The sequence below is a fragment of the Massilia paldalensis genome (assembly GCF_044901715.1).
Classification (GTDB): Bacteria; Pseudomonadota; Gammaproteobacteria; order Burkholderiales; family Burkholderiaceae_D; genus Telluria; species Telluria paldalensis.
Window position 1 is genome coordinate 1 of the sequence record NZ_JBJCIU010000004.1, and the last position, 115,343, is coordinate 115,343.

Consider the following 115,343-nt stretch of genomic DNA (forward strand, 5'->3'; position numbering starts at 1 on the left):
AGGTCCGTGCCGCCATCCTCAATCGCTTCACGCGCTTGGGCACGCCCACGACCGTAGCGGTGACCATGCCGTAAATCCGTCTGGGGTTTGGGGTACTACGCGCTCAATTGATTTATGCAACAAAGCCCAGCACTGGCATCAAGATGCTGGGTGAAGGCGAGTGGAAGACGAAGAAGCACGGGGCAAACCATCGCCGCCAGTGGCGCAAGGTGCATCTCGGGATCGATGCGTCCACGCTCGAGATCCGGGCCATGGGAGTGACCGATAACGGTATCGGCGACGCACCTGTCCTGCCAGCGCTGCTGAGCTAGATTCTGCTGACGAGCGCATTGCCAGCGTCAGTGGCAACGGTGCGTACGAGACGAAGGGCGTTAAAGGCATTGCATTGCGCACTGCGCATGTCATCATCCCGACCCGGAAGAACACCAAGCCCTGGAAGGCAAACAACCGTGGTGCCGATGCACATAACGACATCCTGCGAGTTACAAAAAGGCTGGGACGGGCAATCCGGAAGAGATGGAGCGGCTACCACCGGCGTAGCCTTGTTGAAACCGAGATGCGCTGTTTCAAGTTGCTGGGCGAACACGTCATGGCACGCGACTTCGAACGTCAGGTCGCCGAGCTACAAGTACGGGCTGCCATGCTGAACCGCCTCACCCGGCTGGGCACAACGGTTACGGTCCCAATGTTATAAAACGAACTACAAAGTAGCGTCCGCTCGGCCCTCGCTCGATTTATGCAACAAGGCCGTTTTACTCCATAAACAGCCTCACCTTTACTTCAAAGAGCGGTGGTTCGCGTCGCAAGATCGGCAAGGCGTAACGCAACTATCAAACCATGTACTTACCTCCAGAGCAACAAGCGCCGTACACTGAGCATTGCGAACGGCCGGGTTCGGCCAAGAGCGGGAGTTCGTCGGATTACCCATCTGGTTGTATAAGTGTTAAACTTATGGCAGTCACTAAAGTGTTGAGAAACCCAGTGTCGCCCTCTATATACTCTTCGCCACGTGCAGGAGGCGGCTTCGCCGCAAATGGTGGCGGTGCGGTCATCATTGCATTTGGCTCATTGGAAAGTTGATAATTTGGTGGCTGTTTAACTACAGGAGATATCTCATGGTCAAACTTGCATTGTTCGTTCGTCTAGAAGCCAAGCCGGGTAAGGAGAAAGAAGTAGAGAACTTTCTGTTAAGTGGTCTTCCCCTAGTTCAGGCAGAGCCGGCTACTACAGCTTGGTTCGGCATCCGCCTAGGGCCATCAACCTTTGGCATTTTTGACGCGTTTTCAGATGAAGCTGGGCGGCAAGCTCATCTTTCCGGCCAAGTCGCAGCGGCGCTTATGGAAAAAGCGGGGGAGTTATTTGCCGAGCCGCCGTCAATCGAAAAGGTTGACGTTCTTGCGGCAAAGCTGCCAGGCTAAGCAACCCCAGTAAGTCGCCCTGGCCGACGACTTAGAGCCTATCCCAGTAGACCTGCTGAACGCCAGGCAATGACTCCACAAACGAGGTGAAGGCAGGCGAGATAGTTGCCTGCCTTCTTCGGCCAACGGATCAGCAGGCCACGGAATCGATTCATCCAGCTGTGCGTGCGCTCGACGACCCAACGTCGGGCGCGAAATCCTGCATCCTTGTTCAGTTCTAAAGCTTCTTCATCGCGCGCTCTGAATGTGGGCAATGAAGCCAAGATCCTCGACCCATTGACGTACTTACCGGCAAAGCGCCGATCGCTACCTGCAGCGTCTTTTGCCTACGGTTGACCGTACTGTAGTCCGGCACCGGCCAGTCGAGTCTAGCCAGGTGCAGCAGGCTTTGCATCATACCCATGGCCTGGCGCAGCGGCAAATTGAAGAGGCACTTGATGCTCAGGCAGAAATGGATCGCCTGCTCGCTGAACATCTGGCTGCGCCCGCGCTTGCCGTTTGGCTCGCCATGCTAGGCCATGTTCGGATCGAGCCAGATGAGCCGCGTGCCTTCAGTGCTTCGTTGTATGTTTTCCAGTTCGTGGTGCGGTATTTCTGAGGAGCCGGTTTATGCGCTCAGGCTACCAGATGTCCCGGCTCTACCCTGGCCAGGGTCGATTTGTGCAACAAAGCCGGTTATGACCGTTCAGCCTGCCTTGACCGCCGCCTTAGCAACCAGCGTCTTGAGGAACACGTGCTCCGCGCTTTCTAGCGCAGTTGTGCATTCCCCCGCCTCGCATGCGAAAAAATTACCGAGCTTACTGATCTTCGGTATGGCTTGGCTATCGCAGCATGGCATTCGAAGATCAGCCGTCTTATAAGTTCGCTTGACGTATTCCCAGGCGATCAAATCGCAGTCGAACGCGTAGACGTCGGCGTCACCTCTTCGAGCTCTAAGCGGCAAAATTAATTTCCAGATTACCTATCCAATCCTCTCGTCTCGTTGGGCGAAGCTTTCCGAACCACTTAGACGGGTTGTACGGAGGATCGTAGCCTTCATCGTTCTGATGTGCAAGATGTGCAGAACCCCTGTCGGCTCTAGGATGCAGGGGCTACTGAACAGGTGTGCTGCGTGTGCAAAACATCACCTGGACTACGACATCGAAAAATCTGCTGGTTAGAGCCACCCAGATTGGACGTGGCACATCAAAAAAGGCCCATTTCGACCGGACTACGGAGTGCGCTGAATGGCCCCCAGTGATCTATCAAGTCCTTCCACCGTTTTTCCCTAGCTGTAAACGCTATAAGCGCTTGTCGAGAATCGACCTCGCCGCGTCTGGTTCAACTGGCGACGGGACTCCACGCCACCGCACTCTGCCCCAGCTGCCAACAAAGATCTCTCCCCAACCAGTGTGCAAGGTGTGCAGGCCCAACCTGTACGCCCTGCACAGTCATGCCAACACACCATGAAAAATCACGAAGACAAGTCCCCCCTATTTTCCCTTGGCGACATTTACATCACCAAACGCGCAGACGCCGAGCTGGACGCTCGCGCCGTCACCTCGGCGACGCTACTGGAACGGTACGTTACCGGCGACTGGTCAAACCTGTCGGCTGAAGACATCAAGGCAAACCGCGCCGCTATCCATGATGGCGGACGTATCCTCGCCTCATACCGCATCGCGCCCACCGTCCGCATTTGGATCATCACCGAGGCCGACCGCGCCAGCACGACGATTCTGCTACCCGACGAATACTGACCCCTCAGCTGTTTCGCCGAATGGCACCGGCCCGCCGCCACTCCGACCGGAAATAGACCGGAGGCCACCCCGGCAGCGGAGCCGAAAAAGCGTGCGTTGTAATGATCCACGCCCAGCCACAACCATTTGACCGTGAACGCCGCCGTTCCGGTCCGCTCCACGGATTCGAACTTCCCGGAACGCCTAAGGCGCTCCGCATCTGCGCATCAACCCACCATCGAGAATCTAAATGTATGAACAGACAATTTCGCTTCAACAAAAAACTTATCGATGCCCTCCCCCCGCACCCCGAGGACGCCAAGTCCAAGGAAAGCGAGTATTCCGATACCGAGGTCGCGGGACTGCGCATCATCGTCAACCGACGTGGCCGCAAGTATTTCCTCTTCCGTTACTCCTTCGACGGAGCCAAGCGCAGCATGAAGCTGGGCGATTATCCGCAGATGGAAGTCACCGACGCCAGACACCGCGCGCTCGACTGTCGCCGTCAAGTCGCTACCGGGACGGACCCGCAGGCAGCGGCTGCAGCCGTAGCGGCATCACAACTGACACTGCGTCGGTTCGTGATCGACGACTACCTGCCGCACGCTTATGCCACCAAACGTAGCGCCAAGGATGACGAGGGCCGGATGCGCAACATCCTGCCGGAGTTTGGCGACTTGCAACTGTCGCAGATAAGCAGCCATACCATTCAACAGTTCCATGACCGGTTGCGCGTGCAGAAGTGTGCAGCCACTGCGAACCGCCATCTTGCACTGCTAAAGCGATGCTTTAACCTCGCCATCATCTGGGGCAAGCTCGACGGACCGAATCCGGTACGGGGAATACGCATGCATCAGGAGAACAACCAGCGGCAGCGCTACTTATCAGACGGCGAGCTGCGCTCGTTTTTGAGGGCACTTGACGAGGAACCAAACCGCCCGCTGGCAGACGCGCTGCGCTTCTTACTCATGACCGGCGCGCGCCGTAACGAGGCGCTGATGGCACGGTGGGATTCGATTGACCTCGACAAAGGTCAGTGGTTCCTGCCGAACACGAAGAGTGGCAAGAGCAGATTTATCTTGCTGAACGACGCTGCCATCGAGTTACTCCGCCAGTGTGGTCGGCCTGCTGGTCATGTTTATGTGTTCCCAGGTAAGAATGTGGGCGAGCCCATCTGCAACCCGTACAAAGGCTTCAAGCGGGTACTGAAGCGGGCGGGCATTAGGGATCTGCGGATTCACGACCTGCGACACAGCTTCGCCAGCTTGGCGATCAACAACGGGGCGACGCTCTATGAGGTGCAGCACCTGCTCGGCCACGCCGATAGCAAGACCTCGCAGCGATACGCGCACATGGCGTCGGACAACCTGCGCAAGGCCAGCGCGCAAGTAGCCGCAGTGATCGCACAGGCCCGGCCACAAGCCGAGTCCGTGGCGTAAACGAAAAATCGCTCAAGAGTGACTTGAGCGATTTTTTTTACTCCGTTCGGAGTGGGCATTAAGCTGCGATCGGGACTCCATCTGGCCAGATGCGTTTGGTAACGATGGCGTAGCCACGGAAGCGATTGTTGCAGAAGCGGTGGACTCGTCGTCCAGGCTGTTCCGTCTTGAGTGCACCCAACCCGGCCAGCTCATCGAGAATCCGCGTCGCGTCGTCACCGAGTTCGCGGTTCAACACATCGACGGAAATGACCGTGATGTCGTTGTCTACGAATGCGACGGCCTCGCAGTTCAAGTCGGGTCTACCCGGATGAAGCTCGTCGATGCGATCGGTGAGAAACTGACGAATACGCGCTAACGAGCTGGCACGCGTACTCCACCATAGTTCAGTCACCATCTTGAGTGCTGCGTTGATTTTTTCGTCCGCGTTCTCATCGAATACACCTGCCATTACCGCGATCCGTCCGGCTACAACTGCCCCGGCGAGCCGCTTGACGACGCGGCGCTCACCGGATTCGCAGTCGGCGGGCAACAGGACGTTCTCGATGTCTGGGGCCATCGCCAGGAGCTCGTTTAATTCCTCCGGATTGTCGCAGCAATACTGGATGATTGCCTCACCAGCCGTACCGTACTGCTCGCTGCAGGCACGCTTGAGGTGGCTGGTCGCAGCATTGAACGAACCGAACTCTCCGTAGTTGTTCAGCACCCCGACATCGGTAATAGGGATGTCGATAGCACGGTCTGCCTGACCACCATGCATTTTCCGCCCGCTCGCCGCGATGGTGTCAGCGATCGTCACTTCCGCCGACACGATTACATTCGACTGCCAGCGTTCGCGGTCCGCCGCTTCGCCCGTCGATTTCATGCGATGCTTGCCTTCGCCGGACGCCATCATATAGCACGCCTGATGGACGATCGCCGCACTGCTTTCAGTCAGTTCGTCGAGAAGCGTCGGCAGCGGGCTTTGCTTGCCGAGCAATGCCTCGAAGCCGTTAAGGGTGCCGTTGAACCGTGCGATAAATGCCGGGTCCTCGACCTGCGCACCTTGCGCGGGATCGACTCCATTGCCGAAGATACTGGCGGCGCATTGTTCCGCGAGCGTCTTTCCGAGCCCCTTCTGTCCGCAGAAGTTAAACATGCTAGAACTCAGGCCGAGGCGGTCCAGGAAGATGCTTGCGATGGCGATACAGGTCATCGCGAGGATGATCGGGTTTTCGACGATCAACACGCCGATCTTCGCGCGCCATTCGTCGAGTGTACCGCGCGAACACATCGCGCCCGCGCCAGAGGGGTCGATCCAGAAGTCGTCCGGATCGTTGTCATCGCTGGCGATCAGCTTGCGCCCGGTAAAGAAAGCCTGATGATCTGCGATCCAGCGAGTGTTCGTGACCAGTTCGCGCGTCGAGAGCTTGGCAACCGCAGCGGCGGTGGCCATCAGGTAGTCCGACAACAGCTTAGGTTTGTAGATGATCGTCCCGCGCGCGCTGAGGATTTCGCTGATCGCCTTGGGCGTGCCGAGCGTCCCGTTGTCAACACGCACCATGCAGGGAAGTACGCCCTCGACGAACGGGGTAATCGCCACCGCACACGAGGTGGTGTTCGTTGCGGGATCGAACACGAAGCGCTCTACGTATGCTTCGCCATGCATGACAACAGTGAATCCTGCGTCTCCTCGATCGAACTGCACGGAGCCGTTCTGGACAATGTATTTGTCGACCGTGCTCGGCGCGGCGGTATTGCTAGGCTTATTCATAGTTAGCTCTTAGATGTTCTTATTCGTTTCCACCCATGCACGCACGTCTTCGCATGCGTACCGCACCGCTCGGCCCACCTTGACGAATGGGATTTGCGGACCCAGCCCGGTAGAGCGGGCTTTCTCCAGGGTCTGCGGCGCGATGCGCAGCAACGATGCCACTTCCTTCGTTGTTAGATAACTGCTCGGTTCGTACATTGGATGCTCCTTTAGGTTGCGTTAAGAAAATTCAGAAAGCCCATATTAAGCGGATGAGCTAACGAAGAAAAGTCTTGAAAAACAGTGACTTACAACAATAAACATAAGCAAATAGAAGGCGGCGGATGAGGGTTTTACCGGCCTCCAAGACCGTCAAACGATTTCGCCCTGGTAACTCGTTCACGCACCGAAAAATCGGCGGCATGCCGATACTTCAGCCGGGCAAGGCGATTTCCCGCCTCTTTTAAGCCCGGATTCACTTCCTTTTTTCGCTGTCCACCGAGTGAAAATATTTTTGGAATGTCGTAGTCTTGCGACATTCCAGTACCTTCGATCACACCAACTCGCCAACCAAGTTGTTCGCATCGATCAATGCTTGGTCCTGCAGGTGTGCATAGCGTGCAGCCGTGACGTTCGGTGACGAGTGGCGCAGCGCCTTGGAAACGGTGAACAGGGGTACGCCCGCGTTGACAGCAATCGATGCCCAGGTGCGGCGCAGGTCGTGGATCGTGAAGCCCTCGATGCCCGCGCTCGCACAAATGCGCTCGAACGCCTTTGCGGGCCTCGTCATGGGCTTGGCCGGGTCCTTGCCTGGAAACAGATAACCGGCCTTCCGTTTGCCGATTACCACGCGCAGCAGTTCCACCGCCGTTGAGCTGAGGCAGATATGTGCCGACTTGCCCGACTTCGTCATCGGCAAATGCCACGTGCAGCTTGCCAGATCGACGTCATGCACCTTGGCGGCGAGCGCTTCGCCGAGCCGCGCCGCAGTCAGAAAGAGCAGCATGAACAGCGACGCCGCAGCCCGGTTGCTCTCGTGATCGCAAGCCTCCTTGAACGCGGCACGCTCGGCCGTATCCAGCACTCGGGTACGGATGTTCGCCTCTGCGAGCGGACGGATGTGCTTGGCGGGGCTCTTCGTATGCAGGTCATTCTCGACGGCGTAACGGAATATCGCCTTCAGCAAGGCGAGGTAGCGATTGACGGTCGCGGGCGACAGGTGCTCGCGCTCGCTCAGCATGTCGAGGAAGGCCACGATGTTCGACGACCTGATGGCAGCCAGCGGCAGGTGTCCGAATTCGCTGGACAGCCAACGCTCGAATTTCTGCACGTCGTCCTTGATGCTGCGCTTACGAGCTTTTACAGCCGGGTAGTAATGGTGGGACCAGAGCTGAGAGAACGTGATGCCGACGCGGCTCGGTGCGCGCGGATCGATGCCCTGTGCAGCCTGGAGGCGTGCAGAGGTGCAGGCGAGACGTGCCTGTTCGACCGTGAAGTGGGCGCTGTAATCCCCGAGCGCCAGGGATAGGCGCTGCTTGTGAAGAACCGGGCGAGCGCGGAAGTTGATGCGACCACTGCGATACAGGACCGCGATCAGCCCGACGCATTTCGTGTCGTAGCAGTCGAGTTGATCCTTGTCGCTGTAGGCAAGGAACGAAGCCAAGGCCGTATTGAGGCTGGCCTTCGTGAAGCAGAACTTGGTCGAAAAATTGTGGTTACTTGTTTTGTCGGGCGGCATGTTGATAGTCCTTTACTAGGACTACCGGGATCAATCATAACGATTCGCCATCGAGAGCGCATCCCTGACCGTCAAGCTTGGTCAAGGAACCCGACCACAGCATTAGGAAGCGCTCGCCCGTGAGACACTTATTTGCTTCGCCTGAAGGGTAAATCACGCATAGAGCCGATCAACATCCGACGAGCCAACTGGGCGATCACCTATTTAGAGCGCCTAACAAAACCGTTCGACATACCGCCAACAGATGAGCGAGCAAGCGAGCGAAAGGAACGCCTGATGGATGTCTGCTCGCCGCTCGTGTCGGATGCGCAGCCTGCGAAAGCGGTGTAGCCATCCCAAGGTGCGCTCAACGACCCAACGCCATCGCCCGAGCCTTTCTCGTGATTCCACTCCGTATCGCGCGATGCGTGCCGCGATACCTCGTCGGCGCAGCCAAGCGCGATGTGCTCGTGAAGCGTATGCCCGATCGGCATGTAACTTACCTGGACGTTTACGCGCACGGCCGCAGAGCCCTTTCACCGCTGGGATGGCTTCGACGAGTGGAATAAGAAAACGCGAGTCGTGGACCTGGGCGCCCGAGATCTTGGCTACCAGCGGCAACCCACGTTGATCTACGAGCAGATGGTGTTTGCAGCCGAGCTTGCCACGATCCGTTGGGTTTCGGCCCGTATGCTCGCCACCGGCTGGGGCAGGTACACTGGCAGCGTCAACGCAAGCTCGATCCCACATGATCTGGTCGTGTTCGCGCAGCCGTCGAAGGAGTGCCTCGTGGACGCGCTGCCAAACGCCCGCTTTCATCCATTCGTGGAGGCGGCGCCAACAAGTCATGCCACTACCGCAGCCGAGCTCGCGCGGCAAATATTCCCACGGTATCCCGGTCTTGAGCACAAACAGAATTCCGGTTAGGGTCGCGCGATCGTTAAGACGTGGCCGTCCGCCTTTCGGTGACCTGCTGTGGGTTGGCAGATGAGCTGCTACGAGCGACCAAAGGTCTTCGGGGAGAAGGGCTTGGGCCATGGCATCAGTCCGTCTGGGAACACGGCCGCCATCTTAGCTGCCGAAGCACCGTCGTGTACGTCCGCTACCGACCCAAAGCGGACGGTCCGCTTAATCCACAAGCCAATGCAAGGCTTGGTTAAGGTCGTTATAGAAAACGCGGTATTCCCCCTCGCCAAATTGCCCGAAGGCGATCCGGGCCAAATAAGCCAATCGTGTATTCGGAACCAAAACAGCTTTACGAAGAGGCCGATCTTGGAACAGTTGCCTTGTTCTGTTGTCGAGTTTTTCTTGCGCCAGTGCAAGATCGACGGTAGGCGACTCCATTTCCAGTCCATCGTAGAGTACGCGTGTGAAACCCGTATCCTGAAGCAGTTGGACTACCCGCTCGTGTGTTTCTTCAAGCATGCCTTCGGTTAATTCGCCCCTCAGTCGAGCCACAACGACATTGCCAAGAGGTTCAATCCAAAGTTGAGTGTTTGGCATTTTATCCAGTTTAAATTAGTTTAAAGCTCGCAATTTGACCCGCAATACCAGAGGTAACCGCTCGTTAGGTGTGACCGCTTTTGGCCGATAGCGGACGGTCGGCACGGCTCAGTGTACTCGGCCGTTGCCTGCTGAGCAACTAGAGGGTTTTGTTAGGCGCTCTTAGTCCCAAGGTGCAGGTTCCGAGTTGGAAATGCCAACGGCTTGCCGGCCTACCTCTTGTGTACGTTGCAGGCCCTGAGCAGCATCTTCAATCATTTTCCGTAACTTTTTTAAGCGCGCCTTTAAGGGTGCCCCTTCGGAAGGATGAAAGCTGTTCAACAGACCAACACGGCTCGATACCGTTAAAAGCTCTTTATGAAGTGCCTCATCATGCTCGCCAAAGGCAGCTCTGGCCTCAAGCTGAAAGACGGACGTGCGAATGCCTCGGCGCATTTCCTTGGGCAAAGCAACTCTGACGTTATGCACGAGCTTCGTTGTTACGATTCGCGCCCCTGCTGTGTGCACCTCATGCTTCTGGCGCTTGGGTTGAACGCCAGCGCTGCGGAGCATCGCATAGACACTGGAGATAATTTCCGACTTCTCGCTATTGGTAATGCGACGCTTGCATGAAACGCTAATATCATCTACATAGCGGGTGTACTGGTAGCCGCGACGCTGGAACTGCTTGTAGAGTTGGGGCTCTCTGACCCAAAAGACCAGGTTAGCCAAGTAGGAACTGGTAACGGCCCCCTGCGGCACGCCGTCATCCTTCACCGTGAGCAGTGTCAGGAGATTTGCGACCTCCTCAGAAAACCCAAACAGGCCGCACCACATCGCCTTCACAAGGGTAGACGAAATTGTCGGGAAAAAGTTGGCAATGTCTTCGCCAATTGTAATTTTTGCGCCTACGTGGGCTTCAGCATTTTTACGAGGACTGCGTCCCTTAAGACTTCCGTTCAAGTAATCCGGGTACTCGACACGGCTTAGAATGCGATCTTTGATGCGTCTCTGAGCATATTTCAGGCGCGGATAAGCGTCGAAGGTCTGGCGCTTGCTTCCGTCTTTTTTTATTTCTTCCGCTGCCAGTCGATATGATTGATTTGCTGCCGCAGCGATGCGCTTTAACCATCGCTCAGGGATTCCCAGTGCCATTTCGAGCGCAGCGATGCTATGGATTGGCTCACACGGATAATACGGAATACTCTTGTCACTATTCGGGGGCTTTTTCATCCAAAAGCTCCAAAGCAGTCAATGCTAACTGTCCCGCAAGCTCCTTGTTAATGCCTGCAAGTTCGCCCTTCTCAGCAGCAAGGAAAAATAAAATCTCGACAGGAATCTTTAGTGCAGCTGCAATCTTCTCGACCGTAGATATGGTTGGGTCGCGCTTGGAGTTCTCAAGCATCGAAAGATAGGAAACCGAACACCCGGCCAGCTTCGCAAGAGCCTCTTGAGAAAGCTTTCGGCGTTGGCGACTAGTCTGGATCGCTTTGCCAAGGTTCATGATATTCAATCAAAAAATTAATGGGCTTGTTGTGCAGGAGCTCGACTAAACATCACATCAGGTCTCGAATGTTGCTAACCAGACGAAGGAAGTCTGCAATTACTTGAAACGCACGATAGCAAGCTACCGTTCTGCGCTCCGATCCTTCCTGTCGGCTGACAATCTCCAATTCAGCGATGACGGTGTTCAACTCAGCAACTGCACGCATGTCGAGCTGGCTATGATACGTATCGCGCAGGTTTTTCAACGTGCTGATACTTGTTTCGAGAGTATGTGGCTGCATAATAAACGTCCTTCAATCCGGGCGAAATTGCCCTGCCCCGTTAGCAAATAAGCCGGAAGGTGCCAGCCCGACATAACAAGCCCATTACCAGTCGAAACCCTTCGAGCGCTGCCCCACCGTTCGTTCGGTGCACATGGCAACTGGCTCGCGGTCGGTTAGCACTCGTCGCTCCGGGCAATGCGGCCCGTTGCGGGGAATTTAGCCTACTTCTGGAAGTGGGCAATCCTGAAAACGTCCAGGATCGTTAAGCAGCTTTTTGCTATCAAACTTCGGGTACTGAAGTACACATACATCGAACATCATCCGAGCGGTATCACTCGGCCTGAAGCTATTAGAACACAGCCGTAATGCAGAAATCAACAAGAATTTTCACTGTCAGTGAAAATTTACGCACATTTGGTCGTGACACAGTGCATACGTAGTGGCTCGGAACGTCCGTCAGGTGCGCTACTTGCGACCGAAGTAAGAAAGCCCTTTGACGTCGCACTTAGCGCTCTTGCTAGGTGCGAGCCGCGTAGCGCGTGCTCGCCAAGCGCAGCCATTGCTGCTTGTCATAGCATGGCACGCCATGCGTCTTCCGCGCACCTCGGCCACGCTTGCTACGCAGCGCTATGCGAGTCTCGCACCGACTGCGTAAGCCTTTTGAGGATTTGCGTCAGTGACGGGACCGAGAAAAGCGAGTTCCTTGACCAGGAACTTGCTTCAAGCCAGTAACACTCAGCGCAGGACGAAGAGCCGTCTTCAAGGTGGTACCCAGCGAGCCAAACCGCTATTGTAGGTATCGCAAATAATATCGGGAGACGTAGCCATTCGATAATGTGGCCACCGGATGGACACTTATCTCTACACCGCACTAAATGCCGAGCGCTCGCAGATACAGCTGCTTTGTGCTAAAGCGTCGGGAGCCTGCTCCGTAGACATGCAAGGCACCGACTGGACTTAGCCACATTCGAAATTACAGCGCTTCTAGTCATATATTATTTATTTGCAACAAATCATGAAGCCCCTTGCCCGCAATCCGGACAAGGGGCTTTTCTATTTCAGCGTGTATCAAGGAACTCTAATCAATGAAGAAATTTATCACTCCTCCGAACTCGCAATGGTCGAGCAACAAGATCAACGCATCGCCCCGGACAACTAGGCCGAACAATTACCCGACCATGCTGCCTGACATCAAGGAAGCATTTCTGCCGAGCAGTCTGGACCTGACGTTCACGCTGAGCTTCCGGCGCTAGAACTGTGGAACGGTGAGCGTGTATGCCGCCGCTACCGAGCATCAATGAAAGCTCCATACCGGTAAACGGTGTGGGGCTTTTCTTATCCCAACCAGTTAAACGACCTGTAGAGAAATCAAATGAACCAAGCAGAAACAACAAACATCGGCGACGTGCCCGCCGAAACGACCGGAGCGACCGGCCTCCGGGGCTGCTGGCTGCTCAAGTCCGCCAAGGCTATGAAGCTGGGCAAACATGCCGAAGGCGGAATCCACTATCAAATCCTTACCGACAACCAGCGTCATGACCCGTCGTTCAAGATCGTGGGTAACGAGGGCGGCGGCTACTTCAGCAAGGAAGTCATCGCCTTCGGTAACGTCGAATCCTGCCTTACCGCGCATCCGCAAGATCAGCCCTTCCCCTCCAAATTGTTGCAGACGGCGTTCACCGGCCGGTCCAGCAATAACGCGGGATTCCTCGCCGCTATCCTGCGCGCCGAGGGCTTGCTGGCTCTCGCTCCCGACACGGAAGGCCGCCACGTTATGTCCGGCGATTGGGCCGCATGGAAAGCGTCCGTGCTCGCCGAGCCGGGGCGGCTGCTCGAATCAGAGCCAGCAAGTAAGGAAGAGAAGGCCGAAGATAAGGAAGCCTCTACGCCGTCCGCTGACGAAAAAGATCCACCTCGGCGCGTGAAGAAATAGCAAACACAATCACTCAAGGACCGACCTCATGACCAGCAACTACTCAACAGCGTGGGAAGCGGGGCGGCTCGTGCGTTACCTGATGCGCGCGCCGAACGTCTACATCTTCGGAGGCCTTCTAAAGCACATCGCCTGCCCCACCGTACACCCCGAATTCACCGATATAGACCTCATCGCAACCGACAGCCGGGAACTGGTTCGCATTCAGGACACCTTCGACTACGTGTTCAGGGAGCTACCCAGGATCGGGAACCGACCACGCTACTTCATCGGAAAGTCACAACGAACCGACAAGGTAGTCCAACTCGTCCTAATGCGCTCCCACGTCCAGGCAATGCAGTTCGCAGTCGAGGGTCCGCAGTACGACATCGACCGCGCAGCGTTTGGCAACCGCCGGTTCTACTTCGATGAGGCCATCGGAGAAGTAGCCATCCGGCATGCCATTAGGACGAAGCGAGCAAGCCGCATCACCGCGCCCCGCAACCTGACGCACTACGCGCCGCACCGGCCGCAGATCGAACAGCGCCACAAGCTCAAGCTGATGCGCAAGGGCTTCACCGTCATCGACTGCCCCGCCCCGTAACCAACCCAGAAAGGCCACCCATGACCGTCACGATCTACGTAACAAAGGAAGCGATGGCGACCGTCCGCAAAATCAAGGATCTCGACTACTACGACCGCTGCTGCTTGGCGGACAACGAAGCAACTGACCTCACCCACAAGGAAGGCTACTATCTCAAGACCACCCACAAGCTCAATCTCGCCCCGTTGCCGGAAGGTGCCCTACTCGTCGCCAGCCTGTGCACCGGCGGCGCCGACTACTCGGAGCGCGTGAGCATTCCCGCCAACCTACGCGGCTGTATCTTTGAGAAGGCCCCCAATCTTCCCCCGCGCTACAAGGAGATCATCGAATACTGGTCCGGCGAACCGCTGAACACGAATGCGGGCGGCGCTGTCTACTACCAGAACCCGATGAACGCCTACGTGGTCGACCTGTCCCTTCTTGATGCGGCGAACGCGGCAGGCAATTACGGCGGCAATGTGGAAGGGATGGACGCCCTATTGTCGGAAGGGGTCGTCGTGCACATCGCGGGGCTAGGAAAGGTCCTCAGCAACGCTCTAGATGAAGCGTTTGTCGAGGTCGAAATCCCGCTGGATGACGCGATGCTCGCCCTGGACAACCCCGAGTTCCTGACTGGTCAGCCCTACGTGCAATCGATGGGCCAGCGCTCCGAACGCATCTTCTTGAAAGTGTCGGACATACGCCACTCCCCCGACCCCGATCAGATTTTCGTGGACGCGCTGCGCTACGAAGAACTCGATTACGGTTTCTATTACTGACTCCATAGCGGTGTGCGGGATGTGCAGAGTGTGCTAGCCACCCTCCTGCCTATTGTGGAAAGGGCATTCTGGTCGCTCTCTGGTCGGGGCCACAGCCAATACGATCAAGCTGAATCCATTAGCGGCAAGTTGTCGCTGACGCGCACAAGAGTAAGGCCATTCGTCCATGATCCTTGTGCAGCAAGGAGATACCTCGTGCAATCGGATAGAATGGCTGGCAAGTTATCTCGCAATCGCGGCTGCTTCTGGCACTTTTAATCCGTTGGTCGCAGGTTCGAGCCCCGCACGGCCTACCACGAATTGCAGTAAGCGAAAACGCCAGCCTTCGGGCTGGCGTTTTTGTTTTCGCGTCCAGCGAAGCACGCGGCGCGCCGCCCTGCGACTGCAGGCGCGGCGCGCCGGCCATCAGGCCGGCATGTCGATGCCCACCAGGCCGCGCTGCGCCGCCAGCACCACCGCCTGCGTGCGCGCCGAGGCGCCCAGCTTGGTCATCAGGCTGCGCAGGTGCCATTTGACGGTCCCCACCTCGATGCCCAGGTCGCGCGCGATGCGCTTGTTGCAGTGGCCCTTGGCCAGCAGCTGCAGCACGTCGCTCTCGCGGTTGGTCAGGCGGTCGCCCGGCAGGCCGTCGCGGATGCGCTCGACCACGGTCGGGCACAGGTAGCGCGAGCCGGTCAGCACGTAGCGCACGGCATGCTGCAGCTGGGCCGCCGAGGTGTCCTCGAGCAGGTAGCCGCCCACGCATACTTCGAGCGCGCGGCGCACGTCCCACTCCTTGTCGCGGTTGGTCACCACCAGCACTTCCTGGCCGCGGCGCCGGCCGGCCGAGGTGCGCGCCAGTTCCAGGCCGGTGTCGTAGTCGGTGACGACGACGTCTGCCCCGGCCATCGATTCCGGCTGCTCGGCGTGCAGGGTGACCAGCCATTCCTTCGATTGCAGCAATGCCGCCAGGCCGGCGCTCATGGCCGGATGGACGTGCATGACGTGGATCGTTTTCATCGTGTTCATGCGATTCTCCTGCAGGTCGGGTTCAAGTAAAACGGATGTCGCTGACGACGATCGACACCACCAGCGGCTCGGCGTTGTGGCTGCCGTCCGGATTGCGCACGTAGATCATGTGGCGGGTCGGCAACGCGATCTCGTCGACGGTGGTGTAGTCCGAGAAGTAGTGCACCGCCGGCGTGCCGCCGTTGATGTCCACGTCGTAGTCGTGGCGGCGCAGCTTGGCGTCCGCGCCGAAGTAGAACGTCTGCACGCGGCTATGCGTGGCAATGGCGTCCGGATAGGTCACCTGCAGGCGGCGCCAGGTCTCGCCGTTCTCTTCCCAACCGGAGAGTTCGGCGAACTGGAAGCCCGGCTCGGCGAACGCGAACGGCAGGGTCAGGTAGTTCCACATCGCGTAGCCGACGAAATACGCGAGGTGCAGGTCGTTCCACGGCGTCTCCAGGCCGAAGCCGTCGAAGGCGGCGCGTGGGTTGTCGAGTGCTTCGACCACGGTGCCGTCCAGCGTCTCGACGGCGGCGCGTTGCGGGGTGACCGCGGTGCGCCGGTCGGGGGCGCCGAACGGCGCGTGCGACGTCCACTGGCGATGCAGGTCGATGGTGACGTCGACTTCGTCGAGCATGCCTCCTTTGCCCTTCATGGGCCACAGGATGCCGCCCTGGCTGAGGTGGGCCGACAGTTTGTCGTGCGACTTCCAGCGGGCCAGGCCGCCGTGTGCCTCCAGGACTTGCGCGAGCAGTGCGTTCATGTTGCTTCTTCCTTCCTTAGTTTCGAAGTTGGATTTTTCCCGTCGACGGCGGCCCGTCTGCGCGGGCTCGCCGGTACTTCATTGCTTACTTCAGTTCGGGCACGGCAATCCGGCGTCGGCCCAGGCCACCAGCGCCTTGACGAAGTCCTCGTGGGACATCGCCGGCTTGGTGCGGTCGGCGCCGGGGTTCCAGGCCCACAGCACGAGCGGGTCGGTCTCCATGTGCTCGATGACTTCCTTGGGGGTCTTGCGGTTGCCGTTGCGCGCGGGGTCGCGCATCTGCAGGCAGATCTGTTTCTTGTCCAGGCCATGCCAGTTCATGCTCAGCGGCGCCAGGTGCCAGTTCGGCACGCCTGGCACGCGGCCGTCCGCCGTATTGGTCGCCTGGTGGCAGGCCTGGCAGCGCAGGGCCGCCGAGCCGTGGCCGTCGGCGCCGCGCACCACCTGCTGGGCGTGGATCACGCCCCAGTCCTTCTGGCGCGGCGCCTCGATCTGGTGGCAGTTCACGCAGCGCGGGCCCATCACGACGCTGGCGACCGGGTCGAACAGCGCGGGATCGCCCTTCGCCGGTTCGGCCGCGCCCGCGGCGCCTGGCCAGGCCAGCGCCACCAGGGTCAGCGCCACTGCGCCGGCGATGCCGGCCAGGCACGATACGATCGTCTTCATGCTGCTCTCCTTATGCATCGCCCGCGGCCTTGTGGATGGCAAGGCGGATGCGCTGGTAGGTACCGCAACGGCAGATGTTGCCCGACATGGCCTGGTCGATGTCCTGGTCGGTCGGGTGCGGGATCTCGCGCAGCAGCGCCGTCGCCGCCATGATCTGGCCCGACTGGCAGTAGCCGCACTGCGGCACTTCCAGCTCGGCCCAGGCCTGCTGAACGCGCTTGCCGACCGGGTTGGCGCCGATCGCCTCGATGGTCGTGATCTTCTTGCCGACGGCGCTGGACGCCGGCATGACGCAGGCGCGGGTCGGCTGGCCGTCGACGTGGACCGTGCAGGCGCCGCACAGCGCCATGCCGCAGCCGAACTTGGTGCCGTTCATGTGCAGCTCGTCGCGCAGTACCCACAGCAGCGGGGTATCGGCCTCGGCGTCCACTTGCTGCTGCTTGCCGTTGATGTTCAGTGTGATCATGCTTTGCTTCCTGTTCTTCAGAATTAAACGGTGGCGCCGATCGGCATCTTGCGCACGCGCTTGCCGGTAAGGGCATGCACGGCGTTCGCCAGTGCCGGCATCACGGCGGCCGTGCCCGGCTCGCCCATGCCGCCCGGCGTCTCGCCGCTGTCCACGATATGGGTCTCGACCAGCGGCGCCTCGTGCATGCGCAGCACGCGGTAGTCGTGGAAGTTGCTCTGCTCGACGCGGCCGTCCTTGATGGTGACGGCGCCGTACAGGGCCGCGCTGATGCCGAACACGACGGCGCTCTGCACCTGGGCCTGCACGGTGTCGGGGTTGACCACGGTGCCGCAGTCGACGGCGCACACGACGCGCGGCACGCGAATCTCGTTCTCCGGACCGACGACGGCGTCGACCACCATCGCCATATAGGTCCCGAACGCGAACTGCACGGACAGGCCGCGGCCCGCGCTGCCCTGCTTCGGCCCTTTCCAGCCGGCCTTCTCGGCCGCCAGCGCCAGCACGTTGCGGGCGCGCGGGTTGTGGGCCAGCAGGTCCAGGCGGTACTGCAGCGGATCGGCGCCGGCCGTGGTGGCCAGTTCGTCGATGAAGCTCTCGACCACGAACACGTTGTGGGCCGGGCCCACGCCGCGCCAGAACGCCGTCGGCACGCCCTGTGGCTCGTGGCGGGTGTAGGTCACGCCGATCGACGGGAACGCGTACGGCGGGTTGTCGGCGCCGTCGACAGTCTCGCTATCGAAGCCGTTGTTGAAGGCGGCCGGCATGAAGCGGCCCAGCACCGACGAACCGGTGATGTGCGCGGTCCAGGCGACCGGCTTGCCGGCGGCGTCCAGGCCGGCCTGCATGCGGTCGTAGAAATAGGGGCGGAACATGTCGTGCTGGATGTCTTCCTCGCGCGTCCAGATCACCTTGACGGGATGCTTGACGTGTTTCGCGATGCGCACTGCGCGCTCGACGCCGTCCACTTCCAGGCGTCGGCCGAAGCCGCCGCCGATCAGGAAGTTGTGGATCGTGACCTTCTCCACCGGCAGGCCGGAGGCCTTGGCCGCGACCACCTGGGCCAGGCCGATGATCTGGGTGCCGACCCAGACGTCGCAGCGGTCGGCCTGCACGTGCACGGTGCAGTTCATCGGTTCCATCGGCGCGTGCGCCAGGAACGGCAGCTCGTAGGTCGCTTCCACGACCTTCGCCGCGCCCTTCAGGGCCGCTTGCGGATCGTTCTCCAGGCGCACCTTCGCGCCCGGCGCCTGCGCCGCCTTGGTCATGTTGGCAACGATGCTCTCGGTGGACACCTTGGCGTTCGGGCCGTCGTCCCAGCGCAGGGCCAGCGCGGCGATGCCCTTCTTGGCGGCGCCCATGTTGTCGGCCACGACGGCCGCGCAATCGTCCAGGCGCACCACCTGGCGCACGCCCTTGATCTTCCGTGCGGCTGCCTCGTCCAGGCCGACCAGGCGGCCGCCGTTGACGGGAGAGATGGCCAGCGCGGCGACCTTCATGCCGGGCAGGACGACGTCGATGCCGTACTGCGCCGAGCCATCCAGCTTGCCCTTGGTATCGAGGCGCTTGGCCGGCGTGCCGATCAGGCGGAACTGGTCGCGCGGCTTGAGCACGATGTCCTTCACGTCGGGCACCGGCTGCTTCGCCGCCGCGTCGACCAGCTGGCCGTACGACAGCTTGCGGCCGCTGGCCGCGTGGATCACGGTGCCACGCTCGGCGTGGCAGGTCGACGGATCGACCTGCCACTGCTGGGCAGCGGCGCGTACCAGCATGATGCGCGCGCCGGCGCCGGCCTGGCGCATCGGCATCCATGCCGCGCGCATGGTGGTGGAACCGCCCGTCATCTGGCCGCCCAGGGCCGGGTTGCCGTAGCGCGTGGCGTCGGCGGGCGCGTGTTCCAGCGCGACGTCGGCGATATCGATCTCGAGCTCTTCGGCGATCAGCATCGGGATCGAGGTGTAGGTGCCCTGGCCCATCTCGACATAGGGCATCACCAGCGTGACCTTGCCGCTGCGGTCAATGCGCACCAGCGCGTTGGGGACGAAGCGCGCGCTCGAGGATGCGGAAGCGGCGGCGGCATGCGCGAGGGCGCCTGGCACGGCAACCTGCAGCAGCAGGCCGCCGCCGGCGGCGCCAAGGGCTTTCATGAACAGGCGGCGGCCCGGACGTGCGGGCACGGGCGCGTCGTCGAGTACCGGGTTCGGCGTCGTGAGATTCATCGGAAGTCGCTTTCTCTTTCAGTGGGAGGACATGGTCCGGCGCGGTCGGCGAATCTGCGGTAAGCTGTGCGCTGCCGGGTTGCCTTTTCGACGCGTGTCGGAACGTTAAAATGATAAGTTGCCGACGTCTTTCCGAGACGGACGAATACCCCACAATTCCGGCCATTCGATGTCCTTCCTCCAGCATGCCCCAGACCATTCCCGCCGCCGTCCACCACGAACTGATCATCAAGAAGAGCCGCTTCATCGCCTGCGTGCAGCCGATGCCGGACCGCGCCGGCGCGCAGAAGGTCGTGGCCGCGCTGCGCGCCGCGCATCCGGGCGCGGCGCACGTGTGCTGGGCGCTGCTGGCGGGCGGGCAGTCGGCCGCCGTCGACGACGGTGAGCCGAGCGGCACGGCGGGACGGCCGATGCTCGACGTGCTGCGCCACCAGGACCTGGAAGGCGTGCTGGCCACCGTGGTGCGCTACTTCGGCGGCGTCAAGCTGGGCGCCGGCGGCCTCGTACGCGCCTATACGGACAGCGTGGCCCAGGCGCTACTGGGCGCGCAGAAGATCGCGATCATCCGCCAGCGCCACCTGGCCTGCCGCGCGCCCTACCCGCTCGAAGGCCTGGTGCGGCGCGAGCTGGAAGGCGCCGGCGCCACGCTGGACGAGGTGGCGCATGCAGACGACGTGCGCTTCGGTTTCCACCTGCCGGATGATGCCGCGGCGGCACTGGTGGCGCGCCTGAACGAAGCGGGCAACGGGCGCATCGACTGGCTGAAGATCGACCCGGAATAGCCGCCGGCGACTATCATGCGGCCGAATACCGGACATCACCACTCGAAAGCGGACTGGCCCTGCGCCAGCCGCCATAATCACCGGTTCCCCGCTGCGCGCGCAGGCCTCATCCATGCGCGCCCGCCATCCAACCACTTCGAAAAAACAGAATGATCAAAAAGAGCCTGGCCCCTCTCGCCCTCGGCGGTTTCGGCATCGGCATGACCGAGTTCGTCATGATGGGCATCCTGCCCGACATCGCCACCGGCCTGTCCATCACGATTCCCCAGGCGGGCTACCTGATTTCCGCCTATGCGGTCGGCGTCGTGGTCGGCGCGCCGACCCTGGTCAGCATGCTGTCCAGCCGGCCGCCGCGCAGCGTGCTGGTGCTGTTCATGCTGATGTTCACGGTGTTCAATGCGCTGTCCGCGCTCGCCCCGAACTTCGAAGCCATGCTGCTGCTGCGCTTCCTGGCGGGCCTGCCGCACGGCGCCTTCTTCGGCGTCGGCGCCGTCGTCGCCACGCGCCTGGCCGACAAGGGCAAGGAAGCGGCGGCGCTGGCCAGCATGTTCACGGGCCTGACGCTGGCCAACGTGATCGGCGTGCCGGTCGGCACCTGGCTGGGCCACAACATGAGCTGGCGCATCGTGTTCCTGATCGTGGGCCTGATCGGCCTGGCCACGGTCGTCATGATCAACCGCCTGATCCCCTACTTCGAGGCGCTCAAGGGACCGGGCCTGGCCCACGACCTGAAGATCTTCCGCAAGCCGAACCTGTGGCTGGCGCTGGGCATCACCTCGATCGGCACGGGCGGCTTCTTCGCCTGGCTGAGCTACATCGCGCCGCTGCTCACGGACGTGACGGGCTTCCACCCCGATGCGATCCCGCTGGTGATGACGGTGGTCGGGGTCGGCATGACGGTGGGCGTGCACGTGGGCGGCAAGCTGGCCGACAGCGTGCCGCCGCTGCGCGCCATCCTGTTCCTGCTCGTGTCGATGGTCGCCCTGCTGTGCCTGAATGCGCTGCTGGCCGGCTCGCGCGAAGCGATGGCGGTCCTGGCCTTCGTCGTCGGCGCCAATGCGCTGGCACTGGGTCCACCGATCCAGATGCTGCTGATCGAGCATTCGCGCGAGGCCGAGATGCTGGGCTCCTCGCTGGGCCAGTCGGGCTTCAACGTCGGCAATGCGCTGGGCGCCTTCCTGGGCGGGATTCCGCTGACGCTGGGCTATTCGTTCGCCTCGCCGCTGTGGGTCGCGGCCAGCCTGGCGCTGTGCGGCGTGTTCCTGGCCGCGTGGATGATGCAGCATGGACGCCGCAACGCGGCCGTGCTGGCGTCGGAAGCCTGATCATTCGCTAGCCCGAAAACCGTCGCCCCTGCGCAGGCAGGGGCCCAATGTGCTCGCGCCGTCGCTGCGCATGCAGAAATTGGGCCCCTGCCTGCGCAGGGGCGACGTATTTTTCGCAGAAGCGACGTATTTTTCGCAGGGGCGACGTATTTTTCGCAGGGACGATCAGACCAGCAGCGCGTGTCCCATCGACGCGCTGATCGCTTCCGCCTCCTCGACCATGCGGTGCAGGCTGTCCTCGTCGAGCAGGTAGTCGAGCGCGCTTTCGCTGTGTTCCGGCAGCGGGCGCTGCGTGCCCAGCGGCGACGGCACCGTCGCGTACATATTGGCCAGCAGCAGCGTGTCGAGCAGCGTGGTGGGCGGCATGTGCAGCCAGCTGCCGCGCAGGTCGAACATGGCGTCCGCGATCGGCTCGGGAAGCGCCAGCTTGCGCGCCACTTCGCGCGTGACGACGTCTTCGCACAGCTCGGCCCATTTTTCCGGATCCTCGTCGAGCAGGCCCGGATACTCGTCGGCGCGCGACAGCAGGTAGAAGCCGCCGACCTCGTGGACGATGCCGGCGAACATGGCGGTGTCCGGATTGACGTAGGTGACGCGGCGCGCGAACACGTGCGCCAGTGCCGCCACCTGCACCGTGTGGTCCCACAGCTGCTCGGCCTTGCCGCGCAGCGCGGGGTCTTCGATGCGCGCGCCGAACTGGCGCACCACCAGGCCGGCGACCAGCATCTGCAGGTTGCGATAGCCCACCCGCGCCACGGCATCGCGCACGTTGGTGATCTGGCGCCCGGCGCCGATGAAGGCCGGCGAATTGGCCAGCGCGACGGTCCGCGCCGCCAGTTGCGGCTCGCCCAGCACGAGGCGGATCGCATCCTCCAGGTGGCATTCCGGATCGTTCAGGGCTTGCTGCAGGCGCAGCACGGCGTTCACGCTGGTGGGAAAGGAAATATCGCCGCGTTCAGCTTGGGCGACGATGGTTCCGAAGGCTTCTAGTCTGTTCACGGCGGCGATTATACGCCTCGTGTCATGCTTCAGAAGCAATTTTTGGACGGGCGTTCGCTACCTGTGGTAGATCAGCAAAAAAAACGACCGGATACAAAATCCGGCCGCTAAAGGGCAACTGGACGGCTGCTCAAAGCAGTCGGACGTGGTAGTTATTTGACCTGGATGGCGCTCTTGACGGTGGTGACGCCGGTGACGCCCTTGGCCACCTTGACGGCCTTGTCGGCCTCGTCCTTCGAGTTGACGAAACCGCTCAGCATGACGACGCCCTTCTCGGTCTCGACGTGGATGCCCAGCGATTCCAGGGCCGGTTCCTTGACCAGGCCGGCCTTGACCTTGGTGGTGATGGCGGTGTCGGCCGCGGCCACGCGCGTCTTGGCGGCCAGGTTGCGGGTCTTGTCGCCGGCCTTGTCGGCGCCGTTCTCGACTTTTTGACCGGCATCGGCGGTCGCCTCGCGCGTGTTGGCGCCGGCGCGGTCGAGCGTGTTCTCGGTCTTCTGCGCCACGGTCGCTGCCACTTCCTTCGTCTTGTCGGCGGCGGTGCGGGCGACTTCCTTGGTCTTGTCGACGGCGACCGCGGCGGCGGCGCGGGTCTTGTCGGCGGCGGTGTCGGCTGCAGCGGCCGCGCTGTCGCGCAGCGGCGCCGGCTTGGTCTCCACCAGGCAGCCAACCTTGCCGTCGTTGCCGGCCTGCGCGCACTTGTCGACGGCGGCCGACTTGGCGGGGTCGCGGGTATCGGTCGTCGTCACCAGGCCGCCGGCGGCGGTGGCACCGGCAGCGCTGGCGCCGGTGGAAGCCGTGTCCTTGCCGGCCTTGGCATCGGCGATGGCGGCCGTATGCACGGACTTGGCATTGTCCATGCAGCTGTCCTTGTCAGCACCCTGCTTGGCGTCGCACTGCTGCTTGGCCAGCGCGTATTCGGCGTCGGCCAGGTTCGAGCGCGCCTTCTCGCGGCTGCGCGGGGTGGTGCTGTACTGCGCCAGGGCGGCGTTTTCCGCGCGCACGCGCACCACCTTGGCTTCGGCCATGCAAACGTCCTTGTCGTTGCCGCTCATCGCATCGCACTTCGCCGTCGCCGCCTTGTACTCCGCCGCGGCTTTCTGGTTCATGTTGCGGTAGGTGGCCGGGTCGTTGTTCAGCGCTACGGTCGGCGCGGCGATGGCGGTACCGGCGGCGGCCGCGATGAGCGTCGCAATCAGCGTTTTCATGGTGGAGTCCCTGTGTCTGTGGTTGTGATGGGGAGATTTAACGCCCCCTTCGGCCCGCTCTCTGTGCGGCATCGTACACTTGCCAAAAAAACCACTAGACAGGCCGGATCCGTCAGTCCCTCAGCAGCCCTTCGCGCCACAGGGGAAGCACATCCTCGAACGGCTTGCCGGCGGCGCCGAAGCGGTTGCCGTCGCGTGCCAGGCCGACCCAGGCGCGGGTATCATGGCCACTGCGATGGCCGCTGCGATGTTCGCTCCCCGGCGCCGGCTGGGCGGCGCGCACCTTGTCCAGCCAGGCGTAGATCCGCGCATAGTCGGCCGGATAGCGGCGCTGCGTCCACGCCAGCGCCACCAGGTCGGCATAACCCTCTTCGCGGCGCATCTCGCGCAGCGCCTTCGACGCCGCCAGTAGCGAGGGATCGTGCGCCCGTTCTTCCCCGCTCTCCACGAAGCCCACCGGCAGCGCATGCCAGTCGCCCTGGGCATGGCGCCAGCAATGCCCGACCTCGTGGGCGGCCATGGCCTCGATCAATTCGGCCTGCTGGCCGGACGGGACGCCGTCCAGCACCCGTTCGGCATCGGGATTGCCGCGCAAGGACAGCACCAGCTTGCAGCGTCCGCCCGCGAAGCCCATCGCCATGGCGACGTCGTTCGGGCCGGCCTGCGGCTGCACGACGACGTCGATCGGCAGGTCGAGCGACCGCGAATAGGCCAGCACCGGCAGGGCGGCGTGCAGCCAGCGGCGTTCGAGCGGGGTGAGTTCGGTGGCGCCGGCCGAGGGGGCCAGCGAGAGCGCGCACAGGGCGGCGAGAAGGAGCTTGGACATGGGAGGGTTCCCCGACGAAAAAGCGAAGTGCCTAAAGGCAATTCTAGCGCCGGCTTGACCCTCCCTCATAAGAATAATTTGCTGCCTGGTTAAAAGCGTAATGCTGTCGAAAAGCTACGCGGACCCTTCGTGGGGCGGGCATGTGATGCCCACCCTGCTGGGTCAATAGGCCAGTGCCGGTGCGCGGGTGGCGAGCGAGTACGGCGCAGCGGCCAGCATTGCCACGGCACGCCCGTCGAGCTTGAACACGCCGACCAGGCGTTCCAGCTGCTCGGCTTCGTCCTGCAGCGCGGCGGCGGCGCTGCCGGCCTGTTCGACGAGGGCGGCGTTCTGCTGGGTCGCCGTATCCATCTCGCCGATCGCGCGGTTCACCTGTTCGATGCCGGCGCTCTGCTCCTGGCTGGCCAGGCTGATCTCGGCCATGATGTCGGTGACGCGCTTGACGCTGCCGACGATCTCTTCCATGGTGCTGCCGGCCGCGTCGACCAGCTTGGCGCCTTCGTCGACCCGCGACACGGAACCCTGGATCAGCGTCGCGATCTCCTTGGCCGCCGCCGCCGAGCGCTGGGCCAGGTTGCGCACCTCGCTTGCGACGACGGCGAAGCCGCGGCCCTGCTCGCCGGCACGCGCCGCTTCCACGGCGGCGTTCAAGGCGAGGATATTGGTCTGGAACGCGATGCCGTCGATGACGCTGATGATGTCGGCGATCTGCTTCGACGAGGCATTGATCGACGCCATCGTCTGCACCACTTGCGCCACGACGGCGCCGCCGCGCTGGGCCACGTTCGACGCCGACTCGGCCAGCGCATTCGCCTGGCGCGCATTGTCCGCGTTCTGGCGCACGGTGCTCGTCAATTCCTCCATCGACGACGCCGTTTCTTCCAGCGATCCGGCCTGGCGCTCGCTGCGCGCCGACAGGTCCTGGTTGCCGGCCGTGATCTCGACCGATGCCTTGGCGATGGTGACGGCGCCGTCGCGCACCTGGGACACGATGCCTACCAGGCCGTCGCGCATGCCTTTCATGGCCACCAGAAGGCTGTCCTTGTCGCCCGGACGCGTGCGGATGTCCACCGCCAGGTTGCCGGCGGCGATCTCGGCGGCGATGGCGGCCGCGTAGTCCGGCTGGCCGCCCAGCTTGCGCAGCAGGCCGCGGCCGATGTAGGCCGCCGCGGCGCTGCCGGCGGCGATGGCGATCGCCAGGAGGCCCAGCATCCACGCGAAGAAGCTGCCCGTCATGCGGCGCGCGCTCTCGGCGGCGTCGTTGTTCAGTTTTTCCTCGAGGTCGATCAGGCGATTCACGCTGGCCAGCCAGGCGACGAAGGCGGGGCCCGCTTCCTTGTCGAGCAGCGCAGCGGCCGCCTCGGTCTCCCCAGCCTGGCGCAGGGCGATCAGATGGGCGATCAGGGGCTGGGTGCGGCCCTCGATCTCCTTGATGGCGGCCAGCGCCTCTTTTTCTTCCGGCAGGATGTCGCGGCTGGCGGCGAACAGCTGGTCCAGCGGCGCGGCGGACGCCTGGTAGTCGGCGTCGAGCTTGCCGATCAGCTCGGCATGGCGCTTGGCCGTTTCCGGCGTTGCCGCCAGGGCGACGTCGCGCACGGCAATCGCGCGGTCGTGCACGCTGCCGCGGAAATTGATGGCATAGCGCTGCTTGACGCTGTTGACGTCGTTCATGTGGATCAGCAGTGCATCGATCTGGCCGACCCGGTAGATCGCCAGGCCAGCCAGCACGGCCATGAGGATGAAGACGCTGCCGAAGCAGAGCGCCAGACGCTTGCCGATGGTAAGTCCGGAAGTTGTCATGCTGTTTCTCGTTGAGTGATACCGGAATGGGCGATCCGGACGCAAACGTCGACTGGCCTTCTCATTGAGATTCTCAATCGAAATTGGATTGACTATAGCATGAAACAAAGAAATGTTTTTGCACAGCAATATATCGTGCAATAAGCGCAGCGTCGCCCATCCGATGGCAGAGGTGGAATGCGACAAGACGTGCTCCGTCCGGACCTCGTCAACCCTTCGCGCCGTTGTTCGGCAGGCGCAGGATCGCCAGGATCACCAGCGCGAACACGGTGCTGAGTACCGCCGTCGCCTCGCGTCCCATGCCGGCGGCCACGCCGATGGCGGCCGTCAGCCAGACGCTGGCCGCCGTGGTCAGGCCCTTGATGTCGTTCTCGTCCTTGAGCTTGAGGATGGCGCCGGCGCCGAGGAAGCCGATGCCGGCCGTGACGCCCTGCAGCACGCGTGACAGGTCCTCGATCTTCATGCCGGCCTGCAGCGGGATCAGGACGAACAGCGCGGAGCCGAGCGAGACGAGCATGTGGGTACGCAGGCCGGCGGCGGCGCCGGCGGTCTCGCGCTCGTAGCCGAGCAGGCCGCCGAGCAGCACGGCGACGAGCATGCGCACGGTGATGCGGGTGATGCCTTCGACGTCACCCAGGTCGGAAAATTCGAGCTGTATCGTTTGCCAGATCTGCTGCAGCACGCGGTACGTCCTCCCCCATCGTTGAGGAAGGATGATGCCAGCTCGACGGGAATGGCGGCGCCCTGCTCGAGCGAAACGGACGTCGCCCCTGCGAAGGCAGGGGCCCAATGCCTGCAAGCGTACCGGTAGTGCAAGCAAGATTGGGCCCCTGCCTTCGCAGGGGCGACGGTTCGAAATTATTGGCTGCCTGCCTGTGCGACCGTCGCTTCCGGCTTGCCTTCGCTCCAGCCGCCGCCAAGCGCGCGCGCCACGGACACCGCGGCGACGAGGCGCTGGGTACGGATCTGCGCGGCGGCGCGGTCGGCCGCCAGCGTGCTGCGCTGGGCGTCGGTGACGTCCAGGTAGGTCGAGACGCCGCGGTCGTAGCGCGCCTGCGCCACCAGCAGCGCGCGTGCTGCGGCCGCGCGGGCCTGCTCCTGCACGTCGCCCTGCTGCTGGCGTTGCTGCACGTCGGACAGCGCGTCTTCCACTTCGCGCAGCGCCGTGAGCAGGCGCCCTTCATGGTTGGCCACGGCTTCGTCGTAGCGGGCACGGGCCAGCTTCAGGTTGGCGCGGTTGCGGCCGCCGTCGAAGATCGGCAGCGACAGGGCCAGCGGACCGGCCGAGAACTGGCGCGCGCTGCCCTGCGAGAGGTCGGACAGGCTCTTCGAGGCGAAGCCGAAGTTACCGGTCAGCGAGACGTGCGGGTAGAACGCCGCCTCGGCCACGCCGATCTGGGCGTTCGACGCGCGCAGCTGGGCCACGCTGGCGGCGAGGTCAGGACGCTGGCCCAGCAGGCTGGCCGGCAGGCCGACCGGGATGCTCGGCGGGAGCGGCAATGCCAGCGCGTCCGTTGCCACCGGCAGGATCGGCTGGCTCGGCGAGGCGCCGGCCAGCACCGCCAGCGCGTGTTCCAGGTTGTTGCGCTGGCGCTGGACTTCCTGCAGGTCCGATTCGGCGTTGGCGCGCTCGATGCGGGCGCGCGCCACGTCCAGTTCGTTGGACAGGCCGGCGTCGAAACGCGCCTGGATCAGCTGCTCGGATTCGCGGCGGGTGGCCAGCGCGTTGTTCAGGATCGCGATCTCGGCATCCAGGCCGCGCAGCTGCCAGTACGAGGTCGCCACCTGGCTCGACAGCATCAGCAGCACGCCGTCGCGGTCGTCCTGGGCCGCCAGCGCCTGGGCGTCGGCCGCCTCGACGCTGCGGCGCACGCGGCCCCACAGGTCCAGCTCCCACGAAAAGTCGGCGCCGATCGAATAATTGTTGCCCTCGATGGCGCGGTGGCCCAGCGCCAGGCCCTGGGCCGTCTCGGCCGAGGTGCGCGAGTTCGAGATGCCGGCCGAGGCGTTCAGCGCCGGCCGCTGGGCGGCACGGGTCACGCCCAGCTGCGCCTGCGCCTGCACCAGGCGCTGCGCGGCGGCGCGCACGTCCGGGTTGTTCTGCACGGCGCGCGCCTCGAGCTGGTCGAGGGTGGCGTCGCCGAACACGGTCCACCACTGGGCCGGCAGGCGCGCCGGATTGTCGGCCTGCGTGCCGACCTGCATACCGGCATGGCGGTAGGCCGCGTCGGCGGCGCCTTGCGGGGCCTTGAAGTCGGGGCCGAGGGTGCCGCAGGCGCTGACGAAAGCGGCGACGGCGAGGGCCAGGGCGGCGCGGGTGAGAGGCTTGATCATCATAGTTTTCATTGAATTCTCCGTCGTCCCCGCGCAGGCGGGGACCCAATTTTGCTGGCGGACCGCACACAACTTGGGTCCCCGCCTTCGCGGGGAGTCGGCCCCGGCAATGTCGGGGACGACGTGCAAACGGTACGTTCTATCGTTGACTGTCAGTGACCACCGCCGCCCACCCCGCCCGGCGACTTGACCTTGTCCGCGAACCACAGCGGAATACAGGCCGCCAGCAGGATCACGCCGACGATCAGGAAGGCGTCGTTGTAGGCCATGACGAAGGACTCGCGCCGCACGATGCGGTCGATCGCGGCGATCGCCTGGTTGGCGGCCGTCGCGGGGTCCATGCCGGCACCCATGAAACCCTGGGTCAGCTGGTCGATGCGGCTCTGCGTGGCCGGCGCGGCCAGCGACACGGCTTCGCCCAGGCGCGCCGAGTGGAAGTGCTCGCGGTTCGTGAGCGTGGTCGCCAGCAGCGCGATGCCGACCGAGCCGCCCAGGTTGCGGGTCATGTTGAACAGGCTCGATGCCGATCCCATGTCGCGCGGCGCCACGCCGTTCATGGCGAAGTTGGACATGGTCAGCATCACGAACGGCTGGCCGATGGCGCGGATGATCTGCGTGAGCATCAGCTGGTCATAGCCGGTGGTCGCGTCCATGAAGCCGTTCATCACGCACGAGATGCCGAACATCGACAGGCCGAACATGCACAGCAGGCGGTTGTCGAACTTCTGCGACAGCTTGGCGACGAACGGCATCACGAACAGCTGCGGCAGGCCCATCCAGGCAATCACTTCACCGATCTGCATCGGCGAGTAGCCGGCGATCTGTCCCAGGAACAGGGGCAGCAGGTAGGACGAGCCGTACAGGCCCATGCCGACCACGGACGACAGCACGGTCGCCACCATGAAGTTGCGGGTGCCGTACAGGCGCAGGTTGACGAAGGGTTCGGGACGCGAGAAGCCGATCACGATCCAGCCCAGGATGCCCACCAGCGCCAGCGCGGCGAAGGTGATGATGAAGCTGGAGTCGAACCAGTCCTTGGTATTGCCCTCTTCCAGGAAGATCGTCAGGCTGGCCAGGCCCGTGGCCATGAAGGCGATGCCGAGCCAGTCCGCCTTGAACAGCGCCTGCAGGTTCTGCGGTTCCTTGTCCAGGCCCCACCACATGCCGCCGATCAGCAGGATGCCGGGCACGAAGTTGATGTAGAAGATCCACGGCCAGCCGTACAGCTCCGTGAGGTAGCCGCCCAGCGTGGGGCCCATGGCCGGCGCCAGCGTCGCCGTCAGGCCGAACATGGCCATGCCGGCGGCGCGCTTGGAGGGCGGCAGGCGCGTGAGCACGAGGGTCATCGCCATCGGGATCAGCGCGCCGCCCGTGAAGCCCTGCAGCATGCGGAACACGATCATGCTGTCCAGGCTCCAGGCGGAGCCGCACAGCGTGGAGAACACCAGGAACAGCGCGGTGGTGCCCATCAAATAGCGGCGCTGGCCGAACGCGCGGGTGAACAGCGCCGTCATCGGGATCACCACGATCTCGGCGCACAGGTAGGCGGTCGAGATCCACGAACCCTCTTCCTGCGTGGCCGACAGCGTACCGAGGATGTCGCGCAGCGAGGAGTTGGTGATCTGGATGTCGAGCACCGCCATGAAGGCGCCGAGCAGGCCCGCGGCCACCGCGATCCAGGTACGCAGGCTGACCTGCGTCCCTTCGGCGGTCATGCCGGTCATGCCTGCGGGGGCGCCCATCGGCTTGGTGGAACTCGTCATGGAGCGTCCTTAGTTGGCGGCCGTCGCAGTACGTGCTGGCTGCTGGGCCGGCTGCTGCACTTTCTGGCGCAGGTCGATCTCGACCACGGTCGACATGCCCGGCGCCAGGCGGCCCGAGAACTGTTTCAGGTCTTCCGGCTTCAGCGTGATCTTGACCGGCACGCGCTGGACGATCTTGGTGAAGTTGCCGGTGGCGTTATCGGCCGGCAGCAGCGCGAACTGGTTGCCCGAGGCCGGCGAGAAGCTGTCCACGCGGCCGATCAGTTCGTGCTTGGGCAGCGCGTCGACCTCGACCTTCACTTCCTGGCCGACCACGATGCCCGGCAATTGCGTTTCCTTGAAGTTGGCGGTCACCCACACGTCGTCCTGGACGATGGCGGCCAGCTGCTGGCCCGGCTGGATGCGCGCGCCGACTTCGATGCTCTTCTTGCCGATGCGGCCAGTGACGGGGGCGACGATGCGGTTGTAGCCGAGCTGCAGGCGGGCGTCCTTCAATTGCGCCTGCAGCACCTTGACCTGGGCTTCGAGCACGCCGCGCGCGGAATGCGCGGCGGCGATCTGGGCCTCGGCGGCGCCGACCTGGTCGCGGCGTGCGGTCACGTCGGCGCCGGCGGAGGCGCGCGCGGCGGTGGCGGCATCCACCTCGGCCTTCGAGACGGCCTTCATCTGGGTGTTGTACAGCTGGCCGAAGCGGTCGGCATCCTGCTTGGCGCGCACCAGGTTGGCCTGGGCCTGCACCACCTGGGCCTTGGCGGCCGAGGCCTGCGCCTTGGCCTGCTCGATGGACGCGTCGGCCTGCACGATCTGCTGCTGGACGCTGGCGATCTGGGCCTGGATCTGCTCCACGCGCACGCCCTGGTCGGCCGGGTCCAGCTCGGCCAGCACGGTGCCGGCCTGCACCAGCTGGTTGTCGTCGAACAGCACCTTGGTGACGACGCCCGGGATGCGCGACGAGACCGCGTGCACGTGGCCCGCGATATAGGCGTTTTCCGTATCGACGAAGTTATGGCTGCGGTACCACATGCGGCCGCCGGCGGCCAGCGCGGCGACGGCGATCAGGCCGACCACGACCAGCACGCGCTTGTTCGGCCCCTTCGCGGGGCCTGCGCCGGCGGGGGCGCCCGGGGGAACGGCGGAAGCGGGCTTCTGGGCCGTGGTTTGCGTATCTGCCATGAGTGCTACTCCGAAAGAAAAAATGAAATGGGTCAATCTCATTATTCGACAACTTTTCGGGAAAGTCAAGAAATGAAACGGTTGCATTTCATTTTGAAGTGCCTTACATTACGCTATATGGAAAAACCATTGCACGACACCGCCGAATGTCCAGGCAAGTCCGCGGGACGGCCGAAAGCCGCCGACGTCGAGGCCCGCACCCAGGAGTTGCTGCAGGTGGCCGGCCGCCTGTTCCTCGAGAACGGCTACACCAAGACCAGCCTGGAATCGATCGCCCGCGCCGCCCACGTGGCGGTGCGCACCATCTATGTGAAGTTCGGCGGCAAGGCCGGCCTGCTCGATGCCGTCCTGTTCGCCAAGCGTCACCGCTTCTTTCGTAGCCAGCCGATGGAAACGGACGAGCGCCCGTTCCGCGAGGTGGTCGACGATTTCGCCCGCCAGATGCACGAGCTGATCAACTCCCAGGAAGCCGTCGAGATGCAGCGCATCGTGCTGGCCGAGGCATCGACCAATCCGGAACTGGCCGAGGCCTTCTGGAACGGCGGCCCGCGCCAGACCCGCGACATGCTGGCACGCTACCTTGCCCGCCCTTCCGTTCGCGCCCAACTGCGCCCGGACCTGCCCTTCGACTTGCTGCCCGCGCACATGATGGCCGTGATCTGCGGCGAGCAGATGAAGCGCTTCCTGGGCCAGGAAGGAACGGTTGCACCCGAAGTCGCCCTTGCCGAACTCGAACAGCGCATGGAACTCTTCTACCGCAGCGTCCTGCTTTGAAATTGAACACGGCAGTTAATGTGCGGCATCGCACGGAAGGACTTGCTACCCATCGGGCATCCTGACATCTTTGGTAAGGAGGATGTCATGGAAAACAACAATATGTTCACGAAATACCGCTGCAAGGAGGCTGCATGAGCAAGTCGTCACGTTACGAATGGCGCGACCAGCAGGCCGCGCTGCAAGACCAGATGAAGGGTTTCCTCGCCAACCCGAGCAACGAACAGCTCGAAGCCGTGGTCGCCGAGATGCGTGCCTATGCGAGCGCCGCCCAGTCGGGCGCGATCGAGATTCCGCAGCGCTGGACCAGCTACAGCTGATTCTGTTCGATCCACGTCCGGTGCCCATCGCAGTACGGCCACCGGACCGATCGGTTTCTTTCTCTCCCCTTCCCGTTCCTCCAGCGCAGTTCGCGCCTGCCTCCTGCGCTTCGTCGCATTTTTTTCGCTGCCCTACGGCACCCATGGTAATTTCTTGTCCAAACAGAACAAGGACACCATGGCCCCGCATCCGAGCACCACGCATCCGCTGGAACTGATCGCCCTGTTCCGCCGCTGGCGCCCCTCGCCGCTGCGCAACCTCGCCTACACGCTCGTCTGGAATTGCCTGGTCGGCGCGCTGCTCGCGGTCGTGCTCCGGATCGTCGGCGACAAGCCCCTGCTCTACCTGCTCGCCGGCTGCCTGCTGACCTCGAACCTGATCGGCCTGTCGATCCACGCGGCCCTGAACCTGCTGTGGCACTGGGTACCGTCCAGCCGGCCCGGCACGCGTTCTCCCGTCATGCGCGCCTGCCGCATCCTGCTGACGTTCTGCTGCGCGGTGTTCGGGTTGATCGTCTCGGAAGCGATCTTGGGCGGGCAGGTTCCGTTCCGCGGCCAGTTGCCGGGTGCCAGCCTGATGAAGATGCTGCCCTATGCCGCCGTCATTGCGCTGGTCATGGTCACGATCCTCGCCGCCGGCGAACGGCGCCTGGCGCGCGAGATGGCCGCCGCGCGCCAGCAGGAGCAGATGGCGGAGGCGGCGCGCCTGCTGGCCGAGGCCAAGCTGCGCGCCCTGCAGGCCCAGATCGAGCCGCACTTCCTGTACAACACGCTGGCCAACGTGGTGAGCCTGATCGGGCCGGACCCGGCGCGCGCGCGCCACATGCTGGAACGCCTGATCGACTTCCTGCGCGCCAGCCTCTCGGCCAGCCGCGCCGAACGGTCCACGCTGGGTGCCGAACTCGATCTCGCCGCCGCCTACCTCGACCTGCTGGCCGTGCGCATGGGCGCGCGCCTCGCCTGGCGCATCGAGGCCGGGGAGGATGTGCGCGCGCTGCCGCTGGCGCCCATGCTGGTGCAGCCGCTGGTCGAGAACGCGATCATGCATGGGCTGGAACCGAAGGTCGAAGGCGGCGAGATCGTCGTGCGTGCGCGGCGCACGGACGAAGGACTGTGCGTGGAAATCGCCGACGACGGCATCGGCCTCGCCGATGTGGCGCCGCGTCCCGGCGGCGGCGTGGGCCTGTCGAACCTGCGCGAGCGGCTGCGCAGCCTGCATGGCCCGGCGGCGCGGCTACAATTGATGGAAAACCACCCCAGCGGCGTGATCTCGCGCCTGCTGCTGCCCCTGGAGAGGACGTGACCCATTCCGCCGCGCCCGTTGCCGTCATCGCCGACGACGAACCGCACCTGCTCGCCTACCTGGAAGAACAACTGGCGCTGGCCTGGCCGGCGCTGCGCATCGCGGGACGCGCCGCCAACGGCATCGAGGCGCTGCGCCTCGTCGACGAGCTGGCCCCCGACGTGGTCTTCCTCGACATCCAGATGCCGGGCCTGAGCGGCATGCAGCTCGCGGAGAAACTGTGCGCCGAAGGGACGCGCGCGCCGCGCATCGTGTTCACGACGGCGCACGAGCACTATGCGCTGCAGGCCTTCGAGCAGTCGGCCTTCGATTACCTGTTGAAGCCGATCCGCCTGGAGCGGCTGCAGCGTACGGTGGCGCGGCTGCAGGAAACGCTGGCGCAGGCGACGACGGCATCGGCGCCGGCCGTGGATCCCGCCGCGGCCGGGATGCTGGTCCAGCTGATGCGCCAGCTCGGCATGGCGGCGCCAGGCGATGTGCCCGCGTCCGTGCCCGTGTCCGCGCCCGCGGCGGCAAGCGCTCCGCTGCAATGGATCCGCGCGGCGCAAGGTCAGGAAACGCGCCTGATCGCCGTCGACGAAGTCATCTACTTCCAGAGCAACGACAAGTACACGAGCGTGTTCGTGGCCGACGGCGAGCACCTGATCCGCACGCCGCTGCGCCAGCTGCGCGAACAGCTCGATCCGCAGCAGTTCTGGCAGATCCACCGCGGCGTCATCGTCGCCGCGCGCCATGTGGCGGGTACCCGCACGGATTTCCGCGGGCGCTTGCTGGTGCGATTGAAGGGGCGCGAGGAGCAGCTCGTGGTGAGCCGCAATTATGTGGATCTGTTCCGGCAGATGTGAATCTGCCGGCACGACGGTTGCGCATGGTGGGCACGTGGTGCCCACCCTACACGGGCAGCACGCGATGGTAATGGGCACCACGTGCCCAACATGCGTGCCACCAACGTCAGAACAGGTGCTTCAGGAAGAACGCGTCGGTGCGGCTGTTGGCCAGCGTCGCGTCGGCCGCGTGGTGGCTGCTGCCGTTGGGGCGGGCGAACGCGTGGTCGCGGCCCGGATACACGTACACCTCGGTGTCCGGCTTGGCTTCCAGCGTGGCGCGGATCGCTTCCTGGGCCGGCGGCGGAATGTAGGCGTCGGCGCCGGCCAGGTGGTACAGCACCGGCTTCGTGATGTTGGCCGCCTCGGCCAGGAAGTTGTCGGTGCCGCCGCCGTAGTAGGCCGCGAAGGCGTCGCCGTCGGTGCGCGCCGCCGCCAGGTAGGTCAGCAGGCCGCCCAGGCAGTAGCCGGTGACGCCGACCTTGCCGTTGCCGCCTTCCAGCGTGCGCGCGGCGGCGATGGTCGCGGCGATGTCCTGCACGCCCTTGTCGACATCGAAGCTCTGGTACAGGGCCATGCCCTTCTCGAAGTCGGCCTCGCTCAGCTGCACGCCCGGCTCGGCGCGCCAGAACAGGTCCGGTGCCACGGCGATATAGCCTTTCAGTGCGTAATTGCGGACGATGCTGCGCATGCCCTCGTTGATGCCGAAGATCTCCTGGACGACGATCACGACCGGATGCGGCCCCGGGGTGGACGGGTATTCGACATAGCAGTTGAAGGTGCCGTCCGCGACGGTCACGGGCAGTTGCGTGGACATGGTGGTGTACTCCTGAGTTGAAGATGCATGCATCATAGGCGATCCGGGAAGCGGCTGGGAGACGTGGCGCAGCGCTCGGGCAGTATTCCGCAATGCGGAAGATCATTGCACTATCCGATTGCCAAAGGTCGTGCAATAATATAGCCCGTCCTATGTCTTATATAAGACTTAGCCAGATGACAAGAAAAGACAGCGACATTTGCGGCCGCCACACATAGAGGTCCCGACGGAGTATGATTTCGCGATCCGTTCATCGCGCCGGCCAGGCGATGTCTTTTTGTTGAGTATTCGAACCCTTCCCGCACATCGAGGAACAAGCGTATGAGCAGTGATCAGACCATCATCTACACCCTGACCGACGAGGCGCCCCTGCTGGCTACCCATGCCTTCCTGCCCGTCATCGAAACCTTCGCCAAGCCGGCCGGCATTACCATCGAAGAGAGCGACATCTCGGTCGCTGCGCGCATCCTCGCGGCCTTCCCGGAACGCCTGACCGAAGCGCAGCGCGTGCCGGACGCCCTGTCGGAACTGGGCAAGCTCACCCTGACCCCGGAAGCGAACATCATCAAGCTGCCGAACATCTCGGCGTCGGTGGGCCAGCTGCAGGCCGCCATCAAGGAACTGCAGGGCAAGGGCTACGACCTGCCCGACTACCCGGCCAACCCGACCACCGACGAAGAAAAGGACATCAAGGCCCGCTATGCCAAGTGCATCGGCTCCGCCGTGAACCCGGTCCTGCGCGAAGGTAACTCGGACCGCCGCGCGCCGAAGGCCGTCAAGGAATACGCACGCAAGAATCCGCACTCGATGGGCGAATGGTCGGCCGCCTCGCGCACCCACGTCTCGCACATGACCCACGGCGACTTCTACCACGGCGAGAAGTCGATGACCCTGGACCGCGCGCGCGACGTGCGCATGGAACTGGTCACCAAGTCGGGCCAGACCGTCGTGCTGAAGCAGAAGGTCGCGCTGAAGGACGGCGAGATCATCGACTCGATGTTCATGAGCCGCAAGGCCCTGATCGAGTTCTACGAGCAGCAGATCGAGGACGCCAAGAAGACCGGCATGATGTTCTCGCTGCACGTCAAGGCCACCATGATGAAGGTCTCGCACCCGATCGTGTTCGGCCACGCCGTGCGCACCTTCTACAAGGAAGCCTTCGCCAAGCACCAGGAAACCCTGGACAGCCTGGGCGTGAACGTCAACAACGGCATGGCCGACCTGTACAACAAGATCGAGAAGCTGCCGGAATCCCAGCGCGACGAGATCATCCGCGACATCCACGCCTGCCAGGAACACCAGCCGGAACTGGCCATGGTCGACTCGGCCAAGGGCATCACCAACTTCCACTCGCCGAACGACGTGATCGTCGACGCGTCGATGCCGGCCATGATCCGCGCCGGCGGCAAGATGTACGGCGCCGACGGCCGCCTGAAGGAAGTCAAGGCCGTGCTGCCGGAATCGACCTTCGCCCGTATCTACCAGGAGATCATCAACTTCTGCAAATGGCACGGCGCCTTCGACCCGCGCACCATGGGCACCGTCCCGAACGTCGGCCTGATGGCCCAGCAGGCCGAGGAATACGGCTCGCACGACAAGACCTTCGAAATCCAGGAAGACGGCGTCGCCAACATCGTCGACATCGCCACCGGCGAAGTGCTGATGTCGCAGAACGTCGAGACCGGCGACATCTGGCGCATGTGCCAGACCAAGGACGCGGCGATCCGCGACTGGGTCAAGCTGGCCGTCACCCGCGCCCGCAACTCGGGCATGACCGCCGTGTTCTGGCTGGACCCGTACCGTCCGCACGAGAACGAGCTGATCAAGAAGGTCAAGACCTACCTGAAGGACCACGACACCACGGGCCTGGACATCCAGATCATGTCGCAGGTGCGTGCGATGCGCTTCACGCTGGAACGCGTGGTGCGCGGCCTGGACACCATCTCGGTGACCGGCAACATCCTGCGCGACTACCTGACCGACCTGTTCCCGATCATGGAACTGGGCACCAGCGCCAAGATGCTGTCGATCGTCCCGCTGATGGCCGGCGGCGGCATGTACGAAACGGGCGCCGGCGGCTCGGCACCGAAGCACGTGCAGCAGCTGGTCGAGGAAAACCACCTGCGCTGGGATTCGCTGGGCGAATTCCTGGCCCTGGCCGTGTCGCTGGAAGACCTGGGCCTCAAGACCGGCAGCGCCAAGGCGAAGCTGCTGGCCAAGACCCTGGACGCCGCCACCGGCAAGCTGCTGGACAACCGCAAGTCGCCGTCGCCGAAGACCGGTGAGCTCGACAACCGCGGCAGCCAGTTCTACCTGTCGCTGTACTGGGCCCAGGAACTGGCCGCGCAGACGGAGGATGCCGAACTGGCCGCCTACTTCGTGCCGCTGGCCAAGAGCCTGGCCGACAACGAAACCAAGATCGTCGCCGAACTGCTGGAAATCCAGGGCAAGCCGGTCGACATCGGCGGCTACTACAAGCCGGACAGCGCCAAGGTGAAAGCCGTGATGCGTCCGAGCGCGACCTTCAACGCCGCGCTGGCGTCGGTCGGGGCCTGAGCAGGCAAGTAACCGGTACCGCACGCATATGCGGTACCGGTAGCAATGAAAACGTCGTCCCCGCGCAGGCGGGGATCCAATTTTGCGAGCGTCTCGATAACGCGAGCACCACTTGGATCCCCGCCTCCGCGGGGACGACGTTTTTTTCGATGCGTCGATTACTTGGCCGCGCGCTTCACCACCACCCCATCCTTCATCACGAACACCACGCGTTCCGTGACCGTGATGTCCTCCAGCGGATTGCCCGGCACGGCCACGATGTCGGCCAGCTTGCCCTGTTCCAGCGTGCCCACGCGGTCGATCGTGCCGAGCAGGCGCGCCGCGTTCGCCGTGCCCGCCAGCAGCGACTGGGACGGGCTCAGGCCCTCCTTGACCATGAAGCCGAACTCGCGCGCGTTGGTGCCGTGCTTGCCCACGCCTGCATCGGTGCCCAGCGCGACCGGCACGCCGATCTTGACGGCGTGCGCGAACGTCTGGCGCAGGTGGGCGGAGGCGGCGCGGCCCTTGGCGGCGATCGGCGGCGGGAAGCTGGCGATCTTGTCCTCGACGTTGACGACGGCCGAGATGGTCGGCACCAGGTAGACGTTCTTCGCCTTCATCATGCGCAGCGTCTCGTCCTCGACGAAGCTGCCGTGCTCGATCGAATCGACGCCGGCCGCCACCGCCAGGCGCGCCGCCTTGTCGCCATGCGCGTGCGCGGCCGCCTTGCGTCCCCAGGCATGGGCTTCGTCGATGATGGCCGCCATTTCCTCCTGCGTCAGCTCGGGCGCGTCGATGGGATCGGACAGCGACAGCACGCCGCCCGAGGGCATGAACTTGACGACGTCGGCGCCGTACTTGATTTGGTAGCGCACCGCCGCGCGGCATTCGGACGGGCCGTTGCACACGCCCTGGAGCGGCCCGGCGACGGCGATCTTCTGCGGCGGGTACGGGTCCTGGTCGGCGTGGCCGCCGGTCGAGCCGACGGCGTAGTTCGCGACCAGCATGCGCGGCCCCGGGATCTTGCCGGCATCGATGGCGTTGCGCAGGCCCAGCGCCAGCCAGTCGGTGGCGCCGAGGTCGCGCACCGACGTGAAGCCCGCTTCCAGCGTCACGCGCGCATTGTAGGCGCCGTACAGCGCCTGCTCGGCCGGAAAGCGCATCATGTTGTCGAAGAAGTCGCCGTACCAGTTGCCCGTGGTCTGGCCGGACAGGTGCACGTGGGTGTCGATGAAGCCCGGCAGGATGGTGGCGTCGCCCAGGTCGATCACGTCGGCGTCGGGCGGGATCTCGGTCGCGCCGACGCGCGTGATGCGGTTGCCCACGACGAGCACCTGGGCATGGTCGACCAGCTTGCCGCTGACGGCGTCGAACATGTGCGCGGCGCGCAGGACGGTGGGATGGGGCGCGGCATCGGCGGCAAGGCTGCCGCCGGCCGCCAGGAACAACATGGAAATACCCAGCCTGCGGCAGGCGACAGTCACTTTCATAGCGCTAGTCCATCGATAAAAAACGTCGATGGTACGCCCGCACTTTTCGTGCAGCAACACCTCCTTTGACCAGGCCGCTTGGCTGCGCCCCATCAGGCGCAACCGCATCGGCCATTGCTACTGCAGGTTAATCGCCACCAACGTCCCCTTGGTGCTCGAGATATACAGCACGCCATTGGACGAGATCGACAAGTCGCCGCCGAAGGGATAACGCCACACGACCTTGTGGGTGGCCAGGTCGATCGCGAGGGTGCGGCTGGAATTGCTCACGAACGCCAGGTTGCGCGTCGCGATCATTCGGGGAACGTCGGCGGTATCGATATCGCTTCCCAGCGATTCCGAGGACCATAGCAAGCTGCCATCGGCCGGCGCACGCGCTTCCAGCACGGTGCCGTAGCCATTGAGCACATAGATCACTCCTTCGCCGAGGACTGGCGGCCCGTACATGGTCCCGTTAACCGTCCATGCGAGCGTACGCTTGCCCGTATCGAATGCCATCAAGGTGCGGTGGTCGATGACATAGGCGTGCTGTCCGGCCAGGACCACCGGCACGCTCGAGCCGCTGGACAGGTAGTAGGGGTCGGCAACCGACCACTTGTCCCTGCCGGTGGCGGTGTCCACGGCGATCAGCGACCCCTGCATAAAGGCATAGGCGTGGCTGGCGTCGACAGCCGGCGTCCAGCCATCGTATTGCGGCATCGAGGTTTGCCACGTCTCGGCCTTGCTCGCGGACGAGAACTTGCTCATGCCGCCGTTAAGCCCGCTCTCGGTGTACACGTCGGGGCCGAAGACGGTCGGCGCCAGGTAGGCATCCCATTGCGTGCTCAAGACGGTCTTGCTCAGCAGCGCGCCGGTGCGCTGGTCGAGGATCCAGAAAAAGGCGTCGTCGAACTGGCCCGTGGTCGCCACGTAGACCTGGCCGTTGCCGGCTGCCGGCGAATTGGCGCGGTGCGGGCTGCCCAAGGGAACGCGCCACAGGACGGCACCGCTTGCCTCGCTGATGGCGGCGACTTCGGAACCGCCCCCTTCCGCGCCACGTGTCACATACACCATGCCGTTGTCGTGGGCGATGGAGTTGTACCGCCAGTCGCCGTTCACCTTAGCCGGAACGCTCCAGCGACGGCTGAACCTGGCGACATCGATGCTGGCTGCGACATAGCCCGTATGGCCCGCATTGCCCTGGTAGGTGGACCAGGCGCCGGCGCCCGGCAGCGGCGTCAGGGCGGTCAGGTTGCTGGCCGGCTTCACCGAAACCTTCACGGGCACGATCCACGGCGAACCCGCAAGCGGCGAACGGCACGACATCGGGTCGTCCCGGCACAGGCGCACTTCGACATTGGCGGTATAGTCGCCTTGGGCCAGCGTCGTGGCATTGGTCAGCCTGACGGTGAAGTTGCTCGGGGTGACGTTGGCCAAGGTCGCTGTAACCAGGCCCGCGGGATCGACGACGCCGACCCGGAAGTTCTGGCGTACCAGGTCCGCGTTGGCCTTGCCCTGGATCTCGACGCTCGCGGCTTCGCCCGGGAAAGTCTGGAGCACCGGCGCGGATGGCGTCAGCGCCAGGCGGCTTGCCGCCTCCGTTGCCGGCTTCGCGGTGATCTTCACCGGCACGCGCCAGGGAGAACCCGGGAACGGCTTGCTGCACACGGTCGGCGTGTCTTCGCACACGCGTACCTCGAGGCTCGTCTGGTGCGTCCCCGCTGCCAGCCTGGCCGTTGCCAGCGTGGCACGGTAGTGCATCGTATCCAGCGCCGTGAACCGCATGGCGTTCGTCACGATACCGTTCGGATCGATCACCGCGATGTTGAACGGTGCACTGAACGTCCGGGTGGAGGTGGCGACCAGCTCGATGGGGATGTCGTCGCCCTCGTAGCCGGAGACGTCGACGGGATTCGGGTTGAACGTCAGCCAGGCGCCATCAGGGCTGGAAGGCTGGCTGCCCGTTCCGGAGGTAACGTCGCCGCCACCGCCACCACCACCACCGCCGCAGCCAGCCAGTACCACGCCCAGCACCAGCGAACCGGCAAAGCGAGAAATGAAATGCATGAGTCAACCACCCCTGGACGTAAATTTTTGTAAAGGGGCGTATTGTAATGCAATATTTACACGTCAAAACTTGCACATTTTCACGTAAAAATGACTACGGAAAAAAAGTTGTCGTTGACTGGCTGCGGCATTGCCGCTCGCCATTCCCGCAGCAGCGACTGGCACAGATGCCCTGGACTTGGAAACGATCGGCGCGCCGGACGAGATTACCGCGGCGTGCGCTGATAGGAACCGGCAGCGTTGTCGATGACAACGCTCGCCTGGGCGCCGGCGTCCGCTTGCCCGGCGGAGAACGTCTTGCCGCCCGGCACGGCCGCCGCTTCCTGTGCCAGCGCAATCGTCTGCCCCGGGAAGGCCAGGCCGATACCGGCGGCTTCCAGGCGTTCGTAGATCGCCAGCAGCAGCTGCTCGCGGATGATGACCTGGGTGTCGAACTCGCGCACGTCGATGTACGCGAACACCTCGATGTTGAAGGCGCGGTCGCTGATGCTGCCCAGGCGGGCGCGGTAGCCTTCCGCCATGTTCTTTTCCTGCCCCAGCACCTGCTGGACGATGGCGATGGCTTCCTTCAGCTTGGCGTGCGGCGTGCGGTAGCCGATGGCGATCACGGGATTGAACAGGAAGCGGTCGCGCTCCGCGAAGTTCTCGATCTGGCGCGCCGACAGGTCGCCGTTCGGGATCGTGACGACGGTGCGCTCGCCGGTGCGGATGCGGGTCGAGCGGATGCCGACGTCCTCCACCGTGCCCACCACGTCGCCGACCTTGATGAAGTCGCCCACCTGCATCGGACGGTCGGCGATCACGGTCACGCTGCCGACCAGGTTCTCCACGGTCTTCTGCGCGCCCAGCGCCAGCGCGATGCCGCCGATCCCCAGCGCCGCAATGCCCGTGGTGACGTCAATGCCGAAGGTGTCGAGGATGCCGATCCCGGACAGCACCAGCAGCAGCACCTTGGCGGTGCGCCGCAGCAGGGTGATGACGGAGACGATCTGGCGCCGCTGGCTGCGCTGCATGCGCGCGATCGCCAGCGCGGCCACGGCGTCGACCAGGCGCAGGCCGAACCACACGAAGGCGATCACGCTGACGATGCCCGTGTAGCGCAGCAGCGTTTGGCGCGCCACGATCGCGACGGACAGGCGCTCGGCCCAATGGTAGAACACGAAGACGGCGATCAACAGGCTCACGGGCGGCAGCGCCGCTTCCAGGAACCGGTAGACACCGTTGGTCGAGGCGCCCGCGACCTTGCGGATGAGCGCCACGACGAGCGCGGAAAACAGCCACAGTCCGCCGAACACGAGGACGCCGATGCCGAGCAGCAGGCCCCAGTCCTTCAGCGGCGCGCCGGCAACGATGTAGCCATCCTGTTCGCCTTCCTGCACGGCCTTTTGCGCCGCGGGGTCGCGCCTGGTGGCGGCCGCCACCTGGTCCAGCGTCGTGCTGGACACCCGCCATACCTGCAGGTCGCCGTCCTTGCCCCGCTCCAGCAGGATCGGCACCTTCTTGCCCTGCAGCGTGACTTCGCCGATGTCTTCCTGGTCGATGGGGAGGTCGTCGTCGATCCTGCCGGCGGCATCGTTGGACAGGGCGGCGAAGGGCTTGAACGTGCCGCCGTTGTCGAGCAGCGCGTGGAAGGCGCGCGCCTGGCTGACGGCGGCCAGGCGCTGCCTGTTGCTGCCGCCGGCGGGCAGGTCGAGGTACTGGACGGCGCGGTCGTAATCGAGTTCGGCCAGCGCCTCGATCAGGCCGGACACCATCGAGCGCGGCGTCTCGCGCTTGAGCGGGTCGGGCTGGACGGTCGCGGCGGGCGCCTCCGCCGGTTCGCCGGGAGCGGCGAAGCCGGGCGGCGCCAGCAGCGCGACCAGGAAAAGGATCAGGAAACTGAGGGAAAAACGCAAACGCAAAACGACGGCTCCTTCGACTTCGAATCCGAAAAGTCTAGCATCCGGTCGAGGTCGCGTTCGCACGGTTGACGCAGTGCACCATCCGCGCAAGAGGATGGCGGGCATGGGATGCCCACCCTGCAATTGGCACTCCGTGAACGTGGCCGCCGCTTACAAACCGCCGCGCCGCGCGGCGTGCTTGCCCAGCGCCGCCAGGTCCAGGTCGGCGTCGCCCTGGTCCACCGCATCCTGCAGCGTGGCCTTGAGGGTCTCGCCGAAGGCCAGCGGCAGGCCCTGGTCCTGGGCCGCTTCCACGGCCAGGCGCACGTCCTTCAAGCCCAGCGACAGCTTGAATCCGGCCGGGCTGTAGCGCTCCTCGGCGATCATGCCGCCATAGCCCTTGTAGACGGGCGAGCCGGCGAACAGGGTGCTGGTGATCAGGTCGATGAAGCCGGCCGGCGCCACCCCGTGGGCGCGCGCCAGCGCCGTGCCCTCGCCCGTCGCCTCGATGGCGCAGGCCAGCATCAGGTTGCACGCGAGCTTGACGGCGTTCGCCTGTTCCGGCGCGGTACCGAAGCGCCAGGTCTTCTGGCCCATCAGGTCCAGCAGTGGCTGCACGCGCGCAACGAGTTCGTCGCTGCCGCCGGCCAGGATGTTCAGCTTGCCCGCTGCGGCGACGTCCACGCGGCCCAGCACGGGCGCCGCCACGTAGCCGACGCCGCGCTCGACGTGCAGGGCCGCCATCTCGCGCGCGAACGCGACCGAGACGGTGGCCATGTTGACGTGGATGCTGCCCGGCGCCATGGCCGCGAGGACGCCGCCGTCGAGCAGCACGGCGCGGGTGGCGGCATCGTCGGCCAGCATGGTGAACACGACGTCGGCGATGCCGCACTCGGCGGGCGTCGCCGCCGGCTTGGCGCCCCGCGCGGCCAGCGCCTGGACGGGTTCGGGGCTGCGGTTCCAGACATGGACGGGCTGGCCGGAGGCGAGAAGATTGGCGGCCATGTGCTGGCCCATGGCGCCCAGGCCGATGAATGCGATGGTCATGAGAAATCCTTGTAACGTATCGTATCGCTCGCGGCGAAAACCCTATTAGAACAGTATTTGTGCAGGGGCGCCGCGTATCGTTCTGTATCACAGTGTACCCAGGGCCCACCTGCCCCCCGGTTCTTGGTAAGCTGCACGGCAACTGCTGAATACTGCATCGAACCGGCCGTATTCGCGCCACGACCTGCCGTCAATCGACTGGATCCGCCATGCCGAAGTTCTTCATTGCCCGCCCGATCTTCGCGATCGTCCTGTCCCTCCTGGTCATGCTGGGCGGCGGCTTGTCGATCTTCACGCTGCCCATCGAGCAGTTCCCGCCGATCGCGCCGCCATCCATCCAGATCAACGCCAGCTATGCGGGCGCCTCGGCGTCGACGATGCAGAACACGGTGGTGCAGGTGATCGAGCAGCAGATGAGCGGCATCGACAAGCTGATGTACATGGCCTCGACCAGCGACGACAGCGGCCGTTCGACCACCACGCTGACGTTCGAGAGCGGGGCCGACCCCGACATCGCCCAGGTGCAGGTGCAGAACAAGCTGCAGCTGGCCACGCCGCTGCTGCCGGCCCAGGTGCAGCAGTCGGGCGTGCGCGTGACCAAGTCCAGCAGTTCCTTCCTGATGGTGATCGGCTTCGTCTCGACCGACCACAGCATGAGCAAGTACGACATCGCCAACTTCCTCGCGTCGCGCGTGCAGGATCCCCTCAGCCGCGTCGAGGGCGTGGGCGACCTGAACGTGTACGGCACCCAGTACGCGATGCGGGTCTGGCTCGACCTGTCGAAGCTGAATTCCTTCGCCCTGAACCCGATGGACGTCACCACCGCGCTGACGGCGCAGAACGTGCAGGTGTCCGCCGGCCAGATCGGCGGCCTGCCCGCCACCAGCGACCAGCAGCTGGCCGCCACCATCACCGGCTCGACGCTGCTGCGCACGCCCGAGGACTTCGGCGCCGTCGTGCTGAAGTCGGAAAAGAACGGCGCCATCGTGCGCCTGCGCGACGTCGCCCGCATCGAACGGGGTCCGGAAAACTTCATCGTCGACAACCGCTACAACGGCGAGCCCTCCTCCGGCCTGGGTGTGCAGCTCGCGCCGGGCGCCAACGCGCTGCAGACGGCGGAACTGATCCGCGCCCGCATCAAGGAGCTGGAACCGATCTTCCCGAAGGGCCTGAAGGTCGTGTACCCGAACGACGTCACCCCGTTCATCAAGGTGTCGATCGAGGAAGTGGTCAAGACGCTCATCGAGGGCATCGTGCTGGTGGTGCTCGTGATGTACCTGTTCATGCAGAACATCCGCGCCACGCTGATCCCGTCGATCACGGTGCCGGTCGTGCTGCTCGGGACCTTCGGCCTGATGGCGGCGCTGGGCTTCACGATCAACACGCTGTCGATGTTCGGCCTGGTGCTGGCGATCGGCCTGCTGGTCGACGACGCCATCGTCGTCGTCGAGAACGTCGAGCGCATCATGCAGGAAGAAAAGCTGCCGGCGAAGGAAGCGACCAGCAAGGCCATGGAAGAAATCAGCGGCGCCCTGGTCGGCGTGGCGATGGTGCTGTGCGCCGTGTTCGTGCCGGTGGCCTTCTCGCCGGGGACCGTGGGCGCGATCTACCGCCAGTTCGCGCTGACCATCGTCGCCTCGATGCTGCTGTCCGTGTTCGTCGCGCTGTCGCTCACGCCGGCGCTGTGCGCCATGATGCTCAAGCCGCCGGAGGCGCACGACAAGGGCTTCTTCGGCTGGTTCAACCGCGGCTTCGAAAAGAGCCGCGACTGGTACGTCAAGCGCACGCAGGGCATCTACAAGCGCCCGGTGCGCTGGATGCTCGTGTACGCCGCCGTGCTGGGGGCCGTGGCGCTCATGTTCTGGCGCCTGCCCACGTCCTTCCTGCCCAACGAGGACCAGGGTTTCCTGTTCGTGCAGGTGCAGACGCCGGCCGGCACGCCCCAATCGCGCACGGGCGCGGTGCTGGACCAGATCGCCACCTACCTGCTGAAGGAAGAGTCGGACATGGTCACGGCCACGTTCACCGTCAACGGCAACAACAACGCGGGACGCAACCAGAGCCAGGGCCAGATCTTCGTGCGCTTGAAGGACTGGGACGAGCGCAAGGACGACAAGCTGTCCGTGGAGGCGCTGTCGGACCGCATCAAGAAACGCTTCGGGTCCAGCAACCTGGCCATCATCTTCCCCACCAGCCCACCGCCCATCCGCGGCCTGGGCAATGCCGCCGGCTTCGACTTCCAGCTGCAGGACCGCGCCGGCCTGGGCCACGACGCGCTGGCGCGCGCCCGCGACCAGCTGCTCGCCGCCGCGCGCAAGCACCCGGACCTGGCCCAGGTGCGCTACAACGGCGTGGCCGACAGCCCCGGCTTCAAGATCGACGTCGACCGCGAGAAGGCGGGCGCCTTCGGCGTCTCCCCGGCCGACATCGACCAGGCCTTCTCGATCGCCTGGGGTTCGCGCTACGTGAACAACTTCCTCGACACCGACAACCGCATCAAGCGCGTCTACGTGCAGGCGGCCGCGCCGTTCCGCATGAACCCGGACGATCTGTCGCGCCTGTACGTGCGCAACGGCGACGGCGCCATGGTGCCGTTCACCGCCCTGGCCAGCAGCCACTGGACCAATGGGCCTTCCCAGCTGCAGCGCTACAACGGCGTCGAATCGATGAACATCCAGGGCCAGGGCGCGCCCGGCAAGAGCTCGGGCGACGCGATGGCCGCGATGGAGGAGCTGGCGCGCCAGCTGCCGAAGGGGATCGGCTTCGAATGGACCGGCACGTCGTACCAGCAGAAGCAGTCCGGCAACCAGGCGCCGCTGCTGTACGCCCTGTCGATCCTCGTCGTGTTCCTGTGCCTGGCCGCGCTGTACGAGAGCTGGTCGATTCCCGTCGCCGTGATCCTGGTGGTGCCGCTGGGCGTGCTGGGCGCGCTGGCCGCGACCATGGCGCGCGGCCTGACCAACGACGTCTATTTCCAGGTGGGCCTGCTGGTGACCATTGGCCTGTCGGCCAAGAACGCGATCCTGATGATCGAATTCGCCCACATGCGCCAGCTCGAAGGCGCCAGCGCCGAGGAAGCCGCCACCGACGCCGCCCACTTGCGCCTCCGTCCCATCCTCATGACGTCGCTGGCCTTCGTGCTGGGCGTGCTGCCGCTGGCCATCTCGCGCGGCGCGGGCGCCGCCAGCCAGCACGCGATCGGCACCGGCGTGATCGGCGGCATGCTCACGGCGACCTTCGTGGCGACGCTGATGATCCCGATGTTCTACGTCGTCGTCAGCAAGCTGTTCGGCGGGCGCAAGGCGAAGCAGCCGGCCGCGCAGCCGAAAGAGCCGGCGACGCAGGTCTGAGGCGGGGGACGGCATGTTCATCGTCGGCACCGCCTGCCTGTTCCTGCTGGTGGCCACCACGGTGGTCCACTACGAGGTGCTGCGCCTGCTGACGGCCGTGCTGCCGGCCTTGCGCATCGAACCGCGCCTGCGCCTCGTGTTCGTCATCCTGGGCGCGTTCGTCGCCCACTTCGCCGAGATCCTGCTGTACGGCGTCGCCTACTACGTGCTGGCAACGCGCTTCCACGTGGGCGGCATGGGCGCGCCGGGACCGCTGCCCTTTTCGCGCTGCCTGTATTTCTCGGCCGAGACCTATACGACGCTGGGCTACGGCGACGTGCTGCCCTTCGGCGACCTGCGCCTGCTGGCGGGACTGGAAGCGCTGAACGGCATGCTGCTGATGGGGTGGACGGCGTCGTACACGTACTTGTCGATGGAGCGGCTGTGGCACGGCCGCGGCGACGCCGCTTGATCCTGCTTGATACTGTTTGATGCTTACTGCGACAGGATCCGGTCGAGCTCCTGCGCGATGCGGTCCATGCCCGCCTGCGTCGGGTGATAGCCGACCGGCTCGTCCCAGCTCGGCACGCGCGCCGGACGGTAGCCCGTGATGTAGTTGTCGCGCGCGCAGGCATCGTGGCTGGCGCCCAGCGCGGAAGCCTGCACCAGCGCGATCCGGTTGCGCGTTGCAGCGGCCTCGAATACCTGCGTCAGGCGCGTCGTGGTGGCGCGCATGCGCTGCGCTTCGTCGCGCGCCAGCGGGAGCGCCGCGCACGTCTTGCCGGCATCCTCGGGGACCGCAGGCAGGTAGCCGACCAGCACGATGCGCGCGTCGGGCGCCCGCTTGCGGACTGCCGCGATGACGCGGTCGAGCGACGCGGGCAAGGCGGCGAAGCGCTGCTCCAGCTGCGCCGTGTCCGACACCTTGCAATCGCCCTTCCCTTCGCTGCGGCACGAAAAGCCGAACAAGTCGCCGACGTAGCCGATGTCGTTGCCGCCGATGAGGATCGTCACGAGGCGCGTGTCCGGCGTCACCGCCTCGATCTGCGCCGGAAAGCCGTGCTGGCCGCGCACGAGGATGTTCTCGGTGGTGGCGCCCGAGCAGGCGACGTCGACGAGGTCGAGGTGGCGTTTCTGCGCGACCGTGCGCGCGTAGTTCGTCAGCGAGCGTCCGCAGCCGCCGCTGGCCGTGTCGCGCTGGCCGACGCCGGGACCGGCGGCGTAGGAGCTGCCCATCGACACATAACGCTCGCCCTCTGCCGAGGCGTTCGCCATCATGCCAGCCAGGACCAGGGACATGGCGCCAATCACGTTCGTCTTACGGTTTCTCGTCATCGTTTCACTCTCCAGAAATACCCACCCCAGGAAACGGTTAGGGCGCTACGGTGCCGATTTAACCATAACGCGACCTTACGTGCGCTAGCGCATTCGACGGCTTGATTCTTGTCGAGCCGCCTCTTTGCTGCTTCCGCAAGAATCCCGCGTCGGTCGAGGGCCTGCGTGATACCCCATCCGCCGTATCGCGTCGAAAGTGACGCCCCGACTTTTTACCTTCCGGAGGCAGCAATGGCAATCGATGTGTACCTGCAGATCGACGGCATCAAGGGTGAATCGCAGGATGACGAGCATAAGGACTGGATCGAAGTAACGGGCGTCCATTGGGGTGTCTTCCAACCGAAGAGCGCTACTGCGTCGACCGGTGGCGGGCACACCGCCGAACGTGCTGAACTCGACGACATCTCGTTTTCGAAACTTGCCGATCTGGCGTCGCCCATCCTTGCCCAGACATGCGCAATGGGGAAAACGATTCCCAAGGCAAAATTCGAATTTTTCCGCGCGGATGGAAACGGCAGACGCGTCAAATATTTCGAGATCGAACTCGATAATGTACTCGTGGGCATGGTCAAGCCGCACCTCGGCGGCAGCGAAACGTATTTGTCGGAAATCGTCAACCTGAAGTATTCCAGGATCAAGTGGAAATATACGCAGCAGAAAATAAGCGGCGGTAGCGGTGGCAACACGGCGGGCGGCTGGGATCTGGCCGGCAACAAGATCGTGTGACAGGAGCCGCGCGATGCCGTTCGATACCGAAAAATTTGCTGCCCACTTGCGCGAGCATGCGGGACGTCATAGCCAGTCGAGCTGCGCCAAATTTGTCCGGCGTGCGCTCGAAGCCGCAGGGGCAGATACAGGGTCGCATCCCAACTATGCAAAACACTATGGGCCAATATTATTACGCAACGGCTTTCACGCAATTTCGGTCGATAATCCTGACGGATTCGCCTTTCAGAAAGGCGACATCGTCGTCATGAACGCGACTAAGAAAGGGCACCAAGCTGGACATATCGCCGGCTACGATGGAACACAATGGATATCGGATTTTGTACAACGTGGATTCTGGCCAGGTCCAGCATACGCAAGGGAGAAGCCCAGCTATGTCGTCTACCGCCGCTAACTGCTTCGCCGTCGTTCTGGCGACTGCATGCACATTCGGATATGCCCCTACAGCGTCTGCGACAGAAACGCGCAGCGAGGCCGTCGTTGTCGCGCGACTCTACAAGGATTTTGGGTGGCAAGCGTTCGCGACTCAACAAGAACTGTTTGGCAAAGATATCTCGCATCAAGGCGAAGCAGTCCTGAAACGGTACTTCACGCCCGCATTGACGGACTTGCTGATGAAGGACGCCGCTTGCCAGATCAAATATCAAGGGATTTGCAACCTCGACGCCGATATCCTGTTCGATTCACAGGATCCGCGATTGGTCGATCTCGATGTACAAACAGTCGGCTCCGGCAAGGTATCGGTCACCTTCAAGGATCCGGTCACGGGTGAGCGCACGCAAATCGATTTCGACATGTCCCGCGTGCTCGGAACGTGGAAGATCGCCGACATCATCTATCCGGCACACGAAAACCTGTCGCTCAGAAAGCTCCTGTCGAAGAAGGTGCAGTAGCTGGCCTACACGGATGAAGCCATAAAAAAACCGGGGCAGGCGCCCCGGTTTTCGTTGGTACTACAGCCTGCCGATCAGCGCTTGCGCGGCGGCGGCAGGTCCGTGCAGACGCCTTCGTAGGCTTCCGCCGCCATGCCGATCGATTCGCCCAGCGTCGGGTGCGGGTGGATGGTCTTGCCGATGTCCACGCCGTCCGCGCCCATCTCGATCGCCAGGGCGATCTCGCCGATCATGTCGCCGGCATTGGTGCCGACGATGGTGCCGCCCACGATGCGGTGGGTCTCGGCGTCGAACAGCAGCTTGGTGAAGCCTTCCGGACGGCCGTTGGCGACGGCGCGGCCCGAGGCGGCCCACGGGAAGTGGCCCTTCTCTACCTTGACGCCCTTCGCCTTCGCTTCGTCCTCGGTGAGGCCGACCCACGCCACTTCCGGATCGGTGTAGGCGACCGACGGGATCACCTTCGCATCGAAGAAGGCCTTCTCGCCGTGCGCGGCTTCCGCGGCGACGTGGGCCTCGTGTACGGCCTTGTGCGCCAGCATCGGCTGGCCCACCAGGTCGCCGATGGCGAAGATGTGCGGCACGTTGGTGCGCATCTGGCCGTCCACGCCGATGAAGCCGCGGTCGGTGACCGCCACGCCGGCCGCTTCCGCGCCGATCTTCTTGCCGTTCGGGCTGCGGCCCACGGCCACCAGCACCAGGTCGTAGACCTGGGCTTCCGGTGCCGGCTGGCCCGCTTCCGCGGCTTCGAAGGTGACCTTGATCCCTTCCGGCAGCGCTTCCACGCCGACGGTCTTGGTCTTCAACATGATGTTGTCGAAGCGGTGCGCGTTGTACTTCTGCCAGATCTTGACGGCTTCGCGGTCGGCGCCCTGCATCAGGCCGTCCATCATCTCGACGACGTCGATGCGTGCGCCCAGCGTCGAGTACACGGTCGCCATTTCCAGGCCGATGATGCCGCCGCCGATGACCAGCATGCGCTTCGGCACCTGGCGCAGTTCCAGCGCGCCGGTCGAATCGACGATGCGCGGGTCTTCCGGCACGAACGGCAGCTTCACGACCGAGGAGCCGGCCGCGATGATCGCCTTCTGGAACTGGACGACCTTCTTGCCGCCATCAGGACCCGTCACTTCGATGTGGTTCGGGCTCAGGAACTTGCCCACGCCCTGCACCACGTTGACCTTGCGCGCCTTGGCCATGCCGGCCAGGCCACCCGTCATCGTCTTGATGACCTTGTCCTTGTAGGCGCGCAGCTTGTCGATGTCGACGTCCGGCTTGGCGAAGGTGACGCCGTGATCCGCCATGTGCGCCGTCTCGTCGATGATCGCGGCCACGTGCAGCAGCGCCTTGGACGGGATGCAGCCCACGTTCAGGCACACGCCACCCAGGGTCGCGTACTTCTCGACCAGCACGGTGTTCATGCCGAGATCCGCCGAGCGGAAGGCGGCCGAGTAGCCGCCGGGGCCGGCGCCCAGCACCATCATCTCGCACTCGACATCGACCTGGCCGCTGTAGCTGGACGCGTTCGGAGCCGGCACCGAATTCGGCGCCGCCGCATCGGCTTTATGGGCCGGTGCGTAGGAATCGGTCGGTGCCGCGGCGGCCGTCGGAGCGACGGCCTGTGCGCCGATCTGCGCGGCCGGCTTGTCCGACGCTGCGGCAGGTGCCGGCGCGGCGGCAGGCGCCGCGGCGGCGCCCGCGCCCGCTTCGTCGACCGTCAGCAGCAGCGAGCCTTCGTTCAGCTTGTCGCCGACCTTGACGTTCACTTCCTTGACGACGCCGGCGTGCGACGACGGAATCTCCATGCTGGCCTTGTCCGACTCGACGGTGACCAGCGACTGGTCGACCTTGATCGTGTCGCCGGCCTTGACCATCACTTCGATGATCTCGACGTCCTTGAAATCGCCGATGTTGGGGACTTTGACTTCCACGGTGCTCATATCATCGGCTCCTTACAGCAGCGTCTTGCGCAGGTCGGCCAGCACGTCGGCCAGGTAGGCGGCGAAGCGGGCGGCGCCGGCGCCGTCGATCACGCGGTGGTCGTACGACAGCGACAGCGGCAGCGTCAGGCGCGGCTGGAAGCTGGAACCGTCCCACACCGGCTTCATCGCCGACTTCGACAGGCCCAGGATCGCGACTTCCGGTGCGTTGATGATCGGCGTGAAGTTGGTGCCGCCGATGCCGCCCAGCGACGAGATCGTGAAGGTGGCGCCTTGCATGTTCGACGGCGACAGCTTGCCTTCGCGCGCCTGCGCCGAGAGTTCGCCCATTTCGGTGGCGATCTGCGAGATCGACTTCTTGTCCGCGTCCTTGATGACGGGGACCACGAGGCCGTTCGGCGTGTCGGCCGCGAAGCCGATGTTGTAGTACTGCTTCAGGATCAGCGCGCCGTTCGGCTCGTCCAGCGAGGCGTTAAACGACGGGAACTTCTTCAGCGCGGCGACCGATGCCTTGATGACGAAGGCCAGCATGGTCAGCTTGGTGGCCGACTTGGCTTTCGCGTAGGCGGCGTTCGACTCGACGCGGAAGGCTTCCAGGTCGGTGACGTCGGCTTCCTCGAAGTGGGTCACGTGCGGGATCATGACCCAGTTGCGGTGCAGGTTCTGGCCGCTGATCTTCTTGATGCGCGACAGCGGCTGGGTCTCGGTCGGGCCGAACTTGCTGAAGTCCAGCGACGGCCACGGCAGCAGGTTGATGCCGCCGACGCCCGCGCCGCCGGCTGCCGGCGCTGCCGACGGACCGGCCGCCAGGGCGCTCTTGACGAAGCCCTGCACGTCCTGCTGGGTGATGCGGCCCTTCTGGCCGGAGCCCTTGACCTTGTTCAGGTCGACGCCCAGCTCGCGCGCGAACTTGCGCACGGACGGCGAGGCGTGGGCGGTGGCGAAGCTCGCCGCGGGGGCAGACGATGCTGCGGACGACGCTGCGGCCGGTGCCGGTGCAGCCGGTGCAGCGGGAGCTGCTGCCGGTGCCGGCGCGGGCGCCGCGGCGGGTGCCGGTGCTGCGGCCGGCGCGGCGGCCGGTGCCGGTGCGGCGGCTGCCGGAGCCGGGGCAGCTTCCGCGGCCGGCGCGGCGCCGGCGGCTTCCTCGACGGTCAGCACGAGCGAACCTTCGGCGACCTTGTCGCCGACCTTGACCTTGATTTCCTTGACGACGCCGGCGTGGCTGGAGGGGATCTCCATGCTCGCCTTGTCCGACTCCACCGTGATCAGCGACTGGTCGACCTTGATGGTGTCGCCCGGCTTGACCATCAGTTCGATGACTTCCACTTCCTTGAAGTCGCCGATATCGGGGACTTTGACTTCCACAATGCTCATAGTGTGTTAGCTCCGTGTTCTTATCGTTCGCTCATCGTCGCCCCTGCGCAGGCAGGGGCCCAATGTCGTGGCGGGCCACGAGAAATTGGATCCCCGCCTTCGCGGGGACGACGGTCTATCGCATTACTGGGTCACCGGGTTCGGCTTGTTCGGATCGATGCCGTACTTGGCGATCGCCTCCGCGACCTTCGATGCCGGGATCTTGCCTTCCTCGGCCAGCGACTTCAGCGCGGCGACCGTGATGTAGTAACGGTTCACCTCGAAGAATTCGCGCAGCTTGGCGCGGGAATCCGAACGGCCGAAGCCGTCGGTGCCCAGCACCTTGTAGGTGCGGCCGCTCGGGATGTAGGCGCGGATCTGCTCGGCGAACAGGCGCATGTAGTCGGTCGTCGCGACGATCGGGCCGCTCGTGTCCTTCAGCAGCTGGGTCACGTACGGCAGGCGCGCTTCCTCGGTCGGGTGCACCAGGTTCCAGCGGTCGACGTCCTGGCCATCGCGGGCCAGCAGCGTCAGCGACGGGCACGACCACACGTCGGCGGCGACGCCCCAGTCCTTCTGCAGCAGCTCGGCGGCGAACACGGACTCGCGCAGGATGGTGCCGGAGCCCATCAGCTGGACGCGGTTGGCGGCCGACTTGTCGCCTTCCTGCAGCAGGTACATGCCCTTCAGGATGCCTTCCTGCTGGCCTTCCTTCAGGCCCGGCTGCTCGTAGTTCTCGTTCATGATGGTGATGTAGTAGAACACATCTTCCTGCTTCTCCACCATGCGGTGCAGGCCATCCTGGATGATCACGGCGACTTCGTGCGCGTAGGTCGGGTCGTACGGAATGCAGTTCGGGACCGTGGCCGCGATGATGTGGCTGTGGCCGTCCTCGTGCTGCAGGCCTTCGCCGTTCAGCGTGGTGCGGCCGGCGGTGCCGCCCATCAGGAAGCCGCGGGCGCGGATGTCGCCGGCCAGCCAGACCAGGTCACCGACGCGCTGCATGCCGAACATCGAGTAGAAGGTGTAGAACGGGATCATCACGCGGTTGTTCGTCGAGTACGACGTCGCCGCGGCGATCCACGAGCTCATGCCGCCCGCTTCGTTGATGCCTTCCTGGAGGATCTGGCCGGCCTTGTCCTCGCGGTAGTACATGACCTGGTCCTTGTCGACCGGTTCGTACAGCTGGCCCTGCTGGCTGAAGATGCCGATCTGGCGGAACAGGCCTTCCATGCCGAAGGTACGCGATTCGTCGACCAGGATCGGGACGATGCGCTGGCCCAGGCTCTGGTCCTTCAGCAGCGCGGTGATCACGCGCACGTAGGCTTGCGTGGTCGAGATCTCGCGGCCGGCGGCGGTCGGGTCGAGGACGGCCTTGAAGGTCTCCAGGGCCGGCACGGTCAGCTTTTCGTCGGCCTGCTCGCGGCGCTGCGGCAGGTAGCCGCCGAGGGCCTTGCGGCGCTCGTGCAGGTACTTCATTTCAGGCGCGTCGTCGGACGGCTTGAAGAACGGGATGTCGGCCAGCTTATCGTCCGGGATGGGGATGGCGAAGCGGTCGCGCATCTCGCGGATGGCCTCGTCGTCCAGCTTCTTGGTCTGGTGCGCGGTATTGCGCGCCTCGCCCGACTTGCCCATGCCGAAGCCCTTGACGGTCTTCACCAGCAGCACGGTCGGGGTGCCCTTGTTTTCCTGCGCGCGCTTGAAGGCGGCGTAGATCTTGTGCGGGTCGTGGCCGCCGCGGGTCAGGCGCCAGATGTCGTCGTCGCTCATGTTGGCGACCATCTTCAGCAGCTCCGGGTGCTTGCCGAAGAAGTGCTTGCGCACGTAGGCGCCGTCCTTGGCCTTGTAGTTCTGGTATTCGCCGTCGACGGTTTCCATCATCACGCGCTGCAGGATGCCGTCCTTGTCCTTGGCCAGCAGGGCGTCCCATTGCGAGCCCCACACGACCTTGATGACGTTCCAGCCGGCGCCGCGGAAATCGGCTTCCAGTTCCTGGATGATCTTGCCGTTGCCGCGCACCGGACCGTCCAGGCGCTGCAGGTTGCAGTTGACGACCATGACCAGGTTGTCGAGCTTCTCGCGCGCGGCCATGCCGATCGCGCCCATCGATTCCGGCTCGTCCATCTCGCCGTCGCCGCAGAAGACCCAGACCTTGCGCGCTTCGGTGTCGGCGATGCCGCGGGCGTGAAGGTACTTCAGGAAGCGCGCCTGGTAGATCGCCATCAGGGGGCCCAGGCCCATCGAGACGGTCGGGAACTGCCAGAAGTCCGGCATCAGTTTCGGGTGCGGGTACGAAGACAGGCCCTTGCCGTCGACTTCGCGGCGGAAGTTCAGCAGCTGCTCTTCGGAGATGCGGCCTTCGAGGAAGGCGCGCGCGTAGATGCCCGGTGAGGAGTGGCCCTGGATGTACAGCAGGTCGCCGCCGTGGTTCTCGCTCGGGGCTTGCCAGAAGTGGTTGAAGCCGATGCCCAGCATGTTCGCCAGCGAGGCGAAGGACGAGATGTGGCCGCCCAGGTCGCCGTCGGCGCGGTTGGCCTTGACCACCATCGCCATCGCGTTCCAGCGCATCCACGAGCGCAGGCGCTCTTCGTATTCGAGGTTGCCCGGGCAGTGTTCTTCCAGGTGCGCCGGGATGGTGTTCACGTAGGCGGTGTTGCTCGAGAACGGGACGTGGGCGCCGCGGCGGCGGGCCAGGTCGACCAGTCGCTCCAGCAGGTAGTGGGCGCGATCGGTGCCTTCGAATTCGATGACTGCCTCGAGCGCGTCGAGCCATTCCTTGGTCTCGAGCGAATCCGGGTCGTTGGCGGCTTGGGCCGTCAACTGGTCGAGTTGAGCTGACATTGCTACGTCTCCTTGAGTTGGTGCCCCACTCGATTCCGAACCAGCTCCGGACGCATGGTGGGGAAAAGACTATCCCTAAAATAAAGCCTGACGATTTTACCAGTGGATCAGCGGTTTTTCAAAATACGATATTCAATTTCATAATGCGGGAAAACCCTAGCCAAGCCGCATGAATGCTGCGTTTGCACATTCCGCAAAATGCTGCAACCGCACATTTTCAGCCCTCCCGGATACCTCCGAAACGGTCCGGCGCGTCCGGCGCGGGCATCAATATGCAGTCGAACGGGCGCGGGCGGCGCGCGTTTCCGGCCGCTACTGCTGCACGCGCTTATAATCGCGTCTTTGTCCAGCCAACGAGTTCCCGCCATGACCGCCCAACTGATCGACGGAGTCAAACTTTCCCAACAACTGCGCACCGACATCGCCGCCCGCGCCGCCGCCCTCACCGAGCGCGGCATGCAGCCCGGCCTGGCGGTCATCATCGTCGGCGACGATCCGGCCAGCCACGTCTACGTGCGCAACAAGGTCAAGGCCTGCGGCGACGTCGGCTTCCACTCCGTGCTGGAGAAATACGAAGCCGACTTCTCCGAAGCGGCCCTGCTCGACCGCATCGCCGCGCTGAACGCGGACCCGGCCATCCACGGCATCCTCGTGCAGATGCCGCTGCCCAAGCACATCGATTCGTCCAAGGTCATCGAGGCGATCGCCACCAGCAAGGACGTGGACGGCTATTCCGTGCTGTCGGCCGGCGAGCTGGTCGCCAACCTGCCGGGCTTCCGCCCGTGCACGCCGTACGGCTGCATGAAGCTGATCGAGACCACCGGCGTCGACCTGCGCGGCAAGCATGCCGTCGTGATCGGCCGCAGCAATACCGTCGGCAAGCCGATGGCACTGCTGCTCTTGCAACAGAACGCCACCGTGACCATATGCCATAGCGGGACCCCGGACCTGGGCTACCACACGCGCCAGGCCGACATCGTCGTGGCCGCCGTCGGCCGCCGCAACACGCTGACCGGCGACATGGTCAAGCCGGGCGCCATCGTGATCGACGTGGGCATCAACCGCAACGACGAGGGCAAGCTGTGCGGCGACGTCGACTTCGACAGCGTCAAGGAAGTGGCCGCGCACATTACCCCGGTGCCGGGCGGCGTGGGCCCGATGACGATTACCATGCTGTTGATGAATACCCTCGAGTCGGCGGAGCGCCGTCTTGCCAAGGGTCAAGACGCCAGCCAGGAAAAAACTGCCCCGGGCGCGGGCATGGTTCCGCAGCCGGGCATTGCATGAACTTTTGAAAGGAACACCATGAGCATCGAACCCAGCAATCCCCTTCTCGATTTCTCGGGCCTGCCCCGATTCGACGCGATCCGCCCCGAGCACGTCACGCCGGCGATCGAACAGCTGATCGCGGATGCTCGCAAGGTGGTGCAGGAGCTGGAAGCGCCCGTTTCCGGCACCGATGTCAGCTGGGACAACTTCGTCGTGCCGCTGGAGGAAGCGACCGAACGCCTGGGCCGTGCCTGGGGCGTGGTCAACCACCTGAACCACGTGATGGACACGCCGGAACTGCGTGCCACCTACAACGAAAACCAGCCGAAGGTGACCGAGTTCTGGACGGAGCTGGGCCAGAACGAGGCGCTGTTCGCCAAGTACAAGCAGCTGCGCGCCAACCCGGACTTCGTGAACCTGTCGGCGGCGCGCAAGCGCATCGTCGAGAACGCCCTGCGCGACTTCCGCCTGGGCGGCGCCGAACTGCCGGAAACGCAGAAGGAGCGCTTCGCCGAGATCCAGGAACAGCAGGCCGCCCTGTCGACCCGCTTCTCCGAGAACGTGCTGGACGCCACCAACGATTTCAAGCTGCTGGTCGAGGACGAGGCCGAGCTGGCCGGCCTGCCGGATGACGCGAAGCAGGCTGCGCGCGCTGCCGCCGAACGCGATGGAAAGCAGGGCTGGCAGTTCTCGCTGCACTTCCCGTCCTACTTCCCCGTGCTGCAGTTCGCCGACAACCGCGCCCTGCGCGAGAAGATCTACCGCGCCAACGCGACCAAGGCCTCCGAGATGGGCACCGTGTTCTCGGAAGTCGAGAAATGGGACAACACCTTGAACATCGCCCAGCTCCTGAAGCTGCGCGACGAGGAAGCCAAGCTGCTGGACTTCCAGAGCTTCGCCCACGTGTCGCTGGAGCCGAAGATGGCCGAGAGCCCGGAACACGTGATCGAGTTCCTGGAAGACCTGGCCCGCCGCGCCCGTCCGTATGCCGAGAAGGACCTGGCCGAACTGCGCGCCTTCGCCAGGGACGAGCTGGGGCTGGACGAGATGCAGGCCTGGGACGTCGCCTACGCATCGGAAAAGCTGCGCGAGCAGCGCTATGCGTTCTCGGCCCAGGAAGTGAAGGAGTACTTCCCCGAGCACAAGGTCGTGGCCGGCCTGTTCGGCGTGATCTCGACGCTGTTCGGCGTGACGATCGCCGCGGACGATGCGCCCGTCTGGCATCCGGACGTGCGCTTCTTCCGCATCGAGAAGAACGGTCAACTGATCGGGCAATTCTACCTGGACCTGTACGCCCGTCCGGGCAAGGGCCAGGGCGCCTGGATGGACGACGCGCGCGGCCGCAGGCTCACCACGGGCGGCATCGTGCAGACGCCGATCGCCTACCTGACCTGCAACTTCACGCCGCCGGCGACGGACGCCGACGGCAAGCTGCAGCCCTCGCTGTTCACGCACGATGAAGTGACGACGCTGTTCCACGAATTCGGCCACGGCCTGCACCACATGCTGACGGAAGTGGACGAGCTGTCCGTGTCCGGCATCTCGGGCGTGGAATGGGATGCCGTCGAGCTGCCGTCGCAGTTCATGGAAAACTTCTGCTGGGAGTGGGACGTCCTGCAGGGCATGACGGCGCACGTCAAGACGGGCGAGCCGCTGCCGCGCGCCCTGTACGACAAGATGCTGGCGGCGAAGAACTTCCAGTCCGGCATGCAGACGCTGCGCCAGGTCGAGTTCTCGTTGATCGACATGCACCTGCACTACGACTTCGACCCGAACAGCCAGAAGACCGTGCAGGACCTGGTGAACGACGTGCGCAGCAAGTTCGCCGTGCTGGTGCCGCCCTCGTTCAACCGCTTCCAGCACTCGTTCGGCCACATCTTCGCGGGCGGCTACGCGGCGGGCTACTACAGCTACAAGTGGGCGGAAGTGCTGTCGGCCGACGCCTATGCCGCGTTCGAGGAAGCCGTCGAGGCGGGCGGCGGTTCGCTGCTCGACGAAACGGGCAAGCGCTTCCACCGCGAGATCCTGTCGGTGGGCGGTTCGCGCCCGGCGCTCGAGTCGTTCAAGGCCTTCCGCGGCCGCGAACCGCAGATCGACGCGCTGCTGCGCCACAGCGGCATGCAACAGCAGCACGCCTGAAGCACGTGGCGGCGTGATGGAGGCGCGATGAGGCAGGCACACGGACGGCATGGCGGCCGGCGCCGCTCGCTGGCGGCGGCGCTTGCGCTGCCGTGCGCCTGCGTCGTCGTCTCCGTCCCCGCCGCCGCCCAGGTCTATACCTGGAAGGATGCGCAAGGCGTCACCCATTACGGCGACGCCCCGCCGGCCGGCGCACGGGCACGCGCGCTGCGCGCGGGCAGCCAGCCGGCCGCCGCATCCGCCCTGCCCTACGCGCTGGCGCGCGCCGTCCAGGACTTTCCCGTCGTGCTCTACACGAGCGGCCGCTGCGACGCCTGCGACCAGGGCCGCGCCTTGCTGCGCGCACGCGGCATCCCGTTTACCGAACGCACCGTCGGCACCCACGCCGACGAACAGGTGCTGCGCCGCCTGAGCGGCAAGAGCGAAGTGCCGCTGCTGCTCGTGGGCCGCCAGAAGATCGCCGGTTTCCAGGCCGCCGCCTGGGACGAGGCACTGACGGCGGCCGCCTACCCCACGGCCTCGCTGCTGCCGCCGGGCTACCGCCAGGCGCCGCCGCAGCCGGCCGCACCCGTCGTGTCCTCCGACGCGCCGCCCACTGCCTCCGAGGCCGCAGCGCGGCAGCCCGAGCCCGAGCCCGATGCGCATCCACCGGCAAGGCCGCGCGACGACGCCACGCCACCCGACTTCCAGTTCTGACCATGACCCGCATCGACTTCCATACCAATATCCCCGACAAGCTGAGCTACGCCTGCCGCCTGGCGCGCAAGGCCTATGCGGCGCGCGGCAAGGTCGTGCTGCTGGCCGACGGCCCGGACCAGGCCGCGCAACTGAACGAGGCCCTGTGGACGCTGTCCGGCACCGACTTCATCCCGCACGTGATGGCGGGCGACCCGCTGGCGCCCGAAACGCCGGTGATCGTCACCTTCGACGAAGGGGCCGAGCTGCCGCACCGCGACATGCTGGTCAACCTGACGCGCCGCACCCCGGCCGGCTTCGACAGCTTCGCGCGCGTGTTCGAGATCATCTCGACCGACGAGGAAGACGCCGCCGCCGGGCGCTCGCGCTACGTCGCCTACAAGCGCCAGCAGTATCCGCTGACCCACTTCGTGGCGGGGCAATCATGAACGACGACGAAAGCATCCCCGTACTGACCGAGGTGGTGCAGGAGACCGCGCCTGCTCCCGCGTCCGCGCCTGCCCCGGTCGCGCCCGCGGTGGAAGCGCCGGCAACGGCGGAACTCGACGACGACGCCTGGCGCGCGCTCGAGGAACGCCTGGTCGCGCGCGTGCTCGACCGCCTCCAGGACCGCATCGAGCTGGTCCTGGAAGACCAGGTCCGCACCAGCATGGCGCCCGTGCTCGACCACGTCGTCGCGCGCCTCGCGCTGGAGCTGCACGAAGGACTGCGGCAGACCGTCGAGCAGGTGGTCGAGCGCGCCGTCGCGCAGGAACTGTCGCACCTGAAGTCACGCTCCTGACTTCGCGTTCCTGACGTCGTATTGTTGAGCCCCACGAGTCCCCATTCCGGGGCGGCGGCCGACCCATCGACGGGCGCTGCCGCACCCCATGCGCGCATGTCCACGCTGCCTGCATTTTTTCCATCCAGAATGCTTTGCCGGGCCGGCAAATTGCTGTAACTTTGCCTTGCGCAAATACATTGCCCTGTCCTGCCCCTCATCTTCCGGAGAGATTTCATGCAGTCGACCATCAAGCTCATTCCCTTCGCCGCCGCCCTGGCCTGCGCCGCAACGGCGTCCGCGCAGCAGGTCGTCAAGATCGGCCACGTGGCGCCGATCTCGGGCCCCAGCGCGCACCTCGGCAAGGACATGGAAAATGCCGCCCGCATGGCGATCGACGAACTCGGCGCCAAGGGCTATGCCATCAACGGCCAGAAGGTCACGCTGCAACTGGTCGCCGAGGACGACGGCGCCGATCCCAAGCAGGGCACGGCGGTGGCGCAGAAACTGGTCGACGCCCACGTCAACGGCGTGATCGGCCACCTGAATTCCGGCACCTCGATCCCCGCATCGAAGATCTACAACGATGCCGGCATCGTGCAGATCTCGCCGGCCACGACGGCGCCCCGCTACACGCGCCAGGGCTTTCCGGGCGCCTTCCGCACGGTCGCCAGCGACGCCAAGCTGGGCAGCACCTTGAGCAAGTACGCGATCGAGACGCTGAAGGTCAAGAACATTGCCGTCATCGACGACCGCAGCACCTACGGCCAGGGCGTGGCCGACGAATTCGTGAAGGGCACGAAGAAGCCCGGCGTGAAGGTCGTGGGCCGCGAGTTCACCAGCGCCACCGCCACCGACTACACGGCCATCCTCACGTCGATCAAGGCCAAGAAGCCGGACCTGATCTTCTTCGGCGGCATGGACTCGGTGGCCGGCCCGATGCTCAAGCAGCTCAAGGCGCTGGGCATCAACGCCTACTTCATGGGCGGCGACGGCATGTGCACCAACGCGCTGGCGCGCCTGGCCGGCGACGGCCTGGTCGACGGCAAGGTCTATTGCGCGGAGGCGGGCGGCGTGAAGGGTCCGCAGGAAAAGGCGATGGACGACTTCCGCGCCCGCTACAAGAAGAAGTTCAACCAGGACGTGCAGCTGTACGCGCCCTACGTCTACGATTCGGTGATGATGATGGCAACCGCCATGCAGAACGCCAAGTCGGCTGATCCGGCCAAGTATCTGCCGGCGCTGAAGGCGATCAAGTACGAAGGTGTGACGGGCACCGTCCAGTTCGACCAGTACGGCGACATCAAGGATGGGGCGCTGACGTTGTTCACGTACAAGGGTGGGCAGCGGACCAGGCTGGACGTGATTCGCTAGCCCAAAAAAACGCGTCGTCCCTGCGCAGGCAGGGACCCAATGTTGTCAGCGCAGCGATGACGCCGGCAGAACTTGGGTCCCTGCCTGCGCAGGGACGACGGTCTGGGGGCCGCGCGTTACGCGGCCTCGTTCATTTCTGCGCCAGCACCCACTTCACCAGGCTGCGCGCTTCCGCCTCGCTCACCTGCGGGTTGGCCGGCATCGGCACCGGGCCCCATACGCCGGAACCGCCCTTGATGACCTTCTGCACCAGCTTGTCCTCGGCACCCTTCTGGCCAGCGTACTTCGCCGCGACGTCCTTGTAGGCAGGACCCACCAGCTTGTTGGCGACCGCGTGGCAAGCCATGCAATTCTTGGCCTTGGCCAGGTCGGCTTGCGCGAAGGCGCTGCCCGACAGCAGGGCGGAAGCTGCGACGAACAACATGAGGGACCGTTTCATAGTTTTCTCCAGTGAAAGCATTTACGACTGCGATTCTAGCGTTTTTCCGCCGGCGCGGTGACGCCGACATATTCGGTAACGACTGATACAGCTTTCCATAGACGGAGGATTACGAACCTGTTGCACGCCGGCACTATCGAGACCCGGCCCTTGGCGCTAAGATGGCCGCCGAAAGGAATTCCACCATGCCGCTGATCATCCTCATCGCCGTCCTCGCCGCCCTGCGCTTCTTCGAAGTCTGGCGCTTCGCCCAGCTGTCGTGGTGGTGGATCATCGGGCTGATGGTAGTGGCCTTCGTCTGGTTCGAATTTATCGAAGGCCTGCTGGGACTGGACAAGCGCAAAGCACACGACGTGGACCGCAAACGGCGCGAAGAAAGGGTCAAGCAGCGCTTCGACAAGCGCAAATAAATTCGGGGTCAGAGCACATTTCGGCCGAAATTCGGGGTCAGAGCACTTTTTTGAACAATTGATCCCGGCATAAGCCAGTTACAGCTCCCTGCGATGGATCGCTTCGCACAGGGGGCCCGCACCCGAATTTTGCAGTTAATCCATTGTTCGTAAATGTGCTCTGACCCCGAATTCTTCGGAAAATGTGCTCTGACCCCGAATTGTTTCAGCGCTTCAGCTGCGACAGGTCGCGCACCGCGCCGCGGTCCGCCGACGTCGTCAGCGCCGCGTAGGCCTGCAAGGCTTGCGAGACGTAGCGCTCGCGGTCGACCGGCTGCCAGGCCTTGTCGCCGCGCGCTTCCATCGCGGCGCGGCGGTGCGCCAGCTCCTCGGTGCTGACGCGCAGGTTGATCGTGCGCGCCGGGATGTCGATGTCGATCAGGTCGCCCTCTTCCACCAGGCCGATGGCGCCGCCCTCCGCCGCTTCCGGCGAGGCGTGGCCGATCACCAGCCCCGACGAGCCGCCCGAGAAGCGGCCGTCCGTGAACAGCGCGCAGGCCTTGCCCAGGCCCTTGGACTTGATGTACGAGGTCGGGTACAGCATCTCCTGCATGCCCGGCCCGCCCTTCGGTCCTTCGTAGCGGATGATGATGACATCGCCTGCTTGCACGCTGCTTTTTCCGTCGCTGCCCAGGATGCCCTCGACGGCCGCGTCCTGGCTCTCGAACACGCGTGCGCGGCCCGAGAATTTCAGGATGCTCTCGTCCACGCCCGCCGTCTTCACGATGCAGCCCTTTTCCGCGATGTTGCCGTACAGGACCGCCAGGCCGCCGTCCTGCGAGTAGGCGTGCGCGCGGTCGCGGATGCAGCCGGCCGTGCGATCGATGTCGTTGGCGTCGTAGCGCTCGGACTGCGAGAACGCGACCTGCGTCGGCACGCCGCCCGGCGCCGCGCGGAACAGCTGGTGCACGGCCTGGTCGTCGCTGACGCGGATATCGTATTTCGCGATGGCGTCGGCGATGGTGGGGCTGTGCACGGTCGGCAGCGACGTGTCCAGCAGGCCGGCCCTGGCCAGCTCGCCGAGGATGGAAACGATGCCGCCGGCGCGGTGCACGTCCTCGATGTGGTACTTGTCCGTCATCGGCGCGACCTTGCACAGGCAGGGGACCTTGCGCGAGATGCGGTCGATGTCGGCCATCGTGAAGGCCACGCCCGCTTCGTGGGCGGCGGCCAGCAGGTGCAGCACGGTGTTGGTGGAGCCGCCCATCGACACGTCCAGCGCCATCGCGTTCTCGAACGCCGCCTTGGAGGCGATCGAGCGCGGCAGGACCGAATAATCGTCCTGCTCGTAGTGGCGCTTGGCGATGTCGACGATCAGGCGGCCTGCGCGCAGGAACAGTTCCTTGCGGTCGGCATGGGTGGCGACGATGGTGCCGTTGCCCGGCAGAGAGAGGCCCAGCGCTTCCGTCAGGCAGTTCATCGAATTGGCCGTGAACATGCCCGAGCAGGAACCGCAGGTGGGACAGGCGGAGCGCTCGACCTCGGCCACGTCGGCGTCGGAAATGCGCGCGTCGCCGGCCTGGATCATGGCGTCGACCAGGTCCAGCTTGATGATCTTCTGCTTGTTGTCGACGACCTTGAGCACCTTGCCCGCTTCCATCGGGCCGCCGGACACGAACACGACGGGGATGTTCAGGCGCATCGCCGCCATCAGCATGCCCGGGGTGATCTTGTCGCAGTTCGAGATGCAGACCATCGCATCGGCGCAGTGGGCGTTCACCATGTACTCGACCGAGTCGGCGATCAGGTCGCGCGAGGGCAGCGAGTACAGCATGCCGCCGTGGCCCATGGCGATGCCGTCGTCGACGGCGATGGTGTTGAATTCCTTGGCCACGCCGCCGGCCGCCTCGATCTCGCGCGCGACCAGCTGGCCCAGGTCCTTCAGGTGCACGTGGCCGGGGACGAACTGCGTGAAGGAGTTGACGACGGCGACGATCGGCTTCTCGAAGTCGCCATCCTTCATGCCCGTGGCGCGCCACAGGGCGCGGGCGCCAGCCATGTTGCGGCCCTGGGTGGTGGTGCGGGAACGGTAGGTCGGCATGGTCGTCTCCTGAATCTGCTGCAAATGTGGGGAGCATCAGGGTGCCCGCCACGGCATGAGTTGTCCAATATATGATTCAGTGCTCTGTGATACGTTTAGAATATCAGCGTATGAGCACGTCCATCGAACTGCGCCAGCTGCGCTATTTCATCGCCGTCGCCGAAGAGCTGCACTTCGGCCGTGCCGCCGCGCGCCTGCACATGACGCAACCGCCGCTGTCGCAGGCGATCGCCGCCTTCGAGGACCTGCTGGGCACGCCGCTGTTCCTGCGCAACCGCCGCAGCGTGGCGCTGACGGCGGCCGGCACCGCCCTGTTGCCCGAGGCGCGGCGCCTGTTGGCCGGAGCGGGCGCCCTGCCCGAGCTGGCGCGGCGCGCGGCCGGCGGCGAGGCGGGGCGCCTGGCCCTCGCCTTCATCACCTCGGCCGACTACAGCGTGCTGCCGCCCCTGCTGCGCCGCTACAGCGAGCGCCATCCGGCCGTGCAGCTGACGCTGCAGGAGGCCACGTCCGACGTGCAGGTCGAGGAGTTGCTGCGCGGCGGCGGCATGGATGCCGGCTTCCTGATCCCGCCGCTGCCGGACAAGGCGCAAGCCGAGCTCGACTACATGAAGGTGCTGGAAGAGCCGCTGATCCTGTGCGCCCCCAGCGGGCTGGCGCTGCCGCCGGACGGCGAGCCCGTGCGCCTGTCGGAGGTTCCCGAACTGCCCTTGATCGTGTTCCCGCGCGAGGTCTCGCCGGCGCTGTACGATGCCATCCTGTCGTGCTTCCGCGCGGCCGGGGTCGTGCCGGCGATCGGCCAGCTGGCGATCCAGATGCAGACCATCGTCAGCCTCGTGTCGGCGGGCATGGGCTTGGCACTTGTGCCACAATCCGTCTCCAACCTGATGCGACCGGGCGTAGAATACCGTGCCCTCGCCGACCCGACCCCGCTGGTCGAGACCGGCATTGCCTGGCGGCGCGACAATCCGTCCCCGGTGCTGAAGGGCTTTCTGGAACTACTTAGGGATCTTTAATATGCTCGTTCACCCGCAACCGAACCCGATTGCCTTCAGCATCGGCCCCGTGGACATCCACTGGTACGGGATCATGTATGTCGTCGCCTTCGCCCTGTTCGTCATCCTGGGCCGCGTGCGCATCAAGACCCAGCCCCACGTGCAGGCCCAGGGCTGGAAGAACGAGGACCTCGACGACATGCTGTTCTACGGGATGCTGGGCGTGGTGATCGGCGGGCGCCTGGGCGAGGTGCTGTTCTACAAGCCGGAATACTACTTCTCGCATCCGGCCGAGATCTTCATGACCTGGCATGGCGGCATGTCCTACCACGGCGGCTTCATCGGCGTGCTGATCGCCATGGCGCTATGGGCGCGCAAGCGCGGCCGCAACCTGCTCGACGTGTACGACTTCATCGCCCCGATGGTGCCGCTGGGCTATGCCTGCGGACGCCTGGGCAACTTCATCAACGCCGAACTGCCGGGCCGCCTGGCCGACCCGAGCCTGCCCTGGGCCATGCTGTGGCCGGGCGTCGAGGGCCCGCGCCATCCGTCGCCGATCTACCAGATGCTGGTGGACGGCCTGCTGTGCTTCGTCATCGTCTGGCTGTTCGCCCGCAAGCCGCGACCGCGCCTGGCCGTCGGCGCCCTGTACACGCTGCTGTACGGCTGCGCACGTTTCTTCACCGAATATTTCCGCGTGCCGGATTGGGAAACCCATGTGCTGGGCATGCCGATCACGTCGGGCCAGGTGCTGTCGCTGCCGATGATCGTGGCGGGCCTCATCATGCTCGGTTGGGCGTATTCGGGCGGGAACAAGCGGGCCGTGCCCGCGTGATGCATGGTGGGCACGTGGTGCCCACCCTACGATGACATTCCGGCAGGATGGGCATCACATGCCCACCATGGCGCCACATCAACCGGCGTAGGCTTTCCACAGCATGTACGCCGCCAGCGCGTACAGGATGCAGGCGAAGATCCGCTTCAATTTCAGCACCGGCAAGCGGTGCGCCAGCTTCGCCCCCAGCGGCGCCACCGCCATGCTGGCGGCCACCACGATCAGCAGCGCCGGCACCCACACGAAGCCCAGGGAGCCGGGCGGCAAGCCCGCCTCTCCCCAGCCATAGACGATGTTCGCGATCGTGCCCGACAGCGCGATGGGAAAGCCCAGCGCCGCGCTGGTCGCCACCGCATTGTGGATGCGGATGCCGCGCCAGGTCATGAACGGGATCGACACGAAGCCGCCACCCGCCCCCACCAGCCCGGACAGCACACCGACCAGGCCGCCCGCCGCCAGCATGCCCGGCGTGCCGGGCAGCGGCCGCGTGCCCTCGGGCTTGCGGTTGAACAGCATCTGCGTGGCCGAGAAGGCGACGAACACGCCGAAGAACAGGGCCAGCGCGGACGTGTCCATCTGCTTGCCGATCCACGGGCCGATGAAGGACCCGACCACGATGCCCGGCGCCAGCATGCCGGCCACGCGCCATAGCACGGCGCCGTGGCGGTGATGGGCGCGCATCGAGGAAAGGGAAGTGAACAGGATGGTGGCCAGCGAGGTCGCGATCGCCATGTGCACGACGAGGTGGGGCGCAAAGCCCTTGGCCGAGAAGATCATGGTCATGAACGGCACCAGCACCATGCCGCCGCCGATGCCCAGCAGGCCCGCCGCAAAGCCGCCGAAGCAGCCCATCGCCAGCAGGATGGGCACGAGGCCCGGGTCGAGGCCGAACACGCGGCCGTCCTCAGGCCTGCGCGGACGCGAACGCCGTCGCCGGCACGCCCGTCAGTTCCAGGATGCGCTGCCACTGCCCCGGAGTGACGGGCGAGATCGACAGCCGGCTGCCCTTCTGCAGCAGCACCATGTCTTCCAGCTCGGACACGGTGCGCAGGTCGGTCAGCGGCAGGTAGCGGCCGGCGGCCACGGCCTGCACGTCGACCGAGATCCAGCGCGGCTGTTCCGGCGTGGCCTTGGGATCGAAGTACTTGCCGTCCGCGTCGAACTGCGACGCATCCGGATACGGCGTGCTGGCCACGCGCGCGATGCCGGCCACGCCGGGCACGGCGCAGCTCGAGTGGTAGAACAGCACGCCGTCGCCGACCTGCATCCCGTCGCGCATGAAATTGCGCGCCTGGTAGTTGCGCACGCCGAACCAGGCGACCGTACGGCCGGGTGCGGCCAGCACGTCGTCGAAACTCACTTCGTCCGGCTCGGACTTCATCAACCAGTAGCGCATCGTTCCACTCGCACGAATATCGGGACGCGCATCGTCCGGCGAGCGCGCATGAAAAAGCGGTTGCGCACTTTCATGCAGCAACCGCTTCGGAATATAGCCCCGCCTGTGCCGTTTTTGCCGGCATCCCGAACCAAAAGGCTCAAGGTGGTCGCAGTCAGCTCGATTTCGGGTTCGTCAGCTAGTGACGATCGCGCCCACCAGGCATGTTCCACAACCTATGCGTAAGAATGGTTCAAGGAATATATGGCAAATCTCGAACACCGCAGGGAGGCGCCAGTTTACTACGCTGGATCGGCATGTCAAACGTTTTTACGTCGAGGACGCCCCCAGCCTGTTTTTCGACAGGGGCTCAGAGAAGACTTTCCTGCGGCGACAGCGCGGCATCCAGCACCTGGTGCATCGCTTCCAGTTTCTGCCGGACTTCCAGGATCGACAGGTCCGACAGCGGCCCTTGCGGCGACTTTACCGACAGGAACTCGGCGGCCACGGACAGCGCGGCCATGACGGCGATGCGGTCGGTGCCCTTCACCTTGCCGGAATCGCGCAGCGCGCACATCTTGCCGTCGAGGTAGCTCACGGCTTCGCGCAGCGTCTTTTGCTCGCCGTCGCGGCAGGCCAGCCGGTAGGAATGGCCCATGATGGTGACGTCCAGGTGGATCATCGTGCTGCCTCCGCATCGTCGGTGGGGCCCGTGTCGGCCGCAGGCTCGACAGGCGTGGGCGGATCCAGCTGGAGCAGCAACGTTTCGAGGCGGTGCTGTGCAACCAACAGGCGGTTCTTGAAATCGACGTTTTCGGCTGCCAGCAATGCATTCGCCTGGCGCAACAGGTAGTTCTCGCTGCGCAGCGATTGGGTCAGCTCGGCGAGCTTCTCGATTTTCTCTGAGAGTTCTTGGAATTCGGAAATCATCCGACACTATAGGACTGAGTCGAATTTTTCGTCAACAGGCGCGCGCTCGCGTGCGCAGGATTCAGGGAAGGAGTGATAGGCTCTCGTGAATTTTCCCCAGGCTTGCGCATTGTGACAGCGCCGTTACAGGCTTGTCGGACCTCAAAAAAGTCCGTTAAAAGACGAACACTGTAGCTTGAAATGCCAATTTATCGTCCCTATAATTAGCACTCGTTAGTGTAGAGTGCTAACAACCTCTACTAGCCGCAACCGATGCACAGCATGATTGCGGTATGTACAGCCAAGTCAAACCAACACAAAGGAGTTTTGCATGAACCTTCGCCCCTTGCACGATCGCGTGATCGTGAAGCGTCTCGACCAGGAAACCAAGACTGCATCCGGCCTGATCATCCCCGATGCGGCGGCCGAGAAACCGGACCAGGGTGAAGTCCTGGCCGTGGGCAATGGCAAAGTCCAGGAAAACGGCAACGTGCGTCCGCTGGAAGTCAAGGTCGGCGACCGCGTCCTGTTCGGCAAGTACTCGGGCCAGGCCGTCAAGGTCAACGGCGAGGAACTGCTGGTGATGCGCGAAGAAGACATCATGGCCGTCGTGGCCCAGTAATTCCCACCGAATAAATTCCACACTGGAGAACAAGAATGGCAGCTAAAGATGTAGTGTTCGGCGACGTAGCGCGCGCCAAGATGGTCGAAGGCGTCAACGTCCTGGCCAACGCAGTCAAGGTCACCCTGGGCCCGAAAGGCCGCAACGTCGTGCTGGAGCGCTCGTTCGGCGCCCCGACCGTCACCAAGGACGGTGTCTCGGTCGCGAAAGAAATCGAACTGAAAGACAAGCTCATGAACATGGGCGCCCAGATGGTCAAGGAAGTCGCTTCGAAGACCAGCGACAACGCCGGTGACGGCACCACCACCGCGACCGTGCTGGCACAAGCCATCGTGCGCGAAGGCATGAAGTTCGTTGCCGCCGGCATGAACCCGATGGACCTGAAGCGCGGCATCGACAAGGCCGTCGCCGCGACCGTCGAGGAACTGAAGAAGATCGCCAAGCCGACCACCACCTCGAAAGAGATCGCCCAGGTCGGCACCATCTCGGCCAACTCGGATTCGTCCGTTGGCGAGCGCATCGCCGAAGCGATGGAAAAAGTGGGCAAGGAAGGCGTCATCACCGTCGAAGACGGCAAGTCGCTGAACGACGAGCTGGATATCGTCGAGGGTATGCAGTTCGACCGCGGCTACCTGTCGCCGTACTTCATCAACAACCCGGACAAGCAGGTCGCCGTCCACGAGAACCCGTTCATCCTGCTGTGCGACAAGAAGATCGCCAACATCCGTGACCTGCTGCCGGTGCTGGAGCAAGTGGCGAAGGCTGGCCGTCCGCTGGTCATCATCGCCGAAGACATCGAAGGCGAAGCGCTGGCGACCCTGGTCGTCAACAACATCCGCGGCATCCTGAAGACCGTTGCCGTGAAAGCCCCGGGCTTCGGCGACCGTCGCAAGGCCATGCTGGAAGATATCGCCATCCTGACCGGTGGCCAGGTCATCGCCGAAGAAGTCGGCCTGACCCTGGAAAAAGTCACCCTGGCAGAACTGGGCCAGGCCAAGCGCATCGAAGTCGGCAAGGAAAACACCATCATCATCGACGGCGCCGGCCAGGCTGACGCCATCGAGGCTCGCGTCAAGCAGATCCGCATCCAGATCGAAGAAGCGACCTCGGACTACGACCGCGAAAAACTGCAAGAGCGCGTGGCCAAGCTGGCCGGCGGCGTTGCCGTGATCCGCGTCGGTGCCGCCACCGAAGTCGAGATGAAAGAGAAGAAAGCACGCGTGGAAGACGCGCTGCACGCAACCCGCGCTGCCGTCGAAGAAGGCATCGTGCCGGGCGGCGGCGTGGCCCTGCTGCGCGCTCGCGCTGCCCTGAACGTCAAGGGCGACAATCCGGACCAGGAAGCCGGCATCAAGATCGTCCTGCGCGCCATGGAAGAGCCGCTGCGCATGATCGTCCAGAACGCCGGCGAAGAGCCGTCGGTCGTCGTCGCCGCCGTCCTGGCAGGCTCGGGCAACCATGGCTACAACGCCTCGAACGGCACCTATGGCGACATGGTCGAAATGGGCGTGCTGGATCCGGCCAAGGTCACCCGCTCGGCACTGCAGAACGCAGCGTCGATCGCCGGCCTGATGCTGACCACCGACTGCATGGTCTCCGAGATCGTCGAAGACAAGCCGGCTGCCGGCGGCATGGGCGGCATGGGTGGCATGGGCGGCATGGGCATGGACGGCATGATGTAATAGCCGGACGGGCCAGCGCCGGTCTTCTGGTCGGCGCCGCTTTCCACGAAAGCCCGCAGGGTTCGCGCCCTGCGGGCTTTTTGTTTGCCTCAGGAATTGACGAATCTAAGCGCGCGGCCTAACAGACGCCAGGTATTCCCTCCCCTAAGGTGCAAAGTCATTTCACACGGGAGGAAGCATGCTCAAGGTCACCGGTTACGCGGCGAAACACTCGTTCAGCCGCCTGAAGAAATACGAATTCGAACGTGCCGCCGCCAAGGCGCACGAAGTCGAGATCGAAGTCCTGTTCTGCGGCGTCTGCCACTCGGACATCCACCAGGTCAAGAACGAATGGTCGAACACCGTCTATCCCTGCGTGCCGGGGCACGAGGTCGTCGGCCGCGTGACGAAGGTGGGGCCGGCCGTGACCAGGCACGCGGTGGGGGACATGGTCGGCGTCGGTTGCATGATCGACAGCTGCGGCAAGTGCGCGTCCTGCCGCGATGGCGACCAGAACTACTGCGAGAGCCCGAACAGCTGGCTCGCCACCTACAACGGCCCGATGCAGCCGGCCAGCAAGGCGGGCGGCGAGAACATCTACGGCGTCGACAATACCTTCGGCGGCTATTCGAACCTGCTGGTGGTGAAGGAAGACTTCGTGCTGAAGATCCCGGCCGGGCTGAAACCCGAGGTGGCGGCGCCGATCCTGTGCGCGGGCGTGACCACGTACTCGCCGCTCAAGCACTGGAACGTCCAGGCCGGCGACAAGGTCGGCGTCATCGGCATGGGCGGCCTGGGCCACATGGCGGCCAAGCTGGCCAAGGCCATGGGCGCCGAGGTGACGCTGTTTACCTCCACCCGCGACAAGATCGAGGAAGCCCGCAAGCTGGGCGTCGACGCGGTGCTCGAAAGCGACAAGGATGCGCTGGAAAAGCTGGCATCCAGCTTCGACTTCATGCTGTCCACGGTGCCGGAAAAGCACGACCTGAACCCGTTCGTCCAGCTGCTCAAACGCGACGCCACGCTGTGCGTGGTCGGCGCGCTGGAGCCGCTCGCGCCGGTCAACAATATGCAGGTCGCCTTCATGCGCCGCAGCGTGGCCGGCTCGCTGATCGGGAACATCGCCGAGACCCAGGAAGTGCTGGACTTCTGCGCGCAGCACGACATCGGCCCGGAGATCGAGATGATCCGCATCCAGGACATCAACGACGCGTACAAGAAGGTCGAAGGCGGGGACGTGCGCTTCCGCTATGTGATCGACATGGCGTCGTTGAAGGAGGAGATGGCGGAGTAACTCGCTACGCTCACCACGTCGTCCCCGCGAAGGAGGCTGTCGCGAAGGCGGGACCCGATCTTGCAAGCGCAGCGGCTGCGCCGGCAGAAGTGGGTTCCGGCCTGCGCAGGGACGACGCAGTTACGCGAGTCGCGGCACCAGCGAACCCGCCGGCGCGCGGCGCGCAGCCGCCGGTGCCCGGTCCGTGCCGTCGATCTTGAAGACGCTGACCACCCGCGCCAGCTCCTGCGCCTGCTGCTGCATCGCTTCCGACGCCGCCGCCGCTTCCTCGACCAGCGAGGCGTTCTGCTGCGTCACCTGGTCCATCTGCGCGACCGCCTGGTTGATCTGGCCGATGCCCGCGCGCTGCTCGTCCGTCGCCGAGGCGATCTCGCCGATGATGTCGGTCACGCGCTGCACGCTGCCCACGATGTCTTCCATCGTGGTGCCTGCCTGGTTGACGAGCTTCGTGCCGCTTTCCACCTTCTCCACCGAGTCGCCGATCAGCTCCTTGATTTCCTTGGCCGCTGCCGCCGAGCGGTGCGCCAGGTTGCGCACCTCGCTGGCGACGACGGCGAAGCCGCGCCCCTGCTCGCCCGCCCTTGCCGCCTCGACTGCCGCGTTCAGCGCCAGGATATTGGTCTGGAACGCGATGCCGTCGATGGTGCCGATGATGTCGGCGATCTTCTTCGACGATTCGTCGATCGAGGCCATGGTGCGCACCACCTGGGCCACGACCTCGCCGCCGCGGCCCGCCACGCTGCTGGCCGTCTGCGCCAGCATCGTCGCCTGACGGGCGTTGTCCGCGTTCTGCGTGACGGTCGAGGTCAGTTCTTCCATCGACGATGCCGTCTCTTCCAGCGAGCCGGCTTGCTGCTCGGTGCGGCTGGAGAGATCCTGGTTGCCCGCCGCGATTTCCGACGATGCCGTCGCGATCGCATCGGAACCGCCGCGGATGTCGCGTACGATGCGCAGCAGCTGGCCGTTCATGTGCTGCAGGGCGGCCTGCAGCTGGCCGATCTCGTCGCGGCCATGCACGTGCGGTTCGGCGGTCAGGTCGCCCGCGGCCACGCGCTGGGCCACGTCGACGGCGTCCTTCACCGGACGCACGATGCTCAGCGTCAGCCACCACGCGCAGATGGCGCTCAGCGCCACGCTCAGCGCGGCCAGCAGCACGACCAGGTTGCGCGAGCTGTCGCGCAGGTCGTCGATGCGCACCTTCAGGCTGTCCAGGCGCGTGCGCTGCAGCTTGAGCAGCTCCGTGATCGCGGTCTGGTACACCTCGGCCGCCGGCAGATAGGACTTCTCCAGCACCGCGCTCGACTCCTCGATGCGGCCTTCCGCCTTCAGCTTCAGCGCTTCGTTGCGGCTGCTCTGGTAGGCGTCGCGCACGCCGGTGGCACGCGCATAAGCGTCCTTTTCCGCTGCGCTGGTCAGCAGGGGCTCGAGTTCCTTCAGGTAGGCGGCCGTGGTGCGGTTGGTTTCCTGGGTGCTCTTGGCGAAGAACTGGACCAGCGCCGGGTCGCTGCTTTTAATGATGGCCGAGGTGCGGGTCACGGACAGGTTCGTGTTCTTGCTCCAGTCGCTGGCCAGCCGTTCTTTCCGGATCGGCTCGTTCAGCATTTCCTGCGCCGCATTGGCGACGGCATTCAGTTTTACGATACCCACGACGGTACTCAGGATCGACAGGCCCAGGACGATGGCAAAGCCGAGGACGAGACGGGTGCCGATCTTCAGATTCATCAAACTATTCATGTGTATTTACCTTCCAACAGCAAATGATGCAGCGCATCAACGTTTTCGACCCCGCTACTATAGCGATTCGATGATATTGCCGTAAGGCAAAACTCACAGATAGTCACAAAATAAGTTAGGAAGCTATCAAACCTGTTGCTTATGGAGAACTTTTTATGATGTTCCAAACAATATTGCCCTCGGGTCGGGCCGTGGTTTAGTATGCTCGGATGACATCTCGTACCGTTCCGCCCTCCCTGCGTTCGCATTGCTCCTCCGTCCTGCTGGCACTCTTGGTCGCCTGCGGGGCCGCCGGCTGCAAGCGCGCCGAGCAACCAACTCCGGCGCCCGCCGCCGACAAGGCGCCGGCCCCGGCCCCGGCCGTACAGCAGCGCACGCGTGAACAGGCGATGGACCAGTTGCTCGCGCTCCCCGAGATCAAGGCCTGGTCGGAACAGATCGAAACGAAGTCGCATGGCGCGGCGCACGGCGCCGTCGTCGAGGACGATCCGACGCCGCGCGTCATCGACGGCAAGCCGTATTACCAGCTCAGCTTCGTGGAAAACCGCAAGCGCGATGTGCACCGCCGCGCCAGCTTCCTGGTGGCGAAACAGGGTGACGAGATCCTGGTCGAGGACCTGGACGACGACAGCGTGCAGTCGCTGTCGGAATGGCGGCGCAATATCCGCAATGTCGAACTGAAGACGAATTGAAAATTCGGTAACGTTTTGACGCACCGCAAAAAGAAACCTGACTCATCCGGCTAACGTTGACGTTGCCGCTGGCCGTGCAGCGTCATCGCTGGCGTCCGCCATGTGCGGCATCGGCGCGGGCGCTACTCCTCCCCCGGTCGGCGGCGCCCCCCTCTCATTCATTCTTCAGCGTTCGCGTCGTGCATGGTGGGCACGGGGTGCCCACCCTACGTTCAGACCGACCATGTTTCGTAGGGTGGGCATCCCATGCCCACCGAACGATCCATCATCACACCCCGCGCCACTCGGCCAAGTAATGCTGCGGCGTCCTGCCCAGCAAGCGCCGGAACATGCTCGTGAACGCACTGGGACTCGCATAGCCGAGCGTCCGCGCGATCGTGCCCACGCCCTCCCCGCGCGCCAGCATCGCGAATGCGTGCGCCAGGTGCACCTGCTGTACCCACTGGCGGTAGTGCAGGCCCGTCTCCTTCGGGAACAGGCGGATCAGCGTGCGCGCGCTGGCGCCGGCGTCCAGGGCGCGGTCTTCCAGCGTGCGCTGGCTGCCGGGATGGTCCATGATGTCCGTGCACAGCGCCTGCAGGCGGCGGTCGCGCGGCCATGGCACGGCGATCGGCACCGTCTCCATCCTGCGCAGCTCCAGCAGGATCAGGCGCGCCAGGTGCTCGCCGCGGCTGTCCTCCGGATAGTCGACCGGCTCCGTCGACAGCGCCAGGATCAGCTCGCGCAGCAGGGGGCTGACTTCCAGCACCTTGCAGCCCTCGACCAGGTCGCCGGCCGCCTCGGTGCCGATGTACAGCGTGCGCTGGTTGACGCGGCTGAGCATCGTCAGCTCGTGCACGACGCCCGGTGCGATCAGCAGGGCGCGCCGCGGCGGGATGATCCACACCCCCAGTTCGGTGCGCACGCGCATCACACCCTCGCTGGCGTACAGCAGCTGGACCCAAGGATGGCTATGGGCGGCCACCTGTTCGCCGTACGCCCCTTCCGAGGGCACGGCCGTGACGGTGCGCGGCAAGGATTCGTAGCGGGGGCGGTAGCCGGGGGTAGGTAACAGTGTCACTTTATCGACGAAAGCTGGAATAGGCGTTCGAATCAACCATATTACACTTGATGGACTACAAAAAGGATTCACTGAATGTCCACCACACCTTCCAGTTCTGCTACCACCGCCACCCCGGCGGCCAGCGGCACCGTCCTGCAGATCCTGTTCTCGGTCGCCTTCGTGCACCTGCTGAACGATTGCGTGCAGGCCGTGCTGCCCTCGATCTACCCCCTGCTCAAGCAGGAATTCGCGCTGTCCTTCACCCAGGTCGGCCTGATCACGCTGACCTTCCAGTGCACCGCCTCGTTGCTGCAGCCGTGGATCGGCCTGTACACGGACAAGCATCCGATCCCCTTCCTGCTGCCGGTCGGGATGTGCGTGACCCTCGCCGGCGTCGGCCTGCTGTCGGTGGCCGGCAGCTTCGGCATGCTACTGCTGGCGGCCGGCATGATCGGCGTGGGCTCCTCGACCTTCCACCCGGAAGCCTCGCGCGTGGCGCGGCTGGCGTCGGGCGGCCGCTTCGGCTTCGCGCAATCGCTGTTCCAGGTCGGCGGCAACCTCGGCTCGGCATTCGGGCCGTTGCTGGCCGCCGCCATCATCGTCGGACGCGGCCAGGGCCGCATCGCCTGGTTCACGCTGTTCGTGCTCGTGGCCGTGATCGTGCTGGTGGGCGTCTCGCGCTGGTACGGCAGCCACCTCGCCGGCGGCGCGAAGAAAACCGCCGCCCATGCGGGACCGCGCCTGCCGCGCGACAAGGTCGTCAAGGCGCTGGCCGTGCTGGCGCTGCTGGTGTTCTCGAAGTACATCTACATGGCCAGCCTGCAGAGCTACTACACCTTCTACCTGATCGAGAAGTTCCACGTCCCCGTGGGGACGGCGCAGATGTACCTGTTCCTGTTCCTGGCCTCGGTGGCCCTGGGCACGTTCGCGGGCGGCCCGATCGGCGACCGCATCGGCCGCAAGCGCGTGATCTGGGTCTCGATCCTGGGCGCGGCCCCGTTCACGCTGGCCCTGCCCTATGCGGACCTGTTCTGGACCGGCGTGCTGTCCGTGGTGATCGGCCTGGTGATGTCGTCGGCGTTTTCCGCGATCGTCGTGTTCGCGCAGGAGCTGGTGCCGGGCAAGGTGGGCATGATCGCGGGGATCTTCTTCGGACTGATGTTCGGCGTGAGCGGCATCGGCGCGGCGGCGATGGGGCATATCGCGGACGTGTCGGGCATCGAATCGGTGTACCGGATGGCGTCGTTCCTGCCGCTGCTGGGGATCCTGGCGGCGTTGTTGCCGAAGATGGAAAAGTAAGAAGTACGACTCACTTGAAACAACGCCGTCCCTGCGCAGGCAGGGACCCAATTTGCACGCGTCATCTCGACGCTTGCAACATTGGGTCCCCGCCTTCGCGGGGACGACGTTCTTGCGTATCGTCTCAGCTATCCAGGTGCGAAATCAACGCCCGCTTCCCATCCGGCTCCCCTTCCGTCCCCACACTGTCCGGCCGCGCATGGTGCACGTCCACGGACACCCCCACCGCCATGATGTCGATGAGGAGCAGCTGAAGGATGCGCGAGATCATCGCCAGGAACGTCGTGCTGTCCTCGGCGTGGTCGACGGCCAGGCAGATGCTGGCTTTTCTCGCCAGCGGCGACTGGCTGTTGCTGATGGCGATGACATCGGCGCCGCGCTCGCGCGCCGTGTCCACGGCCGCCAGCAGGTCCGGCAGGCGGCCCGAGTTGGAAATGGCCACCACCACGTCGCCGGGGCCCAGCAGGTCGGCCGCCAGCTTGAACAGGTGCGAGTCGCCGTACAGCGCCGTCGGGATGCGGAAGCGGAAGAACTTGTGCTGGCCGTCCAGCGCCACCACGCGCGAATTGCCCATCGCGTAGAACTCCACGCGTTTCGCACGGCTGATCAACTCGATGGCGCGGTCGATCGCGCGCACGTCCAGCTGGTCGCGGAACTGCAGGATCGCGGAGATCGTGTTGTCGATCACCTTGGCCGACAGGTCGTGCGTGCTGTCGTTGGTGCGCACCTGGCTGTGGCGCACGGGGATCGAGCCCGTGAGCGAACTGGCGAATTTCAGCTTGAAGTCGGCCAGGCCCAGGAAGCCCAGCGAGCGGCAGAAGCGGATCACGGTCGGCTGGCTGACGTCCGCCAGCTTCGCGATGCCGGCGATCGGCTCGTTCAGCACGAGGCGCGGCTGTTCCAGCACCAGCGTGGCCACGCGCTGCTCGGCCGGCGTCAGCTCGGCGCGCAGGCCCTGGATGCGGTCCATCAGCGTATTGCCGCCGCTGCGCCCGCGCAGGTGCTCGGACAGGATGTTGGCGACGCCGTCGAACGCCACGTGCGCCGTCGAGATCACATAGGTCGGAATGTCGGCCAGGTAGCCGGAAAAACGGCCCTTGGCTTCGAAACGCGTGCGGAACGGCGACGCCTTGAACCACTCCCCCATACGCGGCACGATGCCGCCGCCGATGAAGATGCCGCCGAAGGCGCCCAGCGTCACGGCCAGGTTGGCCGCGGCGCCGCCCAGCATGCCGCAGAAGCACTCCAGCACTTCCAGGCACAGCGGATCCTTGTCTTCCAGCGCGCCGGCGATGATCTGGGCCGAGGTGCGCGGCGGCGCCTGCACGCCGTTCCTCTCGGCCAGCGCGCGGTGGATGATCTCCATGCCGGGGCCGGAAATGAGGCGCTCGTTCGAGACGTGCGTCCACTCGCGCCAGGCGGCCTGCAGGATCGCGAACTCGCGCTCGTCGGCGGGCGCGAAGTTGACGTGGCCGCCTTCGCTGCCGAGGGTGATGAAGCCGTCCACGGTCGGAATGCCGCCCGAGACGCCCAGGCCCGTACCCGGTCCCAGCACGCCCAGCACGGCGCCCGGCACCGGCTTGCCGCCGCCCACCTGCATCAGGTCCGCGGGTTTCAGGCCCGGGATCGCCATCGCCAGCGCCGTGAAGTCGTTCACGATCAGCAGGGTATCGAAACCCAGGTCGCGGCGCACGGCGTCGGTCGAGAATTCCCAAGGCCGGTTGGTCATGCGCACGTAGTCGCCGTCGACCGGATTGGCGAGCGCCAGCGCGCCGTGGCGCGGGCGCACGTCCGCATGCTCGGACAAGTAGAAGCGCAGCAGGTCGACGATGCCGGCGAAGTCGTCGCACTTGAGCACGCGCACCGAACGGTAGCTGCCCGGCGCCGTCTGCAGCGCGAACCGCGCGTGGGTCGCGCCGATGTCGGCCAGCAGGCGCGGCCCGTCGGCAAAGGCCGTGCGGGCGGGTTTCGAATCGTCGTCCAGCTGCTCCTGCATGGCCTTACTCCTTGTCGACGGTGCCGAACCAGCCGCCGTACGGCGGCAGCGTGACGACGGTGCCGGCCACCTCGCCCGCCAGGCCGTGGCCCGCGAGCGGGCTGGCGCTCGCTGCCGCCGGCCAGTCGAACGTCACCGGCGCATTGGTCACGTTGAACACGGCCAGCACGGTCGGATGGCCATCGACGTCGCGGCGCAGCGCCAGCGCCTGCTGCGGCACGTCGAAGAACGCGATCTCGCCGCGCGTGAGCTGGGGCAGCGTGCGGCGCCAGTGGATGATGGTGCGCGCGAAGTTCAGCGCCGAATGCGGATCCTTGTCCTGGGCCTCGGCGTTCAGCGCCAGGTGTTCGTCTGGCACCGGCAGCCACGGCTTGCCGGCGGTGAAGCCGGCGTTCGGCGCCTCGGCCGTCCACGGCATCGGCGTGCGGCAGCCGTCGCGGCCCTTGAACTCGGGCCAGAACGTGATGCCGTACGGGTCCTGCAGCAGTTCGTAGGGCACGTCCGCCTCGGGCAGACCCAGCTCGTCGCCCTGATACAGGCACGGCGTGCCCTTCAGCGACAGCTGCATGGCCAGCACCAGCTTCGACAGCGCGGCGCCCGTCTCCGGCGTCCACGGCCCGTCCGACCAGCGCGTGGCCACGCGGATCGCGTCGTGGTTGCCGACCGACCAGGAACCCCAGCCGTCCGTCACGCGCTCGTTGAACTCCTCAACCTGGCGGCGGATATGGGCGCTCGAGAACTCGGGCGTGAGCAGGTTGAAGCTGTAGGCCATGTGCAGCTTGTCGCCGCCCGCCGTGTATTCGGCCATCTGGGCCAGCGCATCGTCCGACGATACTTCGCCGATCGAGATGGCATCGTATTCGTCCAGCAGCGCGCGCACCCTCTGCAGGAAGGCGATGTTCTCGGGCTGCGTCTTGTCGTGGATGTGCGCCTGCATGCCGTACGGGTTCACGTCCGTGACGGTGGAGGTGTCGCGCACGAGGGCCGGAGGATTGCTGCGCAGCTGGCGGTCGTGGAAGTGGAACACGCAGGCGTCCATGCGCACGCCGTCGACGCCGCGCTCGAGCCAGAAGCGCAGCGAATCCAGATGCGCCTTCTGCACGTCCGGATTGTGGAAATTCAGTTGCGGCTGGCTGACGAGGAAGTTGTGCATGTAGTACTGCTTGCGGCGCGTATCCCACTGCCACGCCGAGCCGCCGAACACGGACAGCCAGTTGTTCGGAGGATTGCCGTCCGGGAGCGGATCGGACCAGACGTACCAGTCCGACTTCGGATTGTCCAGGCTGGAGCGGCTCTCGGCGAACCACGGGTGGGCCTCGGCCGTGTGCGACATCACCTGGTCGATCATGATCTTCAGGCCCAGCGCATGGGCCTTGGCGATCAGCTTGTCGAAGTCGGCCAGCGTGCCGAACAGGGGATCGACGTCGCAGTAATCGGAGATGTCGTAGCCGAAGTCCTTCATCGGCGACTTGAAGAACGGCGACAGCCAGACGATGTCCACGCCCAGGCTGGCGATGTAATCGAGCTTGGCGGTGATGCCGGCCAGGTCGCCCACGCCGTCACCGTTGGTGTCGAGATAACTGCGCGGGTAGACCTGGAAGATGATGGCTTCTTTCCACCAGGGGTTCTGGGCGTTCCGGGAAGTGCTCATGGGCGGGGTGTCCTTAATAATTTTTACGCAATATACAGGATCGTGGTTGAGCTGACAATCGCGCGAAATACGACACACATTCTCAAATCATCATAAGAATCATGAGCTTACAAAATAGTTGAACAAGCAAAACCGTGCCCAACGGTAGTCAAACTACAGATACTCCGGCAGTCTGTCGAGCTTGCCAAACAAGTTCCTGTTGCCAAGTTCGCCTCGCTTGCATAGCATGCACGCACTATTACAAACACGTCGTTCCCGCGCTGGCGGGAATCCACTATTGCAAGTGCAGCCGATACGCCAGCAGAACTTGGGTCCCTGCCTTCGCAGGGACGACGGTACGGAGACACAATGACCCAGAATCCACCGCAGGCCGCCACCGGCCGCATGCCGCGCCAGATCCCCTACATCATCGCCAACGAGGGCTGCGAGCGCTTCAGCTTCTACGGCATGCGCAACATCCTGACGCCCTTCCTGATCTCCTCGCTGTTGCTGTTCCTGCCCGAAGCCGAGCGCACGGGCGAGGCCAAGCACGTGTTCCACACCTTCGTCATCGGCGTCTACTTCTTCCCCCTGCTGGGCGGCTGGCTCGCCGACCGCTTCTTCGGCAAGTACAACACCGTATTCTGGCTCAGTCTCGTGTACTGCGCCGGCCACGCCTGCCTGGCCGTCTTCGAGGACAACGTCAAGGGCTTCTACGCCGGGCTGTTCCTGATCGCGCTCGGCTCGGGGGGCATCAAGCCGCTGGTGTCCTCGTTCGTCGGCGACCAGTTCGACCACACCAACAAGGACCGCGCCAAGGTCGTGTTCGACGCGTTCTACTGGATCATCAACTTCGGCTCCTTCTTCGCCTCGCTGCTGATGCCGATCTTCCTGCGCGACTACGGCGCCTCGGTCGCCTTCGGCATTCCCGGCATCCTGATGTTCATCGCCACGCTCGTGTTCTGGAGCGGCCGCAAGAAGTACGTGCACGTGCCGCCCACGGCGGCCGATCCCCACTCCTTCCTGCGTGTGTCCAGGACCGCGCTGCTGGCCCGCCGCGCCGGCGCAGGCCGCCCGGGCCTCGCCGTCGCGACGATCGGCGTGCTGGGCGCCGTGGCCGCGCTGGCGATGGCGCCCGCCTGGGGCTTCGTCATCGCCGCCTGCACGGCGCTGGTGCTGCTGCTGGCCTGCGGCGGCATCGGCGTGGCGCTGCAGCTGGAACGGGCGCGCGGCCTGCATCCGGACGAAGCGGTGGACGGCGTGCGCGGCGTGCTGCGCATCCTGATCGTGTTCGCGCTGGTGACGCCGTTCTGGTCCCTGTTCGACCAGAAGGCCTCGACCTGGATCGTGCAAGCCAATGCCATGGTCCGGCCCACGCTGTCGCTGTTCGGCAGCGAGTTCCGCTTCGAGCCGGCGCAGATGCAGGCGCTCAATCCCCTGCTGGTGATGCTGCTCATCCCCGTCAACAACCTGCTCGTGTTCCCTGCCCTGCGCCGCCTGGGCTGGGAGCCGAGCGCGCTGCGCCGCATGACGGCCGGGATCGCGCTGTCCGCGCTGTCCTGGGTCGCCATCGGCACCATCCAGGTCGTGATGGACGGCGGCACGCCCGTCTCGATGGCCTGGCAGATCCTGCCCTATGCCCTGCTGACGATGGGCGAGGTGCTGGTGTCGGCCACCGGCCTCGAATTCGCCTACAGCCAGGCGCCGCGCTCGATGAAGGGCGCGATCATGGCCTTCTGGTCGCTGGCCGTGACGGTCGGCAGCCTGTGGGTGCTGATCGTGAACGCCAGCGTCAAGAACGACACGGTGCTCGGCCACATCGCCGGCACCGGCCTGGGCGTGATGGCCTTCCAGATGTATTTCTTCGCCGCCTTCGCCTTCCTTGCCGCCCTCGCCTTTGGCTGGTATGCAACGCGCTACCGCGTCGTCGACTATTATCGCGGCGACGCCGCCTGAGCGCGCCGCCTCGCCCCACCGAATGAATCACATGAAAACAATGACCCATACCGCGGCCGCACTCGCCGCCATGCTGGCCGCTGCCGGCGCCCACGCCGCCGTGTCGCCCGAATCCTGCGACAGCAGGAGCTTCCAGATCGTCCAGCACCCCTCCGCCGCCAGCTTCGAGGCGCGCGCCGTCTGGCTCGATGCGCGCCTGGTGCGCTGGCCCGGCACGGCGGCCGACGGCATCTTCAAGCTGTACTTCTCGCCCAACGGCGCGATCGCCGCGCCCGTCGGCGGCAAGGTGGACGGCAGCGCCGGCGCCATCGTGCTGGAGACGTCGAAGGCGCCCGTGGCGCCGGCCGTCGCCGAGCGCTTCAAGTACGTCGCCGACGGCGCGCTGCTGCGCGTGGCCGACGGCGACGTGCCGACGCTGTCCGACCTGCACCGCCAGCAACTGGTGCTGGTGCAGGAAGCGCCCGACGGCACCGTGCGCGCCGCGACGCGCATCCAGGCCGCCGGCGCGCTGGACGACCTGTATGCGCAGGCCGCGAACCTGGACAAGCTGGGCGTGACCATCGAGGCCAACCGCACGGCCTTCTCCGTGTGGGCGCCGACGGCGCAGCAGGCTGCCGTGTGCGTCTACACCGGACCGTCCGGCGCCGTGCGCGCTGCCTACCAGATGACCTTCGACCGCAACACGGGTACCTGGAATACCGCGCTGCCGGGCGACATGACGGGCAAGTACTACAAGTACGCCGTCGACGTGCCCGTGGACGGCGCCGGCATCGTGCGCAACCTCGTCACCGACCCGTATTCCGTCAGCCTGACGACGGATTCGAAGCGCAGCTGGATCGGCCGCCTGGATTCCCCGCGCGTCAAGCCGGCCGGCTGGGACACCACGCCCGCCCCGCAGACGGTCAGGAACCAGACCGACATGTCGGTCTACGAACTGCACGTGCGCGACTTTTCCGTCAACGACGACACCGTGCTGCCCGAACACCGCGGCAAGTACCTGGCCTTCACCTACACCCGGTCCAACGGGATGAAGCACCTGACGGCGCTGGCGAAGAACGGCCTGACCGACGTGCACCTGCTGCCCGTGTACGACATCGGCAGCGTGCCGGAACTGGCCTGCGACACCCCGCAGCCGTTCGGCGCGCCGGACGGCGACAGCCAGCAGGCGCAGGTGAAGCGCACGGCCAATACCGACTGCTTCAACTGGGGCTACGACCCCTACCACTACAACGCGCCGGAAGGCAGCTACGCCACCGACCCGGCCAGGGGCGAGACGCGCGTCGTCGAATTCCGCCAGATGGTGCAGAGCCTGCACAAGGCCGGCCTGCGCGTGGGCATGGACGTGGTCTACAACCACACCTTCATCGCCGGCCAGAACGAGAAGTCGGTGCTGGACCGCATCGTGCCCGGCTACTACCACCGCCTGAACGACAAGGGCGGCGTCGAGACCTCGACCTGCTGCGACAACACGGCCACCGAGAACCTCATGATGGGCAAGCTCATGACGGATTCCGTCGTGCTGTGGGCCACCCAGTACAAGATCGACTCGTTCCGCTTCGACCTGATGGGCCACCAGCCCCGCGCCGTGATGGAGCAATTGCAGCGCAAGGTGAATGCGGCGACCGGCCGCAAGATCCAGCTGATCGGCGAAGGCTGGAACTTCGGCGAAGTGGCGGACGGCAAGCGCTTCGTGCAGGCCTCGCAACTGTCGCTGAACGGCAGCGGCATCGGCACCTTCAACGACCGCACCCGCGACGCCGTGCGCGGCGGCGCGGCGGGTGACGCGGGCGAAGCGATGATCAAGCGCCAGGGCTGGATCAACGGCCTGGTCTACGACCCCAACGCGCTGGCCGGCCAGGTGGCGCCGGTCGAACTGCTCAAGACGGCCGACCTGGTGCGCGCCGGCCTGGCCGGTTCGATCCGCTCGTATCCGCTGCAGACCTACGACGGCAAGACCGTGCCGCTGGAAGCGATCGACTACAACGGCCAGCCGGCCGGCTACGCCAGCGAGCCGGGCGAGGTGGTGAACTACGTCGAGAACCACGACAACCAGACGCTGTTCGACATGAACGTGTTCAAGCTGCCGCTGTCGACCACCAGCCAGGACCGCGCCCGCGTGCAGGTGCTGGGCATGGCCGTCGACGCGTTCAGCCAGGGCGTGGCCTACTGGCACGCCGGCATCGACGTGCTGCGTTCGAAGTCCCTGGACCGCAACAGCTTCAATTCCGGCGACTGGTTCAACCGCCTGGACTGGACCTACCGCGACAACTACTTCGGCACCGGCATGCCGCCGGAAGCGGACAACGGCAAGGACTATGCGCTGATCAAGCCGCTGCTGGGCAACCGCGCGATCAAGCCGCAGCCGGCCGACATCGCCTTCACCCGCGACGCCTTCCGCGACCTGCTCGCCGTGCGCGCCAGCTCCACGCTGTTCCGCCTGCCGAGCGCCGCCGAGATCGAGCGCCGCCTGCGCTTCTTCAACACGGGCACGCAGCAGGTGCCGACCGTGGTCGCCGCCTACATCGACGGCCGTGGCCATGACGGCGCCGGGTTTGCCGGTGTCTCGTACTTCATCAACGTCGACAAGGTCGGCCACGCGGTCGTCGATCCGCAAGCCGTGGGCAAGCGCATGAAGCTGCATCCGGTGTTCATGAAGGACGGGGTGGCGGACAAGCGCGCGACGCAGGCGACGTTCGATGGTGCCACGGGAACGTACGAGATTCCGCCGCGGACGGCGGTGGTGTTCGTGGAGGAGTAACAGCGCTCGACGCTCACGTCAGCATCACTACGTCGCCCCTGCGAAGGCAGGGGCCCAATTTTGCATGCGTATCGATTGCGCCCACAGAGATTGGGTCCCTGCCTTCGCAGGGACGACGTTGCTTCAAGCCGCCGCGCAATCCGGCGGCAGCTATACTGTGCGGTTTGGCATCCCAAGCAACGCCGTGCACAACCCTATCCTCCTCACCCTCTTCAATTTCGCGCTCGGTGCCACCCTCGGCGTGGCCGGCGGCCTGCTCGGCATCGGCGGCGGCCTGATCGCGATTCCCGTGCTCGGCTACCTGTACGGCATGGACCAGCACCTGGCCCAGGGCACGGCCCTCGTCATGATCGCGCCGAACGTCGCGATGGGCTTCTACCGCTACCACCAGAAGCACCGCATCGACCTGCGCCAGGTGGCGCTGGCCGCGCTGTGCGCGATGGCCAGCACCTACGTCGCGGCGCGCCTGGCATCGTCGATCAGCGCCAGCGGCCTGCATACCGCGTTCGCCGTCTTCCTCATCGTGCTGGCGCTGTACTTCGGCTTCCCGTCGCGCCGCAATCCGCAAGCGGTGCCGGCCCAGGAAAAGCCGGCGCCGTCGTACGCCCTGCCGCTGCTGGGCCTCGGCAGCGGCGCCATGTCCGGCATCTTCACGGTCGGCGGCGGCCTGATCGTCGTGCCGGCGCTGGTCGCCCTGCTGCGCATGGCGCAGACGCGTGCACAGGGCGTCGCGATGGCGCTCGTCGCGCCCGGTGCCGTGGTCGCCTTGTTCGCGTATGCGCAGGGCGGTCACGTGAGCTGGTCGACGGGCGTGCCGATGGCCGTCGGCGGCGTGCTGACGGTGTCGTGGGGCGTGCACCTGGCGCACAAGTGGCCGCCGTCGCGCTTGCGGGTGCTGTTCTGTCTCGTGTTGCTGGGGACGGCGACGGCGATGCTGGTGACGGGGCATTGAATGGCGAGATGTCGTATGCTCGACGACGATTGACCCCGTACCGTCCTGCTTCCGGCCCGATCGCCCATGAACCAACGCACACAGCGCTTCGTCATCAGCCTCATCGCCGTCCTCGCCATCGCGGCAACCGCCTGCGTTCTCTGGCCTCGTACACCGCATGGCGCGCACCGCCCGCAAAACCCAGCCTTGCCCCTGCCATACCAAGTCCATGAAGTCAGCTTCGGCAACACCCCGGTCATCCCACGCCTGTCGGGCACCTTGACCATTCCGGCCACGCCAGGCCCCCATCCCGCCATCGTCCTCATCCCCGGTTCCGGCGAGGTGCTGCGCGATGGCGCCATGTTCGGCCACCGCTTCTACCTGGTCCTGGCCGACGCCCTCACGCGACGCGGCTTTGTCGTTCTGCGCAGCGACAAGCGCGGCCTCGGTCGATCCGGCGGCGACTTCGCCACCGCCACCACCCACGACTTCGCAGCCGATATCGGCGCGGCGACCGCCTTCCTGCGCAAGCGCCCAGACATCGACGGCCGACGCATCGGCCTGGTCGGCCATAGCGAAGGCGCGCTGGTCGGCGCCATGGTCGCCGCAAAGAATCCGGGCATCGCCTTCCTCGTGCTCATGGCCGGCAACGGCATCCCTGCCGGCGACATGTTATTGGCACGGACGCGCCATGCGGCTGGCGCCGACGCCGCCGGCGACGCCACCCGGCGCGAACTTGCCCTGCAGCGTGCCGTGATTGCCGCCGCCACCGTACCCGCGACCGCGCAGGAACGGGAAACCAAGGTGCGCAAGCTGTACCAGGACGCCAGGGCGCAGTATGGCCGGCCTTACTCGGAAGACGACATCGCGCCCTTCCTGTCGCCGTGGATGCGCACGCTGCTGGCGATCAATCCACAGGCCTGGCTGCAGCAGATCAGGTGTCCGGTGCTGGCGCTGGTCGGCGACAAGGACCGGGTCGTGCCTGCGCCCGAGAACCTGCCTGCCCTGAAGAAGGCGCTGGCCGCGAATCCAGCAGCCGAGGTGCGCCTGATACCCGGCGTGAACCACTTCTTCCAGACTGCCCGCAGCGGTGAATTTGCCGAGATGGCGACGATCGAGGAGACGATGTCGCCGCAGGTCATGGAGCTGATCGGGGCGTGGGCTGCGAATCAGCTGTCAGCCAAGGAGTCTCGTGGCGAAACGCCCTTCCGTGCTCATTGAGTGAACCATTGAGTGAACTCATCCCTTCTTGTGGCCTGTTGCAGCCTTCGTCTCGACAGGGATTTGTCAGCGCTTCATGTCCAACCCGACACTTACATTAAGTCCTGACGCGTCCATGCCGCCGCTAAAAGCGACATCCAGCAATTTGTGCGAATTTTCCCAGGTCTTGCGGTCATAACTTGACCAATATTTGTAGATATAAATGTCGCGGGCAAACGTCATGTTGCCGGTTACGGATTGATCTCCCGTCAATAGCGAGCCTCGCACGACAACCCTTAACGGTACCGGTGAATTGGCCGGGACGTGGAGAACGAACTCCCCGTCACGCGGTGGCGTCGTCCCCACTTCCACCACCGGCAATGCAGAAATCCTGTCCGCCGGCGCAGGCATCATTGAAGCGCAACCGGCATTGAGCGAAGCAAGCACGCCCAGCCAAATCATCATCTTTTTCATCTTGTTCCCTGCACTTGAAAAACTGTCGAAACCTTGCGGCATCCTGCTGGTTCAAATCGCCGCTTCTGATGAAGCCCGGCCTGCGGCTGGCATCATGCCTGTTTCAGTTCACGGAAACGGAAATCCGGTCATCTTATATTTGACCGCAATCGACCTCGCAATACTTTTCACGGTGTCGTCGTTATCGTTAGCGTTGATCATGATGACGATCCCATCCCCGCTTGCTGGCGCGAACCACAGAAAGGAGTCGAAGCCCCGGTTTCTGCCCGCGTACCACAGGCTGGGAGCGCGGTTGTCAACGCCCATGACAAAGACGCCCAGCCCTTCCGCGCGAATTTGTCTACTCATCATTTCTTTGGTCATCTGCTGGGAAATGACGGTCCCCGGGCGTCCCTCGAAGGATCGCTGCAATCCGATGGCGAAGCGCGCCAGGTCGGGTGCGGTGGTCCACAAGCCTGCCGCTGCCAGTTCAGGATAGATGTGTCGCCCGCCCGGAAGCGGCTGGCCATCGACGTGCCCGGCCGCTGCCGTCGACGACAGTACTGCGGGCAGCGGCTGTTCGAAGGTGCTGTGCTTCATGTCCAGCGGCGCTAGCACGAGATCACGCATCAGGCCTGCAAATGGCTGGCCGCTGGCATCGCTCATCAATTGTTGCAGTACGACGTGACCGCCTCCGGAATAGTGCCATTGGCTGCGGGGAACGTATTCGACCCGGACCGCGGGCGTATTCGCTGGCGCTTTTCCGTCCAGTACCTGTTCGAGCGTGGGCACCGGTGCGCCGGCCGCGTATCCCGGGAAACTGGGCACGCCCAGCCCGCTACTGTTGCTGAGGATCCCGCGCAAAGTGACCTTGCTGTCCTTCGTGAATTCGTTATCCGGCACCTGCCACGTGCGCAGCGTACGGTTGACGTTCTCATCGAGTTTCAGCTGGCCGCTTTCGACCAGGCGCAGTGCACCGAGCGCAGCGACGGTCTTGCTGATCGACGCGGCCTGGAATGGCGTCGCCGGCGTTACAGCCGTTTGTCCAGTAGCACTGACGAGCCCGAAACCGCCTTCCCGGACGATCGCGCCTTTCGATACGACGGCCAGCGACAAACCAGGAATCCGATGTTCTCGCAGCTGTGCCTTGACAAGGTCGTCGATGTCGTCGGCATGGGCTGCGCCGGCGCACAGCACCAGCAGGCACGTGAATCGGGGGAGGAGTGCACGCAGGCAGCGTTCGCGACTGAAACTGTTGTACATGGAATTCCCATTACCGGTTGTAATGGCGACAGAATATCTCCGCGACGGCTTCAAACCACGTAGCGATGCGACCAACCGTTCATTCCGTGCGACGAACCGTTGGATGTCCCAGTCCCGAAGTCAATGCGTCAATATCGATGCGGCTCACCTGATCGGTGTGCAATCGCGCATACAAGACGGGCCATCCGACACGCCGCCTATTTCATCAACAGCGCCGTGGCCCCCACCATCCCGCCCAGCATGAAGCTCGATGCAGGATATCGACTTCACGCGGCACCAAGGAAAAACTAAGCAACAACTAAGCAACATCTACCACCAGCACATGCCGCCGCGCGATCTCCGGCAGCATCTCGAGCGCCAGCTCCCGCCCCAGCATCCCATCCGCCTCCCCGATCACCCGTGCCAGCACGTCGATGTCGAACGCCTCCAGCGCCACCTTTGCGGAGGGCGCATAGCTGAGATGCCACGGCTCCGGATACATCCCGCCGCGATACGCCCGATACGGCCGGAAGAAACCGAAGTCCGCGATATGCTCGTCGAGCCACGCATGCAGCGGCGCGAACACGCCGCCCGGCCGCACTTCCTGCGGCAGCAGGCGCACCTTCTGGCCGGCGGGCAGCGCGGCGCGGTCGAACACGTCGATGTCCGTGCCCCAGTGCCGCCGCGAGGCGCCGGGAAACGCAGACCAGCCCAGGATCGCCCACACGACGTCTTGCGGCGTCATACCGGCGCGTTCGCGCGGCTGCCCGTCGATGTCGTACAGCGTCGCCTCGCCGCCGAACTTGCGGTTCCAGTTGCGCAGCTGGGCCTCGAACGGCCGCCAGGATGCGACCGGCGTCAGGTCGATGCCGTCCTGCGCGGCCGCTGCGCGCAGCGCCAGGAAAGCCTCCGCCACCTCGGGCCGCGCGGCGAAGCGCGGCTGCGCATACTGGCGCACGTGGGTGCGCGCCCTGCCCGTCCATTCGTACTCGTCGAACACGATGGCGGTCACGGCGCGCTCCGTTCAGGCGTCCAGGTGCGAGATCAGCAGGCGTCCGCGCTCGCTGTGCCGGTCATTGTTGCGCTCCCCACCGCGCGTCCCGTGCGCCTCGGGATGCTCGCCCTGGTGGCCCAGCGAGATGCCGACCGCCATGATGTCGATGAGGAGCAGTTGCAGGATGCGCGAGATCATCGACAGGAACGTGGTGCTGTCCTCGCTGTGGTCGACAGCCAGGCAGATGCTGGCCTTCTTGGCCAGCGGCGACTTGCTGCTGGTGATGGCGATGACGTCGGCGCCCGTTGCGCGCGCCGTGTCGACGGCGTCGAGCAGCTCGGGCAGCTGGCCCGCCGTCGAGATGGCGATCACCACGTCGCCCGGGCCCAGCAACTCGGCGGCCAGCGCGAACAGGTGGGCGTCGCCGTACGACGATGCGGGAATGCGGAAGCGGAAGAATTTGTGCTGGCCGTCGATGGCGACGACGCGCGAATTGCCCATCGCGTAGAACTCCACGCGCTTGGCGCGGCGCAGCAGCTCGATGGCGCGGTCGATCGAATGTACGTCGAGCTGGTCGCGGAACTTCAGGATCGCGGACACGGTGTTGTCGATGACTTTCGCCGACAGGTCGTGGGTGCTGTCCGTCATGCGCACCTGGCTGTGGCGCACGGGGATCGTGCCCGTCAGGCTGCCCGCGAACTTGAGCTTGAAGTCGGCCAGGCCGGAAAAGCCCAGCGAGCGGCAGAAGCGGATCACGGTCGGCTGGCTCACGTCGGCCATCTTCGCGATTTCCGCGATCGGCTCGGACAGCACCTTGCGCGGGTGCTCGATGACGAGCGTGGCCACGCGCTGCTCGGCCGGCGACAGCTGCGCCTGCAGGTGCTGCACCCGCTCCATCAGCGTGTTGGCGCCGTTGCGGTGGCGCAGGTGTTCGGTGAGGATGCTCGACACGCCGCGCAGCGCCGGGTTAGGCGTCATGATCACGTAGGTCGGGATCTGCGCGAGGTAGCTGGAAAAGCGTCCCTTGGCCTCGAACCGCGCGCGGAACGGCGACTGCGCGAACCACTGGGCGATGCGCGGCACGATGCCGCCGCCGATGAAGATGCCGCCGAAGGCGCCCAGCGTCACGGCCAGGTTGGCGGCCGCGCCGCCCAGCATGGCGCTGAAGGCTTCCAGCACTTCCAGGCACAGCGCATCGCCATCGTCGAGCGCGCAGGCGACGATGGCGGCGGCGTCGCGCACCGGCGCATCTTGCGGGATGCGCACGCCGTTGCGCTGCGCCAGCGCGCGGTAGATGATTTCCATGCCGGGGCCGGAGATCAGGCGCTCATTCGACACGTGCTGCCATTCGCGCCACGCGTACTGCAGGATCGCGAACTCGCGCTCGTCGGCCGGGGCGAAGTTCACGTGGCCGCCTTCGCTGCCGAGCGTGACGAAACCGTCGACGGTCGGGATCACGCCCGAGACACCCAGGCCCGTGCCCGGGCCCAGCACGCCGGCGACGGCATTCGGTGCCGCCGCGCCGCCGCCCACCTGCAGCAGGTCGTCGGGCCCGAAGCCCGGCAGCGCCATCGCCAGCGCCGTGAAGTCGTTCACGATCAGCAGCGTGTTCAGGCCCAGCTCGCGCCGCACTTCCTCCGTAGAGAATTGCCAGTCGCGGTTCGTCATGCGGATGAAGTCGCCGCTGATCGGGTTCGCCAGCGCGAACGCGGCGTGGCAGATGCGCACGCCGTCCGTCTGCGCCAGGTAGGCGTGCAGCAGCGGGACGATGCCGGGATAGTCGTCGCACAGCAGCACGGCCACGTCGCGCAGCACGCCCGGCGCGGATTCGAGGGCGAAGCGCGCGTGAGTGGCGCCGATGTCGGCCAGCAGGCGCGGGCCGTCGGCATAGGCGGGACGGCCGGGCTTCGTCGTGGTGTCGGGTTCGAGCGTCATGGTGATGCGTCCTCTTGCAGAGGGTCTCCTGTATTTTCTTGTATTGCAGCTAGGATACCATTCAGACAAGGGTTTCCGGCAGCCCGCGCAGGCGCGACCGTGCTTGCCTACCTTTCTCTGCTTGTCGCCTCGCAGTTGTCGAGGCGCGCACAGCTGCCTTCCTCCAATAAGCATGATGCGCCCCGATGTATCCATTCATTCGATGGCAATCATCGATTTATATAGGCTACCTGGATCGATCGACGAGGACTACGATACATTCATCGCGAACGAGATTCGCTCAACGACGATTCATCGACCATCAACAAGAAAGGAACGCATCATGAACACGACCACCACCAATACCGTCAACACCACCACCGTCGTCCCGGCCATCGGCCGCCTGCTGCTGGCCACGATCTTCATCTTCAGCGCGCTGGGCAAGCTGGCGGCGCCGGCCGCCACCATCGGCTACATCCAGTCGTCCGGCATGCCGTTCGCGCCGCTGGCCTACGCGGCCGCCATCGCCGTCGAACTGGGCGGCGGCCTGCTGCTGGTGGTCGGCTACCGGACGCGCATCGTGGCCGCCCTCATGGCCGCGTTCTCCATCGTCACCGCCCTCGCCTTCCACCACGCGTTCGGCGACCAGAACCAGCTGCTGCACTTCCTGAAGAACATCGCGATCGCCGGCGGCATGCTGCAGGTGGCAGCGTTCGGCGCCGGCGCCTACAGCATCGACGCGCGTGCCGGCCGCACCAGCCGTCCTGCGCAATTCGCTGCCTGAGCTGGGCTGCCTGAGCCCTGCCTCGCCCGACACGCGACAGCGCCGGCATCCTCGCGGATGCCGGCGCTGTCGCGTTTACGGCTTCGCGGCCTGCAGGCCCTTGAGCAGGGCGTCGTGGAAGCGTTTCGGGTCCTGCATCTGCGGCGCATGGCCCATGTCGTCGAACTCCACGAGCGTCGCCTGCGGGATCGCCTTCGCCGCGCGCTTGCCCAGCTCCGCATAGTTGCCCAGCTTGGGGCGGATGTCCGCTGGCGCCGCGTCCTTGCCGATCGCGGTCGTGTCCTTCGTGCCGATCAGCAGCAGCACGGGCATCTTCAATAGCGGCAGTTCGTAGACGACGGGCTGCGTGTAGATCATGTCGTACAGCAGCGCCGAGTTCCATGCGACGAGGCGCTTGCCGGGACCGCGGTTCATCCCCGCCAGCATCTGCACCCACGGTTCGTATTCCGGCTTCCACACGTTCACGTAATACGTCGATTTCTCGTAGGCGCGGATCTTGTCGGCATTCGTCGCGAGCTCGCGCTCGAACCACTTGTCCACGCCCAGCGAGGGCACGCCCAGCGCCTTCCAGTCTTCCAGGCCGATCGGATTGGCCAGCGCCAGCTGCTCCGTCTGTTCCGGATACAGCAGGCCGTAGCGCACCGCCAGCATGCCGCCCGTCGAGTGGCCCAGCACCGTCGCGCGCTTGACGCCGATGGACTCCAGCAGGCCATGCGTGTTGGCCGCCAGTTGCTGGAAGGTGTACTGGTAGTGCTGCGGCTTGCTCGACTTGCAGAAGCCGACCTGGTCCGGCGCCACCACGCGGTAGCCGGCGGCGCTCAGCGCGTCGATGCTGCCTTTCCAGGTGGCGGCGCAGAAGTTCTTGCCGTGCAGGAGGACGACGGTGCGGCCGTTCGGCCTGGCCGGCTTGACGTCCATATAGGCCATGTGCAGCTGCTCGCCTTGCGACGTGAAGCGGTATTGCTGCACGGGGTAAGGGTAATCGAAGCCTTCCAGTTCGGGGCCGTAGCTGGGCTCCTTCGGCGCCGCCTCCTGGGCGGCGGCCCAGGGCAAGGCGGCGAGCATGGCGGTGAACAGGAGTGCGGAGAGTCGTGCGGGCATGGAGCTTCCTTGTTGGGTTGCGATGCCTGCGAGTCTAGCGGATGCGGGGTGCGCACGCGTCCATATCCGCGTGAGGCGGGTCAGCCTCCAGCGCGACTGCACGCAAGAAATCGGGCCCCCGCCTTCGCGGGGGCGACGCCATGGTGTCAATCCAGCGCGATCAACGCGACGGTTGCACGCCCATCGAACTGCACCTTGCCATCCTTGACCACGGCCGTCTTGCCCGTGTACCAGTCGCGCACCGTGAGGCCGTCGCCGAACACGCCGGCCACGGAGATCGGCACGGCGCGGTCCATCGGCAGGTCCAGCGCCACGACCACGCGGTCGCTGGTGCCGTCCTTGTCGTAGGTGCGCTTGAAGGTGTAGGGGCTGGACGCGAGCATCTGGTGCACGCCCGCGCCGACGGCCGGGTGGGCGTGGCGGAAGCGGGCCAGGCGCGCCCAGTGGTCGCGCACGTCGGCGGCGCCGTACAGGCCCACGCGCGTATTGGATTTCAAGGCATCCCAGTTCATGAAGGAGCGCAGGTTGGCGTCGCCTTCCGCACCGTCGATCTTCAGCACGCGCGCCGTCTCGTCGCCGTAGTAGACCTGGGCGGCGCCCGGCGCCAGCAGCAGCTTGTTGGCCGATTCCAGCGGATGCTGGCGCTGCGCGTCGAACGGATTGCCGTCGTCGTGCGAGTCGACGTAGTTCAGGACCGAGACACCCTGCAAAGGACCGTGCAGCGCCTTGGAGTAATCGGCGAACAGCTGCTCGTAGCCGCCGCGCGCATCGGCCGGCAGGCTGAAGTTGATCAGGTTGTCGAAGCCGTTGGCATAGAAGTCGACCTTCGTGCCGTCGTCGTAGGCATAGTCGCGGCCGTTCTTCACGGAATAGCCGTACACCTCGGCGGTCATGAAGAACGGCACGTTGCCCATCTCCTTGACGGCCTGCTTGCCGGCCGGCGTGCGCTTCCAGTCCTCGTAGGCCTGGCCCGCGACCTTGCGCAGCTCCTTCCAGATGCCGGCCTCGGTGTGCTTGACGGTGTCGGCGCGGAAGCCGTCGAAGCCGTACTTGCGCACCCAGTCGGCGTGCCATTTCATCAGGTAGTAGCGCGGCGCGCGCCGGTAGCCGGTGCGCTTGAAGAAATCGTCCAGTTCCTTCGTCTCGCGCTCGTACCTGCCCTCCTGCTTCCACTTCGCCGCCAGGAACGGCGGCAACTCCACGGCGGCGTTGCTGTCGGTGCGGATGTCCGGCAGGTTCTTCACCAGCGTGCACTGGATCGTGCCCTTGGCCGTCTTGAAGTCGCACGCGGGTTCGGTACGGACCCAGTCGGCCGGCCAGACGGTGTCCTGCGCGGTGACGGGTCCCGTGTGGTTCATGACCACGTCCAGCAGCACGCGGATGCCGTGTGCGTGCGCCGTCTCGACCAGCTCGCGCACGTCCTTCTCGGTGCCGAGGTTGGCGTCGACGGCCGTGAAGTCGCGCGCCCAGTAGCCGTGGAAGCCGTAGGACTTGCCGGTGCCCTCGTCGGTCGATCCGTGGATCTGCTCGACCGGCGGGGTGATCCAGATCGCATCCACGCCCAGGTCCGTGAAGTAGCCCTCCTTGATCTTGGCCGTGATGCCGGCCAGGTCGCCGCCCATGAAGCCGCGCGCCGTCGCCGCGTCGGCCTTGCGGCCGTAGGCGAGGTCGTTGGCCGGATTGCCGTTGTTGAAGCGGTCCGTCAGCAGGAAGTAGACGGTCGCGTTCTCCCAGGTGAACGGTTTGCCTTTGACCGGCGCGGGCGCGGGTGCAGCTTGGGCGGTGCCGAAGGCGAGCATCAGGGAGATGGCAAGGGCGGAGATCTTCATTCGTGGTCCTGTGTAGATGGTTGAAAAGCCACCGTCGTCCCTGCGCAGGCAGGGACCCAATTTCTCCGGATCCGGACGAGAAATTAGGCCCCTGCCTGCGCAGGGGCGACGGCGGTGGATGTGCATTACGTGACCACGCTCGGCTGCTCGCGTCCCGTGCGCTGCTTCAGCTGCGACACCTGCTCCGCGATGTCGATCAGCGGCGCCAGCGCCTCCTGCGTCGCGAGGCCGTGGCGCGATGCGTCGGCCTCGTAGCGTTCCAGGTACAGGCGTACGGTGGCGCCCTCGGTGCCGGTGCCGGACAGGCGCAGCACGATGCGCGAGCCGTCCGTCATCACGATGCGGATGCCCTGGCGGCTCGACACCAACTGGTCGACCGGGTCGGTATAGGCGAAATCGTCGGCCTGCTGCACGCGGAATGCGCCGAACTGGCGGCCCGCCAGCGTATCGAGCTGGTCGCGCAGCGCCTGCATCATGGCTTCCGCCGCGCCGGCATCGACGGCTTCGTAATCGTGGCGCGAGTAATAGTTGCGGCCGAAGCGGGCCCAGTGTTCCTCGACGATCTGGTTGACGGACTTGCCGCTCGCGGCCAGCAGGTTCAGCCAGAACAGCACGGCCCACAGGCCATCCTTCTCGCGGATGTGGTCGGAGCCCGTGCCGTAGCTTTCTTCGCCGCACAGCGTGGCCAGGCCGGCGTCCAGCAGGTTGCCGAAGTATTTCCAGCCGGTCGGGGTCTCGAAGCAGGCCACGCCCAGCGCGGCGGCCACGCGGTCGGCCGCCTGGGACGTCGGCATCGAGCGCGCGATGCCCTTGATGCCGGCGCGGTAGCCCGGCGCCACGGTGGCGTTGGCCGCGATGATCGCGAGGCTGTCGGATGGCGACACGGCCAGCTTGCGGCCGACGATCATGTTGCGGTCGCCGTCGCCGTCGGAGGCGGCGCCGAAGTCGGGCGCGTCGGGGCCGTCCATCAGCGCGATCAGCTCGGCCGCGTTGACGGGGTTCGGGTCCGGATGGTGGCCGCCGAAATCCTCGCGCGGCTCGGCGTTGACGACGGTGCCGGCGGGCGCGCCCAGCATGCCTTCGATGATCGCCTTGGCATACGGGCCGGAGACGGCGCTCATGCCGTCGAAGCGCATCGTGAAGCCGCCCGCGAACAGGGCGCGGATGGCGTCGAAGTCGAACAGGCGGCCCATCAGTTCCGCATAGTCGGCCACCGGGTCGATCACCTCGACGTCCATGGCCTCGATGCGGCTGGCGCCGATGGCGTCCAGGTCGACGGGACCGGCATCGCTGATGCGGTAGGACGACAGGGACTTCGTATGCTCGAAGATGGCCTCGGTGATCTTCTCGGGGGCCGGGCCGCCGTTGCCGATGTTGTACTTGATGCCGAAGTCGCCGTCCGGGCCGCCGGGATTGTGGCTGGCGGAGAGCACGATGCCGCCGAAGGCGCCGTGCTTGCGGATCACGCAGCTGACGGCCGGCGTGGACAGGATGCCGCCGCGGCCGACGAGGATCTTCGCCACGCCGTGGGCGGCGGCCATGCGCAGGATGGTCTGGATCGCCTGGCGGTTGAAGTAGCGGCCGTCGCCGCCGAGCACCAGCGTGCGGCCAGCGCAATCGCCCAGCGTCAGGAAGATCGCCTCGACGAAGTTCTCCAGGTAGCCGGGCTGCTGGAACTCCGTCACCTTCTTGCGCAGCCCCGAGGTGCCGGGCCGCTGGCCGGCGAAGGGCGTGGTCGCTATCGTCTGTATCGTCATGAATCGCTCCTGGATCGGGGTCGTTGGTTTGTTGTCAAACCATTACGATACGACAGGAGCGGATTTAGTGGCGCACCGCGGTCCCGCTGGGATTGGCCTTGTCCGTCACGGACAGCGTCAATACCGCCGCCAGCAGCATGCAGGCGCCGCCCAGCACCAGCGTCTGCACGGCGTGGCCGCCGAACAGGTGCTTGGTGAAGAAGCCGAGCAGCAGGCCGCTGACGATCTGCGGGATCACGACGAAGAAGTTGAACAGGCCCATGTAGTAGCCCATGCGGTTGGCGGGCAGCGCACCGGCCAGGATCGCGTAGGGCATGGTGAGGATGCTGGCCCAGGCGATGCCCACGCCGATCATCGGCAGCATCAAGAGGCCCTTGTCGGTGATGAAGAACAGGCTCGCCAGCGACAGGCCGCCGATGGCCAGGCACACGGCGTGGCAGGCCTTGCGGCTGGTGGCGCGCGCCAGGATCGGCAGGATGAAGGCGGCCAGCGCCGAGACGCCGTTGTACACGGCGAACATGATGCCGACCATATTGCCCGCCTCCTGGTAGGCGGCCGATTGCGCATCGACGGTGCCGTAGACGTTGTCGGCGATCGCCGTACCGGTATAGATCCACAGCGCGAACAGCGCGATCCAGGTGAAGAACTGGACGAACGCGAGCTGCACCATCGTCTTGGGCATCTGGCCGAAGCCGCCGACGATCTCGCGCAGCGCCACGCCGAAGTTGCGCGCCTCTTTCTTCTGCGCGCTGAAGCGCTCCATGTCCGGCGGCGGCAGTTCGTCGGCCGTGAACACGGTCCAGCTGACTGCGGCCAGGAAGACCAGGGCGCCGATGTAGAACGAGTAGCGCACGGTGTCGGGAATGCTGCCGTCGACCGGCACGTTCGACACGCCCAGCCATTCGGAGAAGATGGTGGGCAGCAGCGAGGCGATGACGGCGCCGCAGCCGATGAAGAAGGTCTGCATCGCATAGCCGGCCGTCTGCTGCGAGGCGTCGAGCTTGTCGCCGACGAAGGCGCGGAACGGCTCCATCGACACGTTGATGGCGGCATCCATCATCCACAGCACGGCCACGGCCATCCACACGGCGGCGGAATTGGGCATCAGGAACAGCGCCAGCGCGGCAAAGATCGCGCCGAGGAAGAAGAAGGGACGGCGGCGGCCCCAGGTCGGGTGCCAGGTATTGTCGCTGAGGTAGCCGATCACCGGCTGCACCAGCAGGCCCGTGACGGGCGCGGCGAGCCAGAACAGCGGCAGGTCGTCGGGAGAGGCGCCGAGCGTGGCGAAGATGCGGCTGGTATTGGCGTTCTGCAGCGCGAAGCCGAACTGGATGCCGAAGAAGCCGAAGCTCATGTTCCACAGCTGCCAGAACGACAGGCGCGGCTTGAGCGAGTTGATATTCATTTCCATCCGTGTCCCCTAACCTGCCCGGACTGGTGCCAGGCTAACCATGTAGCAAAGTAACATGGGGACGGATGAGTGTCAATCTGGACAACACCTTACAAATCATGCCGCCGAGGTGCTGCATGTAGTTAAACAACAGGTAATTGGCGGCACATGGTGGGCACGGGGTGCCCACCCTACGGAGCGCATGAACAATGCACATGGCGCCCGCAGCACCGTAGGGTGGGCATTACATGCCCACCATGGCGTCCTCGATGCATCAGCCTTTTTTATAGGGCTTCTTGTCGCCGAAGCGCTTCTTGGCCGCCGGCTTCTTTTCCGGCAGCGGTTCGCCGTCGCGCGTCATCTGCATCTGCTGGCCCGCGACCCACACCTTCTTGAGGTGGTCGATCAGGTCCTGCGGCAGGTCGGCCGGCATGTCCAGCGTGCTGTAGTCGTCGTAGATCTCGATGCGGCCGATCGACTTCGATGCCACGCCGCCCTCGTTGGCGATGGCGCCCACGATATTGCCCGGCTTGACGCCATGGTAGTGACCTACCTCGATGCGGTAGGTGGCCATGCCCGGCTCCGGATCGCGCTGCACGCGTTCCTTCTTGAAGCCCGGTTCGCGCGGGGCGCGCGGCGGACGGTCGTCGCCGAACGATTCGCGGCCGGCGCGGGCCGGGCGTGCATCACGGTCAAATTCGCGCTCCTTCCACTCCGCGACCTTCGGCTCGCGGTCCGGCTTTTCCAGCAGCAGCGGCTCGTCGCCGCGGTACAGCTTGGCCAGCGCGGCGGCGATGTCGATCGCCGGCACGTTCTGTTCGCGCTCGTATTCCTCGACCAGCGCGCGGAACACGTCCAGGCCACCGGCGGCCAGCGCCTGGCCGATCTGCTCCTTGAAACGGGTGATGCGCACCTCGTTGACGACCTTGATGGTCGGCAGCGACAGCGGCGCCACCGGCTGGCGCGTGGCGCGCTCGATGGCCTTCAGCAGGCCACGCTCGCGCGGCGTGACGAACAGGATCGCGTCGCCGCTGCGTCCCGCGCGGCCGGTACGGCCGATGCGGTGGGTATAGCTTTCCGGGTCCGACGGCACGTCGTAGTTGATCACGTGGCTGATGCGCTCGACGTCCAGGCCGCGGGCGGCGACGTCGGTGGCGACCAGGATGTCGATCTTGCCGTTCTTGAGCTGCTCGATGGTGCGCTCGCGCTGTTGCTGGGCCATGTCGCCGTTGATGGCGGCGGCCGCGAAGCCGCGCGCCTGCAGCTTGGCCGCGAGTTCCTCGGTGCCCAGCTTGGTGCGCGCGAAGATGATCATGCCGTCGAACGGCTCGGCTTCCAGGATGCGGGTCAGCGCATCGAGCTTCTGCATGCCGGCCACGAGCCAGTAGCGCTGCGTGATGTTGGTCGCCGTCGTGGTCTTGGCCGCCACGGTCACTTCGCTCGGCTCGTTCAGGTAGGTCTTGGCGATGCGCTTGATCTGCGCCGGCATGGTGGCCGAGAACAGCGCGGTCTGGCGGCCTTCCGGCGTCTGCTGCAGGATGTGCTCGACGTCGTCGATGAAGCCCATGCGCAGCATTTCGTCGGCCTCGTCCAGCACCAGCGTCTTCAGCTGCGACAGGTCGAGCGAGCCCTTCTCGATGTGGTCGATCACGCGGCCCGGCGTGCCGACGACGACCTGCACGCCGCGGCGCAGCGCCGACAGCTGCGGACCGTAGCTCTGGCCACCGTAGATCGGCAGCACGTGGAAGTTCTTCATGTGCGCCGCATAGCTCTGGAAGGCTTCGGCGACCTGGATCGCCAGCTCGCGCGTGGGCGCCAGCACGAGCACCTGCACGGCCGGGTTCTTGACGTCGACGTTGGACAGCGCCGGCAGGGCGAAGGCCGCGGTCTTGCCGGTACCGGTCTGTGCCTGCCCCAGCACGTCGCGTCCCTCCATCAGCAGCGGAATGGTGGCCGCCTGGATGGGCGACGGGGTTTCGTAGCCGACATCCTTGAGCGCCTTGAGGATGGGCGCGGGGATATTCAGGTCGGCAAACGTCTGGAGCGGGGTGTCAAGCATGGAAGAAAATCTCTTAGAAAATCGAAAGCAAACCTGCAGTTTACTCTGTTGCGGGGGTGAGGCCCTGATTATTTGATTTTCTTGCCCAACCACCACGTCGCCCCTGCGCAGGCAGGGCCCCAATTTCGTGACGCAGCCATGCGCGCCACATTGGGCCCCTGCCTGCGCAGGGCGACGGTTCAGCGTACGGAATTACTTGCCGGCGCGCGCAATCGCCGCAATGAAATCCCCATGCGACGGCATCACCTCCACGCACTTGCCCACCACCCGCTCGATATTGCCGAGGAAGCCGTCGAGCTCCGCATCGTCCATCAGCCCCGCTAGCGGATGCGCCGCGCGCGGGCGGACGCCCTGCCCGTGCAGCACCTGCTGCCAGCCGATCTCCGTGAACAATTCGTTGTTTTCCCGCACAACGCGGCCGTGGCTGCGGTACAGGGCCATCTTGCGGCGCAGCGTTTCCGGGATCTCCATCGTGCGCACGTGGTCCCAGAACGGCGTGTCGTCGCGCCGGGTCGCGTGGTAGTGCAGGATGATGAAGTCGCGGATGCGCTCGATCTCGAAGTCGCTCTGGCGGTTGTACTCGTCGATGTCGGCCTGGTCGAACCCCTGGTCCGGGAACAGGCTCACGAGGCGCTGCAGGCTCGACTGGATCAGGTAGATCGACGTCGATTCCAGCGGTTCCAGGAAACCCGAGGACAGGCCGACGGCCACCACGTTCTTGTTCCAGGTCTTGCGGCGGCGGCCCGCCGTGAAGCGCAGCAGCTTGGGGTCGGCCAGCGGCTTGCCGTCCAGGCTCTTCATCAGGATGGACGCCGCTTCGTCATCGCTCATGTGGCGGCTGGAATACACGTGGCCGTTGCCGGTGCGGTGCTGCAGGCCGATGCGCCACTGCCAGCCGGCCGGGCGCGCGCTGGCGCGGGTGTACGGCAGCAGGTCGGACGCCAGCTCGCACGGCACGGCCCAGGCGCGGTCGCACGGCAGCCAGTGGCTCCAGTCCTCGAAGCCCGTCATCAGCGTCTGCTCGATCAGCAGCCCGCGGAAACCCGAACAGTCGAGGAACAATTCGCCCCGCACCGCCTCGCCGCTCTGCAGCACGACGGCGTCGATGAACCCGTCCAGCGGCCGGCGCCGCACGTCGACGATCCTGCCTTCGGTACGCACGACGCCGTGCGCCTCCGCGTACTTGCGCAGGTAGCGCGCGTAGAGGCCCGCATCCAGGTGGAAGGCATACACGATGTCGGCCAGCGGCGAGTTCGCGACCTCGTTCGTCGGCCGCATGAACTTGGACGCGTGCGCCGCCATGCGGTTGATCGAGTAGCGCTCCAGGTCCGGCGCCTGGCCGGCCAGGTGGGCGCGCAGCCAGTACTGGAAGAAGTCGACGGTGCCGCGGTCCTGGCCGAACTTGCCGAAGCCGTGCATGTAGCGCTCGCCGATGTGCCCCCAGTCCTCGAACTCGATGCCGAGCTTGAACGTGGCCTTGGTCTCGCGCACGAACTCGTCCTCGTTGATGCCGAGCACGCTGTTGAACAGGCGGATCATCGGGATCGTCGATTCGCCGACGCCGACGGTGGAGATCTCGTCCGATTCGACGAGCCGGATCGCATAGCGGCCCTGCAGCAGGCGGGAAAGCGCGGCGGCCGCCATCCAGCCGGCGGTGCCGCCGCCAACGATCACGATGGTCTTGATGGGGTTTTCTGTCATGGTCTTCACAGGATACAAAAAAGCCCCTCTTCCCGATACGGGAGAGGGGCTCTTGTCGGTTCAAGCCAACAGGATTACAGCTTGTAGTTCAGACCGATCATCACGGTACGGCCGAAGCGCTTGTCCTCGATGACGTTGTCCTTGGTCTTACGATAGCGCATGTACGGCGCGTCGTTGACGTTGTTCATCTCGAGCAGCAGCGACAGGCCCTTCATCGCGCCGGTCTGGAACTCGTAGCCGAACTGCAGGTCGACGACCTTGTCGCCCTGGAAGTAGGTCAGCTCGCGGTCGCCCGTGTTGGTCGACACTTCGCCGATGAAGTCCGAACGGTAGCGTTCCGCCGCACGCGCCGAGAAGCCGTTCTTCTCGTAGTACACGGTCAGGCTGGCGGCGCGCTTCGACAGGCCCGGCAGCATCATGGAGCCCGAACCGCCGTTGGTGGTATCCGGCAGCGACACCTTGCTGCTGTTCTGGGCCACGTTGGCGACGACGCCGAAACCGTCCAGGTAACGGGTGATCAGGTTGAACGGCATCGACGCTGCCAGTTCCACGCCCTTGATATTACCGCCCGAACCGTTCACCGGCGAGGTGTAGATACCGACGTTCGACGGCGCCTGGTACGAGGTCGGCAGCAGCAGCGGGCTGAAGTCGAAGGTGCGGCCGGCGTTGACGATGTAGGTGTCGAGCTTCTTGTAGAACAGCGCGGCGCTCACGTAGGCCTTGCTTTCCCAGTACTTCTCGTACGCCAGGTCGATCGACTTCGCGCGGAACGGCTTCAGCTGCGGGTTGCCGCCGTCGCCGGTGAACTGGCCGCGCGTCTGGTCGAAGGAGAAGCTGCTCGAGGCACGCATGTCGTTCAGGTTCGGACGCGCCATGATCTTGGCCAGCGACAGGCGCAGCGATTGCTGATGACCCAGGTCGCCGATCAGGTTCAGGCTCGGCAGCACGTCGTTGTAGCTGGTGCCATCCGTGTAGTTGCCGGTCGGACGGGTGTTTTCGTTGGCGCCGCCGTTTTCATCCACGGAGAACGCCGTCGATTCCTGCTGGGTGTGGACCAGCTGCAGGCCCAGGGCGCCGCGCACCGGCATCGGGCCGATCTGCGAATCGATGTTCAGCTTGGCGAACGCGGTCGACACCTTTTCCTTGACGACCCAGTCCTTGTTGTAGATGTCCGGGTGCAGCTTGGCCTTCAGGTCGTACACCGAATTCAGGTTGGCGATCGGGTCGAAGGTCAGCATGCTGATGCCGCTGGTACCTGCCAGCGCGGCGCCGGAACCCGACGGGAAGGCCGCCGTGGCGAACGGGCTGGTGCTGCCCTTGATCGACAGCAGGTTCTCCGTGTAGTCGCGGGTCTTCGAGCGGTTGGTGACGTTGGCGCCGAAATCGATCTTACTGAACACGCCCCACAGGTTGTCGAGGTCGCGGACCAGGTCGAAGCGCACCGCGCCCAGCTTGTCGTAGTTGTGCGGGAACTTGACGTAGCCGGCCTGGATGTCGGCGCCGCCCCAGCCCTGCGGGTCGGTCAGGCGGACCGATGCCGGATCGGCGTAGTTGACGCGGGTGGTGAAGGCCTGGCTGCCGGCCGTGAAGCCGACCGTGTCGAAGCCGGTGCCGCTGCCGTAGGTCTCGATATTGGTGCCGGTGCGTTCGGCCGAGTTGAACGACAGGTCGAGGTTCGCGGTCCAGTCCTGGTTCAGTTTCAGCTTGTTGTTCCAGCCGATCGACTTCGAGGTGTCGCTGAAGCTGACGGCGTCGTTGCGCAGCACGGCGCGCACGTTGTTGAACTGGCCCGAGGTAACGGTATTGCCCGACAGCGTGGCGTTGATCAGCTGGCCCGGACGGTCGTAGGCGTTGTTGGTCGCATCGGACAGCGGCAGCTGGATGCCGTGGGTGCGGGTGTCGCGGTCGTACTTCGAGTAGAACAGGTCGACGGTGCTCGAGAAATCGCGGCTCGGGCGGTACTGGATCACGCCCATCAGGCCGTTGCGCTCCTGCGCATAGGTCTCGGTGAACGCCTCCATGCCGGTGTACGGGATGTTGACGGTCTGGCCGTTGTAGGTGGTGGTGCCGTTGCCCCACGAGCCGAAGCGCGTGGTGTTGCCGCTCACGCCCTGCAGGCGGCTGAAGCCGAAGGCGATACCGACCTGGCGGTTCGCGAACTGGTCGATGTACGAGAAGGTCGTGCGATTGCCGTGGCCATGCGAATCCATGCCCAGGCCGCTCTTTTCGCGACGGTAGTTGAATGCGACGGTGCGCTTGTTGAAGTCCAGCGGACGCACGGTCTGCATGTCGATGGTGCCCGACAGGCCCTGGCCGACCAGGCCGGCGTCCGGGGTCTTGTACACCACCACGCCGGACAGCATCTCGCCCGGGTACTGGTCGAATTCGACGTTGCGGTTGTCGCCCACGGATACCTGCTCGCGGCCGTTCAGCAGGCCGGTCGAGAAGGCCGGCGACATGCCGCGGATCGAGATCACGGACGCGTTGCCGTGCTCGTCGCGCTGGGCGGTCAGGCCCGGCAGGCGCGAGATCGATTCGGCGATCGACTGGTCCGGCAGCTTGCCGATGTCTTCGGCGGAAATCGCCTCGACGATGGAGTCGTTGTTCTTCTTGACCGAGATCGCAGCTTCGATGCCGCGGCGGATGCCGGTCACCTTGACGGTCTGCACACCGCTGTTGGCGGCGCCGGTGGCGGCGGCAGCCTGGGTATTGGCATTGGTCGTGTTGGCCGGGGTGTCGGTGGTGGTTTCTTGCGCGTAGGCCGCGTGGCTGGCCAGGGCGATGAAGACGGCGCAGCCGGCTGCTACCGGGCTGAGCGGGAAGGCGGTGCGGATGCGGGCCGGCACGGAGCCCGCCGAGCGCTTGCTAGCGAAAAGGTTCATGTGTCCCCTCAAAATCGTACAGAACTTCGTTTTTTTGTCCCGAAACGTTTGCCCTAGAGCCAACAACACGGGAGCCAGATGCAAACGTTCTATTAGACGTTCTGTCAAGGATTCTGTACTAAAACTAGATGCACTGTCAACGTGACTTACTTCGGACTACTTGAATGTAGGTTTTTTACGGAAAACTCACAAAATATATCCCTTTTACGTTGTATTCGAGCTACAAACTGGACATACAGACACTGTAGTCGTACTACAAACCGCTTTCCAAGCACCAATTTTGTTCGTTTTTGCACAATTTTGGTGCGAAATCGCGTAGTAGATTTACAGAACATGGATGCACGGAGTGACAATCCCTTGCTTTCCTCCTTCTACCGTGCGTAGGAAAACTAGAAGCACGATTGTAGCCAGCGTTGCTCCCCTACCCGCCCTGTAGTATTCTCGCGGCAATAATAGAAAAAGGGCATGTTTCCAGCCTGAATTTCATCGCGCGTTGGATGTAGTTACGCTACTTCGACGCCCTGCCCGCATACTCCGGAGACCCGACCTCGATGCACAAGACCCTTGCCACGCTGCTGATCGGCAGCGCCTTCCTGGCCGCCTGCGCCCACGCCCAGACTCCCGCTGCGAACCCTGCCACGGCCCCCGCCGCCGCCGGCCCGGCCGCCGCGGCGACCGCCATCGACCACATGGATCCGCCGTTCTGGTGGGCCGGCATGCAGGACAAGCGCCTGCAGCTGATGGTGCACGGCCGCGCCATCGCCGACCTGGACCCGGTCATCCAGTATCCGGGCGTGCGCATTACCCAGGTGACGCGCGTGGCCAACCGCAACTACCTGTTCATCGACCTGGAACTGGCGCCCACCGTCAAGCCGGGCAGCTTCGCCATCGACCTGCGTGGCCAGGGTGCCGCTGCCGGCCGCAGCGCCAGCTACACCTACCGCCTGCTGCCGCGCGAAGCCGGTTCGGCGCAGCGCCAGGGCTTCGACACCAAGGACGCGATCTACCAGGTGATGCCAGACCGCTTCGCCAACGGCGACCCGCGCAACGACAGCGTCGAGGGCCTGCCCGACAAGCTCGATCGCAAGCTGGGCCACGGCCGCCACGGCGGCGACATCCAGGGCATGATCGACCACCTCGACTACATCGCGGGCCTGGGCTTCACCCAGCTGTGGCCCACCCCGCTGGTCGAGAACGACATGAAGGCGGCGTCGTACCACGGCTACGCCGCCACGAACCACTACCGGATCGACCCGCGCTACGGCAGCAACGAGGACTACCAGCGCCTGTCGCGCGCGGCGAAGCAGCACGGCATCGGCCTGATCCAGGACGTGGTGCTGTCGCACATCGGGCTGAACCACTGGTGGATGAAGGACCTGCCGACGCCGGACTGGGTCAACCACGGCAAGTTCGTGCCGACCATGCACCACCGCACCGCCGTGCAGGACCCGTACGCGTCCCGCGAGGACGCGGAGAACTTCACCACCGGCTGGTTCGCGCCGACGATGCCGGACATGAACCAGACCAACCCGCTGGTGGCGAACTACCTCATCCAGAACAACATCTGGTGGATCGAGTACGCCGGCCTGTCGGGCCTGCGCATCGACACCTTCGGCTATTCCGACGGCGCCTTCCTCAGCGAATTCACGAAGCGCCTGATGGCCGAATACCCGAACCTGAACATGGTCGGAGAGGAGTGGAGCAAGCTGCCGGCCGTCGTGTCGCACTGGCAGCGCGGCAAGGTCAACTTCGACGGCTACGTGAGCCACATGCCCAGCCTGATGGACTTCCCCCTCACGGAGGCGATGCGCGACGCCCTTGCGGACAAGAAGGGCGAGAACATCTTCGGCAACGTCTACGAGACGCTGTCGCTGGACTACCTGTATCCGGACCCGCAACGCCTCGTGCTGTTCGAGGGCAACCACGACATGGCGCGCATCTACAGCGTCGTGAACGAGGACTACGACCGCTACAAGATGGACATCGTGTTCCTGATGACGATGCCGCGCATCCCCCACTTCTACGTGGGCGACGAGATCCTCATGACGAGCGAGACCAAGGTCCGCGACGACAACAGCTACCGCCACGACTTCCCGGGCGGCTGGGCCGGCGACCGCATCGACGCCTTCACGGGCAAGGGCCTGACGGCGCGCCAGAAGGAAGCGCAGGACTTCGTGCGCAAGCTGGTCAACTGGCGCAAGAACACGCCGGTGATCCACCACGGGAAGCTGATGCACTACGGCCCCGAGCAGAACACCTATGTGTACTTCCGCTATGACGGCGCGAAGAAGGTGATGGTCGCGATGAACGCGAACAGGAAGGACGTGACGCTGAAGGCCGAGCGCTTCCGCGAAATGCTGGCGGGCGTGGCATCCGGTACCGACGTCCTGACGGGCAAGACCGTCAACCTGAAGGACGAGATCAGGCTGCCGGCCGGTTCCGTCGTCATCCTCGATATCTGATCGTAGGGTGGGCACCACGTGCCCACCGCAACGCCAACACACCGCAAACGTTCTGGTGGGCACGTGGTGCCCACCCTACGCCATGAAAAAATCACTCATCGCCCTCGCCCTCTTCTCCCAATCCATCGCCGCCGTCGCTGCCGAAGCGCCGCCGCTGCGCTACGACATCTACGTGCGCGGCGCCTTCAACGGCTGGGGCACCGACAACGTCCTCGCCTACAAGGGCAAGGGCGTCTATGAAACCGACATCCTCGTCAGCCCCGGCAACCATGCCTTCAAGATCGGCAGCAAGGACTGGGCCGCGGAATGGGTCGCCGATCCATCGGCCGCCGTGACGGTGGCGCTGGGCAAGGCCTATCCGCTGGCCACCGAAGCCGGTCCCGAGGACTACCTGTTCAGTAAGCAGACGGCGACCTACCGCTTCCGCGTCGACGTCTCCGACCCGAAGAGGCCCGTGCTGAGCGTAACGCGCATCGAGACGCCGTCGCAGGGCCCGGCCGCCGATCCGCACCGGGGCGCGGCGGTGGAAGCATCGCTCGTGTTCCCGACCTGGGACGGCAAACAGGAAACGGCGCGCTTCTCGACGAAGGATGCCCAGGCGGGCCTGCGCACCTACGCGCATTCGACCACGATGCAGCTGCGCGACCCCGGTCCGCAATACCGCAGCTACGGCGAGGATGCGGCGCTGCCCTACGTGCGCAGCGGGAACCTGGCCTTCGACGCGCTGTTCGCGCTGGCCGGGCGCGAGATGCGCGAAGACTCCGTCAAGGAAATCCGCGACGGCAACTACAACGGCAATGCCGCCATTCCCTGCGACTGCTTCGAGACGGGGGAGAAATGGCATTACGTGTGGACGCGCGACCTGTCCTATGCCGTCGACCTGGGCCTGGGCATGCTCGACCCGCAGCGCGCCCGTAATTCGCTGGATTTCAAGCTGTCCGGCTGGCGCGCCAGCGTGCCGAAGGCGCCGCAGGTGGCGAGCAGCGGCAACGGCGTGCAGATCGTACAAGATACGGGCAGCGGCGGCAGCTGGCCCGTCAGCACGGACCGCATCACCTGGGCCTTCGCGGCCGAGGAAGTGCTGAAGAACCTGGCGCCGCAGGAGCGCCGCACCTTCGCGGCCCGCGCGCTGGAGGCGCTCACCAATACCATCGAGAACGACCGCCTCGCCGCCTTCGACCAGGCGGCCGGCCTGTACACGGGCGAGGAATCCTTCCTCGACTGGCGCGACCAGAGCTACGCCAGCTGGATTCCGTCCGACCTGGCATCGATGGCGAGCGCCAAGGCGCTGTCGACCAACGCCGGCCACTACAAGGCCTTGAGCGTGGCGGCGTCCCTGGCACGCGAAGCGGGGCACAAGGACCAGGCCACGCGCTACGAAGCCTGGGCCGCGCAGCTGAAGCGCGCCATCAACGACCGCCTGTGGCTGGACGACGCGGGCATGTACAGCAGCCTCACGGCCGCCCATTTCGATGGGGCGCCGCTGCACAAGTTCGACTGGCTCGGGCAGTCGCTGGCCATCGTGACGGGCATCGCCGACGCGGACAGGGCGCGGCGCATCCTGGCCAGCTATCCGCACGGCCCGATGGGCGCGCCCGTGATCTGGCCGCAGCAATACGACATGCCGGTCTACCACAACCGCGCGCTGTGGCCGTTCGTCACGGGCTACGGCCTGCGCGCGGCGATCATGGGCCGCAACGTGGCCGTGGCCGACGCCGCCTACGACAGCCTGATGCGCGGCGCGGCCCTGAACATGTCGAACATGGAAAACCTGGAATGGCTGTCCGGCCAGTCCGTGCTGCTGGACGAAGCGCATCCGAACTTGATCGGCCCCGTGATCAATTCGCGCCGCCAGCTGTGGTCTGTGGGCGCCTACCTGGGCATGGTGGTGCGCGACGTGTTCGGCGTCTCCACCACCGCCGATGGCATCGCCGTGCAACCGTTCGTCACGGCGAAGCTGCGCGCCGGCGTGTTCAAGGACACCGACCGCGCCACCCTGGCCAACCTGCGCCTGCAGGGCCGCACGCTGAGCGTGACGCTGCGCCTGCCACAGCCCGCCCCGGCCGGCACCAACGGCTACTACGCCGTGGAACGCATCCTCGTCGACGGCAAGCCGGCGTCCGGCGCCATCGCCTGGGACGGGTTGAAGGACGGCAGCCGCATCGAGGTCGTGCTGGGCAAGCTGGTGACGAGCAGCCCGGCCATCCGCCGCGTCGACGCGAACCCGTACGAGGAGACGCCGGCAGTGTTCGGTCCGCGCGAGCCGCGCATCGCCGCCGTGCACCGCAGCGGCAAGGACAACACGGTCGCCATCGATGCAGCCGCGGGCCCCGCCGCCACCTACAACCTGTACCGCGACGGCAAGCTGGTGGCCGCGAAGCTGGCGCCGGGCAGCTGGACCGACCGCGGCGCGCCCGCCACGGCCTGCTATGCGGCCGAAGCCGTGTTCGCCGCGTCGAACAACTACAGCCACCACGGCATCCCGCGCTGCGTCGATGCCGGCGTGTCGATCGCCGCGACGGACAAGCGCGTGTCCGCGAGCGTGCCGCTGGCCGGACCGAACGCGCGCTTCGCCGAGCCGCACCTGGCGAACTGGGGCAAGCCGGACGACCGCTTCGTGGTGAACGACGTGCGCGTGGACGGCGACGGCGACTACGCCGTCCAGGTCCGTTACCACAACGGCGCCAACCAGGTGAACCTGGGCATCAGCGGTGGCGTAAAATGGCTGGCGCTCGAGGATGCATCGGGCCGGACCGTCGCCGGCGGCGTGATCCAGCTGCCCCATGCGCGCATCGACAAGGCGAATACGCCCACCGTGTATTCGACCCCGTTGACGGCGCGCCTGAAGGCGGGCCAGGCCTATCGCATCCGGATGAGCGACTTCTACAACATGAGCTACCTGCAGAGCAACAGCACGTTCAGCGCGGCCGGCGGCGTCGAGGGGCCATCCAACCGTTTCGACATCTACGGGGTGCGCCTGCTGAAGACGCGCTGAAGCCGGCGCATGACGGCGGCGTGCCGTCCTGCAGGCGGCAACCGGGAATACGAACGATGAAGCTGTTTACCAAGGGCCTGGCGGCGCTGGCCGCCGGCCTGCTGCTGGCCGCCGGCGCCGATGCCGGCGCCACCACCGTGCGCGTGCACTACACGGCGGGCAAGGAAGGCATCCGCATCCGCGCCGACAAGGGCGCGGCCGGCTGGTCCAAGGGCGTCGCCGCGACGGCGTCCGACGCGCCCCTGAACGTCTGGACCTATACCTGGCCCGACGCGCTGGGAGAAATCGCCATGAAGCCGACGCTGGGCGAGGACAAGGTCTCGATCGGCGGCGTCTACAAGCTGGCGCCCGGCGCCACGGTCGACATCTACCCGTTCTTCGGCGCGCCGTTCGGCAAGGTAAGCGTGGTGAAGGACTTCGCCTCGCCGCAGCTGAACAACAAGCGCAGCCTGCGCATCTACCTGCCGCCCAGCTACGAGGAAAACCCGGCCAAGCGCTACCCGGTGCTGTACATGCAGGACGGCCAGAACCTGTTCGATGCGAAGACGGCGGCATTCGGCGTCGAGTGGCGCGTCGACGAGACGATCAACCGCCTGGTCGCCACCGGCGTGATGGACGAGGTGATCGTGGTCGGCATCGACGCGTCGCCCGACCGCATTCCCGAGTACACGCCCTGCTGCGATCCGAAATACGGCGGCGGGCAGATCAACGCCTACGACGCCTTCGTGACGGCGACGGTCAAGCCCTTCGTCGACCGCAGCTACCGCACCCTGCCCGGCAAGGACAGCACCGCCATCCTCGGCTCCTCGCTCGGCGGCCTGGCGGCGGTGGCGATCGCCCAGCGCCATCCAGACGTGTTCGGGCAGGCCGGCGCCATGTCCGGCTCGTTCTGGTGGAACGACGGCGCGGCGATCGCCAAGCCGGCGAACAAGGTGCCGGTGCGCTTCTACCTCGACGCCGGCACCCGCGACGACGGCGCGGCCGACACGCTCAGGATGCGCGACGCCATGCTGGGCAAGGGCTACAAGGAAGGCACGGACCTGATGTTTTACTCCGCCGAAGGAGCGCGCCACAACGAGAAATCCTGGTCCGAGCGGGTGGACAAGCCGCTGGCGTGGTTCTTCCCGTGGGGCGCCAGCAGGCAGTGAGCTAGAACGCTTCCCACTCCCGGGCCGCCGCCGGCGCGCGGGCCAGGCGTGGTGCGGTGGCGTGCGCTGCCGGCGCCGCTACCGGTGCGGGCAGCGCATCGTTGCGGTCCCCCGCCAGCTTGAACACGCCCACCGCATCGGCCAGCGCCATCGCCTGTTGCTGCAGGGCGTCGGCCGCCGCCGCGGCTTCTTCGACCAGCGCCGAGTTCTGCTGGACCACCGTGTCCATCTGGCCCATGGTCTCGTTGATCTGGATGATGCCGTCGCTCTGGCGCACGGCGTGGTCCGTGATCTCGGCGATGATCGCCGCCACGCGGCGCACGCTGGCCACCACGTCTTCCATCGTGCTGCCCGCTTCGCCCACGAGGCGGCTGCCCGCCTGCACCTTGTCGACCGAGTCGCCGATCAGCGTCTTGATTTCCTTCGCCGCGGCGGCCGAGCGCTGGGCCAGCGTGCGGACTTCGCTGGCCACGACGGCGAAGCCGCGCCCCTGTTCGCCCGCGCGCGCCGCTTCCACGGCCGCATTCAGCGCCAGGATATTGGTCTGGAACGCGATGCCGTCGATGACGCCGATGATGTCGACGATCTTGCGCGACGAGGCATCGATCTCGCCCATCGTGCCGACCACCTGCGCGACCGCGACGCCGCCGCGCTCGGCCACGCCGGACGCCTCCTCGGCCATGCGCCGCGCCTGGCCGGCGCTGTCGCGGCTCTGGCGCACGATCGACGTCAGCTGCTCCATCGACGCGGCCGTTTCCTCCACCGAGCTGGCCTGCTCTTCGGTGCGCGCGGCCAGGTCCTGGTTGCCCTGGGCGATCTCGCTGGTGGCCACCGAGATCGTGTCGGTGCCGCTGCGCACGCGGGCGACGATGCCCGCCAGGCTTTCCTGCATGTGGCGCAGCGACGCCAGCAGCATGCCGACTTCGTCCTTGCGGTCGACCACGATCGGATGCGACAGGTCGCCCGCGGCGACGGTGCCGGCGATCGCCACCGCCTCGTGGATCGGACGGGTGATGCTGCGCGCCAGCCATAGCGTGATGGCGGCGGCCACCGCGAGCACGCTGAGGAAGGTGGCGATGGCCAGCCTGCGCTCGGCCTGCTCCGCCTCCTGCTTTTCCTGCTTCATGGTGGCGATGGTGGCGTGCGCATGGTCCAGGATCGTGGCGACGATGCCGTCGATCTTCGCGGTCGGGGCGCGGTCCATGCCCTTGACCCGGGCATCGAGGCGC

Annotated in this window: 94 protein-coding genes, 1 other RNA gene and 3 pseudogenes (1 of these 98 running past the window's edge); 42 read left to right on the top strand and 56 right to left on the bottom strand. The window is 65.1% G+C overall.

Annotation, left to right across the window (positions count from 1 at the left end; all coding sequences use genetic code 11):
* Positions 1-128: 128 nt before the first annotated feature.
* A pseudogene (locus ACI1V7_RS19440) lies at positions 129-694 on the top strand (IS5 family transposase); the annotation flags it as partial.
* Positions 695-1,115: 421 nt separating this feature from the next.
* The gene (locus tag ACI1V7_RS19445) at positions 1,116-1,418 is read left to right on the top strand and encodes a putative quinol monooxygenase (protein ID WP_277488299.1); all 303 of its coding nucleotides are present in this window, start codon (positions 1,116-1,118) and stop codon (positions 1,416-1,418) included.
* A 38-nt stretch (positions 1,419-1,456) separates the two neighbouring features.
* Here the strand turns inward: ACI1V7_RS19445 and ACI1V7_RS19450 are convergent.
* Together ACI1V7_RS19450 and ACI1V7_RS19455 are read right to left on the bottom strand one after the other, a co-directional pair.
* Positions 1,457-1,703 (bottom strand): annotated as a pseudogene (locus ACI1V7_RS19450) (transposase); the annotation flags it as partial.
* Positions 1,693-1,973: pseudogene (locus tag ACI1V7_RS19455) on the bottom strand (transposase); the annotation flags it as partial. The pseudogenes ACI1V7_RS19455 and ACI1V7_RS19450, both read right to left, overlap by 11 nt.
* 890 nt (positions 1,974-2,863) lie before the next feature.
* Here ACI1V7_RS19455 and ACI1V7_RS19460 point away from each other — a divergent pair.
* Positions 2,864-3,157: a hypothetical protein gene (locus ACI1V7_RS19460; RefSeq protein WP_105378925.1), complete on the top strand. Its 294-nt coding sequence runs from the start codon at positions 2,864-2,866 to the stop codon at positions 3,155-3,157.
* Between the two features lie 233 nt (positions 3,158-3,390).
* Complete coding sequence (locus tag ACI1V7_RS19465; RefSeq protein WP_404533441.1) at positions 3,391-4,575, top strand: site-specific integrase; 1,185 nt, start codon at positions 3,391-3,393, stop codon at positions 4,573-4,575.
* Positions 4,576-4,633: 58 nt separating this feature from the next.
* On the opposite strand, the gene ACI1V7_RS19470 is transcribed toward ACI1V7_RS19465, so the two are convergent.
* From ACI1V7_RS19470 to ACI1V7_RS19510, 9 genes are all read right to left on the bottom strand, one after another.
* The gene (locus tag ACI1V7_RS19470) at positions 4,634-6,328 is read right to left on the bottom strand and encodes a DUF927 domain-containing protein (RefSeq protein ID WP_404533442.1); all 1,695 of its coding nucleotides are present in this window, start codon (positions 6,326-6,328) and stop codon (positions 4,634-4,636) included.
* 9 nt (positions 6,329-6,337) lie between these two features.
* Complete coding sequence (locus ACI1V7_RS19475; RefSeq protein WP_290414883.1) at positions 6,338-6,526, bottom strand: helix-turn-helix domain-containing protein; 189 nt, start codon at positions 6,524-6,526, stop codon at positions 6,338-6,340.
* Between the two features lie 134 nt (positions 6,527-6,660).
* Positions 6,661-6,864 (bottom strand): hypothetical protein, encoded by a 204-nt coding sequence (locus ACI1V7_RS19480; RefSeq protein ID WP_404533443.1) that lies wholly within the window; start codon positions 6,862-6,864, stop codon positions 6,661-6,663.
* Entirely contained in the window at positions 6,861-8,045 is a 1,185-nt protein-coding gene (locus ACI1V7_RS19485; protein ID WP_404533444.1) for a site-specific integrase, read from the bottom strand. The genes ACI1V7_RS19480 and ACI1V7_RS19485 overlap by 4 nt, the downstream gene beginning before the upstream one ends.
* A 213-nt stretch (positions 8,046-8,258) precedes the next feature.
* On the bottom strand, positions 8,259-9,062 hold the full coding sequence (locus ACI1V7_RS19490; protein ID WP_404533445.1) for an IS5 family transposase: 804 nt from the start codon (positions 9,060-9,062) through the stop codon (positions 8,259-8,261).
* Between the two features lie 90 nt (positions 9,063-9,152).
* Positions 9,153-9,527 carry a SpoIIAA family protein gene (locus tag ACI1V7_RS19495; RefSeq protein WP_404533446.1) on the bottom strand — a complete coding sequence of 125 codons (375 nt, stop codon included), beginning with the start codon at positions 9,525-9,527 and terminating at the stop codon, positions 9,153-9,155.
* 162 nt (positions 9,528-9,689) lie between these two features.
* Entirely contained in the window at positions 9,690-10,739 is a 1,050-nt protein-coding gene (locus ACI1V7_RS19500; RefSeq protein ID WP_404533447.1) for a reverse transcriptase family protein, read from the bottom strand.
* On the bottom strand, positions 10,720-11,010 hold the full coding sequence (locus tag ACI1V7_RS19505; RefSeq protein ID WP_105378919.1) for a helix-turn-helix domain-containing protein: 291 nt from the start codon (positions 11,008-11,010) through the stop codon (positions 10,720-10,722). The genes ACI1V7_RS19500 and ACI1V7_RS19505 overlap by 20 nt, the downstream gene beginning before the upstream one ends.
* A 52-nt stretch (positions 11,011-11,062) precedes the next feature.
* Positions 11,063-11,293 (bottom strand): hypothetical protein, encoded by a 231-nt coding sequence (locus ACI1V7_RS19510; RefSeq protein ID WP_290414887.1) that lies wholly within the window; start codon positions 11,291-11,293, stop codon positions 11,063-11,065.
* 997 nt (positions 11,294-12,290) lie between these two features.
* On the opposite strand from ACI1V7_RS19510, the gene ACI1V7_RS19515 reads away from it, so the two are divergent.
* The 4 genes from ACI1V7_RS19515 to ACI1V7_RS19530 all read left to right on the top strand — a co-directional run bounded on the left by ACI1V7_RS19515 (position 12,291) and on the right by ACI1V7_RS19530 (position 14,549).
* On the top strand, positions 12,291-12,434 hold the full coding sequence (locus ACI1V7_RS19515) for a hypothetical protein (RefSeq protein WP_290414888.1): 144 nt from the start codon (positions 12,291-12,293) through the stop codon (positions 12,432-12,434).
* A gap of 213 nt (positions 12,435-12,647) precedes the next feature.
* Positions 12,648-13,208 (top strand): hypothetical protein, encoded by a 561-nt coding sequence (locus ACI1V7_RS19520; protein ID WP_404533448.1) that lies wholly within the window; start codon positions 12,648-12,650, stop codon positions 13,206-13,208.
* Between the two features lie 28 nt (positions 13,209-13,236).
* Positions 13,237-13,791 (top strand): hypothetical protein, encoded by a 555-nt coding sequence (locus tag ACI1V7_RS19525; protein WP_105378916.1) that lies wholly within the window; start codon positions 13,237-13,239, stop codon positions 13,789-13,791.
* Positions 13,792-13,811: 20 nt separating this feature from the next.
* Positions 13,812-14,549 (top strand): hypothetical protein, encoded by a 738-nt coding sequence (locus ACI1V7_RS19530; RefSeq protein ID WP_404533449.1) that lies wholly within the window; start codon positions 13,812-13,814, stop codon positions 14,547-14,549.
* A 405-nt stretch (positions 14,550-14,954) separates the two neighbouring features.
* Here the strand turns inward: ACI1V7_RS19530 and ACI1V7_RS19535 are convergent, their stop codons facing one another.
* The 5 genes from ACI1V7_RS19535 to ACI1V7_RS19555 all read right to left on the bottom strand — a co-directional run bounded on the left by ACI1V7_RS19535 (position 14,955) and on the right by ACI1V7_RS19555 (position 19,650).
* Positions 14,955-15,557, bottom strand: a complete 603-nt coding sequence (locus ACI1V7_RS19535) for a response regulator transcription factor (protein ID WP_404533450.1) — start codon at positions 15,555-15,557, stop codon at positions 14,955-14,957.
* A gap of 22 nt (positions 15,558-15,579) precedes the next feature.
* Complete coding sequence (locus ACI1V7_RS19540; protein ID WP_404533451.1) at positions 15,580-16,299, bottom strand: hypothetical protein; 720 nt, start codon at positions 16,297-16,299, stop codon at positions 15,580-15,582.
* Positions 16,300-16,389: 90 nt separating this feature from the next.
* Entirely contained in the window at positions 16,390-16,965 is a 576-nt protein-coding gene (locus ACI1V7_RS19545; RefSeq protein ID WP_404533452.1) for a hypothetical protein, read from the bottom strand.
* Positions 16,966-16,975: 10 nt separating this feature from the next.
* Positions 16,976-17,431: a (2Fe-2S)-binding protein gene (locus tag ACI1V7_RS19550; protein ID WP_404533453.1), complete on the bottom strand. Its 456-nt coding sequence runs from the start codon at positions 17,429-17,431 to the stop codon at positions 16,976-16,978.
* 23 nt (positions 17,432-17,454) lie between these two features.
* Entirely contained in the window at positions 17,455-19,650 is a 2,196-nt protein-coding gene (locus tag ACI1V7_RS19555; RefSeq protein ID WP_404533454.1) for a xanthine dehydrogenase family protein molybdopterin-binding subunit, read from the bottom strand.
* Between the two features lie 185 nt (positions 19,651-19,835).
* Here ACI1V7_RS19555 and ACI1V7_RS19560 point away from each other — a divergent pair, with 185 nt between their 5' ends.
* Together ACI1V7_RS19560 and ACI1V7_RS19565 are read left to right on the top strand one after the other, a co-directional pair.
* Positions 19,836-20,432, top strand: coding sequence for an IMPACT family protein (locus ACI1V7_RS19560; RefSeq protein WP_404533455.1), 597 nt, complete (start codon positions 19,836-19,838; stop codon positions 20,430-20,432).
* A 149-nt stretch (positions 20,433-20,581) separates the two neighbouring features.
* Positions 20,582-21,757: an MFS transporter gene (locus ACI1V7_RS19565; protein ID WP_404533456.1), complete on the top strand. Its 1,176-nt coding sequence runs from the start codon at positions 20,582-20,584 to the stop codon at positions 21,755-21,757.
* A 165-nt stretch (positions 21,758-21,922) separates the two neighbouring features.
* Here ACI1V7_RS19565 and ACI1V7_RS19570 read toward each other — a convergent pair whose 3' ends face one another.
* From ACI1V7_RS19570 to ACI1V7_RS19605, 8 genes are all read right to left on the bottom strand, one after another.
* Positions 21,923-22,756, bottom strand: coding sequence for an HDOD domain-containing protein (locus tag ACI1V7_RS19570; protein ID WP_404533457.1), 834 nt, complete (start codon positions 22,754-22,756; stop codon positions 21,923-21,925).
* A gap of 152 nt (positions 22,757-22,908) precedes the next feature.
* Positions 22,909-23,964, bottom strand: a complete 1,056-nt coding sequence (locus ACI1V7_RS19575) for a BON domain-containing protein (RefSeq protein WP_404533458.1) — start codon at positions 23,962-23,964, stop codon at positions 22,909-22,911.
* 112 nt (positions 23,965-24,076) lie between these two features.
* Positions 24,077-24,790: a DUF2268 domain-containing putative Zn-dependent protease gene (locus tag ACI1V7_RS19580; RefSeq protein WP_404533459.1), complete on the bottom strand. Its 714-nt coding sequence runs from the start codon at positions 24,788-24,790 to the stop codon at positions 24,077-24,079.
* Positions 24,791-24,952: 162 nt separating this feature from the next.
* A complete protein-coding gene (locus tag ACI1V7_RS19585; protein ID WP_404533460.1) occupies positions 24,953-26,590 on the bottom strand; it encodes a methyl-accepting chemotaxis protein in 1,638 nt (545 codons plus the stop codon).
* Positions 26,591-26,798: 208 nt separating this feature from the next.
* On the bottom strand, positions 26,799-27,272 hold the full coding sequence (locus ACI1V7_RS19590; protein WP_404533461.1) for an MgtC/SapB family protein: 474 nt from the start codon (positions 27,270-27,272) through the stop codon (positions 26,799-26,801).
* A 176-nt stretch (positions 27,273-27,448) separates the two neighbouring features.
* A complete protein-coding gene (locus tag ACI1V7_RS19595; protein ID WP_404533462.1) occupies positions 27,449-28,936 on the bottom strand; it encodes an efflux transporter outer membrane subunit in 1,488 nt (495 codons plus the stop codon).
* A gap of 140 nt (positions 28,937-29,076) precedes the next feature.
* A complete protein-coding gene (locus ACI1V7_RS19600) occupies positions 29,077-30,687 on the bottom strand; it encodes a DHA2 family efflux MFS transporter permease subunit (RefSeq protein WP_404533463.1) in 1,611 nt (536 codons plus the stop codon).
* 9 nt (positions 30,688-30,696) lie between these two features.
* Complete coding sequence (locus ACI1V7_RS19605) at positions 30,697-31,860, bottom strand: HlyD family secretion protein (RefSeq protein WP_404533464.1); 1,164 nt, start codon at positions 31,858-31,860, stop codon at positions 30,697-30,699.
* 129 nt (positions 31,861-31,989) lie between these two features.
* Between ACI1V7_RS19605 and ACI1V7_RS19610 the strand changes: the two genes are divergently transcribed.
* The 4 genes from ACI1V7_RS19610 to ACI1V7_RS19625 all read left to right on the top strand — a co-directional run bounded on the left by ACI1V7_RS19610 (position 31,990) and on the right by ACI1V7_RS19625 (position 35,102).
* Positions 31,990-32,634 (top strand): TetR/AcrR family transcriptional regulator, encoded by a 645-nt coding sequence (locus ACI1V7_RS19610; RefSeq protein ID WP_404533465.1) that lies wholly within the window; start codon positions 31,990-31,992, stop codon positions 32,632-32,634.
* Between the two features lie 134 nt (positions 32,635-32,768).
* Positions 32,769-32,954, top strand: a complete 186-nt coding sequence (locus ACI1V7_RS19615) for a hypothetical protein (protein WP_290414916.1) — start codon at positions 32,769-32,771, stop codon at positions 32,952-32,954.
* A 154-nt stretch (positions 32,955-33,108) separates the two neighbouring features.
* Entirely contained in the window at positions 33,109-34,257 is a 1,149-nt protein-coding gene (locus ACI1V7_RS19620) for a sensor histidine kinase (RefSeq protein WP_404533466.1), read from the top strand.
* Positions 34,254-35,102 (top strand): LytR/AlgR family response regulator transcription factor, encoded by an 849-nt coding sequence (locus tag ACI1V7_RS19625; RefSeq protein WP_404533467.1) that lies wholly within the window; start codon positions 34,254-34,256, stop codon positions 35,100-35,102. The genes ACI1V7_RS19620 and ACI1V7_RS19625 overlap by 4 nt, the downstream gene beginning before the upstream one ends.
* Before the next feature lie 106 nt (positions 35,103-35,208).
* On the opposite strand, the gene ACI1V7_RS19630 is transcribed toward ACI1V7_RS19625, so the two are convergent.
* Entirely contained in the window at positions 35,209-35,898 is a 690-nt protein-coding gene (locus ACI1V7_RS19630; protein WP_404533468.1) for a dienelactone hydrolase family protein, read from the bottom strand.
* 321 nt (positions 35,899-36,219) lie between these two features.
* Here ACI1V7_RS19630 and ACI1V7_RS19635 point away from each other — a divergent pair, with 321 nt between their 5' ends.
* Positions 36,220-38,454, top strand: a complete 2,235-nt coding sequence (locus ACI1V7_RS19635; RefSeq protein ID WP_404533469.1) for an NADP-dependent isocitrate dehydrogenase — start codon at positions 36,220-36,222, stop codon at positions 38,452-38,454.
* 158 nt (positions 38,455-38,612) lie between these two features.
* Here the strand turns inward: ACI1V7_RS19635 and ACI1V7_RS19640 are convergent, their stop codons facing one another.
* From ACI1V7_RS19640 to ACI1V7_RS19655, 4 genes are all read right to left on the bottom strand, one after another.
* On the bottom strand, positions 38,613-39,923 hold the full coding sequence (locus ACI1V7_RS19640; protein WP_404533470.1) for a metal-dependent hydrolase family protein: 1,311 nt from the start codon (positions 39,921-39,923) through the stop codon (positions 38,613-38,615).
* A 117-nt stretch (positions 39,924-40,040) separates the two neighbouring features.
* Entirely contained in the window at positions 40,041-41,969 is a 1,929-nt protein-coding gene (locus ACI1V7_RS19645) for an outer membrane protein assembly factor BamB family protein (RefSeq protein ID WP_404533471.1), read from the bottom strand.
* A gap of 206 nt (positions 41,970-42,175) precedes the next feature.
* Entirely contained in the window at positions 42,176-43,870 is a 1,695-nt protein-coding gene (locus tag ACI1V7_RS19650) for a mechanosensitive ion channel family protein (RefSeq protein WP_404533472.1), read from the bottom strand.
* A 150-nt stretch (positions 43,871-44,020) separates the two neighbouring features.
* On the bottom strand, positions 44,021-44,896 hold the full coding sequence (locus ACI1V7_RS19655) for an NAD(P)-dependent oxidoreductase (RefSeq protein WP_404533473.1): 876 nt from the start codon (positions 44,894-44,896) through the stop codon (positions 44,021-44,023).
* A 209-nt stretch (positions 44,897-45,105) separates the two neighbouring features.
* Between ACI1V7_RS19655 and ACI1V7_RS19660 the strand changes: the two genes are divergently transcribed.
* Positions 45,106-48,246 (top strand): efflux RND transporter permease subunit, encoded by a 3,141-nt coding sequence (locus tag ACI1V7_RS19660; RefSeq protein WP_404533474.1) that lies wholly within the window; start codon positions 45,106-45,108, stop codon positions 48,244-48,246.
* Positions 48,247-48,259: 13 nt separating this feature from the next.
* A complete protein-coding gene (locus ACI1V7_RS19665; protein WP_404533475.1) occupies positions 48,260-48,697 on the top strand; it encodes an ion channel in 438 nt (145 codons plus the stop codon).
* Between the two features lie 23 nt (positions 48,698-48,720).
* Here the strand turns inward: ACI1V7_RS19665 and ACI1V7_RS19670 are convergent, their stop codons facing one another.
* Positions 48,721-49,560, bottom strand: coding sequence for an SGNH/GDSL hydrolase family protein (locus ACI1V7_RS19670; protein WP_404533476.1), 840 nt, complete (start codon positions 49,558-49,560; stop codon positions 48,721-48,723).
* A 231-nt stretch (positions 49,561-49,791) separates the two neighbouring features.
* Between ACI1V7_RS19670 and ACI1V7_RS19675 the strand changes: the two genes are divergently transcribed.
* From ACI1V7_RS19675 to ACI1V7_RS19685, 3 genes are read left to right on the top strand one after another with little or no spacing between them, the layout of a single operon-like run.
* Positions 49,792-50,286 (top strand): Hcp family type VI secretion system effector, encoded by a 495-nt coding sequence (locus tag ACI1V7_RS19675; protein WP_404533477.1) that lies wholly within the window; start codon positions 49,792-49,794, stop codon positions 50,284-50,286.
* A 13-nt stretch (positions 50,287-50,299) separates the two neighbouring features.
* A complete protein-coding gene (locus ACI1V7_RS19680) occupies positions 50,300-50,680 on the top strand; it encodes a hypothetical protein (protein ID WP_404533478.1) in 381 nt (126 codons plus the stop codon).
* Positions 50,661-51,179 carry a YqhG/Tai3 family protein gene (locus tag ACI1V7_RS19685; protein ID WP_404533479.1) on the top strand — a complete coding sequence of 173 codons (519 nt, stop codon included), beginning with the start codon at positions 50,661-50,663 and terminating at the stop codon, positions 51,177-51,179. The genes ACI1V7_RS19680 and ACI1V7_RS19685 overlap by 20 nt, the downstream gene beginning before the upstream one ends.
* 74 nt (positions 51,180-51,253) lie before the next feature.
* Here the strand turns inward: ACI1V7_RS19685 and lpdA are convergent, their stop codons facing one another.
* From lpdA to aceE, 3 genes are all read right to left on the bottom strand, one after another.
* Entirely contained in the window at positions 51,254-53,116 is a 1,863-nt protein-coding gene (lpdA, locus tag ACI1V7_RS19690; RefSeq protein ID WP_404533480.1) for a dihydrolipoyl dehydrogenase, read from the bottom strand.
* A gap of 12 nt (positions 53,117-53,128) precedes the next feature.
* Positions 53,129-54,490: a dihydrolipoyllysine-residue acetyltransferase gene (gene aceF, locus ACI1V7_RS19695; protein ID WP_404533481.1), complete on the bottom strand. Its 1,362-nt coding sequence runs from the start codon at positions 54,488-54,490 to the stop codon at positions 53,129-53,131.
* Positions 54,491-54,613: 123 nt separating this feature from the next.
* Positions 54,614-57,310, bottom strand: coding sequence for a pyruvate dehydrogenase (acetyl-transferring), homodimeric type (gene aceE / locus ACI1V7_RS19700; protein WP_404533482.1), 2,697 nt, complete (start codon positions 57,308-57,310; stop codon positions 54,614-54,616).
* Between the two features lie 366 nt (positions 57,311-57,676).
* On the opposite strand from aceE, the gene folD reads away from it, so the two are divergent.
* The 6 genes from folD to ACI1V7_RS19730 all read left to right on the top strand — a co-directional run bounded on the left by folD (position 57,677) and on the right by ACI1V7_RS19730 (position 63,548).
* Positions 57,677-58,597: a bifunctional methylenetetrahydrofolate dehydrogenase/methenyltetrahydrofolate cyclohydrolase FolD gene (folD, locus tag ACI1V7_RS19705; protein WP_404533483.1), complete on the top strand. Its 921-nt coding sequence runs from the start codon at positions 57,677-57,679 to the stop codon at positions 58,595-58,597.
* A gap of 18 nt (positions 58,598-58,615) precedes the next feature.
* Positions 58,616-60,718, top strand: a complete 2,103-nt coding sequence (locus tag ACI1V7_RS19710) for a M3 family metallopeptidase (RefSeq protein WP_404533484.1) — start codon at positions 58,616-58,618, stop codon at positions 60,716-60,718.
* A 27-nt stretch (positions 60,719-60,745) separates the two neighbouring features.
* Positions 60,746-61,414 carry a DUF4124 domain-containing protein gene (locus ACI1V7_RS19715; protein ID WP_404533485.1) on the top strand — a complete coding sequence of 223 codons (669 nt, stop codon included), beginning with the start codon at positions 60,746-60,748 and terminating at the stop codon, positions 61,412-61,414.
* Positions 61,415-61,416: 2 nt separating this feature from the next.
* Positions 61,417-61,842, top strand: coding sequence for a DNA polymerase III subunit chi (locus tag ACI1V7_RS19720; protein WP_404533486.1), 426 nt, complete (start codon positions 61,417-61,419; stop codon positions 61,840-61,842).
* Positions 61,839-62,195, top strand: coding sequence for a DUF2486 family protein (locus ACI1V7_RS19725; protein ID WP_404533487.1), 357 nt, complete (start codon positions 61,839-61,841; stop codon positions 62,193-62,195). Before ACI1V7_RS19720 ends, ACI1V7_RS19725 begins: the two co-directional genes overlap by 4 nt.
* Before the next feature lie 216 nt (positions 62,196-62,411).
* A complete protein-coding gene (locus ACI1V7_RS19730; protein ID WP_404533488.1) occupies positions 62,412-63,548 on the top strand; it encodes a branched-chain amino acid ABC transporter substrate-binding protein in 1,137 nt (378 codons plus the stop codon).
* 130 nt (positions 63,549-63,678) lie between these two features.
* Here ACI1V7_RS19730 and ACI1V7_RS19735 read toward each other — a convergent pair whose 3' ends face one another.
* Positions 63,679-63,987: a c-type cytochrome gene (locus tag ACI1V7_RS19735; protein ID WP_290415402.1), complete on the bottom strand. Its 309-nt coding sequence runs from the start codon at positions 63,985-63,987 to the stop codon at positions 63,679-63,681.
* A 185-nt stretch (positions 63,988-64,172) separates the two neighbouring features.
* Here ACI1V7_RS19735 and ACI1V7_RS19740 point away from each other — a divergent pair, with 185 nt between their 5' ends.
* On the top strand, positions 64,173-64,397 hold the full coding sequence (locus ACI1V7_RS19740; RefSeq protein ID WP_404533489.1) for a TIGR04438 family Trp-rich protein: 225 nt from the start codon (positions 64,173-64,175) through the stop codon (positions 64,395-64,397).
* Between the two features lie 205 nt (positions 64,398-64,602).
* On the opposite strand, the gene ilvD is transcribed toward ACI1V7_RS19740, so the two are convergent.
* The gene (gene ilvD, locus ACI1V7_RS19745; RefSeq protein WP_404533490.1) at positions 64,603-66,477 is read right to left on the bottom strand and encodes a dihydroxy-acid dehydratase; all 1,875 of its coding nucleotides are present in this window, start codon (positions 66,475-66,477) and stop codon (positions 64,603-64,605) included.
* A gap of 110 nt (positions 66,478-66,587) precedes the next feature.
* Here ilvD and ACI1V7_RS19750 point away from each other — a divergent pair, with 110 nt between their 5' ends.
* Positions 66,588-67,490, top strand: coding sequence for a LysR family transcriptional regulator (locus tag ACI1V7_RS19750; protein ID WP_404533491.1), 903 nt, complete (start codon positions 66,588-66,590; stop codon positions 67,488-67,490).
* A gap of 1 nt (position 67,491) precedes the next feature.
* Entirely contained in the window at positions 67,492-68,304 is an 813-nt protein-coding gene (gene lgt, locus ACI1V7_RS19755; RefSeq protein ID WP_404533492.1) for a prolipoprotein diacylglyceryl transferase, read from the top strand.
* A 78-nt stretch (positions 68,305-68,382) separates the two neighbouring features.
* On the opposite strand, the gene ACI1V7_RS19760 is transcribed toward lgt, so the two are convergent.
* From ACI1V7_RS19760 to ACI1V7_RS19780, 5 genes are all read right to left on the bottom strand, one after another.
* On the bottom strand, positions 68,383-69,156 hold the full coding sequence (locus ACI1V7_RS19760) for a sulfite exporter TauE/SafE family protein (RefSeq protein WP_404534148.1): 774 nt from the start codon (positions 69,154-69,156) through the stop codon (positions 68,383-68,385).
* A gap of 52 nt (positions 69,157-69,208) precedes the next feature.
* The gene (locus tag ACI1V7_RS19765) at positions 69,209-69,700 is read right to left on the bottom strand and encodes an EVE domain-containing protein (protein ID WP_404533493.1); all 492 of its coding nucleotides are present in this window, start codon (positions 69,698-69,700) and stop codon (positions 69,209-69,211) included.
* Positions 69,701-69,792: 92 nt separating this feature from the next.
* A non-coding RNA gene (ssrS, locus tag ACI1V7_RS19770) (6S RNA) lies at positions 69,793-69,972 on the bottom strand.
* Between the two features lie 77 nt (positions 69,973-70,049).
* On the bottom strand, positions 70,050-70,361 hold the full coding sequence (locus tag ACI1V7_RS19775; protein ID WP_404533494.1) for a cell division protein ZapA: 312 nt from the start codon (positions 70,359-70,361) through the stop codon (positions 70,050-70,052).
* A complete protein-coding gene (locus tag ACI1V7_RS19780; protein ID WP_404533495.1) occupies positions 70,358-70,609 on the bottom strand; it encodes a hypothetical protein in 252 nt (83 codons plus the stop codon). The genes ACI1V7_RS19775 and ACI1V7_RS19780 overlap by 4 nt, the downstream gene beginning before the upstream one ends.
* A gap of 310 nt (positions 70,610-70,919) precedes the next feature.
* Between ACI1V7_RS19780 and groES the strand changes: the two genes are divergently transcribed.
* From groES to ACI1V7_RS19795, 3 genes are all read left to right on the top strand, one after another.
* The gene (gene groES, locus ACI1V7_RS19785) at positions 70,920-71,210 is read left to right on the top strand and encodes a co-chaperone GroES (RefSeq protein ID WP_056130611.1); all 291 of its coding nucleotides are present in this window, start codon (positions 70,920-70,922) and stop codon (positions 71,208-71,210) included.
* 35 nt (positions 71,211-71,245) lie between these two features.
* The gene (groL, locus tag ACI1V7_RS19790; RefSeq protein WP_404533496.1) at positions 71,246-72,892 is read left to right on the top strand and encodes a chaperonin GroEL; all 1,647 of its coding nucleotides are present in this window, start codon (positions 71,246-71,248) and stop codon (positions 72,890-72,892) included.
* A gap of 178 nt (positions 72,893-73,070) precedes the next feature.
* Entirely contained in the window at positions 73,071-74,165 is a 1,095-nt protein-coding gene (locus tag ACI1V7_RS19795) for an NAD(P)-dependent alcohol dehydrogenase (protein WP_404533497.1), read from the top strand.
* Between the two features lie 120 nt (positions 74,166-74,285).
* Here the strand turns inward: ACI1V7_RS19795 and ACI1V7_RS19800 are convergent, their stop codons facing one another.
* Positions 74,286-75,887, bottom strand: coding sequence for a methyl-accepting chemotaxis protein (locus ACI1V7_RS19800; RefSeq protein ID WP_404533498.1), 1,602 nt, complete (start codon positions 75,885-75,887; stop codon positions 74,286-74,288).
* 221 nt (positions 75,888-76,108) lie between these two features.
* Between ACI1V7_RS19800 and ACI1V7_RS19805 the strand changes: the two genes are divergently transcribed.
* Positions 76,109-76,591, top strand: a complete 483-nt coding sequence (locus ACI1V7_RS19805) for a hypothetical protein (protein ID WP_404533499.1) — start codon at positions 76,109-76,111, stop codon at positions 76,589-76,591.
* 268 nt (positions 76,592-76,859) lie between these two features.
* On the opposite strand, the gene ACI1V7_RS19810 is transcribed toward ACI1V7_RS19805, so the two are convergent.
* A complete protein-coding gene (locus ACI1V7_RS19810) occupies positions 76,860-77,651 on the bottom strand; it encodes an AraC family transcriptional regulator (protein WP_404533500.1) in 792 nt (263 codons plus the stop codon).
* A gap of 75 nt (positions 77,652-77,726) precedes the next feature.
* On the opposite strand from ACI1V7_RS19810, the gene ACI1V7_RS19815 reads away from it, so the two are divergent.
* A complete protein-coding gene (locus ACI1V7_RS19815; protein WP_404533501.1) occupies positions 77,727-78,932 on the top strand; it encodes an MFS transporter in 1,206 nt (401 codons plus the stop codon).
* Between the two features lie 124 nt (positions 78,933-79,056).
* On the opposite strand, the gene glk is transcribed toward ACI1V7_RS19815, so the two are convergent.
* Together glk and ACI1V7_RS19825 are read right to left on the bottom strand one after the other, a co-directional pair.
* Positions 79,057-80,928: a glucokinase gene (gene glk / locus ACI1V7_RS19820; protein ID WP_404533502.1), complete on the bottom strand. Its 1,872-nt coding sequence runs from the start codon at positions 80,926-80,928 to the stop codon at positions 79,057-79,059.
* A 4-nt stretch (positions 80,929-80,932) separates the two neighbouring features.
* Positions 80,933-82,579 (bottom strand): alpha-amylase family glycosyl hydrolase, encoded by a 1,647-nt coding sequence (locus ACI1V7_RS19825; protein WP_404533503.1) that lies wholly within the window; start codon positions 82,577-82,579, stop codon positions 80,933-80,935.
* Between the two features lie 384 nt (positions 82,580-82,963).
* On the opposite strand from ACI1V7_RS19825, the gene ACI1V7_RS19830 reads away from it, so the two are divergent.
* The 4 genes from ACI1V7_RS19830 (at position 82,964) to ACI1V7_RS19845 (ending at position 89,424) form a co-directional block, all read left to right on the top strand.
* Entirely contained in the window at positions 82,964-84,514 is a 1,551-nt protein-coding gene (locus ACI1V7_RS19830) for a POT-type proton-dependent oligopeptide transporter (RefSeq protein WP_404534150.1), read from the top strand.
* 40 nt (positions 84,515-84,554) lie between these two features.
* Positions 84,555-87,272, top strand: coding sequence for an alpha-1,6-glucosidase domain-containing protein (locus tag ACI1V7_RS19835; RefSeq protein ID WP_404533504.1), 2,718 nt, complete (start codon positions 84,555-84,557; stop codon positions 87,270-87,272).
* 184 nt (positions 87,273-87,456) lie between these two features.
* On the top strand, positions 87,457-88,224 hold the full coding sequence (locus tag ACI1V7_RS19840) for a sulfite exporter TauE/SafE family protein (RefSeq protein WP_404533505.1): 768 nt from the start codon (positions 87,457-87,459) through the stop codon (positions 88,222-88,224).
* A gap of 66 nt (positions 88,225-88,290) precedes the next feature.
* Positions 88,291-89,424: an alpha/beta hydrolase family protein gene (locus tag ACI1V7_RS19845; RefSeq protein WP_404533506.1), complete on the top strand. Its 1,134-nt coding sequence runs from the start codon at positions 88,291-88,293 to the stop codon at positions 89,422-89,424.
* A 66-nt stretch (positions 89,425-89,490) separates the two neighbouring features.
* Here the strand turns inward: ACI1V7_RS19845 and ACI1V7_RS19850 are convergent, their stop codons facing one another.
* The 4 genes from ACI1V7_RS19850 to ACI1V7_RS19865 form a co-directional block, all read right to left on the bottom strand.
* A complete protein-coding gene (locus tag ACI1V7_RS19850; protein ID WP_404533507.1) occupies positions 89,491-89,877 on the bottom strand; it encodes a hypothetical protein in 387 nt (128 codons plus the stop codon).
* A gap of 108 nt (positions 89,878-89,985) precedes the next feature.
* Positions 89,986-91,119 carry a serine hydrolase domain-containing protein gene (locus ACI1V7_RS19855; protein ID WP_404533508.1) on the bottom strand — a complete coding sequence of 378 codons (1,134 nt, stop codon included), beginning with the start codon at positions 91,117-91,119 and terminating at the stop codon, positions 89,986-89,988.
* A 298-nt stretch (positions 91,120-91,417) separates the two neighbouring features.
* On the bottom strand, positions 91,418-92,110 hold the full coding sequence (locus tag ACI1V7_RS19860) for a M15 family metallopeptidase (RefSeq protein WP_404533509.1): 693 nt from the start codon (positions 92,108-92,110) through the stop codon (positions 91,418-91,420).
* A 12-nt stretch (positions 92,111-92,122) separates the two neighbouring features.
* On the bottom strand, positions 92,123-94,027 hold the full coding sequence (locus tag ACI1V7_RS19865) for a glucokinase (protein ID WP_404533510.1): 1,905 nt from the start codon (positions 94,025-94,027) through the stop codon (positions 92,123-92,125).
* 322 nt (positions 94,028-94,349) lie between these two features.
* Here ACI1V7_RS19865 and ACI1V7_RS19870 point away from each other — a divergent pair, with 322 nt between their 5' ends.
* A complete protein-coding gene (locus ACI1V7_RS19870; protein WP_404533511.1) occupies positions 94,350-94,790 on the top strand; it encodes a DoxX family protein in 441 nt (146 codons plus the stop codon).
* Positions 94,791-94,865: 75 nt separating this feature from the next.
* Here the strand turns inward: ACI1V7_RS19870 and ACI1V7_RS19875 are convergent, their stop codons facing one another.
* The 7 genes from ACI1V7_RS19875 to ACI1V7_RS19905 form a co-directional block, all read right to left on the bottom strand.
* Positions 94,866-95,855, bottom strand: coding sequence for an alpha/beta fold hydrolase (locus ACI1V7_RS19875; RefSeq protein ID WP_404534152.1), 990 nt, complete (start codon positions 95,853-95,855; stop codon positions 94,866-94,868).
* Positions 95,856-96,037: 182 nt separating this feature from the next.
* Positions 96,038-97,720 (bottom strand): alpha-amylase family glycosyl hydrolase, encoded by a 1,683-nt coding sequence (locus tag ACI1V7_RS19880; RefSeq protein WP_404533512.1) that lies wholly within the window; start codon positions 97,718-97,720, stop codon positions 96,038-96,040.
* Between the two features lie 125 nt (positions 97,721-97,845).
* Positions 97,846-99,477, bottom strand: coding sequence for an alpha-D-glucose phosphate-specific phosphoglucomutase (locus tag ACI1V7_RS19885; protein WP_404533513.1), 1,632 nt, complete (start codon positions 99,475-99,477; stop codon positions 97,846-97,848).
* Between the two features lie 64 nt (positions 99,478-99,541).
* Positions 99,542-100,882 carry an MFS transporter gene (locus tag ACI1V7_RS19890; RefSeq protein ID WP_404534154.1) on the bottom strand — a complete coding sequence of 447 codons (1,341 nt, stop codon included), beginning with the start codon at positions 100,880-100,882 and terminating at the stop codon, positions 99,542-99,544.
* A gap of 259 nt (positions 100,883-101,141) precedes the next feature.
* A complete protein-coding gene (locus ACI1V7_RS19895; RefSeq protein ID WP_404533514.1) occupies positions 101,142-102,926 on the bottom strand; it encodes a DEAD/DEAH box helicase in 1,785 nt (594 codons plus the stop codon).
* 192 nt (positions 102,927-103,118) lie between these two features.
* The gene (locus ACI1V7_RS19900; RefSeq protein WP_404533515.1) at positions 103,119-104,627 is read right to left on the bottom strand and encodes a tryptophan halogenase family protein; all 1,509 of its coding nucleotides are present in this window, start codon (positions 104,625-104,627) and stop codon (positions 103,119-103,121) included.
* A 74-nt stretch (positions 104,628-104,701) separates the two neighbouring features.
* Positions 104,702-107,509 (bottom strand): TonB-dependent receptor, encoded by a 2,808-nt coding sequence (locus tag ACI1V7_RS19905; protein WP_404533516.1) that lies wholly within the window; start codon positions 107,507-107,509, stop codon positions 104,702-104,704.
* A 551-nt stretch (positions 107,510-108,060) separates the two neighbouring features.
* Here ACI1V7_RS19905 and ACI1V7_RS19910 point away from each other — a divergent pair.
* From ACI1V7_RS19910 to ACI1V7_RS19920, 3 genes are all read left to right on the top strand, one after another.
* Positions 108,061-109,971: a glycoside hydrolase family 13 protein gene (locus tag ACI1V7_RS19910; protein ID WP_404533517.1), complete on the top strand. Its 1,911-nt coding sequence runs from the start codon at positions 108,061-108,063 to the stop codon at positions 109,969-109,971.
* An 82-nt stretch (positions 109,972-110,053) separates the two neighbouring features.
* The gene (locus tag ACI1V7_RS19915) at positions 110,054-112,966 is read left to right on the top strand and encodes an MGH1-like glycoside hydrolase domain-containing protein (RefSeq protein ID WP_404533518.1); all 2,913 of its coding nucleotides are present in this window, start codon (positions 110,054-110,056) and stop codon (positions 112,964-112,966) included.
* Between the two features lie 56 nt (positions 112,967-113,022).
* Positions 113,023-114,114, top strand: a complete 1,092-nt coding sequence (locus ACI1V7_RS19920; RefSeq protein WP_404533519.1) for an alpha/beta hydrolase — start codon at positions 113,023-113,025, stop codon at positions 114,112-114,114.
* 1 nt (position 114,115) lies between these two features.
* Here ACI1V7_RS19920 and ACI1V7_RS19925 read toward each other — a convergent pair whose 3' ends face one another.
* Positions 114,116-115,343: the 3' portion of a methyl-accepting chemotaxis protein gene (locus ACI1V7_RS19925; protein ID WP_404533521.1), read on the bottom strand. Its footprint extends 449 nt past the window's final position; 1,228 of the gene's 1,677 nt are visible here — the last part of the coding sequence; its start codon lies beyond the right edge, outside the window; its stop codon occupies positions 114,116-114,118.

What these genes read in the sequence shown, in the direction of transcription:
- ACI1V7_RS19445 (WP_277488299.1), top strand. Translation starts at nt 1,116, where the DNA reads ATGGTCAAACTTGCATTGTTCGTTCGTCTAGAAGCCAAGCCGGGTAAG.
- ACI1V7_RS19460 (WP_105378925.1), top strand. Translation starts at nt 2,864, where the DNA reads ATGAAAAATCACGAAGACAAGTCCCCCCTATTTTCCCTTGGCGACATT.
- ACI1V7_RS19465 (WP_404533441.1), top strand. Translation starts at nt 3,391, where the DNA reads ATGAACAGACAATTTCGCTTCAACAAAAAACTTATCGATGCCCTCCCC.
- ACI1V7_RS19470 (WP_404533442.1), bottom strand. Translation starts at nt 6,328, where the DNA reads ATGAATAAGCCTAGCAATACCGCCGCGCCGAGCACGGTCGACAAATAC.
- ACI1V7_RS19475 (WP_290414883.1), bottom strand. Translation starts at nt 6,526, where the DNA reads ATGTACGAACCGAGCAGTTATCTAACAACGAAGGAAGTGGCATCGTTG.
- ACI1V7_RS19485 (WP_404533444.1), bottom strand. Translation starts at nt 8,045, where the DNA reads ATGCCGCCCGACAAAACAAGTAACCACAATTTTTCGACCAAGTTCTGC.
- ACI1V7_RS19490 (WP_404533445.1), bottom strand. Translation starts at nt 9,062, where the DNA reads ATGGCCCAAGCCCTTCTCCCCGAAGACCTTTGGTCGCTCGTAGCAGCT.
- ACI1V7_RS19495 (WP_404533446.1), bottom strand. Translation starts at nt 9,527, where the DNA reads ATGCCAAACACTCAACTTTGGATTGAACCTCTTGGCAATGTCGTTGTG.
- ACI1V7_RS19500 (WP_404533447.1), bottom strand. Translation starts at nt 10,739, where the DNA reads ATGAAAAAGCCCCCGAATAGTGACAAGAGTATTCCGTATTATCCGTGT.
- ACI1V7_RS19505 (WP_105378919.1), bottom strand. Translation starts at nt 11,010, where the DNA reads ATGAACCTTGGCAAAGCGATCCAGACTAGTCGCCAACGCCGAAAGCTT.
- ACI1V7_RS19510 (WP_290414887.1), bottom strand. Translation starts at nt 11,293, where the DNA reads ATGCAGCCACATACTCTCGAAACAAGTATCAGCACGTTGAAAAACCTG.
- ACI1V7_RS19515 (WP_290414888.1), top strand. Translation starts at nt 12,291, where the DNA reads ATGAAGCCCCTTGCCCGCAATCCGGACAAGGGGCTTTTCTATTTCAGC.
- ACI1V7_RS19520 (WP_404533448.1), top strand. Translation starts at nt 12,648, where the DNA reads ATGAACCAAGCAGAAACAACAAACATCGGCGACGTGCCCGCCGAAACG.
- ACI1V7_RS19525 (WP_105378916.1), top strand. Translation starts at nt 13,237, where the DNA reads ATGACCAGCAACTACTCAACAGCGTGGGAAGCGGGGCGGCTCGTGCGT.
- ACI1V7_RS19530 (WP_404533449.1), top strand. Translation starts at nt 13,812, where the DNA reads ATGACCGTCACGATCTACGTAACAAAGGAAGCGATGGCGACCGTCCGC.
- ACI1V7_RS19535 (WP_404533450.1), bottom strand. Translation starts at nt 15,557, where the DNA reads ATGAACACGATGAAAACGATCCACGTCATGCACGTCCATCCGGCCATG.
- ACI1V7_RS19540 (WP_404533451.1), bottom strand. Translation starts at nt 16,299, where the DNA reads ATGAACGCACTGCTCGCGCAAGTCCTGGAGGCACACGGCGGCCTGGCC.
- ACI1V7_RS19545 (WP_404533452.1), bottom strand. Translation starts at nt 16,965, where the DNA reads ATGAAGACGATCGTATCGTGCCTGGCCGGCATCGCCGGCGCAGTGGCG.
- ACI1V7_RS19550 (WP_404533453.1), bottom strand. Translation starts at nt 17,431, where the DNA reads ATGATCACACTGAACATCAACGGCAAGCAGCAGCAAGTGGACGCCGAG.
- ACI1V7_RS19555 (WP_404533454.1), bottom strand. Translation starts at nt 19,650, where the DNA reads ATGAATCTCACGACGCCGAACCCGGTACTCGACGACGCGCCCGTGCCC.
- ACI1V7_RS19560 (WP_404533455.1), top strand. Translation starts at nt 19,836, where the DNA reads ATGCCCCAGACCATTCCCGCCGCCGTCCACCACGAACTGATCATCAAG.
- ACI1V7_RS19565 (WP_404533456.1), top strand. Translation starts at nt 20,582, where the DNA reads ATGATCAAAAAGAGCCTGGCCCCTCTCGCCCTCGGCGGTTTCGGCATC.
- ACI1V7_RS19575 (WP_404533458.1), bottom strand. Translation starts at nt 23,964, where the DNA reads ATGAAAACGCTGATTGCGACGCTCATCGCGGCCGCCGCCGGTACCGCC.
- ACI1V7_RS19580 (WP_404533459.1), bottom strand. Translation starts at nt 24,790, where the DNA reads ATGTCCAAGCTCCTTCTCGCCGCCCTGTGCGCGCTCTCGCTGGCCCCC.
- ACI1V7_RS19585 (WP_404533460.1), bottom strand. Translation starts at nt 26,590, where the DNA reads ATGACAACTTCCGGACTTACCATCGGCAAGCGTCTGGCGCTCTGCTTC.
- ACI1V7_RS19595 (WP_404533462.1), bottom strand. Translation starts at nt 28,936, where the DNA reads ATGAAAACTATGATGATCAAGCCTCTCACCCGCGCCGCCCTGGCCCTC.
- ACI1V7_RS19600 (WP_404533463.1), bottom strand. Translation starts at nt 30,687, where the DNA reads ATGACGAGTTCCACCAAGCCGATGGGCGCCCCCGCAGGCATGACCGGC.
- ACI1V7_RS19605 (WP_404533464.1), bottom strand. Translation starts at nt 31,860, where the DNA reads ATGGCAGATACGCAAACCACGGCCCAGAAGCCCGCTTCCGCCGTTCCC.
- ACI1V7_RS19615 (WP_290414916.1), top strand. Translation starts at nt 32,769, where the DNA reads ATGAGCAAGTCGTCACGTTACGAATGGCGCGACCAGCAGGCCGCGCTG.
- ACI1V7_RS19630 (WP_404533468.1), bottom strand. Translation starts at nt 35,898, where the DNA reads ATGTCCACGCAACTGCCCGTGACCGTCGCGGACGGCACCTTCAACTGC.
- ACI1V7_RS19635 (WP_404533469.1), top strand. Translation starts at nt 36,220, where the DNA reads ATGAGCAGTGATCAGACCATCATCTACACCCTGACCGACGAGGCGCCC.
- ACI1V7_RS19640 (WP_404533470.1), bottom strand. Translation starts at nt 39,923, where the DNA reads ATGAAAGTGACTGTCGCCTGCCGCAGGCTGGGTATTTCCATGTTGTTC.
- ACI1V7_RS19645 (WP_404533471.1), bottom strand. Translation starts at nt 41,969, where the DNA reads ATGCATTTCATTTCTCGCTTTGCCGGTTCGCTGGTGCTGGGCGTGGTA.
- ACI1V7_RS19655 (WP_404533473.1), bottom strand. Translation starts at nt 44,896, where the DNA reads ATGACCATCGCATTCATCGGCCTGGGCGCCATGGGCCAGCACATGGCC.
- ACI1V7_RS19660 (WP_404533474.1), top strand. Translation starts at nt 45,106, where the DNA reads ATGCCGAAGTTCTTCATTGCCCGCCCGATCTTCGCGATCGTCCTGTCC.
- ACI1V7_RS19665 (WP_404533475.1), top strand. Translation starts at nt 48,260, where the DNA reads ATGTTCATCGTCGGCACCGCCTGCCTGTTCCTGCTGGTGGCCACCACG.
- ACI1V7_RS19670 (WP_404533476.1), bottom strand. Translation starts at nt 49,560, where the DNA reads ATGACGAGAAACCGTAAGACGAACGTGATTGGCGCCATGTCCCTGGTC.
- ACI1V7_RS19675 (WP_404533477.1), top strand. Translation starts at nt 49,792, where the DNA reads ATGGCAATCGATGTGTACCTGCAGATCGACGGCATCAAGGGTGAATCG.
- ACI1V7_RS19680 (WP_404533478.1), top strand. Translation starts at nt 50,300, where the DNA reads ATGCCGTTCGATACCGAAAAATTTGCTGCCCACTTGCGCGAGCATGCG.
- ACI1V7_RS19685 (WP_404533479.1), top strand. Translation starts at nt 50,661, where the DNA reads ATGTCGTCTACCGCCGCTAACTGCTTCGCCGTCGTTCTGGCGACTGCA.
- lpdA (WP_404533480.1), bottom strand. Translation starts at nt 53,116, where the DNA reads ATGAGCACCGTGGAAGTCAAAGTCCCCAACATCGGCGATTTCAAGGAC.
- aceF (WP_404533481.1), bottom strand. Translation starts at nt 54,490, where the DNA reads ATGAGCATTGTGGAAGTCAAAGTCCCCGATATCGGCGACTTCAAGGAA.
- aceE (WP_404533482.1), bottom strand. Translation starts at nt 57,310, where the DNA reads ATGTCAGCTCAACTCGACCAGTTGACGGCCCAAGCCGCCAACGACCCG.
- folD (WP_404533483.1), top strand. Translation starts at nt 57,677, where the DNA reads ATGACCGCCCAACTGATCGACGGAGTCAAACTTTCCCAACAACTGCGC.
- ACI1V7_RS19710 (WP_404533484.1), top strand. Translation starts at nt 58,616, where the DNA reads ATGAGCATCGAACCCAGCAATCCCCTTCTCGATTTCTCGGGCCTGCCC.
- ACI1V7_RS19715 (WP_404533485.1), top strand. Translation starts at nt 60,746, where the DNA reads ATGAGGCAGGCACACGGACGGCATGGCGGCCGGCGCCGCTCGCTGGCG.
- ACI1V7_RS19720 (WP_404533486.1), top strand. Translation starts at nt 61,417, where the DNA reads ATGACCCGCATCGACTTCCATACCAATATCCCCGACAAGCTGAGCTAC.
- ACI1V7_RS19725 (WP_404533487.1), top strand. Translation starts at nt 61,839, where the DNA reads ATGAACGACGACGAAAGCATCCCCGTACTGACCGAGGTGGTGCAGGAG.
- ACI1V7_RS19730 (WP_404533488.1), top strand. Translation starts at nt 62,412, where the DNA reads ATGCAGTCGACCATCAAGCTCATTCCCTTCGCCGCCGCCCTGGCCTGC.
- ACI1V7_RS19735 (WP_290415402.1), bottom strand. Translation starts at nt 63,987, where the DNA reads ATGAAACGGTCCCTCATGTTGTTCGTCGCAGCTTCCGCCCTGCTGTCG.
- ACI1V7_RS19740 (WP_404533489.1), top strand. Translation starts at nt 64,173, where the DNA reads ATGCCGCTGATCATCCTCATCGCCGTCCTCGCCGCCCTGCGCTTCTTC.
- ilvD (WP_404533490.1), bottom strand. Translation starts at nt 66,477, where the DNA reads ATGCCGACCTACCGTTCCCGCACCACCACCCAGGGCCGCAACATGGCT.
- ACI1V7_RS19750 (WP_404533491.1), top strand. Translation starts at nt 66,588, where the DNA reads ATGAGCACGTCCATCGAACTGCGCCAGCTGCGCTATTTCATCGCCGTC.
- lgt (WP_404533492.1), top strand. Translation starts at nt 67,492, where the DNA reads ATGCTCGTTCACCCGCAACCGAACCCGATTGCCTTCAGCATCGGCCCC.
- ACI1V7_RS19760 (WP_404534148.1), bottom strand. Translation starts at nt 69,156, where the DNA reads ATGGGCTGCTTCGGCGGCTTTGCGGCGGGCCTGCTGGGCATCGGCGGC.
- ACI1V7_RS19765 (WP_404533493.1), bottom strand. Translation starts at nt 69,700, where the DNA reads ATGCGCTACTGGTTGATGAAGTCCGAGCCGGACGAAGTGAGTTTCGAC.
- ACI1V7_RS19775 (WP_404533494.1), bottom strand. Translation starts at nt 70,361, where the DNA reads ATGATCCACCTGGACGTCACCATCATGGGCCATTCCTACCGGCTGGCC.
- ACI1V7_RS19780 (WP_404533495.1), bottom strand. Translation starts at nt 70,609, where the DNA reads ATGATTTCCGAATTCCAAGAACTCTCAGAGAAAATCGAGAAGCTCGCC.
- groES (WP_056130611.1), top strand. Translation starts at nt 70,920, where the DNA reads ATGAACCTTCGCCCCTTGCACGATCGCGTGATCGTGAAGCGTCTCGAC.
- groL (WP_404533496.1), top strand. Translation starts at nt 71,246, where the DNA reads ATGGCAGCTAAAGATGTAGTGTTCGGCGACGTAGCGCGCGCCAAGATG.
- ACI1V7_RS19795 (WP_404533497.1), top strand. Translation starts at nt 73,071, where the DNA reads ATGCTCAAGGTCACCGGTTACGCGGCGAAACACTCGTTCAGCCGCCTG.
- ACI1V7_RS19800 (WP_404533498.1), bottom strand. Translation starts at nt 75,887, where the DNA reads ATGAATCTGAAGATCGGCACCCGTCTCGTCCTCGGCTTTGCCATCGTC.
- ACI1V7_RS19805 (WP_404533499.1), top strand. Translation starts at nt 76,109, where the DNA reads ATGACATCTCGTACCGTTCCGCCCTCCCTGCGTTCGCATTGCTCCTCC.
- ACI1V7_RS19815 (WP_404533501.1), top strand. Translation starts at nt 77,727, where the DNA reads ATGTCCACCACACCTTCCAGTTCTGCTACCACCGCCACCCCGGCGGCC.
- glk (WP_404533502.1), bottom strand. Translation starts at nt 80,928, where the DNA reads ATGCAGGAGCAGCTGGACGACGATTCGAAACCCGCCCGCACGGCCTTT.
- ACI1V7_RS19825 (WP_404533503.1), bottom strand. Translation starts at nt 82,579, where the DNA reads ATGAGCACTTCCCGGAACGCCCAGAACCCCTGGTGGAAAGAAGCCATC.
- ACI1V7_RS19830 (WP_404534150.1), top strand. Translation starts at nt 82,964, where the DNA reads ATGCCGCGCCAGATCCCCTACATCATCGCCAACGAGGGCTGCGAGCGC.
- ACI1V7_RS19835 (WP_404533504.1), top strand. Translation starts at nt 84,555, where the DNA reads ATGACCCATACCGCGGCCGCACTCGCCGCCATGCTGGCCGCTGCCGGC.
- ACI1V7_RS19845 (WP_404533506.1), top strand. Translation starts at nt 88,291, where the DNA reads ATGAACCAACGCACACAGCGCTTCGTCATCAGCCTCATCGCCGTCCTC.
- ACI1V7_RS19850 (WP_404533507.1), bottom strand. Translation starts at nt 89,877, where the DNA reads ATGAAAAAGATGATGATTTGGCTGGGCGTGCTTGCTTCGCTCAATGCC.
- ACI1V7_RS19855 (WP_404533508.1), bottom strand. Translation starts at nt 91,119, where the DNA reads ATGTACAACAGTTTCAGTCGCGAACGCTGCCTGCGTGCACTCCTCCCC.
- ACI1V7_RS19865 (WP_404533510.1), bottom strand. Translation starts at nt 94,027, where the DNA reads ATGACGCTCGAACCCGACACCACGACGAAGCCCGGCCGTCCCGCCTAT.
- ACI1V7_RS19870 (WP_404533511.1), top strand. Translation starts at nt 94,350, where the DNA reads ATGAACACGACCACCACCAATACCGTCAACACCACCACCGTCGTCCCG.
- ACI1V7_RS19875 (WP_404534152.1), bottom strand. Translation starts at nt 95,855, where the DNA reads ATGCTCGCCGCCTTGCCCTGGGCCGCCGCCCAGGAGGCGGCGCCGAAG.
- ACI1V7_RS19880 (WP_404533512.1), bottom strand. Translation starts at nt 97,720, where the DNA reads ATGAAGATCTCCGCCCTTGCCATCTCCCTGATGCTCGCCTTCGGCACC.
- ACI1V7_RS19885 (WP_404533513.1), bottom strand. Translation starts at nt 99,477, where the DNA reads ATGACGATACAGACGATAGCGACCACGCCCTTCGCCGGCCAGCGGCCC.
- ACI1V7_RS19890 (WP_404534154.1), bottom strand. Translation starts at nt 100,882, where the DNA reads ATGAATATCAACTCGCTCAAGCCGCGCCTGTCGTTCTGGCAGCTGTGG.
- ACI1V7_RS19895 (WP_404533514.1), bottom strand. Translation starts at nt 102,926, where the DNA reads ATGCTTGACACCCCGCTCCAGACGTTTGCCGACCTGAATATCCCCGCG.
- ACI1V7_RS19900 (WP_404533515.1), bottom strand. Translation starts at nt 104,627, where the DNA reads ATGACAGAAAACCCCATCAAGACCATCGTGATCGTTGGCGGCGGCACC.
- ACI1V7_RS19905 (WP_404533516.1), bottom strand. Translation starts at nt 107,509, where the DNA reads ATGAACCTTTTCGCTAGCAAGCGCTCGGCGGGCTCCGTGCCGGCCCGC.
- ACI1V7_RS19910 (WP_404533517.1), top strand. Translation starts at nt 108,061, where the DNA reads ATGCACAAGACCCTTGCCACGCTGCTGATCGGCAGCGCCTTCCTGGCC.
- ACI1V7_RS19915 (WP_404533518.1), top strand. Translation starts at nt 110,054, where the DNA reads ATGAAAAAATCACTCATCGCCCTCGCCCTCTTCTCCCAATCCATCGCC.
- ACI1V7_RS19920 (WP_404533519.1), top strand. Translation starts at nt 113,023, where the DNA reads ATGAAGCTGTTTACCAAGGGCCTGGCGGCGCTGGCCGCCGGCCTGCTG.